The organism is Pedobacter polaris (genome assembly GCF_005116505.1).
Taxonomy (GTDB): Bacteria; Bacteroidota; Bacteroidia; order Sphingobacteriales; family Sphingobacteriaceae; genus Pedobacter; species Pedobacter polaris.
In genome coordinates this window covers 519,041-634,383 of record NZ_SWBR01000001.1, presented here as the reverse complement: position 1 = coordinate 634,383, position 115,343 = coordinate 519,041, and the positions used below count along the sequence as shown (strand labels likewise).

The 115,343-nt window shown below is 34.6% G+C and carries 106 protein-coding genes and 2 tRNA genes (1 of these 108 cut by a window edge); 68 read left to right on the top strand and 40 right to left on the bottom strand.

Features of this window, described 5'->3' with window-relative positions:
• Window positions 1-38 precede the first annotated feature (38 nt).
• On the top strand, window positions 39-767 hold the full coding sequence (rnc, locus tag FA048_RS02835; protein ID WP_136838694.1) for a ribonuclease III: 729 nt from the start codon (window positions 39-41) through the stop codon (window positions 765-767).
• Here the strand turns inward: rnc and FA048_RS02830 are convergent.
• A complete protein-coding gene (locus FA048_RS02830) occupies window positions 764-1,480 on the bottom strand; it encodes a hypothetical protein (protein ID WP_136838693.1) in 717 nt (238 codons plus the stop codon). The genes rnc and FA048_RS02830 overlap by 4 nt on opposite strands.
• A 72-nt stretch (window positions 1,481-1,552) precedes the next feature.
• On the opposite strand from FA048_RS02830, the gene FA048_RS02825 reads away from it, so the two are divergent.
• From FA048_RS02825 to nadD, 4 genes are all read left to right on the top strand, one after another.
• Window positions 1,553-2,290: a lysophospholipid acyltransferase family protein gene (locus FA048_RS02825; protein ID WP_136838692.1), complete on the top strand. Its 738-nt coding sequence runs from the start codon at window positions 1,553-1,555 to the stop codon at window positions 2,288-2,290.
• 166 nt (window positions 2,291-2,456) lie between these two features.
• A complete protein-coding gene (locus FA048_RS02820) occupies window positions 2,457-3,320 on the top strand; it encodes a YicC/YloC family endoribonuclease (protein ID WP_136839395.1) in 864 nt (287 codons plus the stop codon).
• A 70-nt stretch (window positions 3,321-3,390) separates the two neighbouring features.
• The gene (gmk, locus tag FA048_RS02815; protein WP_136838691.1) at window positions 3,391-3,960 is read left to right on the top strand and encodes a guanylate kinase; all 570 of its coding nucleotides are present in this window, start codon (window positions 3,391-3,393) and stop codon (window positions 3,958-3,960) included.
• Window positions 3,961-3,968: 8 nt separating this feature from the next.
• A complete protein-coding gene (nadD, locus tag FA048_RS02810) occupies window positions 3,969-4,541 on the top strand; it encodes a nicotinate (nicotinamide) nucleotide adenylyltransferase (protein ID WP_136838690.1) in 573 nt (190 codons plus the stop codon).
• 99 nt (window positions 4,542-4,640) lie between these two features.
• On the opposite strand, the gene FA048_RS02805 is transcribed toward nadD, so the two are convergent.
• Complete coding sequence (locus tag FA048_RS02805; RefSeq protein WP_136838689.1) at window positions 4,641-5,351, bottom strand: SAM-dependent methyltransferase; 711 nt, start codon at window positions 5,349-5,351, stop codon at window positions 4,641-4,643.
• Between the two features lie 324 nt (window positions 5,352-5,675).
• Here FA048_RS02805 and FA048_RS02800 point away from each other — a divergent pair, with 324 nt between their 5' ends.
• The 3 genes from FA048_RS02800 to FA048_RS02790 all read left to right on the top strand — a co-directional run bounded on the left by FA048_RS02800 (window position 5,676) and on the right by FA048_RS02790 (window position 10,684).
• Window positions 5,676-7,094, top strand: a complete 1,419-nt coding sequence (locus FA048_RS02800) for a DUF6600 domain-containing protein (protein WP_136838688.1) — start codon at window positions 5,676-5,678, stop codon at window positions 7,092-7,094.
• A 510-nt stretch (window positions 7,095-7,604) separates the two neighbouring features.
• Window positions 7,605-9,185: a peptide chain release factor 3 gene (locus tag FA048_RS02795; RefSeq protein WP_136838687.1), complete on the top strand. Its 1,581-nt coding sequence runs from the start codon at window positions 7,605-7,607 to the stop codon at window positions 9,183-9,185.
• Window positions 9,186-9,259: 74 nt separating this feature from the next.
• On the top strand, window positions 9,260-10,684 hold the full coding sequence (locus tag FA048_RS02790) for an RtcB family protein (protein ID WP_136838686.1): 1,425 nt from the start codon (window positions 9,260-9,262) through the stop codon (window positions 10,682-10,684).
• Between the two features lie 105 nt (window positions 10,685-10,789).
• Here FA048_RS02790 and FA048_RS02785 read toward each other — a convergent pair whose 3' ends face one another.
• Together FA048_RS02785 and argH are read right to left on the bottom strand one after the other, a co-directional pair.
• A complete protein-coding gene (locus FA048_RS02785; protein WP_136838685.1) occupies window positions 10,790-12,043 on the bottom strand; it encodes a pyridoxal phosphate-dependent aminotransferase in 1,254 nt (417 codons plus the stop codon).
• A gap of 235 nt (window positions 12,044-12,278) precedes the next feature.
• Window positions 12,279-13,610 carry an argininosuccinate lyase gene (gene argH / locus FA048_RS02780; protein ID WP_136838684.1) on the bottom strand — a complete coding sequence of 444 codons (1,332 nt, stop codon included), beginning with the start codon at window positions 13,608-13,610 and terminating at the stop codon, window positions 12,279-12,281.
• A 145-nt stretch (window positions 13,611-13,755) separates the two neighbouring features.
• Here argH and FA048_RS02775 point away from each other — a divergent pair, with 145 nt between their 5' ends.
• A complete protein-coding gene (locus tag FA048_RS02775; protein ID WP_136838683.1) occupies window positions 13,756-16,617 on the top strand; it encodes an alpha/beta hydrolase family protein in 2,862 nt (953 codons plus the stop codon).
• A gap of 148 nt (window positions 16,618-16,765) precedes the next feature.
• Here the strand turns inward: FA048_RS02775 and FA048_RS02770 are convergent, their stop codons facing one another.
• The 12 genes from FA048_RS02770 to FA048_RS20000 form a co-directional block, all read right to left on the bottom strand.
• Window positions 16,766-17,833: a M20 family metallo-hydrolase gene (locus FA048_RS02770; RefSeq protein ID WP_136838682.1), complete on the bottom strand. Its 1,068-nt coding sequence runs from the start codon at window positions 17,831-17,833 to the stop codon at window positions 16,766-16,768.
• An 88-nt stretch (window positions 17,834-17,921) separates the two neighbouring features.
• A complete protein-coding gene (proC, locus tag FA048_RS02765) occupies window positions 17,922-18,734 on the bottom strand; it encodes a pyrroline-5-carboxylate reductase (RefSeq protein ID WP_136838681.1) in 813 nt (270 codons plus the stop codon).
• Window positions 18,735-19,054: 320 nt separating this feature from the next.
• A complete protein-coding gene (gene argB / locus FA048_RS02760) occupies window positions 19,055-19,843 on the bottom strand; it encodes an acetylglutamate kinase (protein ID WP_136838680.1) in 789 nt (262 codons plus the stop codon).
• Between the two features lie 50 nt (window positions 19,844-19,893).
• The gene (locus tag FA048_RS02755; protein WP_169306801.1) at window positions 19,894-20,187 is read right to left on the bottom strand and encodes a GIY-YIG nuclease family protein; all 294 of its coding nucleotides are present in this window, start codon (window positions 20,185-20,187) and stop codon (window positions 19,894-19,896) included.
• A gap of 55 nt (window positions 20,188-20,242) precedes the next feature.
• Window positions 20,243-21,220 carry a Rossmann-fold NAD(P)-binding domain-containing protein gene (locus FA048_RS02750; RefSeq protein ID WP_136838678.1) on the bottom strand — a complete coding sequence of 326 codons (978 nt, stop codon included), beginning with the start codon at window positions 21,218-21,220 and terminating at the stop codon, window positions 20,243-20,245.
• Between the two features lie 82 nt (window positions 21,221-21,302).
• Window positions 21,303-22,433, bottom strand: a complete 1,131-nt coding sequence (locus FA048_RS02745; RefSeq protein ID WP_136838677.1) for an aspartate aminotransferase family protein — start codon at window positions 22,431-22,433, stop codon at window positions 21,303-21,305.
• Window positions 22,434-22,460: 27 nt separating this feature from the next.
• Window positions 22,461-22,838, bottom strand: coding sequence for a four helix bundle protein (locus FA048_RS02740; protein WP_136838676.1), 378 nt, complete (start codon window positions 22,836-22,838; stop codon window positions 22,461-22,463).
• Between the two features lie 31 nt (window positions 22,839-22,869).
• A complete protein-coding gene (argC, locus tag FA048_RS02735; protein ID WP_136838675.1) occupies window positions 22,870-23,874 on the bottom strand; it encodes an N-acetyl-gamma-glutamyl-phosphate reductase in 1,005 nt (334 codons plus the stop codon).
• Window positions 23,852-24,202, bottom strand: coding sequence for a cupin domain-containing protein (locus tag FA048_RS02730; RefSeq protein WP_136838674.1), 351 nt, complete (start codon window positions 24,200-24,202; stop codon window positions 23,852-23,854). Before FA048_RS02730 ends, argC begins: the two co-directional genes overlap by 23 nt.
• 106 nt (window positions 24,203-24,308) lie before the next feature.
• Window positions 24,309-25,508, bottom strand: coding sequence for an argininosuccinate synthase (locus FA048_RS02725; protein ID WP_136838673.1), 1,200 nt, complete (start codon window positions 25,506-25,508; stop codon window positions 24,309-24,311).
• Window positions 25,509-26,201, bottom strand: coding sequence for a GNAT family N-acetyltransferase (locus tag FA048_RS02720; RefSeq protein WP_136838672.1), 693 nt, complete (start codon window positions 26,199-26,201; stop codon window positions 25,509-25,511).
• A gap of 85 nt (window positions 26,202-26,286) precedes the next feature.
• Window positions 26,287-26,421: a hypothetical protein gene (locus FA048_RS20000; RefSeq protein WP_262709715.1), complete on the bottom strand. Its 135-nt coding sequence runs from the start codon at window positions 26,419-26,421 to the stop codon at window positions 26,287-26,289.
• A gap of 214 nt (window positions 26,422-26,635) precedes the next feature.
• Here FA048_RS20000 and FA048_RS02715 point away from each other — a divergent pair, with 214 nt between their 5' ends.
• The 9 genes from FA048_RS02715 (at window position 26,636) to FA048_RS02675 (ending at window position 37,419) form a co-directional block, all read left to right on the top strand.
• The gene (locus FA048_RS02715) at window positions 26,636-27,349 is read left to right on the top strand and encodes a DUF4397 domain-containing protein (protein WP_136838671.1); all 714 of its coding nucleotides are present in this window, start codon (window positions 26,636-26,638) and stop codon (window positions 27,347-27,349) included.
• 210 nt (window positions 27,350-27,559) lie between these two features.
• On the top strand, window positions 27,560-29,977 hold the full coding sequence (locus FA048_RS02710; protein ID WP_136838670.1) for a TonB-dependent receptor: 2,418 nt from the start codon (window positions 27,560-27,562) through the stop codon (window positions 29,975-29,977).
• A 2-nt stretch (window positions 29,978-29,979) separates the two neighbouring features.
• Window positions 29,980-30,693 carry a DUF4198 domain-containing protein gene (locus FA048_RS02705; RefSeq protein ID WP_169306800.1) on the top strand — a complete coding sequence of 238 codons (714 nt, stop codon included), beginning with the start codon at window positions 29,980-29,982 and terminating at the stop codon, window positions 30,691-30,693.
• A gap of 68 nt (window positions 30,694-30,761) precedes the next feature.
• On the top strand, window positions 30,762-31,934 hold the full coding sequence (locus tag FA048_RS02700; protein WP_225872462.1) for a PepSY-associated TM helix domain-containing protein: 1,173 nt from the start codon (window positions 30,762-30,764) through the stop codon (window positions 31,932-31,934).
• A gap of 2 nt (window positions 31,935-31,936) precedes the next feature.
• A complete protein-coding gene (locus tag FA048_RS02695; RefSeq protein ID WP_136838668.1) occupies window positions 31,937-32,863 on the top strand; it encodes a DUF6607 family protein in 927 nt (308 codons plus the stop codon).
• Window positions 32,864-33,006: 143 nt separating this feature from the next.
• Window positions 33,007-34,152 (top strand): M28 family metallopeptidase, encoded by a 1,146-nt coding sequence (locus FA048_RS02690; protein WP_136838667.1) that lies wholly within the window; start codon window positions 33,007-33,009, stop codon window positions 34,150-34,152.
• A 1-nt stretch (window position 34,153) separates the two neighbouring features.
• Entirely contained in the window at window positions 34,154-34,657 is a 504-nt protein-coding gene (locus FA048_RS02685; protein ID WP_136838666.1) for a 2'-5' RNA ligase family protein, read from the top strand.
• A 91-nt stretch (window positions 34,658-34,748) separates the two neighbouring features.
• Window positions 34,749-35,825 (top strand): NADH:flavin oxidoreductase/NADH oxidase, encoded by a 1,077-nt coding sequence (locus FA048_RS02680; RefSeq protein WP_136838665.1) that lies wholly within the window; start codon window positions 34,749-34,751, stop codon window positions 35,823-35,825.
• Between the two features lie 76 nt (window positions 35,826-35,901).
• The gene (locus FA048_RS02675; protein WP_136838664.1) at window positions 35,902-37,419 is read left to right on the top strand and encodes a DUF4394 domain-containing protein; all 1,518 of its coding nucleotides are present in this window, start codon (window positions 35,902-35,904) and stop codon (window positions 37,417-37,419) included.
• Window positions 37,420-37,515: 96 nt separating this feature from the next.
• Here the strand turns inward: FA048_RS02675 and FA048_RS02670 are convergent, their stop codons facing one another.
• From FA048_RS02670 to FA048_RS02650, 5 genes are all read right to left on the bottom strand, one after another.
• Window positions 37,516-38,502, bottom strand: a complete 987-nt coding sequence (locus FA048_RS02670; RefSeq protein WP_136838663.1) for a pyruvate dehydrogenase complex E1 component subunit beta — start codon at window positions 38,500-38,502, stop codon at window positions 37,516-37,518.
• A gap of 131 nt (window positions 38,503-38,633) precedes the next feature.
• A complete protein-coding gene (locus FA048_RS02665) occupies window positions 38,634-38,993 on the bottom strand; it encodes a bleomycin resistance protein (protein WP_136838662.1) in 360 nt (119 codons plus the stop codon).
• Between the two features lie 46 nt (window positions 38,994-39,039).
• A complete protein-coding gene (locus FA048_RS02660) occupies window positions 39,040-39,609 on the bottom strand; it encodes a GNAT family N-acetyltransferase (RefSeq protein ID WP_136838661.1) in 570 nt (189 codons plus the stop codon).
• Window positions 39,610-39,690: 81 nt separating this feature from the next.
• Entirely contained in the window at window positions 39,691-42,558 is a 2,868-nt protein-coding gene (locus FA048_RS02655; protein WP_225872461.1) for a PD-(D/E)XK nuclease family protein, read from the bottom strand.
• 1 nt (window position 42,559) lies between these two features.
• The gene (locus tag FA048_RS02650; RefSeq protein WP_136838660.1) at window positions 42,560-45,781 is read right to left on the bottom strand and encodes a UvrD-helicase domain-containing protein; all 3,222 of its coding nucleotides are present in this window, start codon (window positions 45,779-45,781) and stop codon (window positions 42,560-42,562) included.
• 133 nt (window positions 45,782-45,914) lie between these two features.
• On the opposite strand from FA048_RS02650, the gene FA048_RS02645 reads away from it, so the two are divergent.
• Window positions 45,915-46,415 carry a thioredoxin family protein gene (locus FA048_RS02645; RefSeq protein ID WP_136838659.1) on the top strand — a complete coding sequence of 167 codons (501 nt, stop codon included), beginning with the start codon at window positions 45,915-45,917 and terminating at the stop codon, window positions 46,413-46,415.
• Window positions 46,416-46,478: 63 nt separating this feature from the next.
• On the opposite strand, the gene FA048_RS02640 is transcribed toward FA048_RS02645, so the two are convergent.
• Window positions 46,479-48,185 carry a glycoside hydrolase family 3 protein gene (locus FA048_RS02640; RefSeq protein WP_136838658.1) on the bottom strand — a complete coding sequence of 569 codons (1,707 nt, stop codon included), beginning with the start codon at window positions 48,183-48,185 and terminating at the stop codon, window positions 46,479-46,481.
• Between the two features lie 316 nt (window positions 48,186-48,501).
• Here FA048_RS02640 and FA048_RS02635 point away from each other — a divergent pair, with 316 nt between their 5' ends.
• The 3 genes from FA048_RS02635 to FA048_RS02625 all read left to right on the top strand — a co-directional run bounded on the left by FA048_RS02635 (window position 48,502) and on the right by FA048_RS02625 (window position 50,595).
• Window positions 48,502-49,122, top strand: a complete 621-nt coding sequence (locus FA048_RS02635) for a porin family protein (RefSeq protein ID WP_136838657.1) — start codon at window positions 48,502-48,504, stop codon at window positions 49,120-49,122.
• 201 nt (window positions 49,123-49,323) lie between these two features.
• Complete coding sequence (locus tag FA048_RS02630; protein ID WP_169306799.1) at window positions 49,324-50,100, top strand: L,D-transpeptidase family protein; 777 nt, start codon at window positions 49,324-49,326, stop codon at window positions 50,098-50,100.
• 135 nt (window positions 50,101-50,235) lie between these two features.
• Window positions 50,236-50,595, top strand: a complete 360-nt coding sequence (locus FA048_RS02625) for a DUF6249 domain-containing protein (protein ID WP_136838655.1) — start codon at window positions 50,236-50,238, stop codon at window positions 50,593-50,595.
• Between the two features lie 93 nt (window positions 50,596-50,688).
• Here the strand turns inward: FA048_RS02625 and FA048_RS02620 are convergent, their stop codons facing one another.
• The 3 genes from FA048_RS02620 to FA048_RS02610 are packed head-to-tail and all read right to left on the bottom strand — an operon-like array spanning window position 50,689 to window position 52,803.
• Window positions 50,689-51,114: a hotdog fold thioesterase gene (locus FA048_RS02620; protein ID WP_136838653.1), complete on the bottom strand. Its 426-nt coding sequence runs from the start codon at window positions 51,112-51,114 to the stop codon at window positions 50,689-50,691.
• Window positions 51,111-51,614 (bottom strand): DinB family protein, encoded by a 504-nt coding sequence (locus FA048_RS02615; RefSeq protein ID WP_136838651.1) that lies wholly within the window; start codon window positions 51,612-51,614, stop codon window positions 51,111-51,113. The genes FA048_RS02620 and FA048_RS02615 overlap by 4 nt, the downstream gene beginning before the upstream one ends.
• Window positions 51,574-52,803 (bottom strand): sensor histidine kinase, encoded by a 1,230-nt coding sequence (locus tag FA048_RS02610; protein ID WP_136838650.1) that lies wholly within the window; start codon window positions 52,801-52,803, stop codon window positions 51,574-51,576. Before FA048_RS02610 ends, FA048_RS02615 begins: the two co-directional genes overlap by 41 nt.
• A 174-nt stretch (window positions 52,804-52,977) precedes the next feature.
• Between FA048_RS02610 and gltX the strand changes: the two genes are divergently transcribed.
• The 8 genes from gltX to FA048_RS02570 all read left to right on the top strand — a co-directional run bounded on the left by gltX (window position 52,978) and on the right by FA048_RS02570 (window position 62,411).
• Window positions 52,978-54,489 (top strand): glutamate--tRNA ligase, encoded by a 1,512-nt coding sequence (gltX, locus tag FA048_RS02605; RefSeq protein WP_136839392.1) that lies wholly within the window; start codon window positions 52,978-52,980, stop codon window positions 54,487-54,489.
• A 50-nt stretch (window positions 54,490-54,539) separates the two neighbouring features.
• Window positions 54,540-55,376, top strand: a complete 837-nt coding sequence (ypfJ, locus tag FA048_RS02600) for a KPN_02809 family neutral zinc metallopeptidase (RefSeq protein ID WP_136838648.1) — start codon at window positions 54,540-54,542, stop codon at window positions 55,374-55,376.
• A 142-nt stretch (window positions 55,377-55,518) separates the two neighbouring features.
• Window positions 55,519-56,640, top strand: a complete 1,122-nt coding sequence (locus tag FA048_RS02595) for an ATP-binding response regulator (RefSeq protein ID WP_136838646.1) — start codon at window positions 55,519-55,521, stop codon at window positions 56,638-56,640.
• A gap of 22 nt (window positions 56,641-56,662) precedes the next feature.
• Window positions 56,663-60,253, top strand: a complete 3,591-nt coding sequence (locus tag FA048_RS02590; protein WP_136838645.1) for a response regulator — start codon at window positions 56,663-56,665, stop codon at window positions 60,251-60,253.
• A 20-nt stretch (window positions 60,254-60,273) separates the two neighbouring features.
• A complete protein-coding gene (locus tag FA048_RS02585; protein ID WP_136838643.1) occupies window positions 60,274-60,648 on the top strand; it encodes a response regulator in 375 nt (124 codons plus the stop codon).
• A complete protein-coding gene (locus tag FA048_RS02580; protein WP_136838641.1) occupies window positions 60,648-61,475 on the top strand; it encodes a CheR family methyltransferase in 828 nt (275 codons plus the stop codon). The genes FA048_RS02585 and FA048_RS02580 overlap by 1 nt, the downstream gene beginning before the upstream one ends.
• Window positions 61,472-62,056, top strand: coding sequence for a chemotaxis protein CheB (locus FA048_RS02575; RefSeq protein WP_136838639.1), 585 nt, complete (start codon window positions 61,472-61,474; stop codon window positions 62,054-62,056). The genes FA048_RS02580 and FA048_RS02575 overlap by 4 nt, the downstream gene beginning before the upstream one ends.
• Complete coding sequence (locus tag FA048_RS02570) at window positions 62,049-62,411, top strand: response regulator (RefSeq protein WP_136838637.1); 363 nt, start codon at window positions 62,049-62,051, stop codon at window positions 62,409-62,411. The genes FA048_RS02575 and FA048_RS02570 overlap by 8 nt, the downstream gene beginning before the upstream one ends.
• Before the next feature lie 41 nt (window positions 62,412-62,452).
• Here the strand turns inward: FA048_RS02570 and FA048_RS02565 are convergent, their stop codons facing one another.
• Window positions 62,453-64,888: an outer membrane beta-barrel protein gene (locus tag FA048_RS02565; RefSeq protein ID WP_136838635.1), complete on the bottom strand. Its 2,436-nt coding sequence runs from the start codon at window positions 64,886-64,888 to the stop codon at window positions 62,453-62,455.
• 253 nt (window positions 64,889-65,141) lie between these two features.
• On the bottom strand, window positions 65,142-66,815 hold the full coding sequence (locus FA048_RS02560; protein ID WP_136838633.1) for a dipeptidyl-peptidase 3 family protein: 1,674 nt from the start codon (window positions 66,813-66,815) through the stop codon (window positions 65,142-65,144).
• A gap of 114 nt (window positions 66,816-66,929) precedes the next feature.
• On the opposite strand from FA048_RS02560, the gene FA048_RS02555 reads away from it, so the two are divergent.
• Entirely contained in the window at window positions 66,930-67,757 is an 828-nt protein-coding gene (locus FA048_RS02555) for an N-acetylmuramoyl-L-alanine amidase (RefSeq protein ID WP_225872460.1), read from the top strand.
• Window positions 67,758-67,866: 109 nt separating this feature from the next.
• Here FA048_RS02555 and FA048_RS02550 read toward each other — a convergent pair whose 3' ends face one another.
• Both FA048_RS02550 and FA048_RS02545 read right to left on the bottom strand, forming a co-directional pair.
• The gene (locus FA048_RS02550) at window positions 67,867-69,525 is read right to left on the bottom strand and encodes a glutamine--tRNA ligase/YqeY domain fusion protein (RefSeq protein WP_136838631.1); all 1,659 of its coding nucleotides are present in this window, start codon (window positions 69,523-69,525) and stop codon (window positions 67,867-67,869) included.
• Window positions 69,526-69,591: 66 nt separating this feature from the next.
• Complete coding sequence (locus FA048_RS02545; protein WP_136838629.1) at window positions 69,592-69,891, bottom strand: hypothetical protein; 300 nt, start codon at window positions 69,889-69,891, stop codon at window positions 69,592-69,594.
• 225 nt (window positions 69,892-70,116) lie between these two features.
• On the opposite strand from FA048_RS02545, the gene FA048_RS02540 reads away from it, so the two are divergent.
• From FA048_RS02540 to FA048_RS02505, 8 genes are all read left to right on the top strand, one after another.
• A complete protein-coding gene (locus tag FA048_RS02540; protein ID WP_136838627.1) occupies window positions 70,117-70,536 on the top strand; it encodes a cobalamin B12-binding domain-containing protein in 420 nt (139 codons plus the stop codon).
• Between the two features lies 1 nt (window position 70,537).
• Window positions 70,538-71,320: an enoyl-CoA hydratase/isomerase family protein gene (locus FA048_RS02535; RefSeq protein ID WP_136838625.1), complete on the top strand. Its 783-nt coding sequence runs from the start codon at window positions 70,538-70,540 to the stop codon at window positions 71,318-71,320.
• A gap of 31 nt (window positions 71,321-71,351) precedes the next feature.
• Window positions 71,352-71,567, top strand: coding sequence for a hypothetical protein (locus tag FA048_RS02530; RefSeq protein WP_136838623.1), 216 nt, complete (start codon window positions 71,352-71,354; stop codon window positions 71,565-71,567).
• A gap of 176 nt (window positions 71,568-71,743) precedes the next feature.
• Window positions 71,744-73,165 (top strand): sigma-54-dependent transcriptional regulator, encoded by a 1,422-nt coding sequence (locus tag FA048_RS02525; protein ID WP_136838621.1) that lies wholly within the window; start codon window positions 71,744-71,746, stop codon window positions 73,163-73,165.
• A gap of 86 nt (window positions 73,166-73,251) precedes the next feature.
• A complete protein-coding gene (locus FA048_RS02520; RefSeq protein WP_136838620.1) occupies window positions 73,252-74,304 on the top strand; it encodes an AI-2E family transporter in 1,053 nt (350 codons plus the stop codon).
• 71 nt (window positions 74,305-74,375) lie between these two features.
• Window positions 74,376-74,642, top strand: a complete 267-nt coding sequence (locus FA048_RS02515; RefSeq protein ID WP_136838618.1) for a YtxH domain-containing protein — start codon at window positions 74,376-74,378, stop codon at window positions 74,640-74,642.
• A gap of 25 nt (window positions 74,643-74,667) precedes the next feature.
• Window positions 74,668-75,051 carry a phage holin family protein gene (locus tag FA048_RS02510; protein WP_136838616.1) on the top strand — a complete coding sequence of 128 codons (384 nt, stop codon included), beginning with the start codon at window positions 74,668-74,670 and terminating at the stop codon, window positions 75,049-75,051.
• On the top strand, window positions 75,035-75,475 hold the full coding sequence (locus tag FA048_RS02505; RefSeq protein ID WP_136838613.1) for a hypothetical protein: 441 nt from the start codon (window positions 75,035-75,037) through the stop codon (window positions 75,473-75,475). The genes FA048_RS02510 and FA048_RS02505 overlap by 17 nt, the downstream gene beginning before the upstream one ends.
• A 145-nt stretch (window positions 75,476-75,620) precedes the next feature.
• Here FA048_RS02505 and aspS read toward each other — a convergent pair whose 3' ends face one another.
• Entirely contained in the window at window positions 75,621-77,366 is a 1,746-nt protein-coding gene (gene aspS, locus FA048_RS02500; RefSeq protein WP_136838611.1) for an aspartate--tRNA ligase, read from the bottom strand.
• A gap of 384 nt (window positions 77,367-77,750) precedes the next feature.
• Between aspS and FA048_RS02495 the strand changes: the two genes are divergently transcribed.
• The 7 genes from FA048_RS02495 to FA048_RS02465 all read left to right on the top strand — a co-directional run bounded on the left by FA048_RS02495 (window position 77,751) and on the right by FA048_RS02465 (window position 84,106).
• Window positions 77,751-78,302 (top strand): RNA polymerase sigma factor, encoded by a 552-nt coding sequence (locus FA048_RS02495; RefSeq protein ID WP_136838609.1) that lies wholly within the window; start codon window positions 77,751-77,753, stop codon window positions 78,300-78,302.
• Window positions 78,299-78,826 carry a hypothetical protein gene (locus tag FA048_RS02490; RefSeq protein WP_136838607.1) on the top strand — a complete coding sequence of 176 codons (528 nt, stop codon included), beginning with the start codon at window positions 78,299-78,301 and terminating at the stop codon, window positions 78,824-78,826. The genes FA048_RS02495 and FA048_RS02490 overlap by 4 nt, the downstream gene beginning before the upstream one ends.
• Window positions 78,823-80,049, top strand: a complete 1,227-nt coding sequence (locus FA048_RS02485; protein WP_225872459.1) for a hypothetical protein — start codon at window positions 78,823-78,825, stop codon at window positions 80,047-80,049. The genes FA048_RS02490 and FA048_RS02485 overlap by 4 nt, the downstream gene beginning before the upstream one ends.
• Before the next feature lie 82 nt (window positions 80,050-80,131).
• Window positions 80,132-80,920: a TerC family protein gene (locus tag FA048_RS02480; RefSeq protein ID WP_136838606.1), complete on the top strand. Its 789-nt coding sequence runs from the start codon at window positions 80,132-80,134 to the stop codon at window positions 80,918-80,920.
• A gap of 133 nt (window positions 80,921-81,053) precedes the next feature.
• Window positions 81,054-82,109, top strand: a complete 1,056-nt coding sequence (locus FA048_RS02475; protein ID WP_136838604.1) for a nucleoid-associated protein — start codon at window positions 81,054-81,056, stop codon at window positions 82,107-82,109.
• 215 nt (window positions 82,110-82,324) lie between these two features.
• A complete protein-coding gene (locus FA048_RS02470) occupies window positions 82,325-83,851 on the top strand; it encodes an MFS transporter (protein ID WP_136838602.1) in 1,527 nt (508 codons plus the stop codon).
• A 3-nt stretch (window positions 83,852-83,854) separates the two neighbouring features.
• Window positions 83,855-84,106, top strand: a complete 252-nt coding sequence (locus FA048_RS02465) for a DUF6814 family protein (protein WP_136838600.1) — start codon at window positions 83,855-83,857, stop codon at window positions 84,104-84,106.
• A 15-nt stretch (window positions 84,107-84,121) separates the two neighbouring features.
• Here the strand turns inward: FA048_RS02465 and FA048_RS02460 are convergent, their stop codons facing one another.
• Window positions 84,122-85,009, bottom strand: a complete 888-nt coding sequence (locus FA048_RS02460; protein WP_136838598.1) for a bestrophin family protein — start codon at window positions 85,007-85,009, stop codon at window positions 84,122-84,124.
• A 24-nt stretch (window positions 85,010-85,033) separates the two neighbouring features.
• Window positions 85,034-86,221 (bottom strand): class I SAM-dependent rRNA methyltransferase, encoded by a 1,188-nt coding sequence (locus tag FA048_RS02455; RefSeq protein WP_136839389.1) that lies wholly within the window; start codon window positions 86,219-86,221, stop codon window positions 85,034-85,036.
• 101 nt (window positions 86,222-86,322) lie between these two features.
• On the opposite strand from FA048_RS02455, the gene FA048_RS02450 reads away from it, so the two are divergent.
• The 5 genes from FA048_RS02450 to FA048_RS02430 all read left to right on the top strand — a co-directional run bounded on the left by FA048_RS02450 (window position 86,323) and on the right by FA048_RS02430 (window position 88,779).
• A complete protein-coding gene (locus FA048_RS02450) occupies window positions 86,323-86,658 on the top strand; it encodes a tRNA-binding protein (RefSeq protein ID WP_136838596.1) in 336 nt (111 codons plus the stop codon).
• On the top strand, window positions 86,659-87,132 hold the full coding sequence (locus FA048_RS02445; RefSeq protein ID WP_136838594.1) for a nucleoside deaminase: 474 nt from the start codon (window positions 86,659-86,661) through the stop codon (window positions 87,130-87,132).
• 82 nt (window positions 87,133-87,214) lie between these two features.
• A complete protein-coding gene (locus FA048_RS02440) occupies window positions 87,215-87,823 on the top strand; it encodes a superoxide dismutase (protein WP_136838592.1) in 609 nt (202 codons plus the stop codon).
• Window positions 87,824-87,957: 134 nt separating this feature from the next.
• Window positions 87,958-88,398 carry a hypothetical protein gene (locus FA048_RS02435; RefSeq protein WP_136838591.1) on the top strand — a complete coding sequence of 147 codons (441 nt, stop codon included), beginning with the start codon at window positions 87,958-87,960 and terminating at the stop codon, window positions 88,396-88,398.
• Window positions 88,399-88,413: 15 nt separating this feature from the next.
• On the top strand, window positions 88,414-88,779 hold the full coding sequence (locus tag FA048_RS02430) for a DUF2784 family protein (protein WP_225872493.1): 366 nt from the start codon (window positions 88,414-88,416) through the stop codon (window positions 88,777-88,779).
• On the opposite strand, the gene FA048_RS02425 is transcribed toward FA048_RS02430, so the two are convergent.
• A complete protein-coding gene (locus FA048_RS02425; protein ID WP_136838587.1) occupies window positions 88,766-89,698 on the bottom strand; it encodes a hydrogen peroxide-inducible genes activator in 933 nt (310 codons plus the stop codon). The genes FA048_RS02430 and FA048_RS02425 overlap by 14 nt on opposite strands.
• A 198-nt stretch (window positions 89,699-89,896) precedes the next feature.
• Here FA048_RS02425 and FA048_RS02420 point away from each other — a divergent pair, with 198 nt between their 5' ends.
• The 6 genes from FA048_RS02420 (at window position 89,897) to FA048_RS02395 (ending at window position 93,566) form a co-directional block, all read left to right on the top strand.
• Entirely contained in the window at window positions 89,897-90,760 is an 864-nt protein-coding gene (locus FA048_RS02420; protein WP_136838585.1) for a hypothetical protein, read from the top strand.
• Between the two features lie 11 nt (window positions 90,761-90,771).
• Window positions 90,772-91,176: a hypothetical protein gene (locus tag FA048_RS02415; protein ID WP_136838583.1), complete on the top strand. Its 405-nt coding sequence runs from the start codon at window positions 90,772-90,774 to the stop codon at window positions 91,174-91,176.
• Between the two features lie 35 nt (window positions 91,177-91,211).
• Window positions 91,212-92,054 carry a hypothetical protein gene (locus FA048_RS02410; RefSeq protein ID WP_136838582.1) on the top strand — a complete coding sequence of 281 codons (843 nt, stop codon included), beginning with the start codon at window positions 91,212-91,214 and terminating at the stop codon, window positions 92,052-92,054.
• 119 nt (window positions 92,055-92,173) lie between these two features.
• Window positions 92,174-92,824, top strand: coding sequence for a tRNA (guanosine(46)-N7)-methyltransferase TrmB (gene trmB / locus FA048_RS02405; RefSeq protein WP_136838580.1), 651 nt, complete (start codon window positions 92,174-92,176; stop codon window positions 92,822-92,824).
• Entirely contained in the window at window positions 92,824-93,150 is a 327-nt protein-coding gene (locus FA048_RS02400) for an MGMT family protein (RefSeq protein ID WP_136838578.1), read from the top strand. Before trmB ends, FA048_RS02400 begins: the two co-directional genes overlap by 1 nt.
• Window positions 93,151-93,215: 65 nt before the next feature.
• Window positions 93,216-93,566 (top strand): carboxymuconolactone decarboxylase family protein, encoded by a 351-nt coding sequence (locus tag FA048_RS02395; protein WP_136838576.1) that lies wholly within the window; start codon window positions 93,216-93,218, stop codon window positions 93,564-93,566.
• A 103-nt stretch (window positions 93,567-93,669) separates the two neighbouring features.
• Here FA048_RS02395 and FA048_RS02390 read toward each other — a convergent pair whose 3' ends face one another.
• Complete coding sequence (locus FA048_RS02390) at window positions 93,670-94,371, bottom strand: hypothetical protein (RefSeq protein ID WP_225872458.1); 702 nt, start codon at window positions 94,369-94,371, stop codon at window positions 93,670-93,672.
• 108 nt (window positions 94,372-94,479) lie between these two features.
• Here FA048_RS02390 and polA point away from each other — a divergent pair, with 108 nt between their 5' ends.
• The 3 genes from polA to FA048_RS02375 all read left to right on the top strand — a co-directional run bounded on the left by polA (window position 94,480) and on the right by FA048_RS02375 (window position 98,637).
• On the top strand, window positions 94,480-97,284 hold the full coding sequence (gene polA / locus FA048_RS02385; protein WP_136838575.1) for a DNA polymerase I: 2,805 nt from the start codon (window positions 94,480-94,482) through the stop codon (window positions 97,282-97,284).
• A gap of 9 nt (window positions 97,285-97,293) precedes the next feature.
• Window positions 97,294-98,160 carry an energy transducer TonB gene (locus tag FA048_RS02380; RefSeq protein ID WP_136838573.1) on the top strand — a complete coding sequence of 289 codons (867 nt, stop codon included), beginning with the start codon at window positions 97,294-97,296 and terminating at the stop codon, window positions 98,158-98,160.
• 72 nt (window positions 98,161-98,232) lie between these two features.
• Window positions 98,233-98,637: a hypothetical protein gene (locus tag FA048_RS02375; protein WP_136838571.1), complete on the top strand. Its 405-nt coding sequence runs from the start codon at window positions 98,233-98,235 to the stop codon at window positions 98,635-98,637.
• A gap of 68 nt (window positions 98,638-98,705) precedes the next feature.
• Here FA048_RS02375 and FA048_RS02370 read toward each other — a convergent pair whose 3' ends face one another.
• Both FA048_RS02370 and FA048_RS02365 read right to left on the bottom strand, forming a co-directional pair.
• Window positions 98,706-99,383 carry a metal-dependent hydrolase gene (locus tag FA048_RS02370; RefSeq protein ID WP_136838569.1) on the bottom strand — a complete coding sequence of 226 codons (678 nt, stop codon included), beginning with the start codon at window positions 99,381-99,383 and terminating at the stop codon, window positions 98,706-98,708.
• A gap of 30 nt (window positions 99,384-99,413) precedes the next feature.
• Window positions 99,414-99,719, bottom strand: a complete 306-nt coding sequence (locus FA048_RS02365) for a YbaB/EbfC family nucleoid-associated protein (RefSeq protein ID WP_136838568.1) — start codon at window positions 99,717-99,719, stop codon at window positions 99,414-99,416.
• A 350-nt stretch (window positions 99,720-100,069) separates the two neighbouring features.
• Between FA048_RS02365 and FA048_RS02360 the strand changes: the two genes are divergently transcribed.
• Window positions 100,070-100,363 (top strand): hypothetical protein, encoded by a 294-nt coding sequence (locus FA048_RS02360; protein ID WP_136838566.1) that lies wholly within the window; start codon window positions 100,070-100,072, stop codon window positions 100,361-100,363.
• Between the two features lie 104 nt (window positions 100,364-100,467).
• On the top strand, window positions 100,468-102,768 hold the full coding sequence (locus tag FA048_RS02355; protein WP_136838564.1) for a Tex family protein: 2,301 nt from the start codon (window positions 100,468-100,470) through the stop codon (window positions 102,766-102,768).
• A gap of 79 nt (window positions 102,769-102,847) precedes the next feature.
• Here the strand turns inward: FA048_RS02355 and FA048_RS02350 are convergent, their stop codons facing one another.
• A complete protein-coding gene (locus tag FA048_RS02350) occupies window positions 102,848-103,321 on the bottom strand; it encodes an Lrp/AsnC ligand binding domain-containing protein (RefSeq protein WP_136838562.1) in 474 nt (157 codons plus the stop codon).
• A gap of 186 nt (window positions 103,322-103,507) precedes the next feature.
• Here FA048_RS02350 and FA048_RS19670 point away from each other — a divergent pair.
• A tRNA-Asp gene (locus FA048_RS19670) sits at window positions 103,508-103,617 on the top strand.
• 71 nt (window positions 103,618-103,688) lie between these two features.
• Window positions 103,689-103,832: transfer RNA gene (locus tag FA048_RS19665), tRNA-Asp, on the top strand.
• Window positions 103,833-104,296: 464 nt separating this feature from the next.
• Here FA048_RS19665 and FA048_RS02345 read toward each other — a convergent pair.
• From FA048_RS02345 to FA048_RS02335, 3 genes are all read right to left on the bottom strand, one after another.
• Complete coding sequence (locus tag FA048_RS02345; RefSeq protein ID WP_136838560.1) at window positions 104,297-105,607, bottom strand: amidohydrolase family protein; 1,311 nt, start codon at window positions 105,605-105,607, stop codon at window positions 104,297-104,299.
• Window positions 105,600-108,635 carry an amidohydrolase family protein gene (locus FA048_RS02340; protein WP_136838558.1) on the bottom strand — a complete coding sequence of 1,012 codons (3,036 nt, stop codon included), beginning with the start codon at window positions 108,633-108,635 and terminating at the stop codon, window positions 105,600-105,602. Before FA048_RS02340 ends, FA048_RS02345 begins: the two co-directional genes overlap by 8 nt.
• 286 nt (window positions 108,636-108,921) lie before the next feature.
• On the bottom strand, window positions 108,922-112,125 hold the full coding sequence (locus tag FA048_RS02335; protein WP_136838557.1) for a TonB-dependent receptor: 3,204 nt from the start codon (window positions 112,123-112,125) through the stop codon (window positions 108,922-108,924).
• A 197-nt stretch (window positions 112,126-112,322) separates the two neighbouring features.
• On the opposite strand from FA048_RS02335, the gene FA048_RS02330 reads away from it, so the two are divergent.
• The 4 genes from FA048_RS02330 to trpC form a co-directional block, all read left to right on the top strand.
• On the top strand, window positions 112,323-112,772 hold the full coding sequence (locus FA048_RS02330) for a cytochrome B (RefSeq protein ID WP_136838555.1): 450 nt from the start codon (window positions 112,323-112,325) through the stop codon (window positions 112,770-112,772).
• 341 nt (window positions 112,773-113,113) lie between these two features.
• Entirely contained in the window at window positions 113,114-114,517 is a 1,404-nt protein-coding gene (locus FA048_RS02325) for an anthranilate synthase component I family protein (RefSeq protein WP_136838553.1), read from the top strand.
• Between the two features lies 1 nt (window position 114,518).
• On the top strand, window positions 114,519-115,091 hold the full coding sequence (locus FA048_RS02320; RefSeq protein WP_136838551.1) for an anthranilate synthase component II: 573 nt from the start codon (window positions 114,519-114,521) through the stop codon (window positions 115,089-115,091).
• 89 nt (window positions 115,092-115,180) lie between these two features.
• On the top strand, window positions 115,181-115,343 hold the 5' end (the start) of the coding sequence (gene trpC / locus FA048_RS02315; protein ID WP_136838549.1) for an indole-3-glycerol phosphate synthase TrpC. Its footprint extends 641 nt past the window's final position; 163 of the gene's 804 nt are visible here — the first part of the coding sequence; it begins with the start codon at window positions 115,181-115,183; the stop codon falls past the right edge of the window.

Sequence of the window (115,343 nt, the reverse complement as noted above, 5' to 3'; positions counted from 1 at the left end):
ATACTTTATTAGTCCTTGTGTTTTTGTAAAAAATTTTAATGCCATTATTCGATTTATATAAGCTTTACTTATCGCCACATAAAGAGTTTGTAAAAAAACTTAAAAACATTCTAGGTTTTATTCCTGGAAATGTTGTGCTATATAGGATGGCTTTTAGACATCGATCTGTTGCTAAAGTTTTAAAAAATGGCAGCAGAAGTAGTAATGAGCGTTTAGAATTTTTAGGTGATGCTATTTTAGGTTCCGTAATAGCCGAATTGCTTTTTAAAAGTTATCCTTATAAAGAGGAAGGCTTTTTAACTGAAATGCGCTCTAAAATAGTAAATAGAGTTAATCTAAATCAACTTGCCCGTAAAATGGGCTTCGATCAATTGATTATTTTCGATCAAAAAACAGTTAACGTACAAACCAAACATCATTCCATGTTAGGCGATGCCTTTGAGGCATTAATCGGGGCTATTTATTTAGACAAAGGCTATAATTTCACCAAAAGCTTCTTACTTAAAAGAATAGTAAAGCCCTATATCGATATCCATACTTTAGAAATGACAGAAACAAATTTCAAAAGTAAATTGATAGAATGGTGCCAACGTCACGGCAAGGATATTTCTTTTGATATGGTAGAAAATGGAGAGGGTGAAAGTGCCAAACTGTTTACTGTCCATGCCATTATAGACAATGAAAATCATGGTATTGGAAGAGATTACAATAAGAAAAATGCAGAGAAATTAGCTGCAGAGAAGGCTTGTGAATCGTTGGCTATTTAATTAGCCTTCTTCAAGGTATCAGTATAATTCTTATAAGAATCTTTAATCCACTTTGTGGCATCATAAACTGTCCAGTTCTTGGCCTTTTCATAATCAGGGCGATAATTGACCATAAAATCTTCCAATTCTTTACCTTCTAGACCAGTATTTTTATTAATTGTAGATTTATTGAATAACTGATCCACTTGGTTGTTTTGTAACTCAGTTACATACATTTTATTAAATCTTCTGGCATTATTTGGCGTGCGACCAAACAACTCATAAATAGCAGTTAATGGAGAGAAGAAATAAGAAAGGACAGGAGGCTTCCCTCCATAAAAAGAACCTTTGTTTTTGAAATCTTGCCTAATAGCATCTAAAGTTTGCTTTTTACTTTGCCCATTAATAACAACTTCATTTAATGTGGTTTCGCTTCTATTTAATTGTAAAATAATATCTTTGGTAGAGGTTAATACAATCATTTTATCATTAAAGCCTCTTTTAGCAACCACAATTGTATCGCCAATAACAGCTCTAATTTGAAATAGACCCATATCATTACTACCTACGCTATAACGATTTCTTAGATTACTAACTTCTGCAAGTGCAATTCTAATTTTAGAGCCGTTTTCAAACACCACCCCATTTAACATAAATTCTTGAGCAAAAATGGTTGCAGAAGAAAAAGTGAATAGAAATAGAGTGCAGAAAAATGCTAAACGAGCTAATCTCATTACAGAGTTAATTTTTTATTTTGTAAACTTAAGGATTGTTTACGGATGAATTAAGTTAAAAAACGTTAATTGATGAGGAAAGTTTTAACGGCATTGTATCTTTTATATGCAGCGTTAATTTTTATAGGGTTAATGTTTGTGGTGTTGCCCTTAGTTTTAATAGCCTCAGCTGTATTTAATATTAATACTGGAAAAAAAATTATTTTATTCTTTCTGCGTTGTTGGGCATGGGGTTTTAGCATCTTGAGCTTTTTTTTGGTAAAAACGGTCAACAAGCATTTAGTTAACAGAAATTTATCACACATATATGTTGGCAATCATGGATCTTATTTAGATGCAATTGCAGTTTGTATCAGTTTACCGCAATACTTTAGCCCCCTAGGAAAGGTTGAGATGACTAAAATTCCAATATTCGGATTGATTTATAAGCGGATTGTGGTTTTGATAGACAGAAGCAGTAAAGAAAGTAGAGAAAAATCAGTTGATACTTTAAAGAGAGATATTGCCAAAGGTGAATCTATTCTTATTTTTCCTGAAGGCACGATGAATAAAACCGAGCTGTTATTGAGTGAGTTTTACGACGGAGCCTTTAGGATAGCCATTGAGACACAAACTACATTAATGCCATTTGTAATGATAAATAATAGAGAATTATTACCTAGAGTAAATCCATTGCATGCCCATCCGGGGACAATTACAACAATATTTATTACACCAGTGGATGTGAAGGGCTTAACGTTAGATGACTTACCTATGCTTAAGCAAAAAGTGTATGCTTTAATGGAAGAAACAATCTTGAGATATGCCTAAAGTATTAGTATTGAAATCTAGAACAACATAATAATAGATTTAATTACAAGCTTAGTGAATTTTCTATTTCACTTTAGCGCTATTATCAATGCCTTTTCCACACCCGATCTCAATACTTTATACCAACTACTAAGTACTTTTTATATCTTTGCACATGATAAAATCAATGACAGGCTTTGGCTTGGCCTCTACAGATCATCAAAACGTTAAGTTTGCAGTAGAGATAAAATCTTTAAACTCTAAATTTTTAGAGTTAAATTTAAAGTTACCTAGAGCATATTCAGATAAAGAACTTTTACTGCGCAATACATGTAGCAAAGAAATAGAACGTGGCAAAGTAAATGTTTCGGTAAATATAGAACGTAGTGATGATAACCAAAAAGGAGCTACAATAAATACAACACTATTAACTCGTTACTATAAGCAATTAGAAGAAATTAATGCTTCGTTGGGTGCTAATTCAGTAAATCTATTGCAAACCGCTTTAAACTTTCCAGAGGTAATTACTTATACCGAAGAAGAGGTAGGTGAGAATGATTGGGAGATCTTACATCAGACATTTTTAACAGCATTAACTAACTTTAATCAATTTAGAGCTGATGAGGGCAATGTTTTAAGGATTGATTTAGAATTACGCATTCAAAATATATTAAACTTTTTTGAAGAGATAGACAAACTAGCTCCATTAAGAGTGCCTCAAGTTAAAGCTAGACTTACTCAATTTTTAGAAGAAACAGTAGGGAAAATTAATGTAGATCAAAATCGTTTAGAACAAGAATTGATCTATTACATTGATAAGTTAGATATTACAGAAGAGAAAACTCGTTTAAGAAGCCACTGCGATTATTTTATGGCAACTTTAAAAAGTAAGGATGCCAATGGTAAAAAACTAGGTTTTATCTCTCAAGAAATTGGAAGAGAAATTAATACAATGGGAGCCAAAGCTAACGACGCACATATACAACAGTTAGTAGTTGGTATGAAAGAAGAATTAGAAAAAATTAAAGAACAACTATTAAACGTATTATAAAGAAGCTTGAAGCTTAAGGACTAAAGCATAAAGCTTTGGACTTTCAGCGCTAAGCTTTATGCTCATAAAAATGAAACAAGGCAAACTCATTATATTTTCTGCACCATCTGGAGCTGGTAAAACAACTATAGTAAGACATTTACTGAAGAAATTTCCACAATTAAGTTTTTCTATATCGGCTACAACAAGAGATTCTCGTGGAACAGAGAAGCATGAAAATGACTATTATTTTATAAGTAAAGAAGATTTTTTGCATAAAGTTGCTCGTCAAGAATTTGTAGAATTTGAAGAGGTTTACAGTGGCACGTTTTATGGTACTTTACGCTCTGAAATACAAAGGATTTGGGATGAAGGTAAACATGTAATTTTTGATATTGATGTTGAAGGAGGTTTACGTTTAAAAAGAAAATATGAAGATGATGCTCTGGCAATTTTTGTGCAGCCACCATCATTAGAGGTTTTAAAAGAACGTTTAACCGGTAGAGGAACTGATAGCCAAGAAAAGTTACAGGAACGCTTTATCAAAGCAGAAAAGGAACTTCTATATGCAGATAAATTTGATATCATCCTAAAAAACTACGATTTAGAAATTGCTTGCAAAGAAGCTGAACAAATTATTGGAGATTTCTTGGCAAAATAAGGTGAATAATGAAAACTGGTCTTTTTTTCGGTTCGTTTAATCCAATTCATATTGGACACTTAATTATTGCCAATTATATGGCAACATTTAGCGGCTTAAAAGAAGTTTGGCTTGTTATATCTCCTCATAATCCATTAAAACAGAAAAATGGCTTAGCCAACGTTTATGATCGTTTAGAAATGGCTAAACTAGCAACTGAAAATGCACCCCAGTTAAAAGTAAGCGATATTGAGTTTAAATTACCTCAACCATCTTATACCATAGATACACTTACCCATTTAAAAGAGAGATATCCAGAAAAAGAATTTGTATTGATAATGGGCGCTGATAATCTGATCTCCTTAAAGAAGTGGAAGAATTACGAGATTTTGCTTAAAGATTATCATATCTATGTCTACCCTCGTCCAGGGGCAAATGTGAGTGAATGGGAAAATCACCCCTCCATTACTTTTACCGATACACCAGAAATGGAAATTTCTTCAACCTTTATCCGCAAAGCAATTAAAGACAAAAAGAATATTCAATTTTTTACACCAGACAGTGTGTTAGAATTTATCGAACAGAAAAATATGTATCGCTAATCTTGGCCCATCAGCTGAAGCCAATGTCAATGAGTTGAATATCTGCTAACCCTAATTAATTCATTGCAATCAGCTTTGGCTAACTGATGAATCAATAGGCTATCCCTTATAAAGCAAAAATACAGTTGGTTTTTTATGTAAATCTATTCTTTCGCTCTTCCAGGCACCAACAGTCATTGTTTTAATGAATTCATCTTCACCATTAATATTACAAGCTACACAAAGTTGTGTACTGCCACCACAGTTTTTCAATACATCTTCAAACAAATGATTGTTTCTAAATGGAGTTTCCATAAATAACTGGGTTTGCTTATTTTTTTCAGAAAGGCTTTCTAATTCTTTTATTCTCTTTGCTCTATCTACCTTATCGATTGGTAAGTAACCATGAAAAGTGAAGCTTTGGCCACTAAGTCCCGATGCCATTAAGCCTTGAATCATAGAATTTGGCCCAACTAAAGGCACAACTTTTATACCGCGTTTGTGCGCTTCGGAAACAATCTCTGCTCCGGGGTCTGCAACACCCGGACAACCAGCTTCGCTCATTAAACCCACATCAATGCCAGACATTAATTGGGTAAAATAAGGGACTAAAGAATTACCACGTTTGTGTTTCCCAAAATCATGAACAAGTAATTCACTTTGAGGTGTTTTTAAGCCAGCCTCTTTTAAAAATTTACGAGCTGTTTTTTCATTTTCAACAATGTAAGTTTTAATCACATTAATGGTGTCTATCAAAAATGGAGTATAAGATTTGTTCTGGGCATTTTCTGCCAATGGAACAGGGATTAAAAACAAGGTACCTCTTTGCATAATTCTTAGTGTTTTACAAAAGTACTGTTTTAAGCCAATATGTTAAGAATTTACTCATTCATAATGGTTCGGTAGAATTGTTCATCTAACAATAATCCTACTGTGTTTTTTAAAATGTAGCAAATTTAGTTCTGCCCGACTTATTTTTTACACAGCTGAGGTGTTGCTTTTATTGTGGTATAATACACTTAAATGTAAAGAAATACGTTAAAATGGAGTATTTAAACAGATTATTAATTTTGGATTAATCCTTTGTTAAAAATGGTGTTCAAATTGATATACACAAAGCGTTAGGTTAATTATAAATTTTAAACACACACAAAAATGAAAAACATGATCAAATTACCAGCAATGCTGGTAGGTCTCATGCTCCTTTTCGCAGGTACCGCACAAACAGCAAAAGCGCAGCAAGAAGACGTATCTCTACAATCGTTTTATGATGAACTTTCTCCTTATGGAACTTGGATTCAAGATCCTCAATATGGGTATGTTTGGCGTCCGGATGTAGACCAAGAAGAATTTAGACCTTATTATACCAATGGTCGTTGGGCAATGACTGAGTATGGAAATACTTGGGTAAGTAACTACGATTGGGGTTGGGCGCCATTTCATTATGGTCGCTGGATCTATAACCGTTATAACAATTGGGTTTGGTTACCAGACACAGTTTGGGGACCGGCTTGGGTAAGTTGGAGAAGTGGTGGTGGACATTACGGTTGGGCTCCATTAGGGCCGAGTATTACTATTGGTATTAACATTGGAAGAGGCGGATATCGCGTGCCAGATATGTGCTGGAATTTTATTCCATACAACAATATTTACTATAACAGTTATCCTCGTTATAACTACGGTAGAAATAGGGTTTATATCCAAAACACAGTAATCATTAACAATACTTACGTTCGTAATAACAGAACTTATTATACTGGCCCAAGAGCTGAGGACGTAAGACGTGCAACAAATCAAAATGTAACTGTTTATAATGTAAATAGAAGTAGCAGACCAGGTGCATCAAGGATAGATAACAATACCGTTAACATCTATAACCCTCGCCCAAGTAGAGGCTCGGTAAATAACAACAATGCTGCGCCTAGAAGTGCCGTGCAAGGAAGTATCAACCGTGGTCCAGTTGCAGGTAGGGATGGTAGTGTATCAGCCAACCGTACGGATAGGGGTAATACCAACGGAAATGTTAATCAAGGAAGTCGCAATGGCTTTGATAACAGAAACAATGGAAACGTAAACCAAGGTGATAGAAATGGCATAGATAGAGGAAGTAATGGAAATGTGTCCACTCGTCCATCAAGAGGTGAAGCTACAGGTGTAGAAAGAGATAACAATAATAGGAGCGCTACACCCAATGCAAATAGAGACGGTGTAAGCCAAAGACCAAGTGTTTTCGACAGGAGGGGTGAAACTAACAATCAGCCTCAAAGAGTAGAAAGAAGTCCAAGCTCAGAATCGCAGCCTCAAAGAGTGGAGCGTAATAGAGAAATGCCTCAACAACAACAAGCACAACCACAACAACGTGTTGAGCGTCAACGTGAGATGCCACAACAGAGAATGGAGCGTCCGCAACCCGTACAACAAGCACCTCAACAGCGAGTTGAAAGGCCACAACCTGTACAACAGGCGCAACCACAACAACAACGTGTAGAACGTTCACAATCAGCTCCACCACAAAGAAGCAGTGGTGGTTCAGAAAGTAGTAGAGGCGGCGGTGGTCGTCCTGGAAGAGGATAAAAATAATTAAGTATGAACAAGAAAGAGCCGGTTTTTTAATCGGCTTTTTTTATTTTCAAAAAATGGTCTTTGCGATCAATGGAACAAAAGTTTTATTTGAAAAGATGCAGTTTCGCTTTTTTGAATGTTCGTCCCGCTATCCGTTTTACTTCGTAGTTAGCCGTAAGAGCTAACATTACTACGTGTTCAATCCTATCGGGTTTAGAGAAATTAGGTCTCTGCAGCTATGTCTATTTTCCTTACACAAGCCTTAGTTAAATAGCCCAGATTGCTGCCAAAAAGATTTAGCGCAAAGCTGGACTGACTTTAATCAATGCCTTTAACCTTGCGCTTCAAAAAATTCCAACGTCTTTATACTTGCTACTAAATACTTTATACTCTTTTAAATATTCTTACCTTTGCACCTGCATGAAACAAAGTACAGCCATATTATTTCCCCTTCGCTTTTTATAAAGCCTTGCTGTATCTGCTATTTAATTAAGTTTCTGCCCACTTTATCAATAAAAATCCATGGTTAATCCTGAAATAGAAAAGAGAAAAACATTTGCAATTATTAGTCACCCCGATGCTGGTAAAACTACATTAACCGAAAAGTTTTTGCTTTTTGGCGGTGCAATTAATACTGCTGGTGCCGTAAAAAGAAATAAAGCTAATCAAAGTAGTACTTCCGATTTTATGGAGATTGAAAAGCAGCGTGGTATATCTGTTGCTACTTCTGTAATGGGTTTTGAATATAACGGTAAACGCATTAATATTTTAGATACACCTGGTCACAAGGATTTTGCTGAAGATACTTACCGTACTTTATCTGCAGTGGATAGTGTTATTTTAGTTGTAGACTGTGTGAAAGGTGTGGAAGAGCAAACTGAAAAATTAATGTCGGTTTGTAGGATGAGAAATACACCGGTAATTATTTTCGTAAACAAAATGGATCGTGAGGGTAAAGATGCCTTCGATTTATTAGATGAAATAGAAAGTAAATTAAACATCAGTTTGTGTCCTTTGAGCTGGCCAATTGGTCAAGGTCATACCTTTAAAGGTGTTTATAGTATTTACAACAAGCACCTTAACTTATTCGAGCCAGATAAAAAGAAAATAAGCACACCTGTTATTGAAGTTAACAGTTTGGATGACGAGAATTTAGCTCAATTTTTACCAGAAAAATCATTAACAAATTTAAAGGAAGAACTAGAATTAGTTGAAGGTGTTTACGGCGCTGTTGACAAGGAAATGTATTTAGAAGGTTTACTAGCCCCTGTATTTTTTGGTAGTGCAATTAACAACTTCGGGATTAAAGAACTATTGGACACATTTGTGAACATTGCCCCAAGTCCGAAAAGTAGGGAAGCTGAAGAACGCGTTGTTTTGGCAACGGAGAAAAATTTTAGTGGATTTGTATTTAAAATCCATGCTAATTTAGATCCTAACCATAGAGATAGAATAGCTTTTTTAAGAATTTGCTCTGGTAAATTTGAGCGTAATAAATTCTTCTATCACACTAGAAATAACAAAAAAATAAAATTCTCCAACCCGATGGATTTTATGGCGAACGAAAAAAGTATTGTAGAAGAAGCTTGGCCTGGAGATGTTGTTGGTTTATACGATAGTGGTACTTTCAAAATCGGTGATACCTTAACTGAAGGTGAGAAATTACAATTTAAAGGCATTCCGAGCTTCTCCCCTGAAATTTTTAAAGAAGTTGAGAATAGAGATCCTTTAAAAACGAAACAACTAGAAAAGGGCTTACAACAATTAACTGAGGAAGGAGTAGCCCAATTGTTTGTGATGCAACCTGGAAATAGAAAAGTAATTGGTGCTGTTGGAGATTTACAGTTTGAAGTAATTGCTTTTAGATTAGAACATGAATACGGGGCAAAAGCACATTTCAGAATGTTAAGCTATACTCGTTCTAACTGGGTAACTTCAAAAGATCCTAAGAAATTAGAGGAGTTTTTAAAACGTAAACAACAACATATTGGTGAGGATAAAGATGGAAACCCAGTTTATTTAGCTGATAATGAGTTTATGATTAACATGACGATGAGAGATTATCCGGATATTGAGTTCCATAAGACTAGTGAATTTAAGTAGCCAAAGGACATATTAGCAAAGTTAATCCTCTATAGTTTTAAAAACCATAGGGGATTTTTTATATTTATTAGTAAATGAAAACAGAAATAACAGGCAAAACCCTTAAAGCATTAGGTTTTGCTGAAGGAAAAATACTGGGCTTGGCTTTAGAAATCTTGAAGAACAATTTTCAAGATATTGAAGCGAATGAAGTACAAAAACTATTAAAGAAAGTAAAGAACTATCCAGAGAATTTTTTGGATGATGAAATATTAAGTGTTCTAGCAACAGCTATTATAGAAGAAGCAAATCCGAGAAGTGATGGCATAATTGAATTAATCGCAAATGCCAAAACTTATACTGTATTTGGTGAAGGTTATATTGAGGATGGTGCTAAAAACCAAATGAACATCGCCATGAAATTGCCGGTTACCGAAGCCGGGGCTTTAATGCCTGACGCCCATCAAGGATATGGTTTGCCTATAGGAGGTGTTTTGGCTACCCGTAATGCAATAATCCCTTATGGTGTTGGTGTTGATATAGGTTGTAGAATGGCGTTGAGTATTTTCGATATTCCTGAGAAATATTACTTCGGTAAAGATGCAATGTACAAACGAGAACTGATAGCACATACCAAATTTGGCGCTGGTCAGAACTATAGTGGAAACGAACGAGCCGACCATGATATTTTAGATAGCGATGATTTCAATGCAACTCCCTTCTTAAAAAATTTACATGGAAAAGCCTGGGCTCAATTAGGCACATCTGGTGGTGGAAATCACTTTGTAGAATGGGGAATTATTGATTTTGCAGAGCGAGATGAGATTTTGAATATTGATAAAGGGCGTTATGTAGCTTTATTAACTCACTCTGGTTCTCGAGGATTTGGAGCAACAGTTGCTGGTCAGTACACCAAAATTGCCAAGGAGATTTGTAAATTACCTAAAGAAGCCATTAACCTAGCTTATTTGGATATGAATTCGGCAGAAGGTCAAGAATATTGGATTGCAATGAATTTGGCTGGAGATTATGCTTCAGCTTGTCATGAGGTTATACATAAAAAATTAACGAAAGCAATTGGTGCTAAAGTTTTAGTGAAGGTAGAAAACCACCATAATTTTGCATGGAAAGAAACTTTAAATGGGGAGGAACTTATCGTTCATAGAAAAGGAGCTACCCCAGCAGGAAAAGGTGTGATGGGAATTATTCCGGGAAGTATGACAGCGCCAGGGTTTTTGGTTAGAGGAAAGGGCGAAACCAGTTCAATTAATTCTGCATCTCACGGAGCAGGGCGATTAATGAGCCGTACAAAAGCCATACAATCCATCACTAAATCTGATATGAAGGCTATTTTGAAAGACCACAATGTAACCTTAATTGGTGCTGGTTTAGATGAAGCGCCAATGGCTTATAAAGACATTAACCAAGTAATGGCAGCACAAACTGAGTTAGTTGATGTAATTGCGAAATTTGAACCAAAAATGGTGAGAATGGCAGATGATGGAAGTAGAGAAGATTAAAAAGTCCGAAAGTCAGAGGTCCGAAGTCAGGGTTGTTAATAAAGGAATCCTCTTCTAACTTGAAGAGGATTCCTTTATTAGTTTTTATCTTGAAAAGACGTTTAACTATTTCAACTTGCTTAACACGGTAGCAATTCTAGGCAACATGTCTTTGATGTCTTGTAAGGAACATCCGCCAATTGAAGCCCTAAACCAAGGCATATTTTCTTCATTACCAAAAGCAGAGAATGGAACAATTGCTGCTTGTGCTTCTTTAATTAGATAGAAATTTACATCTGCACTGTTTTTTAGTAAATCGCCACTTGGAGTAGTTTTACCGATATAATCTATTTTTAAAGTTAGATAAATTGCACCCATAGGGATAACTGCATCAACAGCGAAACCTTCACTTTTTAATTGCTGAAAACCAGTGTATAATTCATCTAAACTTGCTTGAACTTGTGCTTTAAAGCTGCTAAGAAATTCATCAACCAATGTTTTGTTTTTGAAATAATCTGCCACAGCAACTTGCTCTGCTTTAGGTGCCCAAGCACCAATGTGGCCTAACAGTGATTTCATTTTGCCAATCACATTTTCTGGTCCAAAAGCCCAGCCTACTCGAACTCCCGTAGCGGCTAAACATTTAGAAATTCCATCGATATAAATTATATAATCTTTCAATTCTGGACGTAAACTAACTGGATTAACATGTTCTTTATCAAAAGTTAGCAATGAATAAATCTGATCATACATAATGTACAAGGGCTTTTCATCCGCCTTGCGTGATTTATTTTCTTCTATAACGATATCGCAAATTTCTTCCAACTGTTGTTGTGTAAACATGGTGCCTGTTGGATTTAAAGGCGAACATAAAGCTAGTAAAGTCGCTCCTTTTAAATGCGGTTTTAGTTGTGCTGCAGTTGGCATAAAATTATTTTCAACTGTAGTTTCAATCGCAATTCCCTTGGCTGCAGAAAGATGGCAGTAGTGATTATTGTTCCATGATGGTGCCGGATAAATCACAGTATCACCTGGGTCAATCAATGCTAAATAGGTAGCATAAATTAATGGGCGAGAACCACCAGCAATTAAAATTTCATTTAAACCATAGTCTAGCTCATAACGGTCTTTTAAGATTTCAACAACTGTTTCACGTAATGGTAAAATACCATCTGCTGGCGGATAATTAGTATGTCCTTCACGATAGGCTTTTACAATCGCTTCTTCTAACGGTTTTGGTATAGGGAAAATGGATGAGTCAAAATCGCCAATAGTTAGGTTAGCAATTTGCGCACCCTTACGCTTCATGTCATTAACTTCGTTTCCAATTTTAATAATTTCTGAACCGATAAGTGTGTTTGCTAATACTGATACATTCATTTTATGTAGATTTATTTTATTACTATTTTATGATTTACGTTATTGCGAAGTACGGCCTGTCCTGATACTTCGGGAAAACAATTTCCTTGCTGTATTTTTTATCTTTTTGAAATGAAAGTCATTAGCTTTTATCTGCTGCAGTCCTGCTATTCGTTTCTCCGATGAAAAATCGGGATCCACTGCTATCAGGTTTAATTAACTTTTTTCAGTATTTCAAATCCTGTTTTTGCTTCCTTTATTTAACCAGATCAGCTATCGCTTTGTTTACCTTTTCAAACTTAAATTGAGCTAAAACTTCATTCATCATTGTCTCAATTTCTGGATTACATAAGTTGCCAATGCTTCCTTCGTGTGTATGTTTAACAGTTTTGTTTGGTGCAAAAGTTCCATTATCGATGGTTTCGCCAACAATTTTATAGGCTTCTCTAAACGGAGTTCCGCTTAGCGCTAATTCATTTACCACATCAACACTAAATAGGTAATCGTATTTTTTATCATCTAAAATATGGTCTTTAACTGTAATGTTTTGCAACATAAAAGTGCACATTTCCAAACACTCATTTAAAGATGTGATTGCAGGGAAAAGGTTTTCCTTTAGCAATTGTAAATCTCTATGGTAACCTGATGGTAAATTGGTGGTCATCATTGCAATTTCATTTGGCAAAGCCTGAATTTTATTACAACGAGAACGAATTAACTCAAAAACATCTGGATTTTTTTTATGCGGCATGATACTCGAACCAGTTGTTAATTCATCTGGAAAAGTGATAAACCCAAAATTCTGATTGATGAACAAACAAACATCCATCGCCATTTTTGCTAGTGTTGCAGCAACAGAAGACATCGCCTGACCTAAAATTCTTTCTGTTTTGCCTCTACCCATTTGTGCATAAACCACATTGTAATTTAGCTTTTCGAAACCTAACAATTCGGTTGTCATTGTTCTATTTAATGGAAAAGAAGAACCATATCCGGCAGCAGAACCTAAAGGATTTTTGTTGCAAACTTTGTAAGCCGCAAGCATCAATTCCATATCATCTGCCAAACTCTCTGCATAAGCGCCAAACCATAATCCGAAAGAAGATGGCATAGCGATTTGTAAGTGCGTATAACCAGGCAAAAGTTTGTCTTTATGCGTATTGCTCAATAAAATTAATTGGTTAAACAAGGTTGAGGTATTTTCTACCATTTCTTGAATACAAGCCCTGAAATATAATTTCAAATCAACCAAAACTTGGTCGTTACGAGAGCGACCGCTATGGATTTTTTTACCTGCTTCGCCGATGCGCTGTGTTAATAGCCATTCTACTTGTGAGTGTACATCTTCTACGCTATCATCAATGGTAAATTTGCCTTCTTCAATTTCTTTATAAATCACTTTTAAGGCAGTTTGAACTTCGGCCAACTCATAAGCTGTTAGCAAATTAATACTGGCCAACATCTCTACATGAGCCAAAGAACCCAAAACATCAAAAGCTGCCATTTGTAAATCCAATTCTCTGTCTTTACCAACTGTAAATGCTTCGATGCCTTTATTTACTTCAATATTTTTTTGCCAAATCTTCATTGTTATTATTAGGAGCTTAAAAATGCATTGCAAAAGTACGAATAAGTAGCAAGTATTTCGTATCAAGTATCAAGACTGCAAATTTATCTGGCTATGCAATAATTTTATTTTAAAACAGTATTTTAGCATTAACAAACCATTAATTATGAAGAATTTAAAACTTATTCTATTCGTTTTTGCAATATCGCTTGCAACAAATGCATTGGCTCAAGAGCAAGCGGCATTAACTTGGAAAGATGTTTCAAAGTGGAACTATAACAGAGGAAATGCTTTATCGCCAGATGGCCAATGGATGGCTTGGGCAAGCGGACCAACTGAAGGCGACTTAAAAATGACTATTCGAAAAACATTCGATACTTTGAGTTATTCGCATCCAATTGGCGCAACCGCAAACCCTTTACTCTTTTCAAAAGACTCTAGATATGCTGCTTTTAAGGTTTCTGCAAAAGATGCCGAAGTTAAGGCAGCAAAAAAAACAATGAAACCTTTGTACGATAAATTGACTGTAGTTTATTTAGCCGACAATAAACAAACTTCATTTGAAAGGGTAAGAAGTTTTAGTTTTTCGGGTGAAAATTCATCTTGGATTGCCATACAATTTGCGCCATTAGAAACTGCACCTAAAGATAAAGATGCAGCAAAAGGAACTGATGTGCTGTTATATAATTTGGCTACTAAGAAGAGTTTCAACATTGGTAATGTATCAGAATTTGCTTTTAATAAAGCTGGCGACCAGTTAGCTTATACAGTAGATGCAAATGGACAAAATGGGAACGGTGTGTTTTTAAGAGATATGAAAACAGGTTTAACAACTGCGTTGGATAATGACAAAGCCGTTTATAAAAGCGTAAACTGGAATGAGGATGGAAATGCGTTTGCCTTATTGAAATCTAACAAAAACGAAAAATATAAAGAGGATGTTTTTAGTGTAATCGGTATTAACAAAATTAATGGTGATTTAACCAATAAAGTAATTTACAATAGCTTAGACGATGTTACTTTCCCGAAAGGAAAAGGTGTAAATAACAATGCAACGCCATATTGGTCAGATGATCAATCAACTTTGTTTTTCGGTATCAATACTTTAGAAAAAAAGGATGATAAGAAAACGGATAGTGTGTCTAAATCTAAAAAACCAGATGCAAAAGCTGATAGTTTAGCTAAAGTAGTTAAACCTGAACCTAAAAAAGATGATATCGAAAAACCTGATATGATCATTTGGAACTGGCAAGATAAACGCCTCCAATCTGCACAGCAAACCCAAGAAATGAGGGATAAAAGCTTTAGTTATACAAGTTCTTATCGCATAGCAGATAAAAAATTTACCCAGTTAGCAGATAGCAATATGCGTAATGTTGTAGTTGCGCCAAAGCAATTGTATGCAATTGGTTATGATAATTCTAATTATGAATTAGCTGGGAATTTAGATGGACAAAGTTATACTGACATTTATTTAATCGATCTTAAAACGGGTGTTAAAAAACGTTTGTTCGAAAAAATGTATGCCACAAATGGCGGCAGATTATCAATTGCTCCAAATGGTAAAATAGCAAGTTATTATGTGGATGGAGCATTTTATAGCATCAATTTAGAAACAGGTGCAACGGCTAACTTAACAGGGAGCATTAAATCATCCTTCATTAATGAGCTAGACGACCATAATGTTTTAAAACCCTCCACTCAAAATTTAGGTTGGTCTAGCGATTCTAAGTACGCATTAATTATGGACAACTATGATTTATGGAAAATCTCTGCTGATGGTAAAAGTGTAGCTTCACTTTCTGATAACTGGAAAAGCAAAAAAACAGAAGTAGCCGGGAGATACCGTATTTATGAAGATGAAAAAGGAACAGATTTAAGTAAAGACCAGTATTTCGGTGTTTTTAATGTTAAGGATAAAAAGGCAGGTATTGGAATTCTTCCAACAGGAAAAAATAAAATAAATGTTCTGTTTATGGATGACAATGCATACGGAACTTTTATGAAAGCAGAGAAAGGAAAAGTTTTTGCCTACACTAAAAGCAACTTTAAAGAATCTCCTGTCTATTATGCAAGTGCAAGTAGCGATTTAACAGCTCCTAAAAAAGTAAATTCAAATACACCAGACCAAGCCAAATATGCCTGGACAGCTGGCGTTAAATTAATAGATTATGTAAGTACAAATGGTGACAGTTTACAGGCGGCATTATATCTGCCAGCTAATTATGCTCCTGGTAAGGCTTATCCAACCATCACCTATATTTATGAACGTTTAACAGACGGATTGAATAACTATTCGATGCCAAGTTTCCCAGGTGGTGGATTTAACAAAGCAATGTATTTAAGTAATGGTTACGCAGTTTTAGAACCGGATATTAAATACAAATTAAATGACCCAGGTATGTCGGCGGTTGCTTGTGTGGTACCTGCAGTTAAGGCCGCCATTGCAACAGGCATTGTTGATGAAAAAAATGTTGCCATTCACGGTCACTCTTGGGGTGGCTACCAAACATCATTCTTAATTACACAAACCAATATTTTTAAAGCTGCTGCAGCTGGTGCGCCATTGACCAATATGATTAGCATGTATAGCTTAATCTATTGGAATAGCGGTGGTACAAATCAGGCAATTTTTGAAGCTAGTCAAGGTCGTTTAACGCCAGGTTACTGGGATAATTGGGATGCCTTTGCTCGCAACTCTCCAGTTTACCACATTAAAAAAGTACAAACTCCTTTGTTGCTTTTACACAACGATAAAGATGGTGCGGTAGATTTTACGCAAGGAATTGAATACTACAACGGTTTAAGAAGACTGAATAAACCAGTGGTGATGATTACTTATCGTGGAGAAAATCATGGTATTGCTAAATTGCCAAATCGTAAAGATTACGCTGTGCGAATGATGGAATACTTCGATTATATGTTAAAAGGAAAACCAGCACCAGAATGGTGGAGCAAAGGTGTTAACCGTTTAGATATGGAGAAACATTTAGAGACTAGGGCTTTTGATGGAGGAGAAGAAAACTAGATAAAACTATTGTTAGCCGCTGATTTGCAGATTTTGTCATCCTGAGCATAGTCGAAGGAAAATCTACCAATCAGCGGTTTTTTATTTATTCTATTTTGTAATTAGTCAAGATTTGCAATCCGGTCTAAATGAGGCTTTTTTATTTATTCTATTTTCCGTTAATAACTGGCTTCAACATATTTACATAACCTGCTACGCCTTCAGCAACCTCACGAACGTATAAAAACTCATCTGCCATATGCGAGCGGCCAGAGAAACCTGGACCACATTTTACAGATGGGATATCTAATAATGCTTGGTCTGATGTTGTAGGAGAGCCATAAGTTGTTTTACCTAAATTTACACCGGCTAAAACCACAGGATGATTTTTATCAATAGATGATGGTTTTAAGCGAATAGAGCGAGGCGTCACATCACAATCTACATTTGCCCTGATGATTTCCAAAACCTCTTCATTGGTGTAAGAATCTGTTACACGAACATCAACCGTAAAAGTACAATTAGCAGGAACTACGTTATGTTGTGAGCCAGCATTGATAATCGTAACCGTCATTTTTAAAGGGCCGAAAACCTCAGAAACTTTTGGGAACTGGTAATTCCTAAACCACTCAATGTCTTTTAGTGCTTTGTAGATCGCATTTTCTCCTTCTTCTCTAGCCGCGTGACCAGCTTTTCCATGTGAAGTACAATCTAAAACCAGCAAACCACGTTCTGCAATGGCTAAATTCATTTCGGTTGGTTCGCCTACAATTCCGAACTCTAATTCGCCTAAATCTGGGAGAACTAATTCCAATCCGTTGTTACCAGAAATCTCTTCTTCCGCAGTTGCGGCTAAACAAATATTATATTTTAAGCCTTCTTGAGGATAGAAGTACAGAAAAGTTCCAATCAAAGAAACTAAACAACCACCAGCATCATTACTTCCTAAACCAAATAATTTATCTCCTTCAATGGCAGCATCATAAGGATCACGAGTGTAACCAGAATTTGGCTTAACGGTATCATGATGAGAGTTTAAAAGTAATGTTGGTTTTGCAGGATCAAAATGCTGGTTATAAGCCCAAACATTATTCATTTTGCGATAGGTTTTCACCCCACGTTCTTCTAAAAATTGTGCGATTAAATTCGCCGTTCTATCTTCTTCCTTACTAAAAGATTGGATGCGAATTAATTGTCGCAATAAATCCAGACTTTCTTTTTGTATGTTTTCAATCATAGTATTGAGTAATGCGTATTTAGATTAGCTTCTTGAACCTTCCCGCCGCCATCAAGCCTTCTAACTTTTCGCTTTGGTCTTTATTTTTTTAGCTTTCCTTTGTATATAAATTTCCAGCTTTTAAAGCTGAAAGCTTAATGCCTTTAATTAACGATGAACTAAAGCCATTATGCTCCATTTCGTTTAAGCCTGCAATGGTACAGCCTTTGGGCGAAGTTACTTTATCTATTTCTGACTCTGGATGTGTTCCATGTAGTAAAAGTAAATCGGCAGCTCCTTTTGCCGTCTGAACAGCCATTTTCAGCGCTTCATCTGCGTGAAACCCAATCTCTACTCCACCTTGTGATGCTGCCCTAATTGCTCTTAAAAAGAATGCAATACCACAAGCACAAAGTGCAGTTGCCGAGGTCATTAAATCTTCATTGATTTTAACTACAGAACCAACGGTCTCGAACATTTTGGTAACATCAGATAAATTCTCCGCAGAAGCATTATCACTTGCAATACAAGTCATAGATTGACCGATGGCAATAGCTGTGTTTGGCATCGCTCTGATTACTTCTACATCATTGCCTAACTTTTCTTTTACCGCTGCGCAACTTACACCAGAAATCACGGAAATCACCAAGTGTTTAATAGGATTTATAGCTGATGAAATTTCATCTAAAACTAAATTTAATTGCTGCGGCAAAACTGCTAAAATCACAACATCAGCATTTGCTACAGCTGTTTTATTATCATTGCTGATATTAAATCCTGCAACTGCAAAGGGTTTTAGATGGTCTAAACTTCTGCGTGTTAAAGTAATTTGAGCAGCCGATGTGTAGTCAGCCTTCACTAGTCCTTTCGCTAAAGAAATACCGATATTTCCAGAACCTATAATTGCTATTTTTTTTGTCATTTTTAATGATTTCACCGATTAAAGTGATTTCACCGATTAGAGTGACTTCACCGATTTAATATTTATTAGAAAAGTAAGGCTTTTGCCTCTATTAATGTCAGCCCTGCTATTCGCTACAAGTCCCGAAGAAATATCGGGAGCTTTTCGCTACTATCAGGTTTAGCTTGCAAGGGCAGTGGTTAATTTGTCCCTTTTCCTTGCCATCGCAAACTGATTTACCACTAAAGCACAAAGACCACCAGGTAAAATTGTATTTCTTTGCGTACTTTGTGCCTTTGCGGTTTTATTTTAATACACAACGCCAAGTCCCCTTTAGGGGATTAGGGGTTCAGTTTTGTCCCAAAGTTTCCACCTTCCAATTCTACTAGCTCATCAGCTTTGCCAATGTAAACAGCCGCAACTCCTTTGTTAATTGCTTCAAAAGCATTGTGCAATTTAGGTATCATTCCGCCTTGTACAGTACCATCTGCTTTTAAAGCTTCAAATTCACTTGCTTTGATCTCGTGAACAACCGTAGCATCATCATTTACATCTTTCAGCACACCTTTTTTCTCGAAGCAATATACCAATCGTGTTTCATATAATGATGACATTGCAACAGCAACAGCCGAAGCAATCGTATCAGCATTTGTGTTTAACAATTGCATATCTCCATCATGAGTAATGGCACATAAAACTGGTGTTAAACCCGCTTTTAACAAGCTATCCAGCGTAGTTGATGAAATAGAATTTTCATCTAAATCTCCAACAAAGCCATAGTCGATATCTTTTACAGGTCGTTTTTTAGCTTTAATGATATTTCCATCAGCGCCAGTTAAACCAATTGCATTATTACCTTTTGCTTGTAACTGAGCCACCATATTTTTATTAATAAGGCCAGCGTAAACCATTGTTACAATACGTAAAGTCTCAATATCAGTAATCCGTCTTCCATCAACCATTTTGGCTTCAATACCCAAACTTTCTCCAAGTTCGGTCGCAATTTTTCCACCACCATGAATTAAGATTTTATCTCCAGGTAAAGCAGTAAAATCTAATAGAAATTGATGTAAATTCTGAGAATTATCAATTACGTTTCCGCCAATTTTTATAATGGTTAGTTGTTTCATATATGTATCGTCATTGCGAGGCACGAAGCAATCCTAATGCTCAATCTTAGTTAATCTAATGTTTCAAACAAATCTAACCAATTAGGATTTAATGCCTTTATTAGATTTATCTTTTGCTGTCTATTGCCCCCCTTAATTCTTTTTTCTTCATCAATCGCTTCTTCGATATGCAGAAAAAATTCAAAGTATACCAATTTGCAGCATTTATATTTTGAGGTGAAACTTTTAGGATATACACAGTTTTTATGTTCCCAAACACGGTTTCTTAAATCAGAAGTTACCCCTGTATAATAAATGTTATTAAATACATTCGTCATAATATAAACGTATCCACCTCTTTCCATTTTGCTTTTCTACCACTTTAAGATTGCTTCGTGCCTCGCAATGACGAGCTCTTTTTTATAGTTCTTCTAACATCGCTTTTAAAACTGCTTGTGCCGACCAAAGTCTGTTTCCGGCTTCATGGATAACCAATGAATTCGGGCCGTCCAAAATCTCAGAAGACAATTCTAAATCACGACGAACAGGTAAACAATGCATTACCTTAGCATCATTTGTGAATTTCAACTTATCGTTGTTCATCATCCAGCCATCTGGATAAGTTAAAACTTTACCATATTCTTTATAGCTGCTCCAATTCTTCACGTAAATATAATCCGCACCAGTTAAAGCTTCTTCTAAATTATATTCAATTTTAGCTCCCAGCGTAAAATCTTCAGCAAGTTCATATCCTTCTGGTTGCGCAATCGTAAAATCTATCATTCCTTCTGCTTGTGCTTTACACATCCATTCTGCGAATGAATTCGGAACAGCTTGAGGTAATGCTTTTACGTGTGGCGCCCAAGCCAAAACAACTTTAGGTTTATCGTTAGCACCAACTCTTAGTGGGTTCCAAGTTTCGTGAATGGTAATGATATCTGCAAAACTTTGCAATGGGTGGCGAGTTGCACTTTCTAAGCTTACCACAGGAACAGCGCAATATTTCACAAATTTATTGAAGAAGTCTTCGCTGTAATCTTCTTCCCTGTTTTGCAATTTTGGAAAAGAACGCAAACCTAAAATATCACAATATTGACCCATAACAGCAGCAGCTTCACGAATATGCTCAACAGTTGAACCATTCATTACTACACCATCTTGAGTTTCTAATGCCCAGCCTTCTTTATCCAAGTTCATTACCATTACGTTCATTCCCAAATTTAGCGCAGCTTTTTGAGTGCTTAAACGAGTACGCAAACTTGGATTCATAAAAACCAACCCTAATGTTTTGTTTTTACCCAAATCTTGGTGTGCATAAGGATTTGCCTTTAATGCCAGTGCATCCTTTACAAATTGTTTGATGCTCGGAACATCGTGTACGGAAGTGAATAACTTCATATCTGTATATTTTTTATGCTGTCATGCTGAGCTTGTCGAAGCATCTTTTGTTTAGATCCTTCCTTCGCAGGATGACAAATTATTATTTAACTAGTTTGCTGAATGCTGCCAAAAACTCGTCTGCATTCTCCCTTGTAAGATTTAAAGCTGGCAACAAACGAATTACGTTTGGTTTAGCTTCACCAGTAAAAATGAAATGTTTAAACAACAAATCTTTTTTAACGTGAGCTAATTCTTCTGGTAATTCAATGCCAATCATTAAACCACGACCTCTAACTTCTTTTACTTGCTCAAATTTATTCAATTCTTCAATTAAATAGTTGCCTATTTCTTCAGCATTTTTCATCAAGTTATCTTTTTCCATCACTTCTAAAACGGCCAATGCTGCAGCACAAGCCAAGTGATTTCCACCGAAGGTTGTTCCTAATTCTCCGTGCCAAGGTTTAAACTTTGGTGCAATTGAAATTCCTGCTACAGGAAATCCGTTACCCATTCCCTTAGCCATTGTATAAACGTCAGCTTCTACGCCCGCATAATCGTGTGAATAAAATAAGCCTGTTCTGCCATAACCGCACTGAACACTGTCTGCAATATATACTGCATTATATTCATCGCAAAGCGAACGGATTTTTTGCAAGAAACTTTTTGAAGCTTCTTTGATTCCACCAACACCTTGAATACCTTCGATAATTACAGCGCAAATTTCATCGCCCTGTGCTTTAAAAGTTTCCTCTAATGCAATCTCGTTATTATGAGGCAAAAAGATGACATTTTCAGTCTGGTTAACAGGAGCAACAATTTTCGGATTATCTGTAACAGCAACCGCTAAAGAAGTACGTCCGTGAAATGCACCTGAAAAAGCAATAACTTTTTTCTTTCCATTGTAAAACGAAGCCAATTTTAAAGCATTTTCGTTTGCCTCGGCACCAGAATTACACAAGAATAATTGAAAATCTTTTTTGCCAGAAACTTTACCTAATTTTTCTGCCAATTGAACCTGTAAAGGAATTTTAACCGAATTAGAATAAAATCCTACCTTGTTTAATTGGTCGGTTAAGCGAGTTACATAATGTGGGTTTGTATGACCGATAGATATTACAGCATGACCGCCATATAAATCTAAATATTTTTGTTCGTTAGCATCCCAAACATTACTGCCAGATGCCTTTGTAATTTCTATATCGTTAAGTGGGTAAACGTCGAATAATTGCATTGTAATTTAAGTTATAAGTAGTACGTTTTAAGTTATAGGTTTGGGAGCATATTTACTTCTCACTCTTCCAATCAAGCTGATAAGCATTGCCTTAACTTCATTAATACTGTTTGATAAAATTGAAAACTGTTCTTCGGTTAAATAATCTAAATCTTTAGATAAAATCAAGAAATATTCTGCTTCATTAGCTGAACCTAAAGATATATTTAAAAAATTAGCTAAATCTGCTTGGGTATTTTTACCACATCCTTCTGCAATATTAGCTGGTATTGATGAAACAGCACGCCGCAGTTGATTTGTTAAACTATAAATCTCTTCTTTAGGAAAATTGGCACTTACCTTATAAATACTAAGTGTAATTTGGTGCGCTTTCTCCCACACTTTTAACTCTTTGAAATTTTGCATACACTTATTACTTAAAACTTATAACGTACCACTAAAAATAAGCTGCTTTTAACTTCAAGCCAGCTGTTTCTTCCAAGCCAAACATCAAATTCATATTCTGAACCGCTTGTCCGCTTGCGCCTTTTAATAGGTTGTCGATTGCACTGATGATAAATAATTTATTTCCGTGTTTTTCGATATGAACCAATGCCTTATTGGTGTTTACAACCTGTTTTAAATCTATGTTTTTCCGGCTTACGTGTGTAAATGGATGAGTACTATAATAATCTTCGTAAATAGTCTGAGCTTTTTCTAAAGTCAAATCACTTTCTAAATACATTGAAGCTAAAATGCCCCTAGTAAAAGCGCCACGTTGTGGGATGAAATTTAAAGCTTCAGAAATTGATGGCTGAAGCTGTACTAAACTTTCTCCAATTTCATTTAAATGTTGATGTTCAAAAGCTTTGTAAATAGAAAGATTGTTATTTCTCCAGCTAAAATGTGAAGTTGTAGCTAAGCTTTGTCCGGCTCCAGTTGATCCAGTAGTAGCATTGATATGAACTTCGTTTTTAATTAATCCTTTTGCAGCCAGTGGTAATAAGCCTAACTGTATACAAGTTGCAAAACAACCGGGGTTAGCAATGTTTTTTGCGTTTTTTATCGCATCACGATTTAACTCAGGCAAACCGTAAATAAAGTTACGGGTTGCGAGTTGCGAGTTATCGGTAAGTCTAAAATCTTGTGATAAATCGATGATTTTAATATTTTCGTTAATTGGATTTACATCCAAAAATTTCTTTGCATCACCGTGTCCAACGCATAAAAAAAGCACATCAATATCTTGAGGAATATCACTTGTAAATTTTAAATCAGTATCACCAATTAAATCCGTATGTACATCAGAAATTAAATTTCCAGCGTTGCTTGTACTATTTACGAAAGCGATTTCTACGTTAGGGTGGTTAACCAAGATACGTAACATTTCACCGCCGGTATAACCTGCACCACCAATAATTCCTGCTTTTATTTTTTTACTATTCACAATCTGTTCTGTCATTTTGAGTTGATGGATAGGAGAAAAGTATAAATTCTAAATCTTGATTTGTTTCATTCGAGATTTTATGTTTGTCGCCTGCTTTTATTTGCAAACCAGTATTTGCATCGACTAAAACGGTTTCATTTTCTATAAAAAATGTTGCCTGTCCTTTTAAAATGTAGAAAAACTGCTCGGCATAAGTGTGAAAATGCAATTTCTCAGCAGTTTTAGCCGGCATCAATTCTTGCTTAATAGCTGCATCTGCTTTGCTTAAAAAATTCCACCCGTCACAATTATCGCCCCATTTGTAATGGCTTAAACAATTTTCTTTTGAAAGGATTTCTATCATATTTTATCTATTGCCCTTCGGCAAGCTCAGGATGACAACATTAGGAGATTGCTTCGTCGCTCCTCCTCGCAATGACGAAAGGTGGTTGGCTTTCTGCTTTAGTCTTTTAGCTTTCTGTTTCTTCTCCGTTTACTTTATGCCAAATCATTACTTGGTTACCAAAAATTTTAGAGAAACCTTTAACATCTTCTCCGCTCCAAGCATTATTCATTTCGCCATAACTGCCAAATTTATTGCTCATTAAATCATGGTTAGATTCAATTCCGATAATCTGGAAACGATATGGCAATAACTCTACAAATACTTTACCGCTTACAACTTTTTGTGTATCGGCTAAAAAAGCTTCTATATTCCGCATTATTGGGTCGTGAAATTGACCTTCATGTAGCCAGTTTCCGTAAAATGATGACAACTGCTCTTTCCAACTCAATTGCCATTTAGTTAAGGTATGTTTTTCTAAAGTATGGTGGGCCTTAATAATGATAATTGGAGCTGCTGCTTCAAAACCAACACGACCTTTAATCCCTATAATAGTGTCACCTACATGAATATCTCTACCAATACCGAAAGGTTGAGCAATTGCTTGTAATTTTTGGATTGCTACAACTGGATTTAACTTTTCTCCGTCTATACCAACCAATTCTCCTTTTTCAAATGTCAATTCAATTCTTTTAGCTTCGGTTTCTGAAACTTGAGTAGGCCAAGCACTTTCTGGTAAAGTTTCGTTAGAAGTTAAAGTTTCTTTTCCTCCAACAGATGTTCCCCATAAGCCTTTATTAATTGAATATCTTGCTTTTTCTGCACTATACTCAACACCATGTTTGGCTAAATATTCTATTTCCGCTTCGCGGGATAATTTTAAATCTCTAATTGGCGTTATGATTTCTACTTCAGGAATAAGGATGTTGAAAATCATATCGAAACGAACTTGGTCATTACCCGCTCCTGTACTTCCATGAGCAACGTAATCTGCACCAATTTTCTTCACATAATTGGCAATCGCGGTAGCCTGGCTTACACGCTCAGCACTTACTGAAAGAGGGTAAGTTGCATTCTTTAATACATTACCAAATACTAAGTATTTGATGCAACCATCGTAATAACTCTCAGTTTCATCTACTACAGCGTGAGATGCAACCCCTAAAGCATAGGCACGTTTCTCAATTTCTTGCAATTCTTCACCAGAAAAACCACCAGTATTAACAATTACAGAGTGAACCTCTAAACCACGATCTTCAGCTAAGTGAATGCAACAAAATGAGGTATCTAATCCTCCGCTAAACGCTAAAACAACTTTCTTCTTCATTTATTTAAATAATAGAGTAAACAATAGTAAAACTGATTTTAATCCAGATTTTGGTTTAATAACCAATCTCGATTTAATACGCATAAAACGTTCATATAGCCCAGGTTTTTTCTGTAGTTCTTCAGCAAAAATCTTGGCTGCTTCGTGTTTTTTCTCTGCAGGATCATAAAGCATTGCCGTACACATGCAGTTTTTACGATCCTTCATTTTTAAGATTTCGAAATTCACGCAACTTTGACAGCCTTTCCAAAAATCTTCATCTTGTGTTAACTCAGAATAAGTAACGGGCTCATACCCTAAATCAGAGTTGATTTTCATCACGGCTAATCCGGTAGTTAAACCAAATATTTTTGCTTTGGGATATAGTGCTCTAGACAAGTTAAAGATCTCTTGCTTTATAGCATGAGCCAAGCCTCCTTTTCTATATTTTGGGCTAACTATTAAACCAGAGTTCGCTACAAATTGACCGTGGCTCCAGGTTTCAATATAGCAAAAGCCTGCCCAAGAGCCATCTTTATGGAAAGCAATCACAGACTTGCCTTCTTTCATTTTGCTGGCAATATATTCTGGTGAACGTTTAGCAATGCCTGTACCTCTAGCTTTCGCTGATTCAGCCATTTCTGTTACAATCTCTTCTGCAAAAACATAATGTTCAGCGATAGCGACTTGTACTATAAATTCATTAATATTCATTCGTTTCTCTAACGAAAAATTAAGGTATTCTTGTTAATTGGGTTTTTAGAGAGGATCAATTCCTCGTTGGTATTAGTAAGAAGTACTAAATACGTGGCGTATAATTTTGCCGATTGGTGGTGATATAAAATACGGGGTGTAAACGCTCAATAAACAAGCTTTTAGCCGCAATATTCTTTGCTTCTAAAATTGAAAGTTTATGGATAATATTCTTGCTCATTATTTTGTTTGCTAATCCGTATTAAATTAGTTGAGGTGCAAAGGTTTAAATAAAAATTGGCTTGTGCAATAATAATCTGATTTTTTTAAACTTTATTAAACTAATCTGACGTAACTAGGTTCATTTTTTAATAAAAATATCATTTAACAAAGTTTAACACGACTCTATTAAGATAAAAAGCAATATTTGTCTAAATTTAATATATTCTTTGATTATGATAAGATCATTTACTACATCTTTAAAAAGCTTACAAACAAAATTAGGCTTTCTAATATTGGGAATTGGCTTAGTTGTTTTAAGCTCATGTAAAAAGTCAGAAACTGATACAACCCCTTATTCAGCCATCACAGTTATTAATGCTTCCCCAACTGCCGCTACCTATGATGTTTATTTAGGAGATAAAAAATTAAATAGTGCAGCCTTACCACTAGGTGGTTCCGTTGCTTATACTCAACAGGTTGTGGGAACATACGATTTGAAGTTTACAACTGCTGGTAGAGCTGAAAGTTTATTGACTAAGAATGTGAGTCTGGCTCAAAATACTTACCAGTCATTTTATTTGGTTGGAAGACCAGATGCGTTTGAAAGTATTTTTGTAAGTGATGATTTAAGCGCAACCTCAACTACAAATGCATTTGTTAGGTTTATTAATTTATCTCCAGATGCGCCCGCATTATATTTATCAATCACCGGTGGAGCTTCTGTTGCTACCAACCAAACTTACAAGGGTATAAGTGCTTTTGTACCACTTGCAGCTGGCAGCTATTCTTTTGATATTAAAGATAATGTAACCTCTGCTGTAAAAACAACACTTGCAGGCATAAGCCTAGTTGCTAATGGGTACTATACAATTATTGCTAAAGGTTTAATAACTCCAGCTTCTGGAACGGAAGTTCCACTTAGCGGTCAAGTTATAATTACACGATAACAGTTTTTGTAAGATAGACCTTACCGTTCCAAGACTAATGGGCAGCCAAATTATGGTTGCCCATTTTTTTTGAATTATCTGCAATAGAGCGTTATTTAATAGATTTTCAATTAAAAAATATCTTATTTAGAATTATTCAAAATAATTTGGATAATAAAGTTTTGTGTTGTTAATTTGCAGTTCTTTAGAATTAATCCAAATAAGAATAACATGCAGCTACGTTTACAAATCACAACCCTATTATTAATCATCATCAGTTTTTCGGCTCTGGCGCAACAGACTGGAACAATTAAAGGAAAAATTACAACATCAGATGGTCTACCAGCAGTATATGTAAATATCAATCTAAAAGATAAAAATCAAAATACTACTTCCGATGACATGGGAGGGTACACCTTGAATAGAGTAAAACCGGGCACTTATATTTTAAGAGCTAGTGCTATAGGTATCAATGCTCAGGAGAAATCAGTAACTGTAGTGGCTGGTGAAACAGTTAAAGTTGATTTTGTTTTAACAGAGAATAACCAAGCATTACAAGAAGTAACAATTGCAGGTAAAAAGAATAAATATAAAGTTAGTTTGCCTTCAGCATCATTAAGATTAAATGAGCCACTTTTAGAAGCACCTCAAAATATCCAAATTGTAAGCGATCAGGTCATCAAAGACCAACAGATTATTAGTATGAGCGATGGTTTAATTAGAAACGTTAGTGGTGCTGTAAGGTTAGAGCATTGGGGGGATATGTATACCAACATTACCATGCGTGGTTCTCAAATCCAAGCAATGCGTAACGGTTTTAATTTTGTATCATCTTATTGGGGCCCTCTTACAGAAGATATGAGTTTTGTAGACCATATCGAATTTGTTAAAGGTCCAGCAGGTTTTATGTTAGGAAATGGAGATCCTAGTGGAATGTATAATGTGGTTACAAAAAAACCTACTGGGATTAACAGGGGAGAGGTTTCTGTAACAGTTGGGAGTTATGACCTATATAGAACAGCTATAGATTTTGATCATAAACTAACCAATGATGGAAAATTATTATTTAGGTTAAATGCAGCAGCTCAAACCAAAGGTTCATTTAGACCTTATGAAACTAATAATCGTTATACTTTCGCACCGTCATTGAGTTATCAAATTACTAATAGAACTAAACTAACAGCAGAGTATGCATTGCAAAATGCAAAAATGACTGAAGTTGGATCTTACTATATTTTTGCCCCAAATGGTGGATATGCTTCATTACCAAGAGATTTTACGTTAACACAACCAGGTGTTGAGCCAGCGAGAATTAATGATCATAGTGCATTTATAAATTTACAACACAACTTTAGTGATACTTGGAAAGCAACAGCACAAGTTGCCTATTCAAAATACCTACAAACAGGTTCAAGCTCTTGGCCATCATCGGTATTTGCTAACAATACATTAATAAGAAATGTTGGTATTTGGGATGCAGAAAGCAGTCTAAAACTTGCTCAATTCTTTATCAATGGACAAGCTAAAACTGGCGGTATTGTGCACAGAATATTAGCTGGTTTCGATGGTGGCAAGAAAAATTATATGGCTGATTGGGGCCAGTCTCATGATTTGGATTTACCTTCCTCTCCATTCGATTTAAACAATCCTAATTATGGCTTCCCATCTAATGGCTATCCTAATTTTGATCGTGAAACTCCTTTAATGCAAAGAGCAATTGCTGCAGGTGGTTTAATGGGTCAAAAATACTTAAGTGGCTATATCCAAGATGAATTAGGCTTTTTCAACAATAAATTTCGCTTAACATTAGCAGGAAGATATACTTATGTAAGTCAATCTGCATGGGGAGGTGATCCAGATAAAGCGAAAAAATTCACACCACGTATTGGTCTAAGTTATTCAGTTGATAAAAACACAGCTGTTTACGCTGTTTATGATGAAGCATTCACACCTCAAACAGGTTTCTTACGCAGTGGTGAAAAAATTGATCCGATTACAGGTACTAACTATGAAATTGGTGTTAAAAAAGATTGGTTTGATGGCAAATGGAATACAACTTTGGCCGCGTATAGAATTCTTAAGCAAAACGAACTTACCGGAGATCCTTCAAATAAAGCAGGAGAGACTTTCAGTATTGTTGTTGGAGAAAAAAGAGCTCAAGGTATCGAATTTGATTTAAGAGGTGAGATTACTGCTGGCTTAAAATTAATTGCCAACTATGCATATACCGATGGGAAAGTAACAGAAGTTGCTCCTGGAGTTACAAGCATCGTTGTGGGTGAAGTTGTTCCTGGTTTCGCAAAACATACTACCAACGTTTGGTTAACTTATACTTTGCAAGATGGTGCATTAAAGGGAGCTGGTATTTCTGCAGGATTTACACATTTAGCTGGTAGGGCAACGGGAACCTATGATGGCTCTAACGCTAACAAGAATTTACCTAACTATTTCAAATTAGATGGTGGTTTATTTTGGGAAAACAAAGCTTTAAAAGTTACTGCAAATGCATTCAACATTTTAGATAAATACCTATTTGCAGGAGCTTATTATACAAATTATTGGAATGCCCCAACTTATGATCAACCTGCTTACTCATGGCAGGCAGAAGCTCCAAGAAATTATCGTTTAAGCATTGCCTACAAATTTTAATTATGAAAACTAAAATGATCCTACTTGTTGCATTATTTACTGTTAGTATCTCAAGTGCATCGGCTCATGCTTTATGGTTGGAAACTGCTTCTACTGGAGCTAAGGGGCAGGCACAAGAAGTTAAAGCCTTTTTTGGTGAGTACACTACTAGCGATATCAGTGCAACAAAGAAATGGTTTAGTAATCTAAAAGATTTTAATTTGGTGCTAACTGCTCCAGATGGGACTAAAACAACATTAAAAACAACAGCAGATTCGTTGTTTTATAAAGCGAGTTTTACACCTAATCAAGATGGTACTTATTTGCTATCAGTTGTACATGTAGTTAAGGATTTATATCAGAATGCTAAGCTTCAATATTATGCATTTGCGAGTGTAACAATTGGTACTAACAAAAATTTAAACAATGCATTCCCCGCTGAGGCCAGTTTAACTATCAGGCCATCAAAATTGGTTTTGCATACAAATGAATCAGCATCACATCAATTAGTTTTTAATAAAGCTCCATTAGCTAAAGAGAGAATCACCATTATTTCTCCTGATCAGAAAAAATTAGAAGTAGAAACAGATAAAGATGGTCGGTTTAACTTCAATCCTATTCAAAAAGGGGGTTATTTTTTAGAGGCATTTGCCGAAGACAAAACCCCTGGAAAATTTGATGGAAAAAATTATGAAAAGGTTTGGCATGTAGTAACCTATTTCACAGAAATTAAATAAAAAATACAAAATAATGTTTAACCAATTGGCTTTAAAGGTCAATTGGTTAACTCATAAAAAGGCAATTGATGATGGGTTTAAAAAAACCAATACAGAAAAAGACCAACAGGTTTAAATATTGGATAGGAAGATTGCATCTATGGCTTGGATTAATTTCTGGATTATTTGTGTTCTTCTTGGGAATAACAGGTTGTATTTTAGCTTTTGAAAGAGAAATAGAAGATGCTGTACAATCTTATCGTTTTACATCAGAACAAAACAAACCTTTATTACCGCCAACACAACTAAAAGCAATAGCTGATCAGGCATTACCTAATAAGAAAGCACATAGTATAAATTATCAGCCAGGTAGAACAACCCAAGTAGTTTATTACCATGATGCGCCAGCGTACTATTATATTGTTTTTGTAAATCAATATACGGGTAAGGTTTTAAAGGTGAAGAACATGGATGAGGATTTCTTCAGAATTGTAATTATGGGACATTATTATTTATGGTTGCCTCCAGAAATCGGTCAACCGATACTCACTACCGCTACCATGATCTTTGTTTTTTTGTTAATATCCGGACTAATACTGTGGTGGCCTAAAAGTAAAGCAGCAAGAAAACAGCGCTTTAGCGTAAGGCTTAAATCAAAATGGCGTAGACTGAATTATGACTTACATAATGTGCTAGGCTTTTACATGACTTTTATCGTCATATTTATTGCTTTGTCTGGAATGGTAATGGGATTTCAATGGTTCGCAAAATCAGTTTATTGGGTAAGTTCTGGTGGAAAATCAATGAAGGTATTTGAAGAAACATTTTCTGATACTACTTCAACAGCTAAACTTAGTTTAAATGCAGCAGCAGCTGACAAGCTTTGGGCAAAGTTTGTAAAGGAAGATCCAACATTTACTGGTAGTTATGATGTTCACATTCCAGAGAATGAAAAATTAGCTGTAGAAATTGCTAAGAATCCAGATCCAACTACCTACTGGAAAGCAGATTATCGCTATTTTGATCAGCATACTTTAAAAGAAATTGAAGTAAAACACATGTACGGTAAATTTTCAAATGCAAGCATAGCTGATAAAATTTCGCGTATGAATTATGATGTCCATATTGGTTCTATAGCTGGTATACCAGGAAAAATAATGGCGTTTATTGCAAGTTTAATAGCAGCAAGTATGCCAGTAACTGGTATCATAATTTGGTTAGGTAGAAAGAATAAAAAAACAAAATCTCTTAAATCAATATAATCATGAAAAAACTACAATTACTATTTGCTCTAATATTTTCAGTATTGAGCGTTACTGCACAAAATAAATTAGATCAAGATCGCGAAGCGATAAAATCTTTAGCAGGATTTTACAAAGTTACATTCAACTATGCTGAGACCTTCTCGCCAAATGATGATTATAAATTCCATGAAAGACATCGTTCTTCTGCAAAAGAAATTGCAATTATTTTAGAGGAAACCCCAAAGAAAATTGTAATCCAACATTTGTTGGTAATGAGAGGAGATAGCATGATCATTAAACATTGGAGAGAAGACTGGACATACGAAGACACGCAAATTTTAGCTTATGATAAGGAAAATGCTTGGAAAAAAGTTACACTTTCTGCTAATGATGTAAAAGGGAAATGGACACAAAAAGTTTTTCAAGTAGATGATAGTCCACGTTACCAAGCTATTGGAAGTTGGGTACACGTAGATGGAAGACACCAATGGCAAAGCAATACCGACTCCCCATTGCCACGTAGAGAGAGTACTGAGCGTAATGATTACAATGTGTTAAACCGTGGCAATAATCTTTATCTAACAGCTAACGGTTGGATGTTTGAGCAAGACAATAAAAAAATAATTCGTTCTGAAAGTGGAGATAAACTTGTGGCTATGGAAAAGGGCTTAGAAGAATTTATAAAAACAGATCCAAAATCTTTCGGTTACGCCCAAACATGGTGGAAACAACAAGAAGGTTTCTGGAAAGATGCTCGTGCAACTTGGGATGTTGTATTTGCAGAAAACAATTATATTAAATTGAATCTTAAAATTGACAACAAATTATTATACGAACAGTTTTTTGCGTTAGGAGACCAATCAGCTAAAGAAAAATGGTCCTCAGAAAAGAATAAAGAAAACATCAAAAAAGTGATCGATGCTTATTTAGCTAAAAAAGCTAGTTAAGCCATATAAAAAAACATCAGCCGCAGATTCGCAGATTTTTATAAATTAAATCATTGAATCTGCGGCTTTCTTATGCCGTAATTTTAATCAGTAGCAAGCGTTTATTATATTGCTAAAGAAAACCATTTACTTTTCGAGCATTTATGAAAAAAACTTTATTTATATCATTGTTATTTTTAAGTTTTAACAGCTATGCACAAGATTTAAAATATGTCCGCAAAACTTTAAATACCTTAACATCTTCTGAATTTTGGGGGCGAGGATATACTAAAAATGGGATGGAAAAGGCTGCTAACTTCATCCAATCTGAGTTTAAATCCTTTGGGTTGAAGCCCATGGATGGTAAAGATTTTAAACAATCGTTTATATTTTCTGTGAATACTTTTCCGGGTAAAATGGATTTAAGTATAAATGGCAAAAGACTAATTCCGGGTAATGATTTTATTATCCAGCAGGGAAGTATAGGAGTTAAAGCCAATACAAGTTTAGCGGAAAAAGATAGTTTAAATTTTCTTACGGCATCTAGCAAGCTACTCGTAACCCTAACAGATAAACTAACTTGGTCTGTCTCACAAAAAGTAAATGATTACACTCAAATTTTAGTTAATAAATCATCACTTAGTGAAGTGCCAAAAAATATAGAAGTTGATATTAAAAATACTTTTATCCCAGATTTTAGAGCTTCAAATATATGTGGAGTTGTTAAAGGGACTGAAAAACCAGATTCTATAATACTAATCACTGCTCATTATGATCATTTAGGGGGTATGGGTAAGGACACCTTTTTTCCAGGAGCAAATGATAATGGTAGTGGAGTTTCATTTCTATTGAGCTTAGCTAAATATTATGCTAAAAACCCTCAGAAATATACAATTGCTTTTATCTGCTTTGCTGGAGAAGAGGCAGGTATTTTGGGATCCAAATATTTTACAGAGAATCCACTTATCACACTGCAAAAAATTAGGTTTTTAATTAATGTGGATATGGTTGGTACTGGTGAAACAGGGGCAACTGTTGTCAATGCAACTCAATATCCAAAAGAGTTTGCTTTGTTAAATCAGGTCAATGATAATGGAAAATTTTTAGTTAAAATCAATCCTCGTGGTAAAGCGGCAAATAGCGATCATTACTTTTTTACTGAAAAAGGAGTGCCTGCATTTTTCCTATATACACAAGGTGGAATTTCTGCTTATCATGATGTTTTTGATAAAGCAGCAACCTTGCCTTTTACCATGTATGAAAACTTGTTTAAGTTATTTGTTGGGTTTAATAAATATTTGATGAATTAAGATGGAAGAAATTAGAAGGCAACTCACTTTATTTATTGAAAATGAAACTATAGAAAAAGTTAGAGTTAAATTTAATCCAGCCCAACATGCTTTAATTTCTGCCCATGTTACACTATGTAGGGAAGATGAACTAGAAGATTTAGATACGATAATAGCAAATATCAAATCGCTTAAGATTAATAAACCAATTCGTATCATATTTAACGATGTTGAAAGATTTGAAAATGGAAAAGGCGCCTTAATTCCTGCATGTAAAGAAGGCACGCCGTTGGTAAACCATGCGAATGACCACTTTCATAATTTAAGGGATGCCATTCTTATTTCTCCTAGAAAACATCTGCCACATATTACCTTGATGCATCCTAGAAATTCTACTTGTACTGATTCTATTTTTGAAGAAATTAAATCTTTCAAATTGCCAGCAACATTATTCTTTAACAAAATCAGTTTGATAGAACAAAAAAGTGGCGGAAAATGGAAAGTTTTGGATGAATTTTCTCTTTAAGAATAACTCGATGTCATTACATTGTTTGGATATTTAAACGATAGAAACAAATCCATTTCCTTGTTGTTAATTTGCCTAAAATCTTTACACTATGTCATTACTTTTCTCTCCGCTTAAAATCAAAAACATTGAGTTAAAAAATAGAATTGTGGTTTCGCCAATGTGCGAATACTCTGCAACAGATGGTTTTCCAAACAACTGGCACTTGGTCCATTTAGGAAGCCGTGCTGTTGGAGGTGCTGGCTTAATTATAACCGAGGCAACCGCTGTTTCACCAGAAGGAAGAATTTCAATTGCTGATCTTGGTCTTTGGAAAGATGAGCAAATTGAAAAATTTAAAGAGATCGTTGACTTTATTCATCAAAATGATTCGGTAGCGGGAATCCAACTTGCTCATGCAGGACGAAAGGCTAGTTTTGATACCCCATGGGAATCTCCAATACAGTTAGATGAACAAAACGGCGGCTGGGATACAGTTTCTGCAAGTAATGAAATTTTTAATCCAATAGATAAAACACCAATCGCTTTAGATATTGCAGGAATTAAAAAAGTAAAAGAAGATTTTAAATCAGCTACAGTAAGGGCAATGAAAGCAGGGTTTAAGGTAATTGAAATCCATGCAGCACATGGATATTTACTACATCAATTTTTATCGCCAATTAGCAATAAAAGAATAGATAATTATGGTGGAAGCTTTGAAAACAGAATTCGTTTATTAATAGAAACTGTAGAAGCTGTCCAAGAGGTTTGGACTAAAGAAAATCCACTTTTTGTAAGAATTTCGGCGACAGATTGGGCGGATGGGGGTTGGAATGAAGAGGAGTCTGTTCGTTTATCAGCATTATTAAAAGAAAAAGGGGTTGATGTAATAGATACATCTTCTGGTGGTTTAACTTTGGCACAACAAATCCCACTTTCGGCAGGTTATCAGGTTCAATTTGCTGCTGCTATTAAAAAAGAAACTGGCATTATAACCGGTACAGTTGGTCTAATAACGAAAGCACAACAAGCAGAAGAAATTTTGCAAAGAGAAGAGGCTGATTTGATTTTCTTTGCTAGAGAATTATTAAGAGATCCTTATTTCCCATTACATGCTGCAGTTGACTTGGGAGAAGATGTGAAATGGCCATCACAGTATGAAAGAGCTAAACCGAGAAAGCAGTCATAAATTAAATTTAAAGGTTTATCTTGTACTAAACTTTAACGGCTTTTATTTCGTTATTAAGTAGATTTATTAAAATTAAATGTTAAGAATTTTTTCAAAAAGATTACATCTCCAGTTCGCGCTGAAGCTATTATTAGTGGCCTGCATAGTTTCTTCCTGTAAGAAAGGTGATCCAGTTATTACTTTGCCTTTATCTGGCCCCGATCAAGGTTTCTATGCTTTAGCTGATAACAGCTTGCTTAGGTTTAATGCAAATAATATTAAGACCCCAATTTCTAAAGTCACCATTACAGGTTTATCTGCTGTTACAGAAAAATTGTTAAGCATAGATTTTAGACCTGCTACCGGAGAGTTGTATGGAGTAAGCGATGCGAGCAAACTATATATTATCGATGTAATTACAGGTAAAACAAGAACTATTTCAACTACAGCTTTTACGCCATTATTAGCTGGTACAATAGCTAGTTTGGATTTTAACCCAACTGTTGATAGAATTAGAATAGTAACAAATACAGGGCAAAACTTAGTGCTAAACCCCGAAACAGGTGTGGTAACTTCAACAGATACAAATGTAGGCAGTACAGCTATTAATGGTATTGCTTATAGTAACAGTATTGCTGGCGCCACTAGTACAACATTGTATGATATTGATGCTGCGGCAAAAGTATTGTATAAACAAGATCCGCCAAGTAACGGTACTTTAGTTAAAGTTGGTAACTTAGAATTGGATTTAGGAACCAACGTTAGTTTTGACATTTCACCAGATAACAAAAATGCAATTGCTATTGGGAGAAGTTCCACTGGAGCAAATTTATATACTATTAATTTATCTACTGGTTTAACGGAATTGAGAGGAAGATTTCCAGCTGATTTAGCCATCCAAGGAATAGCGATATTATCAAATCCAGTAGCTTATGCGGTAGACAATACAAACACCCTATTAATTTTTAATCCACTTTCTACCGGATCAGCAACCAAAAATATTACAGGTCTACAGAATGGAGAAACTATCTTAGGTTTAGATATGCGTCCTGAGAATGGCCAATTATATGCTTTAGGTAGCACTAACCGTTTGTATACTGTTAACATTGGTACAGGAGCTTTTACAGAAGTGGGTATTTTAACTACAGCTCTTTCTGGAACAAGTTTTGGCTTTGATTTTGACCCAATAGCCGATTTAATTAGAGTAGTTAGCAATACAGGTCAAAACTTAAGAATAAACCCCGCTAATGCCTCTGTAACAGTAGATGTGAATATTACAACGGTTACTGCAGCCTTAAGTGCAGCTGCATACAGCAATAATTTTAAGGGGGCAACCGCAACAAAACTTTTTGTAATAGATCATACCGTTGATAAATTATATACACAAGAACCAAATTCTGGTGTTTTAACTGCTATTGGTGATTTGAAAGTTAGTATCGAAAACACAAATGGTTTCGATATTATTAGCACAACTACAAGTAATACTGCATACGGAATCTTTACAGTTGCTGGAAAAAATGGATTGTATAGAATAGATTTAGGAACAGGATCAGCTTCTGCGCAAGGCGATATTACGAATATAATAACTGCCTTTACTTTAGGCTTAAGGTTTTAAGCACATATCTTTTATAAAAGGATCAATAAAAAATCCCCTAAGTTTTCTTAGGGGATTTATATTTTATTCACTTTGATAAGCTCAGCGTAATATCGATTATTTGTTAACGTACATCACTTCTTTTACAGCTTTAACAACTTTTTCTGCATTTGGTAAGCTAGCAGCAATTAATGTTGGAGCGTATGGAAGTGGAACGTCTGCACAAGTAATACGTAAAATTGGCGCATCTAAATGATCAAATGCATTTTTTTGAACGTTAAAAGTAATTTCTGAAGAAATTGATGCTAGTGGCCAGGCTTCTTCAACAATTACTAAACGATTGGTCTTTTTAACGGAAGTAATGATAGTTGCATAATCAATAGGGCGAACAGTTAATAAGTCGATAACCTCTACATTGATACCCTCTTTAGTTAATTCTTCTACAGCTGGATTTACAACACGAGTTAACATTTTACCGAAAGTAACGATAGTCACATCTGTACCTTCTTTTACTACTTGAGCTTTACCAATTTCTATAGTATACTCTCCTTCAGGAACTTCACCTTTATCACCGTACATTACTTCAGATTCCATGAAGATAACTGGGTCTGGATCATTAATTGATGCCTTTAATAAACCTTTAGCATTATAAGGAGTGGATGGAATAACTACTTTTAAACCTGGGCAATTTGCAAACCAATTCTCGAAATTTTGAGAGTGTTGTGCACCTAATTGACCAGCATTACCTGTTGGGCCACGAAAAACGATGGGCACTGAAAATTGACCACCACTCATTGATAAGATTTTAGCAGCAGCATTAATGATCTGATCAATTGCTACCAATGAGAAGTTAAAAGTCATGAATTCTATAATTGGAATTAAGCCATTCATAGCGGCACCAATACCGATACCTGCAAAGCCTAATTCAGCAATTGGAGTGTCGATAATGCGTTTGTCGCCAAACTCATCTAACATACCCTGACTAACTTTATATGCACCATTGTATTGCGCAACTTCTTCGCCCATTAAAAAAATGTTCTCGTTTTTACGCATTTCTTCGTTTAATGCTTCGCGTAGTGCTTCTCTAAATTGAATCTCTCTCATTTGTTTATTCAAAAATTACCAATCGCAAATATAACTATTGTATCGTAATTTTAAAGTAGTGTTTTGATTACACTTACATAATTATTTTAGCTACCGAATTATGTTCTTTGTTAACCTTAATTGATGCTATTTTATTCCTTATCTATCGAAATACCCTCACCAAAATGGATGATATTGCCGTTATTATCTAGTATAGAAAATTGGCGCATCTCCCATTCCATGTCTTTTATCTTCCCATTGGGATGAATTATGCCCAAAGGTTCATACTCCGCATAGAGCTTGTCTACCTCGGTTACATTCACATAACAGCCTGTGTTTTTGGGGAATTCTGGATTATCGGTTGTCCAGAAATGGATGTTAATCTCATCCCTGCTGAAAATTAAATAGCCAGCCCAATCCGAATGAAAGGTAAAGCCTAATTTTTCGGTGTAAAATTTAACCGTTTCTGCTGTGTTTAGAGAAGCCAATATTGGTGTTGCTGCTTTTAACATTCTTGAGTAATTAGTATAGTATTTAGATTTAAGCTTACTTTCCGTTTTACCTTTTCCATTTTACATTGCTTTCTAATAAGGAGTATATCTCACTATCTAGAAATTTACCCTGAAAATAAAAATCTTCTTTAAAATAGGCTTCTTTTACAAAACCGTGTTTAAGTAAAATTTGTCTAGAGGCGTCATTTTCAGGGTCAATATTTGCTTGAATTGAGTGTAAATTCATTTCCGCAAATCCAAAATCAATAGTTTTATTTAAAGCCTCAGAAATTATTCCTTTTCTCCAATAATTTGGATGAAGCATATAACCTATTTCAGCCCTATAATTTACCAAATTTGTTCGCCAATAACCTATAGAGCCAATCATTTGACTTGGGTTTTGTTTTAATGCAATTACCCATGCTAAATGTTGCCCTTGGTTACAGCCATCATTGAAGTTTGAAATGAAATTTTCTATTTCAGCAACCGTTTTTTGCCTTTCCCTGTGTATAAACCTCATTACATCTTCATTGTTCCGCAATGCGAATAAGGCTTCAGCATCTTCATTTGTATGAGAACGAAGAATTAATCTTTCGGTTTCCAGTATTGGGAAAGAAGAGAAGTTTAATTGAAGCATTTTTAAATATAAGCTGAAAGCAGAAAGAATAAAGAGAAAAACTTATTTTTTGCTTTCAGCTTTTCACTATGGTCTTTCTGCTTATTTCCCAAACAAAGTTTTATAAATAGAGTACTTATAATTATCAGGAATAGCACTTGCCGTAAAATATGGGGCTTCGAATAGTTCTGTCAATTTTTTTCTAAGTTCTGCTAAAAATTCTGGTTTAATTTCTTCGAGAAAATCTCCAGACAAATTTTGTCGACCTGTTTTAAACCAAATCCCATCTTGGCTCATTGTTTTAACGATATACAAATTAGGCTCTACACAAGTTTTGCCCGAAAATTGTTCATAAGCATAAGTGTAAAGCAACGTTTGTATTAGTGCCTTGTTGATATTTTTTCCATCTGAGTTAAAGAGCTCAGGAATATCTTTAAAAGTCAGCTTATCACTACCAGTCTTGTAATCGATAATTTTAGTTATCCCATCTTTCACGTCAACCCTATCTATATAGCCAAATATTTTTACACTTGCCTCTTGGCCGTTAAGTGGAAAAGTAATTTCAGCTTCTACTTTTTGTTCTAAGCTTACGATATTAAAAGGTGTTTGTTTGGTATCCTGGTCTAAAATAATTGTTACGTAAGCATCAACAATAGCTAAAATAACCTTTTGCATGCCTTTATATTCAATTACCTTATCAGGATGGTTGAACATTACTGCGTTAAATGCCTTTTGAATAAGCCCAGGAATTAGCTTTTTGCGTTCGTTAATTCGTTCTGCTGTGATTTCACCATTTTTTAGATCTTGATAAAAGTATTCCATCACCTTGTGTAAAATGGATCCAATTTCATTGGCCTCTACAACAGCACTTACTTCTTTTGGCTCTTTAATTCCTGAAATATAATTGAAGAAAAAATCTATTGGATTAGAAATATATTGCGTTATAGCAGATGGGGATAAGATTTTAGTTTTATTGAGATATTTTTGCAGTGTCTCTTGAATAAATTTATTGCCAGTTTTCTCTATTTTAACTTCTTTAAATGGTTCTGTCTGTATATTTAAATTGAGTTCATGATATTTAAAGTCAAATCCACTTTCAAACTCTAGTTGTTTTAAAATTCTACTGGCTTCACCAGATGTTGATTCGTCTGTTAAGCTATTATAGACAAAATTGATATTGTTAGATCTCTGTAATAGACGATAGACCATGTAAGATGAAATTGCATCTAAATTTTCTAAAACAGGCAAACCATAAACCCTTCTAATGCTATCTGGAATAAAGCTGTTTCCAATAGATGACTTTGGAATAATACCTTCATTAAACCCTAAAATTATAACCTTATCAAAGTTCAAATTTCTAGTCTCCAATAACCCCATTACTTGAATACCTGATAACGGATCTCCAGCTAAAGGAACAGCAATTGCCTGCAATGATTTTTGAACCAAATAAATGATAAAGGGTATTTCTTCATTATCAATATGTTTACCAAAAGTGTCATGTAACCTATTAAGCTCTTGGATGCTTTTTACAAACAATTCTGCATCTATTTTTTTTAGCGTTTTAGCATTTGAAAGTCTAGTTAATACATAATCTAAAACTCCTATTAAAAAAGGTACTACATTTTCTGGCCTTTCTATTTTTTTATAGAAAACTTCAAATAGCCCACTTTGCCTTAACAATCGTTGATGGTCAATTTCTACTACATTTTCATTCAGCAAAGCAGTTTGGATTTTATCACGCATTCTTTGACTTAAACCCGATAATGGATGTGTGATAAAAGCCTCTACATTTTTATAAGAAACTCTACTGCTTTGTAAAATCTCTAATTGACTAGTTAGCCATAAATCTGCCAAGCCAAATATGCTTGAAGTAGCCAATGCAAAACCCATGGTTACATTCAAATCAATATTATGCCCATTATTTGTAGTAGGGATGGTTTGTAAAGTAGGAATGAGAAGACTTTCATCAGCTAAAACAACGACTGTAGAACCAATTTCCGCTGAGTTTTCATAATCATCAGCTAAGATAGTATTAAGGATTTTTGCCTGAGCTGATTGACCTTGAACTTTAAAAACATTAACCGAGTGGTTTTCTGTTTTTATCAGACTTGGCTGGTTCTCAAATATATTTTTTAAACCTAATTGATTAATGTTCTTTCTTAAAAACAAGCCTGCCTCTTGTAAAGGATCATTCAGGTAATATTCATCTACATCGAAATAAAATAACGCTTTTTCGGCTTGTTGTAATTGCGTAAATATTTTTGCTTCAGCATTGCTTAATGCATTAAAGCCCACAAAAACAATTTTACCTTTTTCGAAACCTTTTAAGAACTCTTGTTGGTTAATATCTTCTTTTGCTAAAAGGCGGTAAGCATAACCATTAGTGATATAATCTTGTGCCTTTAATGTTTCATGAAGCTTGTGATAAAGCTTAGGCATTCTACGCCACATCTTTATAAATAACTCTTGCTGTTTTTTATGTTTTCCTTCAGAATAAGATGTCCAGAATTGAGCTAGAAATTCATATTGCTCAGGACTTAAATAATCGAAATCTTTATTGATAATCGAAATATCTTCCAAGTCTCGATAAAGTTTTTCTGCATCAACCAAATCGCTATCTATTTGGTTAAAATCACTGAGAATAATCTTTGCTAAAGGAAAAAATTTGTGACTAGAAATAGTTTCCAATTTTTCTTCTACTAAGAGTTGATTATAGATCTGATGCAATGTGAAGAATTGCATGTAAAAATCAGCGATTTTATAATTAGTTGCAGCTGCAAAAAACTCTTGGATGGTAAAAAAAGATGGACTAAAAAACGGTTTTTGAATGATATCTGCTAAATGTTTTTGCAAATAGGCAGATGGTCTTTTATTATTAAAAATGATGGCACAATTTTGCAAATCCGAACCAAACCTCGCCATCAAATCTTCAGCAACTTCTTGTAAAAATGGGTTCATTCTCATTTCCATATTAAACCAATTTTAACTTTCCACTAACCGCATAAAACAAATAAGTTTTCACATTGTCATAACCCATAGCCAACAATAGATTTTTATAATTATCAATCTGCTCAATGTGTTTATCGCTTTCTTCCAATGTGAATTTATAGTCTAAAATAATTACTTCATCCTTGGTAATTAAAACCCTATCTGGCCGGTGTAGTTTACCCTTAGCATCGATAATGTTTTTCTCTGTGATGCTTTCTGTTGCCTTACTTAAAATGGCTTTCAAATCGGTATTATTTAAAACTTCCAGCACTGCTGATTTTAAATCAGATTGCTCTTCATCTTGCACAATTCCTTGCAAAACCAACCCAGTAATATAATCCCCAACTTCTTTTTCTGTACTGGCATTTGCCAAAATATCGTGCAACAAAGAACCTTTTCTACCAGATTTTTCTATGTTCACTAAATGCTTTAAATGTTTTTCCTCAGATGGAACATATAATTCAGATAATCTTGTTGTAGTTGGGTAAGTAGTTAAACTGATGAAATTAGATTCCTCAACCTTGTTTTCTACCTTAACATAATCTTCTATCGCATATAAGTTACTTTCATTAAACTGAGAATCAAAAGTGAGGTTAATCACATCACCCATGGTAGAAAGTTTGGGGTCTTTTTTAGCCATTGTGGCTATGTATAAATAATCTTTCGACCTTGTGGTAGCAACATAAAGCATATTCAAAGCATCCATATTATTGTACAGCAACTCTTCATAATATGCCTTTGAAATAGATGAATTTGATAAGTCTTCGGTGTATTTTAAAGGAATGCCACGCAACTCTTTGTAAACCGTATCTTCTGATGAAACCCAAAATGTGGAATTCGCTTTCCCTTTAATTTCCCAATTACAAAATGGCACAAAAACAGCTCTAAATGCTAAGCCCTTAGATTTATGAATAGTAATAATTTGTATCGCATCAACTCCTTCTGGTGATGGCAAGGATTTTTTAACGCCATCTTCATCCCACCAGGTTAAAAAGGCAATAATTCCTTTTTCTCCAATCCTGCTGGCGTTAGCTGTTAAATCTCTAAATGCCAATAAATATGGAAGATGTTCGTTTAAATTTTTTAGGCCATAACTTTCAATTAAAATCTCTACCAATTCTGGTAAAGGCAATTGTAACCAGCTTTGCCAATTGTCGCATAAAGTGGCTGGAAGAACATTAAACAAACTACTTAACGAAACTCCATTTAAATTTAAATAATGGTTTGCATTTGGCTCTTTTCCTTGCAATGAAAGATACAGCGCAATACAATTTGCTTTATACAATGCAGTCTGGGCATCAATACCAATCAACACTTTTAAAGTATTAATGATTAACTGTATCGCCGAATTATTAGAAATCAATAAAGCATCTCCAGATAAGACAGGTAAATTCTGCTCCATTAATTGTTGAACAGTTAATAGCGCTTCGCTATTAGAACGAACTAAAATAGCGATGTCTTTTAGCGCATAATTCTGTTCATTTTTTAAATAGTTGATTTCGTTGATCACATCGTCTAAAGCAAGATCTCTAAAAACAGTTTCTGTAAATCTGGCTTCGTTCGGCGCATCGTCTTTGCCGAATTTTTTAATTTTTATCGTTCCACCTTTTAAAGTATTTGATGCAAAATTTTGAGTTGATGCGCCATAGATATCTGTAATAATTTGCTGATAATTTTGAGCTTGCCACCAGGTTGATATACTTTCTGGCTTACCTAATATATTTTCATTTAGTTCATTTTGTAAAGTCAATGGAATAGAACGATACAGGAAGTTATTGAACGTTATAATATTTTCCGCACTGCGGTAATTTTCTGCTAAGCTTTCTTCTAAAACATTTTCGGCTCCAACATCAATTTTGGCATGTTTATGTAAGATATTCCAATCTCCATTTCGCCAACGATAAATAGATTGTTTGGTATCACCAACAATTAAATGGTCAATTACATCTGGATTAGGTGTGGCAATGGCATTGGTTAAGAGCGATTTGAAACTTCCCCATTGACTAGTTGATGTGTCTTGAAATTCATCGAATAAAAAGTTACGATACCTGTTGCCAACTTTCTCCCAAATAAATGAAGGATTATCTCCGGCATCTTCTGTAATTCCAGAAATTAGTTTTTGTGCATCGCTGATTAATAAATTATCGTTTTCTGCTCGATATTGTTTTAACAGCACAGCAATTTCCTGCATCAACCTTAAATAATAAAGGTTTTTATTGAAAGCTATGGCTAAACTGTAATTTGGTAAATGTGCTGAATAATGTACTTTTATCTTTTGTAGAATCGGATTAATTGTGTCATAAACTTCCGGCAGACTTACATTTTTTTGGAACCATTCTTCAGGTTCATCAATATATTTAAACAGTGTTTCGAGATGAGAAAAATCGCCTCTGGCAACTAAGATTATTTTCTTTAATCCGTTTCTAGATTTTCCTTTTAGGTCATCTGTTTCAACACCCAAAACATCCATTGCTTCATTGGCTTCGGTAGCTAGGGCAATAATCTCTTCTTCAAAATTTTTAATTTCAGCTTTAGTAACACTGATATATTTTTTAAATAATTCATCTATGTTATCTAAGCCTAATTCTTCAACCGCTGTTTCGAAAATTTGGAAGCGTTCTGAGAAGATTTCACCAATTAAGTTATATAATTCTATTTTGTAATTCCAGCTTTTATTGTCGCCAATGCGTTCAATGGCTAAATCTATAATCCACTGCAAAAGTTGCTTATTATGATCTAAAGCTTCATCTAATTTGTTCACCAAATCATCTTTCACTTTATCATAATTCATCTCTAAATTATAATCGGCATTTAAGCCTAACTCGAAAGCAAAACCACGAATTACCTTTTGCACAAAACCATCAATGGTACTTACTGAAAATCTACTATAGTCATGTAAGATTTTACGATAGATTTTTTCTGCTTTTTGCTTTAAACTTTCTGCGTTCAGCTCAGGATGAGCGATAAGAACCAACTTTCTGTAATCTTCGATCTTCCTGGCGGGATCTCCTTTTGCCAAACCAACCAAAACCTCTAAAATTCGAGATTTCATTTCTTCTGTAGCCTTATTGGTAAATGTTACCGCTAATATTTCACGGTATTTATTTTCGCCACTAAAGAGTAGGGTAAGGTAATGCGCTGTTAAACTGAACGTTTTACCAGAACCTGCAGAGGCTTGAAGAATTTTGAGTGGTTTGTTGGCCATATATAAATCTTAACCCAAAGTACAATAAATCGGCTGAGTTAGAAAGGGTAGTTTTTCAACAATAGATTTACACTACTAAACAGTAGACTTTAATTTTATAATTAATTTTGCTACATAATTTATAACTTTAAATATGAAACGATTAATCCCTATAATTTTCACTTTATTTATTGCTAGTGTGAGTTTTGCGCAAACCACAACAAAACCCGCTGTAACTATTTATAATCCAAAAGCAAATGCACAAGCAGATATTGATGTAGCTGTTGCAAAAGCCAAGGCAGCAAATAAGCACGTTTTTATTCAAGTAGGAGGCAATTGGTGCATTTGGTGTATCCGTTTTCACGACTTAGTGAATGCTACCCCAGCACTAAAAGAGCTTTTGGATAAAAACTACGAAACTGTTTTGTTAAATTGGAGTCCAGAAAATAAAAATGAAGCCGTTCTTAAAAAATTAAATTACCCAGGCCGTTTTGGTTTTCCTGTATTTTTAATTCTAGATGGTGATGGCAAATTAATACATACTCAAAACTCAGCATACTTAGAAGAAGGAAGCGGACACAGTGTGAAAAAAATTACAGAGTTCTTGAAGAATTGGAACTACGCAGCGTTACTGCCTGAGAATAATAAGTATTAGAATTTATAATTCCAAACGAAAGAAGGATCTCAATAGAGATCCTTCTTTCGTTTGGATGAAGAGTTACAATCCGTCACCAGATTTAAAAAATCCATTTGCAGTTACAGGTAGTTTACCTGTGGGTATCAATTGATTTTTAAAAACAGATGCTGCGGCTTTTTGCATATAATCTTCTTTCTGATAAGCAACTAATAAAGCTTTAGCGTTTTCTAATCCTGGTAAACCGGCTAAATTATACGGATTAGCAAATAAAGCAAAAACGGCATCTTTCTTAGCCATATCACTAATTAACATTTTCACATCTGCACCCAATGGAATGTTATTGCCAGGGCGTAAACGGCTATCTACAATTGCAATAATTACTTGGTCTTCAGGTTTAATCTCTGCTAAAACCTTTGCAATTGCATTGGCATTAGCTGTTTTATCTAAACTAAAGTAAACTGAGTTTTTGTAAACCATAGCTAACTCTTTTTGAAAAGTGGTAACATCTGGAGTGCCTAAGTTTATAATTACAGTTCTTTTATTTGGGTCTAGTGTTTTAATATATTCTCTACCTTTTAACAGAGTCATACTCGCATCTGCAAGCTGTTGTAGTAGCACCAAACTTTCTGGCCTGTTAACTTCTGCAACCACATTGTCTTCTTTAATAGTTTGTTTTACATTTAAGCCAGCCCAATATTTAGCAGTTAAAATTTTCTTTACACTTTCATCAATTCTTTCCATAGTTAAGCGTTCATCTCTTATGGCTTGGCGAACCATTTTTACAGCTCTTTTACTATCTTCAGAAAGTTCTAAAATATCGTTTCCGGCAATTATCCCCATTACATCAGCTTCTCCATCTTTAAAAAACTTCACTACACCTTTCATACCCATTGCATCAGAAATAACAATTCCTTTAAAGCCTAATTGTTCTTTCAAAATACCAGTAACAATTGGTTTAGATAAAGTAGATGGCATATTTGGTGTTGCATCTAAAGCAGGAATATTCATATGTGCAATCATTACTCCAGCCGCACCCTGTTTAATCAATTCTTTAAACGGATACATTTCTAAACTATCTAATCTTTCTTTTGTAAATTTTAGTTGTGGCAAATCATAATGAGAATCTACGTCAGTATCTCCATGCCCAGGAAAGTGTTTTATACTTACTAGTAATCCACCATCTTGCATTCCTTTTAAGTAAGCTGCGCCTTTATCTGCTACATTATATTTGTTCTCACCAAATGAGCGATAATTAATTACGGGATTTTTTGCATTATTATTTACATCCACATCTGGTGCTAAGTTCATGTGCATACCAATACGTTTAAAGTCTTTTGCCACTTCTAAACCCATTTTGTAAATCAGTTCTTTATTTTGAATTGCACCTAGAGACATTTGGTAGGGATAAGAAATAGTACTGTCTAAGCGCATACCTAAACCCCATTCGCCATCACTGGCAATTAACAAAGGAACTCTTGCTAATTTTTGATATTCATTAGTTAATGCAGCTTGCCTACCTGGCCCTCCTTGAAAGAAAACTAAACCACCAATTTTTTCTTTTTTGATTACTTTTCCTACAGAATCCATATAGGCCTTACTAAAGTTAGTATGCGCTCTTACAAAGAACATCTGAGCAATTTTTTGTCTTTTATTAAGCTTATTAAAAACAGAATCAACCCATTTTGGCTCTTGTTTTAATAAATCTATATAAGATGTTTGTTGTGCTTTAGATGCGGTAGCCAAAAAGCAAATGAATATACTTAAACTATAAAAGAGTTGTTTTTTCATGAATTATTTTTTTACTAGATATTTAAAACGGTGAATTTAGGTAAAAGTTTAGATTTACAATTCAACATAAAACCTTGCTGTTTAATTAACCGTTTTAAACGTCCCTAAACCATTATTGTATTAAATTTGATACACTTTGAGGGTATTTATTCATTTGGTTTTTTATAAAAAAATAAATGTGCAATTATTATTAAATCATTAGTTATCAATAGTTAGAGCTAATATTTGATATAGGAATAGCACAATTATAAATTTATTTGGCACATTTATTCCTTAAGGGTAATTAAAATCAATATTGTTTAATAAAAAAATTAACATGAAAAAAATAATTATCCTAGCAATTGGCCTGTTCATTACGGGAGTTGCCAACGCTCAAAGTACAGATAAAGCCATTAGACTTGGTGCAAAAGCAGGTCTTAACTACTCTAACATTATCAAAGATGATGGTAATAACAATTTCGAAACCGATTATTTAGTTGGTTACCATGCTGGTTTAACATTAGACATTAAATTATTGCCAAATTTAGCCTTTACTCCAGAGCTTTTATACTCAACAAAAGGTTATAAATTAACTTCAACTTTTGGCGAGTTTACACAAAGAACTCATTTTATTGATGTGCCAATTTTAGCTAGTATTAAATTAGCCGAAGGATTTAATGTTGTAGCTGGTCCACAGGTATCATTCTTGTTATCTACAAATAATAAATTTGAAAATGGTTTTGGTACTGCTCAACAAACAATTGTTGAAGACGAATCTGATCGTTTTAAAAAGAGTTTAGTTGGTGGTGTAATTGGTTTCAGATATGATATCAATAGCCAAGTAGGCATCAACGGTCGTTATGCATTAGACTTTCAAAAAAATAACGAAAATGGTTCTAATACAACACCAGAATTTAAAAATCAAGTATTTCAACTTGGTTTAGGAATCAAATTCTAAATTGATATTGGGCAATAGCTCAAGTTAATAAGGGAGACCGTCTTTGCAAAAAGATGGTCTTTTTTGTTTTTAATAAATAACTGTTAAAATTTTGAAATCTTATTCTATAACTGTATATTTAGTTATAGAATTTTGAGTATGAAATATTTTGCGCTATTTTTTTTATTTGGTTCTGTTATAGCTTATTGCGTATGGAAGCAAATGGAACCTATTGAAAAGGTCAAATCAAAAATTCTTTTACAAAATGCTAAAGAAGATCCTGGCATAAAATGGCATGATTCGCTATACAAACATCTTCCAAAAGGTATAGATACCAGTATTGTAGTAAATGACAGTAAAGAAAATCCCTTCAAATTTGCTCAATATGTTAAACTAGTTTTTAATCACAAAGCCATAATTTTTAGAGATAAAAAAGTTTGGAGATTACATCGTTTAACAGAAGATTCACAAGATTCCTTGCAAAAGGATGATTACGCAGTAGCAAGTAGAGAAAGATGGGATGCATGGCGATATCCTGATACAATTACCAGCTGGAAGGTTAAACTAGAGGATATTGCAAATACACTTGCTCAAGCAGACCACATCTTAGTATTAAAGGCGAAACATAAAATGATTATCACTCGTAAAGGAAAGGTGGTGAAAACCTTTAATATCGACATGGGTTTTAATCCTATAGGTAACAAGGTAAAAGAAGGAGACGGAAAAACACCTGAGGGAATTTACAATGTGGATCATAAATATATCCGGAGAGATAAGTTTTATAAGAGTTTCCTGATTTCATACCCAGATGCCAATGATAAATCAATTGCCAAACAGCGAGGTGTAAAAGCTGGTTATGGTGTTTCTATTCATGGTACAACACCTGCTAAAGTTAATGCTAAAGATTGGACTGCAGGTTGCATCGCCTTGCAAAATAAAGACATTGATACTTTGTTTAAATATATTGCTTCAGGAACTGTTATCGAGATTAGGAAATAGATGTTTGGCAGATCTTTAGTTTAATTCTTATTTTTTTTCGTTTAGGGTGTAACCTAATTTTTTTTGCTGTTGTCATAGTATTCAGAACATCGGTTCTACAACGAAAGAAATATTTAACAATTAAAAAATAAAATCATGGAAGGAATATTAGTACCAATCACATTTTTCATCTGTACGTTCGCAATGGTGTTCGGTATCAGATATTTATCAAACAAAGAGAAAATGGCAATGATAGAACGTGGAATAGATCCAGGCGTTCACAAAGCAACGCCTAAACCTTTTTTAAGCCTAAAGTTTGGCTTGTTGCTAGTAGGTTTGGGTATAGGATTATTAGTAGCGCTATTTACAGTAAGAGGAGTATTCGGGTCAGAAATGACAGATATGGAAGAAGGCCAATCAGTTGCAATTTATTTTGGTTGCCTAGGTATCTTCGGAGGATTAGGTTTAATCGCATCTTATGCAATTGAGAAAAAGTGGTTAGATAAGCAAGCTTAGTCCGAAAGCTAGTAAAGTCCGAAAGTCCAAAAGTGGGTAACTTTTGGACTTTTTGATTCCAACCCTCAGACTTTCCGACTAAACTTTCGGACCTTATAAAGGTTTCGGTAAAATAGCCACTGTTAATCGGCTCACACAGTTCATTTTTCCTTTATCGTTATACATCTTAATCTCCCAAATTTGGGTTTTTCCGCCAATGTGTAAAGGTTTGCAAATTCCTTTTACTAAGCCAGAACTTACCGGCCTAATGTGATTTGCATTTACTTCTAAGCCAACAGCAATATATTTAGCCGGATCAATACACATATACGATGCAATGCTACCTAAGGTTTCTGCTAGGACTACAGATGCACCGCCATGTAAAATTCCTGCTGGTTGGTGTGTACGTTCATCAACTGGCATCGTTGCGCAAATGTAATCTTCACCAATTTCGGTAAATTCAATACCCAATAATGCGCCAATATGGTTTTTAGGTCTATCATTTAATAATGCTGGTGTAAAATCTTTAAACCAAATCATAAATAGCGTTCTTTAATCACATTAGTGTGATGAATAATATGCCCAGCAAGAACATAAACCAAGGCTTTTACAGAAATTAGATTTCCATTTGCATTACCACTTCTAGCTAATTCTTCATCATTTAAAGATTTTATTAAAAACATATTTGCTTTTCTCAACTGGGCAAACTCTTCTGATAGACTAAATAAACTTCGGGCCTTAAAATTTGCATTTGCAACATATTCATCTTCTTCAAAACCTGGTATTTGACCCTTTTCATTTCTTGCAAAACAAGTTAACCTAAAAGCCATAATGCGCTCAGTATCTATAATATGGCCAACAAGCTCTTTAATAGTCCACTTACCCGGGGCATAAGCATAATCACCTTTTTCTATTAGGTTATTAATGAAATTAGAAAAGTCAGAAATTTGCTTTTCTAAAATTTCAATTACATCTCCTTCAACAAGGCTAATGTATCTCTCATACCACTCTGGGTACTCCTGTGTTTGAGGTTGGTTCATAAGTTATACTGCTTTTTAATATAATTCTAAATGTTGTACCTTTTCCTAATTCAGATTCCTTCACAAAAATTTGTCCGCTATGGTAATTTTCTACCATCCTTTTGGTTAAAGACAAGCCTAAACCCCAACCACGTTTACGGGTAGTATAACCTGGTTGAAAAACGGTATCGAATTTGGAACGTGGAATACCCTTTCCGGTATCACTTACGTCAATAAATACTTCTTCCTTAGCTAAATTTTCTACAATGTTTACACTAATCGTTCCTTCATTTTCTATAGCGTTGGCTGCATTTTTTAATAAATTTTCAATTACCCAATCAAATAATGGAATACTTAACATTGCTCTTACTTGGTTATCGCCAGTAATTACAAAGTTGATCTTGTCTGAAGTACGGATTTTAAAATAAGCAATAAAGTTTTTAACTACTAAATAAACTACATGATCTTCAAGTATTGGCTTGGAGCCAATTTTAGAAAACCGGTCTGTAATAATCTCTAATCGATGGATGTCGTTTTGCATTTCTGCTATCAAGGGATCATCTTCTGCATCGAATTTAGATTTCATCAGTTCAACCCATGCCATTAATGAAGAAATAGGCGTGCCAAGTTGATGTGCGGTTTCTTTAGCCATCCCAACCCAAACTTGATCTTGTTCTGCTCTACGGGCAGAGCTAAATGCCACGTAAGCAGCTAAAATAAATAGGCCGATCACACCCAATTGTATGTAAGGGAAAAACCTCAATTGTGTTAAAATAAAAGAATCCTTATAATAAGCAACCAATGGTTGATCTTCACTTCCTGCCATTTTTGCTGCAGGATGTTGTTTTTTCATTTTAGCGAGTTGCCTAACAAAATATAAGGAATCGTAAGTTTTAGAATTATCGCTAGAATATAGCGTTTTTGTAGAATCCAATCCAATCCAAGTGTAAATACTACCATCGGGGTTAGTAAGAATCACATCCATTTTGTTGTTTTCTTTAATGGTGTCAAAAACGTCCGTTAGTTGCTCGTTTTCATACATTTTCATTTGTTGCTCTAAAACTTTTATAAAGAGATGAAATTGGGCGGCTTCTTCACGTTCCATCTTTTTCACAAAGAAATCAGAATAAAAGACAGATGCTGTACCAATTACGATAGCAAATACAAGTAAAAAAACTTTCCAGCGGCGCTTCTTTTGATATGGGTTCATAACAGATGAAGGCAAATTACAAAATAGCAATCAAAAATATACCAACAGAAAACGTAAACGAGGTAAAACCATCATTATTTTTTCAAAAACAACTATAAAAAGGGTAAAATCATAGTAGCTCATCACAATTAAAAAACAGATAATTTAGAGATGAAAATATATCTTTGCGATGTAATGGAAAAGAAAATTAGAGTAAGATTTGCGCCAAGCCCAACTGGAGGCTTACACTTAGGAGGTGTTCGTACCGCTTTGTTCAATTATTTATTTGCTAAAAAACATAATGGTACATTTATTTTGCGGGTAGAGGATACAGACCAAACTCGCTTTGTAGAAGGTGCAGAACAATATATTGTAGATTGTTTAAATTGGTGTGGTATTTTGCCAGATGAAAGCCCACAAACACCAGGTGCTTTTGGTCCATACCGCCAAAGTGAACGTAAATCAACTTACAAGCAATATGCTGAGCAGTTAATTGCTGATGGATATGCCTATTATGCATTTGATACTCCAGAGGATTTGAATGCGAAAAGAATAATCTTTCCTAACTTTTTATACGGACAAAAAAGTAGAATGGAAATGCGTAATTCATTAACCTTAACACAAAGCGAGGTTGATGATCTACTTGCTCAAAATACACCGTATGTTGTTAGAATTAAAATGCCAGAAAACGAGCACGTTTCTTTTGTAGATACAATTAGAGGTTTAGTAAGTTTTGATACAAACTTGGTTGATGATAAAGTTTTACTTAAGGCAGATGGTATGCCAACTTACCATTTAGCTGTTGTTGCAGATGACAAAGCAATGGAAATTAGTCATATTTTTAGAGGAGAAGAGTGGTTGCCATCTGCCCCGATTCATATTTTATTATGGAAATATTTAGGATGGGAAGATTCGATGCCACAATGGGCACATTTACCTCTAATTCTAAAACCAGATGGTAACGGAAAATTAAGTAAACGAGATGGAGATCGTTTGGGTTTCCCGGTATATGCAATGAACTGGACAGATCCAAAGTCAGGAGATATTACTCAAGGATTTAAAGAATTAGGCTTCCTTCCAGAGGCATTCGTAAATCTTTTGGCAATGTTAGGCTGGAATGATGGTACTGAAAAAGAAATATTCACTTTAGCAGAGCTGATAGAATCATTTTCAATTGAACGAATTAGCAAAGCGGGTGCTAAGTTCGATTTTGAGAAAGCTAAATGGTATAACCACGAATGGATTAAACAATCTTCAGCTCATAGTTTGCAATTTGCAGTTCGCAATTTGCTTGCTGAACAAAACATTGAGGTTAAAAGTGAAGATTTTTTACTTAAAGTGATTGATATGGTTAAAGATCGCTGTAATCTATTAGGTGATTTTGTTGCTCAAAGTACATATTTTTTTGTTACACCAAATGCATATGATGAGGCTGCGGTAAAACCAAAATGGAGTCCTGAAAAAGCAACGTTCTTTCAAGAATTTAGTCAGAATTTTAAAACTGATTCTACTGCTTTACAATTAGAAGAAGATTTTAAAGCATTAGCAGATGTAAAAGGATTTAAACCAGGTGAATTAATGTTACCTTTTAGAATTATGTTAGTTGGCGGCAAATTTGGGCCAGGAGTTTTTGATATTGCTTTATTGTTAGGTAAAGAAGAAATTCAAAATAGAATAGAGAAAGCAATAGCGATATTTAATACTTAAACAATTTGGTATTAAAATTGTCTATTGTTTAAAAAATTAATCTCAAAATTATGCAGTGGTTCGGTAGAGGAAGTGAAAATGTAGACGATAGACGAGGAATGAAAGGTGGCGGTGTTGCAGTAGGTGGCGGCGTTGGAGTAATTATCGTTATTATTGGTTTATTATTTGGTAAAGATTTAACCGGACTGGTTGGTCAATTACCACAAGGAACTCAAACAGAGGGAAAAAAAGGTGTTCCTACTGATGCAAATGGTAAGTGGATTGCCGGGATTTTAGAATCTACAGACTCTGTTTGGGTTGCTCAATTTAATGAAATGGGCATAAACTACGAGCGGCCAACATTAGTTCTTTTTGATGATGCCGTACAATCTGCCTGTGGTAATGCAAGTTCTGCAGTTGGCCCTTTTTACTGTCCTGGCGATAATCAAGTTTATATAGACTTATCATTTTATGATGAATTAAAAAACCGCTTCGGCGCTACCGGAGATTTTGCACAAGCCTATGTAATTGCACACGAAGTTGGACACCATGTTCAAAATTTACTGGGCGTTTCGGCAAAAATGCAAGAAGCTCGTGGTAGTTTAAGTGAAGTAGAATACAATAAACTTTCTGTTAAACTAGAGTTGCAAGCAGATTTTTATGCAGGCTTGTGGGCACATCATGCGCAAAATTTAAAAGACTTTAGATTAGATGCTGGTGATATAGACGAGGCCTTAAATGCTGCAAATGCCATTGGAGATGATAAACTGCAGAAACAGGGTCAGGGAGAAGTAGTTCCTGATGCATTTACTCATGGTACATCTGCCCAAAGAATGCATTGGTTTAAAAAAGGGTTTGATACAGGCGAAATTAAACAAGGGGATACTTTTAATACTTCGAGCTTTTAAAAAGCTCATTTTCATAAATTTTACGCAATATTTGATTTATTTTAAAACAATTCTGTGGAATAATTGTTGTCAAATCTTATAGCAATTTTAAAGTTTAAAATTAGCTTAGCCAAACAAACAACAATTGTAACTATTTTTGTGAATGATCCTTATTGTAGATGATACGCCAGAAAACCTAATTTCGTTAAAAAAGGTTCTCGAAAAATATGATTTTGAAGTAGATACAGCGTCGTCTGGAGAAGAAGCACTAAAAAAAGTTTTAAAGAACTCTTATGTTTTAATTATCCTCGATGTACAAATGCCTGGCATGGATGGCTTTGAGGTTGCTGAGGCAATTTCTGGTTATAGCAAGGCAAAAGAGACTGCAATCATATTCTTATCTGCAGCCAATACCGAATTTAAATTTATTGCAAAAGGATATTCTTCAGGGGGTTTAGATTATATTACTAAACCAGTTGACATGAATATTTTGCTGCTAAAAGTGCAAACGTTCTATCGCATTTATGAGCAAAGTAGAAAGCTCAATGAAATGCAAAAAACTTTACTCGAAGAAATAGAATTTCGTAAAGAAGCAGAACGGAAAAAAGATGAATTTATCAGCATTGCTAGCCATGAATTAAAAACACCTTTAACTAGTGTAAAAGGCTACGTTCAGTTATTAGAAAGAAGTATTAATAAAGGCGATACAGACACTATTAGAAAGCATTTAGGTAAGGCACAGGTTCAATTGGAAAAATTGAATAGCCTAATTGCTGATTTGCTAGACATCTCTAAAATAGAAAGTGGAAAGCTAAAATTTAATAAACAAGATTTTTCTCTAGATCAATTATTGGATAACGTAATTGAGGTTATGCACCAATCTAACCCCGAATTTAAGATAAATAAAAAGGGTTATGCCAAGTGCGATATTTATGGTGATGAGATGCGCATAGAACAGGTTATAATAAATTTTTTAACCAACGCCATGAAGTATTCTCCAGGCACTGATGAAATTAATTTAACTGTTAATGTGAAAGATAATGAGCTGTATCTAGCTGTTAAAGATTCTGGAATTGGCATGTCTCCAGAACAACAAAAAAACGTTTTTGAGAAATTTTACCGTGTTGAAGAAACTTCTCAGCGGTTTCAGGGCCTAGGAATAGGTCTTTACATCGCATCAGAAATTATTAAAAGACATGGCGGGCAAATAGGTGTAAATAGCAGTTATGGAGAAGGCTCTGAGTTTTATTTTATAATGCCTACTAATTTAAGTACAGAGGTTTAATGATTTTAAAATTAATATATTAATGAAGTTATCGCTAAAAAGTAACCTACGCCTTGGACTTGGTTTATCATTGGTTATTCTAATCTTGAGTTCGCTCGCCTCATACGTAAGCATTAGAAATTTAATAAAAAGCTCTGATTTAGTAGAACATAGTAATACCATAATCAATGGATTAGATAATACAATTTCTACATTAAAAGATGCCGAAACAGGACAAAGAGGATATTTATTAACCGGGAATAAAGTTTTTTTAGAGCCATATATTGGTGCACAAGAAAAGGTTAGTGTTCTTTATAATATGTTAAAGGATAATACTATTGATAATGCGTACCAACAGAGAAAACTTGATGAGCTAAAAAACATACTCGATTTAAGATTAAATATCATTGAAAAAACCATCAATATAAAAAGTAACGGCGGTACAGTTCCGGTGCTAAGCTTATTGGAGGGAAAATCTTATATGGATAATGTAAGGCAGATCATTAAGGATATGCAATCTGAAGAAAAAAGATTATTAGCCATTCGCACCAGCGAGTTAAATAATTTCTCAGGTTACACACCTATGTTAATTATTTTAGCTGCCGTTTTATCATTTCTAATTACAATCTTCTTTTATAGAAAAGTATCGTCAGATTACAATGAAAGAGTAAAGCTTCAAGAAAAACTACAGCTAATCAATGAAGAAACCGCAAATAGAATTCAAGTAATACAAGGTATTGCCCGCGAAATCTCTAGCGGCAACTATAGAATTAGGTTAGATGATGTAGCTAAAGATGGTTTAGGAAATTTAGCTGGTTCTTTAAACGCAATGGCCGAATCACTTGAGTATTCTTTTGGATTATTAGAAGATAAGGAATGGTTGCAAAGTGGTATTGCCAAGCTCAATGACCAGATGGTAGGTGAGAAAGATATTAAAACATTGGCAAATGATATGCTTATTCATATTGTAGAACATACAAAAAGTCATGTTGCGGCATTGTATATCTTGGGGGAAGATAAGAACCTTTATTTAACAGGTAGTTATGCTTTAACGGCAAATGAGAAAAACCATAAAATTTCAAATGGAGAGGGATTAATTGGGCAATGTTTGCAATCAAATAAATTGATGCTGTTAGATCAAATCGACGGAGAAATAACAATTAGCTACGCAACAGGACAAACAAAACCTAAAAATGTAGTCGCATTTCCATTACACAGAGATGGAATTATGGTTGGTGTAATAGAACTGGCTTCTTTAAATGCTTACACACCAAGAAAATTAGATTTCTTAAATAACATTTCTGGTAATATTGGTCTGGCTATCCATGCTTCACAAAACCGTAAAAAAATACAAGAATTTTTAGAAGAGACGCAAGCCCAAGCAGAAGAGCTACAGGCACAGCACTCAGAACTTGAGGCGCTTAATGCAGAATTAGAAGCGCAAACCCAAAAAATACAGGCTTCTGAAGAAGAACTTCGAGTGCAGCAAGAAGAACTGTTACAAAGCAACCAAGAATTAGAAGAAAGAACGAGTTTACTTGAAGAGAAGAACCAATTAATTCAAGAACGTAATATCGATATTCAACAAAAAGCAGAGCAATTAGAACAAAGTACCAAATACAAATCTGAGTTTTTGGCAAACATGTCTCATGAATTAAGAACTCCTTTAAATTCAATTTTATTGCTGTCTAGATTAATGGCAGATAATGAAGAATTAGATGCAGAGTATACAGAATATGCTTCTGTAATTCAAAGTTCTGGACAGGGCTTATTAAGTCTAATAGATGAAATTTTGGATCTTTCTAAAATCGAAGCTGGCAAAATGGATTTGGAAATTCATAATGTTACCGTTGATGAGGTGCTAACAGACATGCAATCTTTATTTAATCCGATAGCAAAAGATAAGCAATTGGAAATGGAAGTTTTGGTTGATGAGGATCTTCCCACTATGATCAGTACAGATAAAATGAGGTTAGAGCAAATCTTGAAAAACCTTTTATCTAATGCTTTTAAATTTACAACTGAAGGAAAAGTGAGTTTAGTCCTCAGTTCAAACAAAAAAAATAAGACCATTACGTTTAATGTTAAAGATACTGGAATTGGTATTGCCAAATCTAAATTGAATATGGTTTTTGAAGCCTTTCAACAAGCCGATGGCTCTACTAGACGTAAGTTTGGGGGTACGGGCCTGGGCTTATCGATTAGTAGGGAGCTAGCTAGGTTATTAGGTGGAGACATTGAACTAAAAAGTCAAGAAAATGTTGGTAGTGAATTTATTTTAACTATTCCACTAAACTTTGCAGACAAAGAGTCGTTTTTGGAAGAACAACAGATTAAGAAACAAACCGAAGAAAATCATCCTTACGAAGAATTTATACCAACATACGTAGAGCGATACACTGTAGATCGTATTCCGGGAGAGGTTGAAGATGATAGGGCCAGTATAACTGAAAACGACAAGGTAATCTTGATTATTGAAGATGATACGGCATTCGCAAAAATGTTATTAGATTTTACGCGTAAAAGAAATTACAAAGGCTTAGTTGCTGTGCGTGGAGATGTTGGAATAGAAATGGCCAATCAATATAATCCAATAGCTATTTTATTAGATATTCAGCTACCTGTTAAAGATGGGTGGCAAGTAATGGAAGAGTTGAAAAATAATGCAGCAACTCGTCCTATTCCAGTTCACATCATGTCATCGCTTTCGGTAAAACGAGAAAGTTTATTAAAAGGAGCTGTAGATTTTATTGATAAGCCAGTGGCTTTAGAGCACATGAAACAAATTTTCGAAAAGCTTGAGGATGCATTAAGTAGATCGCCAAAAAAAGTGCTAATAGTTGAAGAAAATGAGCAACATGCTAAAGCATTAAGTTACTTTTTGGCGAGCGCTAACATTCAAACATTAGTAGTAAGCAATGTAAGTGAAAGTATTGAAGCATTAAATAAAAAAGAGGTTGATTGCGTAATTTTAGACATGGGTGTTCCTGATAAAAACGCTTATGAAACTTTAGAAACAATTAAGAAAAACGACGGATTAGAAAACTTACCAATCATTATTTTCACCGGTAAAAGCTTGTCCAAGGGAGAAGAAAGCCGCATTAAGCAGTATGCAGATTCTATAGTTTTAAAAACGGCGCATTCTTATCAACGTATTTTAGATGAAGCTGGTTTGTTTTTACACCTTGTTGAAGAAAAGGATAAGTCAGAAAAAGTAGCAGTTAGAAATAACTTAGGTGGACTAAATGATGTTTTAAAAGACAAGGTTGTAATTATTGCAGATGATGATGTAAGAAATATTTTTTCACTTACAAAAGCTTTAGAGCAGCACCAAATGAAGGTTTTAGCTGCGGTAGACGGTAAGGATGCCTTGAAAGTTTTAGCAGAAAACCCAAAGGTAGATGTAGTATTAATGGATATGATGATGCCAGAATTAGATGGTTACGAGGCTACAAAAGAGATTAGGAAAATACCAGCCTATAAACAATTGCCAATTTTAGCTGTTACAGCAAAAGCAATGATGGGTGATAGAGAAAAATGTATAGCAGCCGGGGCTTCAGACTACATTTCAAAACCTGTGGATGTGGATCAGTTGGTTTCTTTGTTAAGGGTTTGGTTGTATGATAAAGTTTAAAATAATTGTTTTAAAAACTTATGGAAGTTAAGGCAAAGAAAATATTAATAATAGATGACGATAGTAGGAATATATTTGCATTAACAGCAGTTTTAAAAGCTAAAAAATATACCTGTTTGTCAGCAAATAGCGCTCAGCAAGGCTTTGATATCATAGCAAATGACCAAGAAATTGGTGTGGTGCTAATGGATATGATGATGCCTGACATGGATGGATATCAAGCAATGAATAAAATGCAGAATCATCCAGAAATGAAGGCAATTCCAGTAATTGCAGTTACTGCCCAAGCAATGGTAGGCGACAAAGAGCGTTGCCTAAATGCTGGAGCTGCAGGTTATATTTCAAAACCAGTAAATGTAGATGATCTAGTTTATCAATTAAATCATTATATCTAGTGTCAAATCTAACTGCTATAAGTGATGAACAAGTTGAAATCTTGATTGGTGATGTTTTAGAACAATACGGTTATGACTTTACCGGATACTCAAGAGCATCTTTAAAAAGACGTTTGCTCAGGCTTTATGGCTTAGACAGACAAGTTAGTTTTGCTGAATTTAGGTATAAAATTGGAAATGATATTACTTATTTTAAACGATTTGTTGAACAAATTACAGTTAATGTTACAGAAATGTTTCGCGATCCAAACTTCTATAAAACATTAAGAAGTAAGGTGTTGCCAAATTTAGGAACTTACCCATTTATAAGAATTTGGTTGGCAGGTTGCTCAACAGGAGAAGAAGCTTATTCAATGGCCATAGTTCTTAAAGAATTAGGGTTATTACACAAGGCATTAATTTATGCAACAGATATTAACCCAACTGTATTAGAAAAAGCAGCTCAAGGCATGTTTCCCCTCAGTCAAATGAAGCAATATTCAGAAAATTACATTGCATCTGGTGGAACAAATGAATTTTCATCTTATTACAGCGCTAATTATTCTTTGGCAAAGTTTGACGATGAATTAAAAGAAAAGATGATATTTTCTACACATAATTTAGTTTCAGACCATTCATTTAATGAATTTCAACTCATATTATGCCGTAACGTTTTAATTTATTTTGATAGAGACTTGCAATTTAAAGTGCTCCAATTATTTGACAATAGCTTAGATAATTTAGGATATTTGGCATTGGGGACAAAGGAAACAACTGACTTTTCTCCAATAAGCAAACGTTACAAAAGATTAGAAACTGAGAAGATTTGGAGGAAGATTAGCGAATGAAAGATTGCGAAGCATTGGTAATTGGAGGCTCGGCTGGGAGTTTGGATGTACTTTTGAAAGTATTTCCAGCTATCAACTTAAATATAACTTTTCCTATTATTATTGTCGTGCATCGTAAACAAGGAACAGACTCTTTATTGTCTGATCTTTTATCAACTAAAACTAGTCTAACGGTAAAGGAAGTTGAAGAAAAAGAAGCAATATTGGCGGGCACAATATATATTGTACCAGCAGATTATCATTTATTAATAGAAAAAGACTTAACTTTCTCATTAGATTACTCAGAAAAGGTAAATTATTCAAGGCCGTCAATCGATGTTACTTTTCAATCGGCGGCAGAAGTTTATGAAGATAAATTAGTTTGTTTATTACTCTCTGGTTCTAATTCAGATGGTGTAAATGGATTAATTACAGTAAAAAATTATGGCGGAGAAACGGTAGTACAAGATCCAATTTCTGCTCAGATTGATTACATGCCGGCTCAAGCAATATTAAGAGCCAAAATAGATAGGGTTTTGGCAATTGGAGAGATGGCAAATTATATAAATACAATAGGAAAAAGGCCCAAAGACAATGAATAAAAAGGTATTTATTTTTGATGATAATACAGATATTTTAGAATTATGTACATTAATTCTAGAAGACGCAGGTTATGAAATTAAAACTTCTGCAACCTCAAATGAAATTGTAGATCAAGTTTCTGCTTATATGCCAGATTTGATATTTATGGACAATTGGTTGCCAGATGTTGGGGGTATTGAAGCTACACAAGAGTTAAAAAAACATCCTGATTTAAAACATATTCCAGTAATTTATTTTTCAGCTAATAATGATGTAAAAGCATTGGCTGAAAAAGCCGGTGCTGATAGTTATTTACCGAAACCTTTTGACATACATGCTTTAGAAGATGTGGTGAATGCTTACATCGGAAAATAATTTAATCCTGCTGGTGAATATTCCAACAGGATTAAATATAATTAGTTTTTCATTCTTCCTTGCTCACTTTCTGTTCCTGTAGAACGACGACGAGCAGGTTTAATTTCATTTTTTCCGAAGCGATAAGTGAAACTTATTCTCCCAACTTGAGTTTCATTTTTCTGGTATAAATCATATTTTAATCCTGGATAAGCACTTTCTATATTGCTATCATTGGTGTTGAATACATCTGATAAAGCTAATTTTAAACTTGCTTTTTTGTTTAGCAATGATTTGCTAATGCCCATATCAATGAAGTGTCTTGATCCAATTTTTAATGTCCCATATTCTAATGGAGATTCGTAGTTTCCACTCAACTCTGCCGTTAACCCATCCATAATTACAAAGCTTTGTTGACTTTTAAACTGGAATGATGTTCTACCTGTTTTTAAGGCCTGTCCTGCTAAATTTGGAGACTCAAAACTCAAATGAAATACATTTAAATTATTGTTCATATCCCACCATTTAGCAATTTTGGTAGGAACGTTCAAATTTGCACTATAGCTTACATTTTTTGCAAGATTGGCGTTAGTTTGATATAGTGCCTTTTGTGCCGGATCAGGTAATAGAACATCTGTAATTGCATCATTTGTTCTGCTATAATTTATAGATAGATTATATTTCTGTAACAAAGTGTAAGTAACCTCAAAACTATTAGTGTACTGTGGGTTTAAGAAAGGATTACCTTTACTATAGGTGTACTGATCTAAGTAATACACAAATGGGTTTAGGGCATCATAACTTGGCCTATCAATTCTACGGCTGTAAGAAAAGCCAACTTGATTGTTTTTTGATAAAGTTTGTTGTATAAAGAACGTTGGGAAAAAGTCCCAATAACTTCTTTCAACAACGTTATTGCTTGTTATTAAATTGCCTTTAGAGTTTGTCTGTTCAACTCTTAGACCAAATTGTAAGCTAGTGTTTTTAAATTGTTTATTAATGTTTGTATAAGCTGCATTTACGTTTTCATCATAAACAAATTGATTACTTCTTCTTACATCATTTTGCCAAACATTAGCTTTAAATTCTTCAGCTCTTAAATCATTATCAGTTTTTACCCAACTACTTTTCAAGCCTGCTTCTAATTTTATACTTTTGCTTAACGAAACATTGTAATCAACCTTAAATGCTTTGATGTCAATTTTAGAAGGTGTTGCGTTTCTAATAAACTCTACTGGACGAATTAAATTTCCATTTGCATATAAATATCGGTTCTCATAATCTGCCCCGTCATTTCCTTTATAGTTTGAGTAATCTAAATCTACCGATAACTCTGAACCAGCAGTATCTAAAATAGTTTTATAGTTAAAATTATAGGCCATATTATCATATTTATTGGTTTGATAACTATTAGCCAAAACTAGTGAGTCTACTTGAGTAAAATTTGGACCAATTTTGGTATTGTTTATTGTGTTTTCGTGGCCATTATTAGAATAACCATTAATCAATAATCCTACTGTGTTTTTCTTATCAATAAAGAAATCTACCCCAACCTTATAATTATTGTTCTTCATTTTACGATACATATCACCAGTTTGCGTAAAGTAGGTATCTTGTGTTCCATTAGCAATACGATTAATGCCTATATAATTATCCCTGCCATTTTGGCCATAATTATAGTTTCCAAAAATGTTTACTTTGTTTGTTCTGTGGTTGAGGTTGAGCCCTGCATTACCTCTAAAATTTTTGCCATATCCAGCAGTAGCATTGATACTTCCATTTGTACCTCCATTTTTATTCTTTTTTGTTTTAATATTTATAATACCTGAATTGCCCGAGGCAGGGTATTTAGATGATGGGTTGGTAATTAATTCGATTGTCTCTAATTGTGAGCTTTGCATGTTTCTTAATAAATTGGCAACATCAGCATTACTCATGTAGGTTTGTTTCCCATCAATCATAATCATTACACCTTGCTTCCCTTGCATAGAAATATTGTCGTTTTGGTCTACAGTAACGCCCGGTGCTTTCTGTAGCACTTCTAATGCCGATGAACCAATTGCAATACTGCTGTTTTCAACATTCATTACCATTTTATCTGTTTTTCGCTCAATTAATGGTTTGGTAGCATTAATGCTCACTGTATTTAAAGTCTTTCCTTCAGATTTGAGACGAATTTCTCCTAATGCTAAAGTCAAATTATTTTCTGCTAAAGTGAAGGCTTTGCCTTTGTAAATGCCATAACCCATCATATTTGCCTTAACATAATAGTTCCCGGTATTGATATTTATAAATTCAAATTTCCCGTCTGGAGCAGTTAAAGCAGTTTTAACTAATGATGAATCTGAGGCTTTGAAAAGACCAACAGTAACGTAGTCGATGGGTTTGCTTTGATCATCTAGAATGATACCACTGATAGTTCCCTGCTTAGCTTTTTCAGCAGCTATCGAGATATTTCCGATTAGTAACGTAAGTATTAAAATGTAAATAGTTTTCATATTGTTAGTTTATTGGTTTAAAAATTAAAGCATAAAAATTCCATCACGTTTTTCACGCGAATTTTTTCACAGCAATAAATTTTATTTAGTTTTTAAAGACCGGAAGTCTTTTCATTTAGTTTGTATCTTATAGACGATAAGACGATAGAAAAGGTTACAGAGAAAATGCAATTTTTAAATATTTAACAATTTTTAGGAATAAAAAAGCCCGTATAAATCAATTATACAGGCTTTTATCTAATTTTAATTTTTTCTATTTCATTCCCAAAACATCAACCCCTTGTTCAAAAACGATATCAACTGGAATACCTTTTTTACTTAATCGATCTAAGTCTCCCTGCAATTCTGCCCCAATAATTCCTTTTGATTTTTGAGCATTTTCTACAGCTAATTTATTGCCATTTCCTTGAAGGGTAATGATCAAATTACCTAAACCATTCATTGCAGTTGCAAATTTTTCAAAGTTTACCTTATAAGTCCCACCCGCTGTACGCTCAAAAGCACCTTGTTCTTTAAAATAATTAAAACATTGCATGTTGGCTTTTCCATGGGCACTTGAAGCACCAAAGCGTACAGAACGTAACAAGCCAGCCATAAAAGTTGTATAGTATTCTTTGATGTCCCCGGTTAGTTCTCCTTTTTTAAGTAGTCCAGTAACCATGTATAATCCCAATATATCTGCTTTGCCTTCTTCTAGCCAAGAGTACTGTTCTTGTAAAGCAGAGCGAACCGTACCTTTTCCTGTAATTGTATTTTTAATTCCTAATCCGTGAGCAACTTCATGAAACATTACATTAGCAAAAAAGGCATCGAATTTAATGTACTGTTGTTGGTCTTTATCAATTAATTCTTTGGCTATAGGGACTAAAATCTTATCAAATTTCGCCTGCATTGCATTTTTTAATTGCGAACGACGAGTCCCTTTTTTCTGTTGAATCTCTTCGTCATTTGGCAGGTTTACGGCAATAGTTTTAGAACCTGCATTGCAATCTCCAGCATAATAAACAACATCGTATGCATTCAACTCAGAATCTGTACCAGGCACTTCCTTCTTGTATTTAGGGTCAACAGGAAGCCCCTTTTGCAGCTCTGGTAACATCGAAACATACTTGGCTAATCGCTTACTCCATACTTTATCTTTAACCAAAACATAAGCTTCGAAAGCCGCACGAGCGTTAAATAATTTGTCTTCATAATTTTCAATAGGACCAATAATAATATCTAACCCATTGTTTTTCATGTCTAACCAAGCATAATCACTAGCTTTATAATTATCTGTAACCAAAGCATCTGCCCTTAAATTTAGATATTTCTTAAAACCAGGGTCATCTGTTAATAAAGCAGCTTGTTTTAATAAACTACTTGCCCTTTGTAATTCTGTAGCATAAATTACATGGTAAGGAACAGAAATTAACTTGTCTTTTTCAGTTCTAATTACAGAATATAAACCAAGTTTATCTTTAACATCAGATTTTTCTAATTTTTCCTTTGTCATCCCTGCAGGATAAAATGTACCTGTCTCGGTTTTGGGGCCAATACCATTTACAAAAGGTTTGTCTCCATTTAACCTATCCCAAGGGCCATAATTAATCCATATAAATTGTTTTGTTTTTTCGTCCTTGAGTGTGTTTAGTAAACTATCACGTTGTGGATAAGCTTGTTTCCAAAACAATTCATCCATAATCTTTGCGGCTTCAATTAACAAAGGCAATACTTTGCGTTCACTAACCGTTAATGCATTTAAATTGGTAGTGAGCTTTACTTTTTCATAAATAGTTAAGCGTTTATCTACATATTCTTGTAAGCTATCTGTTGCTTTCGTTTCACTTTTGCTTTCAGCTTTTTTTTCAGCATTGTTACATGCAAATAGACATGCTGCAATAGAGAATTTTAGTAATAATAGACTTGTTTTGTTAAATTTCTTCATTAGGTTACGAAATTGTTATTTCAAATAATTACAATGCACTAAATTAGCAAAAAATATAAGCAAGCGTAATTTTAAATATATTCGCTTCTTCGTTACTAACATTAATATTTAAAAGTGAAAAAATCAATCCTAAAAAATTCTTTATTTGTAGTTTGTGGAATATTGCTAAGTAATTGTAGTACTAATAAGTATGCAGCTACAGATAAGATTTATAAAAATATGGCCAAGGATTTTTCTGAAGTCATTCGCGCAACTCCACCCCAAGGACAGACTATAGATTCACTTAACAACGAGCAATATTTTGTTGGGACAGTAAATATGGGGATCCGAAAACCAAATTTTGTACTTATTCATCATACAGCGCAAGATTCTTTAGCACAAACCATAAAAACATTTACTATAGCAAGAACAGGGGTAAGTTCTCATTATGTAGTTAGTAGAGATGGAAAAGTAGTGCAAATGGTAAATGATTATTTAAGGGCACAACATGCCGGTGCAGGTAAGTGGGGCAATGAATCGGACATGAATTCTGCTTCTATTGGTATTGAGATGGACAATAATGGTACAACCGATAAATGGACAGATGCGCAAATTAATAGCCTTTGTGCTTTGTTAGCTACTTTAAAAAAGAAATATAATATTCCAACAGCTAATTTTATAGGTCATTCAGATTATGCTCCAGGAAGGAAGAACGACCCTAAAAATTTCCCTTGGAAAACCTTAGCCAAAAAAGGATTTGGTTTATGGTATGATGATATTTTACAAATGCCGCCAGCAGATTTTGATACTACTGCAGCCTTAAGAATAATTGGTTATAACGTTAAGAATTTACCTTACGCAATTGAGGCTTTTAAAATTCACTTTGTGCAAACTGATATTACAAAAACTTTAACTGAGCCAGATAAATTGATTTTATATAATTTGTATAAAAAATACATGTAGAAGCTCAGAAAACACTTATAACAAAAGCCTCAAATTTTAGAGATCCTTAGCTACGCTTGGGATGACAAACTAAAAATTTGAGGCTTTTAAAGCTTTAGTCTTTTACCTTTCAGCTTACCTTAGGCTTCCAAGCTTCTTTTAAAGAAACTGTTCTGTTAAAAATAATGTTTCCAGGCTTAGAATCTTTATCCACACTGAAATAACCTTTACGAATAAACTGGTAACCAATGCCTTGCTCTGCATTTGCTAAATAAGGCTCAATGTAAACTTGTTTAATAACTTCCATACTATTTGGATTCAGGTATTCTTTAAAGTCACCCTCTTCGCTATCTGGAGATTCTACCGTAAACAAACGATCATACAAACGAACTTCTGCTGTTTGTGCATGCTGTGCACTAACCCAGTGAATAGTTCCTTTTACATTTATACCGCTTGTATCTTCACCACTTTTTGATTCTGGGATGTAAGTACAATAAACTTCAGTTACATTTCCATTTTCATCCTTTTTATAATCATTACACTGAACAATATAAGCATGTTTTAATCTTACCGTTGCCCCAGGAGCAAGCCTGAACCATTTTTTTGCTGGTTCTTCCATAAAATCTTCACGCTCAATCCAAAGTTCATTGCTAAATGGAATTTCACGATTACCCCCTTTATCCTCTGCTTCTGGATTATTCTCGCCGATTAAAATTTCTTCTCCTTGTATGTAGTTGGTGATTATCAATTTAATTGGATCAAGAACGGCCATTACACGAGTTGCCCTTTTATTCAGATCTTCTCTTATGCAGAACTCTAATAAGCCCAATTCAATTAAGTTCTCTCTTTTTGCAATGCCGATACGTTCGCAGAACTCTTTAATACTTTCTGGTGTATAACCTCTTCTGCGCAAACCACTAATGGTTGGCATGCGAGGATCATCCCATCCACTTACTAAATTATCATTTACCAATTGCATCAACTTACGTTTACTCATTACTGTGTAAGTAAGGTTTAAGCGTGCAAATTCGTATTGTTTTGAAGGAAAAATACCTAGTTTCTCAATAAACCAATCATACAATTCGCGATGGGAAACATATTCTAATGTACAAATAGAATGTGTGATGTTTTCAATACTATCACTTTGTCCATGTGCAAAATCATACATTGGATAAATACACCAAGCATTGCCGGTACGGTGGTGGTGTGCATGTTTAATACGATACACAATTGGATCACGCATTAACATATTAGAACTTGCTAAATCAATTTTTGCACGTAAAGTACAAACACCATCAGCAAATTCTCCATTTTTCATACTTGCAAACAAAGCCAAGTTTTCGGCGATGCTTCGATCTCTATAAGCACTTGGTTTTCCCGGCTCTGTTGGCGTGCCTTTCTGTGCTGCAATTTCTTCAGCTGTGCTATGGTCTACATAAGCCAAGCCATCTTCAATCAACTTCACAGCAAAAGCGTGCAACTGATCAAAATAATCAGAGGCATATAATTCATTTTTCCATTCGAAACCCAACCAGTGAATGTCTTCTTGTTGACTGTTTACATATTCAGTTTTCTCAGTTACCGGATTGGTATCATCGAAACGTAAGTTTGTATAACCGCCATATTTTTGAGTTAAACCAAAATTAAGGCAAATGGCTTTTGCATGTCCAATATGTAAGTATCCATTCGGCTCAGGTGGGAAACGTGTAACCAAGGTTTTCGTCTTTCCACTACTTAAATCATTCTCTATTAGCTCTTCAATAAAGTTTAATGATTTTTCTTCACTCATATTAATTGTAGATTTTGAGCCTCAAAGTTAATAAATTAACCCGAGGTTTTGGTCTATATGCATAGGTTATTGAGGTGTTTTGTTCTCTTTTAGGTATTTTGAAATAGCAGCATGATAAGCTGTCCTGTCTTTGGGTATCGTTTTAATAAAAGCCAATTTTTTCTCTGGGTCTGATAGAATGCTTTTTGCGTATGCTTGTGCGGCCTTGAACTGTAGCTGATTTTCCTTTTGCTTTTCGGTCTTAACCACATTAGACATGTCTGGATACTTGCTAATGACCGTCTTATTACCATAATTTTTAAAAATGATATTACCTACTTTACCACTTAAAGTTTCGGTAATGATGTTGTCTTTTGAGATTGCCATTGGTTTTGCTTTGTATAAAGATAGTTAAAGATTAGTGTTAATTCAACTATCCTTCGTTCATCTTACGTTCATCCTTCGTCTATCTTTCGTTTTAATAGGCCTAATGCTGGCCTTATAGTGGCCCTGTATAAGTATCAGTATTGAAGTTTACTTTGGCATTTGACTAGGTTTCATTGATAAATCGGTAATTTAAATTACATTTATACCCTACTTTAGTATCAAAATATGAACAAAACATTGGGCAGACCCATTCGGGTTTTAGTGGCAAAAGTGGGTTTAGATGGGCATGATCGTGGGGCAAAAGTAATTGCAACCTCATTGCGTGATGCAGGTATGGAGGTAATTTATACGGGTTTACGCCAAACTCCAGAAATGGTGGTAAATACAGCCCTACAAGAAGACGTTGATGCAATTGGTGTATCTATTCTTTCGGGTGCACACATGACGGTTTTTCCAAAAATTATTGCCATCATGAAAGAAAAACAATTAACGGATGTTTTATTAACAGGTGGTGGAATTATTCCAGATGCCGATATCAAGAAACTTCAAGAAATTGGTGTGGGTGGATTGTTTCCGCCAGGAACACCTATGGCAAGTATTGTAACATATATTACAAATTGGGTTACTGAAAATAGAAATTTTTAAAATGAAGTATCAACAAATCTTATCAGAAGTAAGGGAGAATATTCTTTACATTACGATCAATAGAGCAGAAAAACTCAATGCACTAAATAGAGAAGTATTAACAGAATTAGCAGATGCAATTTCTTTCGCAATAAAAAGTGCTGATGTAAGAGGTGTTTTAATTACAGGCGCAGGTGAAAAAGCTTTTGTAGCAGGTGCCGATATATCAGAATTTCAAAATTATACTTTAGCTGAGGGAAAAGAATTAGCAAAATCTGGACATGCTAATGTTTTTAATGCAATTGAAAATTGCCCAAAGCCAGTTGTAGCTGCTATTAATGGTTTTGCACTGGGAGGTGGATTAGAATTAGCAATGGCCTGTCATATTCGCATTGCTAGTGAAAACGCAAAGTTAGGCTTACCCGAAGTAAGTTTGGGCCTAATACCTGGCTACGGTGGTACACAGCGCTTGGCACAGCTTGTTGGTAAAGGTAGAGCAATAGAAATGATTGCAACTGCAGATATGATTACAGCAGAAAATGCCGCCAAAATAGGTTTGGTGAATGAAGTCGTTCCGCTAACGGAATTGATTAGCAAAGCTGAAGAAATATTAAATAAGATAAAATCTAGAGCACCTTTAGCAATTGCAAGTGCAATTAAGGCTGTTAATTCATCTTTAAGAAAAGACGTAAATGGTTTCGATGTAGAAATTGAAGAATTTGGTAATTGTTTCCAAACGGAAGATTTTAAAGAAGGGGTTGCTGCATTTTTAGAAAAGAGAAAAGCAGTTTTTAAAGGCAAGTAAAATAAATAGCTCTGGTTTAAACTCGTTGGTATTGATTGTCAACGAGTTTTGTTTTTATACGTGTTGTTGGGCTGGGCTCACTATTGCTAAAACCTATGCTGTAACAGGCTTCTCTGGTACAACACCAACTTATGGTTTTGTTTCTAGCGCTCACTTAACTTGTGCACCAAGTATTGGAGCACGTTTTGGTGGTTTTGATATTGGTGTAAGATATGAAGGTTTAAATAGCATTGGATTTATGGGTTAAGGATAGGTTACGATTTTTAACCTAAAAGAAATTAATTTAATTTAAGTGCTAAGTGAATTTAGCGCTTTTTTTATTTGCCAAAAAAAGCATAAAAAAGAACAAATAAAGTGTGGAAAATATTTCCCAAAATAAATATTTCTTTATATTTAAACATTATTTGATGTGGAAATACCTTTATGAAAAAAATTTTAATAGTAGATGATGAGATTAATATAGGCTTATTGTTGTCAAAGTTTTTGACTAAAAATTCTTTTAGTGTGGAAACAACCACAAACGGAAATTCTGCAATGGATTACCTCTCTAAGCAAGATTTTGACTTGGTATTATGTGATTATCGGTTAGAAGATACGGATGGTAAGGAAATGCTGATTAAAATTAAAGAAAGCTACCCACAAACAGGCGTTATCATTATTACAGGTTATTCTGATATTAAGTTAGCAGTTGAACTTATCAAATTAGGAGCTTATGATTATATCACAAAGCCACTTTATCCTGATGAAATATTAAATACAATTAATAAAGCAATTGAGATGCAAATTGCTTTAAGATCTACTATTTTAGAAAATGAACTGAAAAGTAAAAAAGACAAATCAAACAAGCAGGTACAGCTAGAAACTGGAGAGTTTGTTGTTGGACAAAGTGCTGCATCAAAAGATTTAATGAAACAGATTATGTTGGTTGCACCAACTACTTATAGTGTGATTCTAACTGGAGAAAGTGGAACAGGAAAAGAATCGGTAGCTAAAACTATACATTTAAACAGCCCAAGAAAAGATAAGCCATTTGTGGCTATGGATTGCGGTTCATTAACAAAGGAGTTAGCAGGGAGCGAATTTTTTGGTCATGAAAAAGGCTCTTTTACTGGAGCATTATATACCAAAATTGGTCACTTTGAAATGGCTAATGGAGGTACGTTATTCCTAGATGAGGTTGGTAACCTATCGTATGAAATTCAGGCTGCCTTATTAAGAACTGTGCAGGAAAGAAAAATTAAGCGAATTGGAAGTACTAAAGAAATAGATTTAGATGTCCGCATTATAGTGGCAACTAATGAAAATTTAGCAGATTCCATTCAGAAAGGAAGATTTAGAGAAGATTTGTATCATAGATTTAATGAGTTTTCTATTCATTTACCACCTATAAGCAAAAGAGGCAGAGATATTATGGTTTTTGCGGATACTTTTTTGAGTGTAGCAAATGAAGAGTTAAATAGAAATATTCAGGGGTTTTCTGAAGAAGTTGAAGAATGTTTCTTAACCTATAATTGGCCTGGAAACGTAAGGGAATTAAAAAATGTAGTTAGAAGAGCAACACTTTTAACCGAATCTGAAGAAATTCAGCTGAAAGCCTTGCCACTAGAAATATCTACTTATGCAAAAGCTACTGCAATAGAAAATGCAGTTGAAAACTCAATTGTACGTTCAGCTGCTTCAAACAAGCCGAGAGATTTAAAAAATGCAGCACTTGAGGCAGAATATGATGCCATTTTAAATGTGCTAAGAGAAGTAAATTTTAATAAAACGAAAGCCGCTAAAATTTTAAATATAGATCGCAAAACGCTTTATAATAAAATGAAAGCCATCGATTTGGATAATTAAAACCAAAGAAAAATTTGAATAAAACAAAAGCTTCTTAAAACATTTTAGAGGCTTTTGTTATTTATAGAATATATCTAAAGCTCTATATGTCTATTTTTACTTATAAACAGCGCAACAATATCAACCTTGTTATTATCATAGCTTTGGGTTGTTTAATTGCATATTCCTTAATGGGAATATTTGGCTCTTTGTTAAGTACCTTAGTTTTATATACCATTCTTAGACCTGGCTATATTTATTTAACAGAGGTTAAAAATTGGAATCGTAGACTCACAGCAATTCTGTTACTGCTCATATCCATTATCGTAATCATACTTCCATTTTATGCATTAAGTAGTATGGTAATTGAAAAAATTACAGAACTTAAAAACGATCAGATTTATTTTAAAAATATTTTATACAAACTACAACATCTATTGCCTGTTGGAGGAAATGCCCAAAAAATTATAGAGGATGGATTGAAAAATGCAGGAACATGGGCAACAAGTCTTTTTCCATCGCTAATATCAGGTGTTTTTAATATTGTATTAGGCTTATTATTGATGTACTTTTTGCTTTACTTTATGTTGGTAGAACGGGAAACTTTTGAAAATGCTTTAGTTAAGTATGCTCCTTTTAGAGAGCAAAATGCGCACCGTTTTGCAGAAGAAATGCGAAACACTACTTATGCAAATGTGGTTGGACAAGGGTTTATTGCACTAGTACAGGGTTCTTTGTTAAGTTTAGCTTTTTATGTTTTAGGCTATAAAGATCCGCTATTTTGGGGGGTAGTAACATCATTTATTTCACTTGTGCCACTTTTGGGCCCGCCCGTTGTATTTGTGCCTGCAGCTTTATTACAATTCGCAGAAGGAAATAATTTTGCTGCTTGGGCAATGTTAATATTCGGATTTGTAGTCATTATCAATATAGATAATGTGTTAAGATTTATGATTGCCAAAAAAGTTGGAAATATACATCCTATAATAACTGTAATTGGCGTAGTTATTGGTATACCTTTATTTGGTATATTAGGGCTGGTATTTGGTCCGCTATTGTTATCTTATTTTTTCTTACTCATTAAAATTTACGAAACAAGTTCGATGGCAACAGAAAGATTAGAAAGAATTAAAACAATTCAAGAACATGAAGAGTTATAATTTAACGATAGCATAATATCGGCCTTGCTATATTTGAAATAACAATTGTTAAACATTAAAAATTAAGTATCATGAATGATAATTCAAAAGTATTAGTAGCATTATTAGCTGGTTTGGCTGCTGGAGCAGCATTAGGTTTATTATTTGCGCCAGAAAAGGGAACTGAAACGAGAGATAAGCTAGGACAATCTTTAAAGGATTTCGGAGATTCGATTAAAGACAGAGCTGCAGATGAAATTAACAATTTAACTAGCTTAAAAGATAAAGTTGTAGACTCTATCAAAAGTAAATTACGCGATGCAGAAGATGAGTATTCTTCTGAAGTAGAAAACGTTTAAGCTATTTAATCAATCTTAACAGATAATGGAAGAAAAGAAAGAAAAAGATCTTGAAGATATTTTTTTAGACGCCAAGGAATACATAGATACTCGGATTGAATATACCAAGCTATCTGCTGTAGAAAAAGGGTCTAAGATTTTTGCTGATTTAATAACAAGTGGTGCAGTAATTATTTCCTTTATATTGGCATTTTTATTTGCCTCATTTACGTTAGCGCTTTATCTTTCTGACGTGTTAGGTAGTTATGCAAGAGGTTTTGGCTGTGTAGCTGGCATCTATCTATTATTATCTATTATTGTTTATTTAACAAAGGATAAATACATTGAAAGAGTTTTGGTGAATTTATTTATTAGAAAATACTTTGATAAGGTAGCCGATAAAGACGACGACGATGAAGAAAAATTATAATAGTATCAGAACTTTAGACGATTTACACGGTGAAGTATATCGCTTAAAAGCTGATTACAAGCACCGTGGTGTTATGCTGAAAGAGGATTCTAAAGCATATATTAGTCAATTTTCTATTGGAAATTTGATTAAGAAATATGCAACACCAAGCAGTTTTTTAAAGTTTGATGAAAAGACAAACGTTAGCAGCAAAATAATGTCTATCGCATTGCCTCTGTTATTAAACAGTACTATTTTTAAAGGGTCTGGTGTAATTACAAAAGCTTTAGGCGCTTTGGTTTCTGGTAAAGTAGGAAAGTCTTTAGACGCTGAAAATTTATCAGGCATGTTTAACATGGTTAAATCTCTTTTTACTAAAAAAGATAAAAAGAAAGATGTAGGGTTTGTTGATTACGGCATCCCGCCAGATAGTGAGACATATTAGTTATTGGTTTATTAGTTCAGTTGTTCATTAGTAGTAGCGAACAAATAAATCTTAATAAAAAACAAAAAGGTCTTGGCAATTTGCCAAGACCTTTTCTTTTATACTTTTAAGCCCAATGACACTAGTGAACCATTGAGCTATTGAACTATAAGTCCGTCTTAATCTTCAATTCTTTCAGCTGTTTCTCATCAATAGTACTAGGGCTATCAATCATCACGTCTCTACCTGAGTTATTTTTAGGGAATGCGATCACATCTCTAATTGAATCTAAACCAGCAAAAATAGAACACAATCTATCAAATCCGAATGCGATACCGCCATGTGGAGGTGCGCCAAATTCAAACGCATCCATTAAGAAACCAAATTGTTTTTGAGCTTCTTCTGTGCTAAATCCTAAGTGTTTAAACATTAATGCTTGCAAAGTTCTATCATGAATACGAATAGAACCACCACCAATTTCGGTTCCGTTAACAACCATATCATAAGCGTTAGCGCGTACGTTTTTAGGGTCGGTATCTAACATCGCAATATCTTCTGGTTTTGGTGATGTAAATGGATGGTGCATGGCGTGGTAACGTTCTGTTTCTTCATCCCATTCTAGCAATGGAAAATCTAAAACCCAAAGTGCTGAGAATTTATCTTTATCACGTAAACCTAAACGAGAACCCATTTCTAAACGAAGTTCGCTTAATTGTTTACGTACTTTATCAGTTCCACCAGCCATTACTAAAACTAAATCTCCTGGTTCAGTTTGGCAAGCTGCCGACCATCTTGCTAATTCTTCTTCATTGTAAAACTTGTCTACAGATGATTTTAAAGAACCATCTTCATTATGGCGAAGGTAAATTAAACCTGTTGCACCAATTTGTGGACGTTTAATAAAGTCTGTTAATTCATCTAATTGTTTACGTGTATAATGTGCACAACCTTTAGCATTAATAGCAATTACCAATTCTGCATTGTCAAAAACAGGGAAATCCTTTCCTTTAACAATATCATTCATTTCGATAAATTTCATATCAAAACGAGTATCTGGTTTATCTGAGCCATAAAATTTCATCGCATCTGCATATTGCATACGAGGCACTTCGGGTAAATCGTAATTACGAACTTCTTTAAATAAAGTACGAATTAAACCTTCGAAAGTGTTTAAGATGTCTTCTTGCTCAATGAAAGACATTTCACAATCAATCTGGGTAAATTCAGGTTGTCTATCAGCACGTAAATCTTCATCTCTAAAACATTTTACAATCTGAAAATAACGATCAAAACCAGAAACCATTAACAACTGTTTAAATGTTTGTGGAGATTGTGGTAAGGCATAAAATTCGCCACCATTCATACGGCTTGGAACCACAAAATCTCTTGCACCTTCTGGTGTAGATTTAATTAAAACAGGAGTTTCTACTTCGATAAAATCTAAAGCATCTAGATAACGACGAACAGATTGCGCCATTCTATGACGTAAAATCATATTATTTCTAATCGGATTACGACGCAAATCTAGGTAACGATATTTCATACGTAAATCATCACCACCATCTGTTTTATCTTCTATTAAAAATGGAGGTAATTTTGCTGCATTTAGAATTTCTAAAGCAGTTACTTTAATTTCAATTTCGCCTGTTGGGATTTCTAAGTTTTTATTTGAACGTTCTACAACAGCTCCGGTTACTTTAATAACAAATTCGCGACCAAGGCTACGTGCGCCGGCGCATAAATCTGCATTATCATTCATGTTAAAAACCAATTGGGTAATACCGTAACGGTCGCGGATATCTATAAAAGTCATCCCGCCTAAATCTCTAGAATTCTGCATCCAACCGCAGAGTGTTACATTTTCGCCTAAATTTTGCAGTGTTAAAGCTCCGCAAGTAGTTGTTCTTAACATTTTTAAATTAAATTTTGAGCCGCAAAAATACCGATTTTGTTTTAATAAGTATATAGTAGTTAGTATTAAGTATAAAGACAGGAATTTGAATCTTATTCTTTGCTCCTTGTTCTTTTTTCATTTGAGCACAAACCTTGTTCTCTAAACCCGATGGCACGAAAAGCCCCGGTTTTCTCGGGCTTGTAGGAACAGCGGGACTAACATTAAAAATCGCTTCGGCCCTGCTTTACCCCTAAATCCCTTAAAGGAGACTTGAATTTGGCATTTAGATTAACCGATTAGATTGGAAGTCTCCTTTAAGGGATTTAGGGGTTATAAACTTTTTTTCTACCTTGATGCAACGTTTTAAAATTTACAATGTCTTTTAATCAGAACGCTTAGAATTTGGAAACTGCATACATAGATAAACACGTAGAGCTAGTAAACGAATGCCGAAATGGCAATCGCAAAGCACAATTTGAGTTATACAAATTGTATGCTAATGCTATGTATAATGTAGCGTTGCGTATTGTTAATGACGATGCTGAAGCGGAAGATGTTTTGCAGGAAGCTTTTTTAGATGCTTTTAATCGCATAGCTGATTTTAGACAGGAAACCACCTTTGGATTGTGGTTAAAACAAATTGTAATTAATAGGAGTATTAATTATTTAAGGAAAAGAAAACTAGAATTAGTGAGCTTAGATGAAGTAGAAGTAGCAGATGAACCTGCAACTGATTACGAAGAAACTACTTTAAAAGTAGAAGCCATAAAAGTAGCAATGAATGAGTTGCCAGATGGTTACCGAGTGGTTTTAACACTTTACTTATTTGAAGGTTATGACCATGAAGAGATAGCACATATATTAAAAATAACAGAAAATACATCACGTTCGCAATATATGCGAGCAAAAAGAAAGTTGAATAGTTTATTAGAAATGAAAGGAGTAGCAAGATGAGCAATAAATTAGAGGGGTTTGTAAAAGACAACAAGAAGGAGTTTGAAGTAAAAGGTCCATCAGATCAATTGTGGGCAAAAATTGAAGCAGAACTAGATAAAAAACAACAGCCAAAAAAGTCAATTAAGCTTTACCAGTGGATGAGCATTGCGGCAATGTTGGTAATTAGCTTAGGGGTATACTTTACCTACAATTATAAACAGGCAAACAACATTGATGTTGCCGACATCAACCCAGAATTTGGACAAAAAGAGGTAAGATTTGTAAGCCAAATTGAAGAGAAGAAAGACAGCTTGGCATTCTATGCCTCAGCAAACCCAGATTTATACAAAAGGTTTACCGAAGATTTAAAAAATCTAGATTCAGAATATGATAGATTAAAAGCTCAATTACCAGAGAGTCCAAATCAATTATCTGTAGTAAAAGCGATGGTAAAAAATCGCGAAATGCAATTGCAAATTTTAAAACAGCAATTGATGATTATAAACCAAGTCAATCAATATAAAAAGGAGAGTTCAGTATGAAAAGTTTAATTTTAAGTGTGTCGAGTGTGCTGTTGCTCGCCATGCAAGTCAATGCACAACAACAGCCAAGTGTTACGGTTAATGTAAACCCTAAAACTTCTTCAACCGTTACATCATCCTATTCTTATACAGTAAATGATGTTAAAAATAGTGTGAATGTGAGGTACAATGACAACGCAAACAGTCAAGATGTACAAGATGACACACCAATGAAGACTAAGTCTTTTACGAAAGCATTTAGTATAGATAAGAGCGACAAAATTAATTTATCAAACCAGTTTGGTTCTATTACCATTAAAACTTGGGACAAAAATGAAATTAAAGTAGATGCAGATATTAAAGCCTATGCAAAAACTGAAGATGAGGCTCAAAAGTTATTAGATGATGTTTCTATAAATGCAACTAAAAGCGGAGATTTAGTTAGCTATAAAACAGAAATGGGTGAGCGAAATGGGAATTGGGGCAGTAGCATGAAAAATGGAAAAACCATTTGGCGTAGAGAAGTAAAAGTTCATTATACGGTTTACATGCCAGCAGGTAATTCGTTAACTGCATCTCAGCAATATGGAAATATCCTAATTGGAGATTTTTCTGGGCCAACATCAATAAAAGTTCAATATGGTAATTTCACAGCAGGAGAATTAAATAATGTAAATAATTATGTAAATGTTCAATATGGAGCTGCTAATATAAAAGAAGCCAATACACTTAAAGTAAAACACCAATATGGCTCTGGGGTAACTATTGGCACCGTGGGCACTTTAGATATCGACGTGCAATATGCAGCGGTTAATGTAACTACTATTAAAGGTAGCGCAGTAGTAAAACATCAATATGGCCGTGGCATTACTATTGGCTCTGTAGGAAATCTATCTGCAAATGCTCAGTATTCAACAGTAAAAGTTGGCACATTGAGAGGTAACCTAACTAGCAAACAGCAATACGGCAAATTAATTGTAGATGAAGTTGAAGGAAGTAAGAACATAGAGGTGGATGCACAATATACAGATGTTGATTTAGGTTTAGGAGGGTATAATGGCGATCTTGATGTAGAGACAAGCTATGGTAATTTCAAATACGGATCTAATGTAAGTGTGAAACGAGAAGGTGGTGATGATGAACGTAGATATAGCCAGAATAAAAAATATACTGGACAAGTAGGTAAGGGCGGAACGGCGAGAATCAGTGTTAACACACAATATGGATCAGTTACTTTTAAGTAAAATAAAACCAAACAAATAATAGCTAAGCCTGTTGATGTAAAATCAATGGGCTTTTTTTATATTCGCCCTATAAAATTTAACTATGGATTTTTTAGCCACACCAGAAGCCTGGATTTCTCTTTTAACCTTAACAGTTTTAGAAATTGTTTTAGGAATAGACAATATTGTCTTTATTTCAATTCTATCTGGTAAATTACCAGAAAATCAGCAGAAAAAAGCCCGTCAATTGGGTTTAGCATTAGCAATGATTACGCGTGTTTTGCTATTATTATCATTAAGTTGGGTAATGGGTCTTACTGCTCCTTTATTTAATATGGGAGATTGGATTGGGATAACAAGTCCAGAATGGTTAGACAAATTGGCAATCTCAGGGAGAGATTTAATCTTGTTGATAGGTGGTTTGTTTTTAATTTACAAAAGTACCCACGAAATACACAATAAGTTAGAAGGGGATGAAGAATCTGGAGGTAAGGCTAAAGTACATTCTTTTAGCGGAACAATTGTACAGATTTTAATTTTAGATATCGTATTCTCGTTAGATTCTGTAATTACTGCCGTAGGTATGGCAGATCATATCGAAATTATGATAGCAGCGGTAGTTATTGCTGTTATAGTAATGATGTTTTCTGCAAGTGCAATCAGCAGTTTTGTAAACAAACACCCAACAGTAAAAATGTTGGCGCTATCTTTCTTGTTGTTAATTGGGGTTTCTTTACTGGCCGAAGGGTTTGATCAGCATATACCTAAAGGTTACATCTATTTTGCAATGGCTTTTTCTGTATTGGTAGAAATGCTTAATTTAAAAATGAAAAAGAATAGTAAAAAGCCAGTATCGTTAAGAAACACACCACATGAAGAAGAAGTAAAATAAATTTATTTGAAAAACATACAAGAAGGGCTATCAGAAACGATAGCCCTTCTTTCGTTTAGTTCGCTTTGCTGCGAGTCTACTTTTTTATCCCGATTCAATAAAATCTTCGTTTCTTTGCCGATCAGATTTTAATATGATTACTTTTTCTCAAGCAACACTAGCAGAACTTTCCATACATAGAATTGGAAATAAACTTCAAGATGAATTTTATGTGCTTTCAGACCAATCTATGCATTTGGAAGATGAAATGTTAAAGCAACTGTTGCTGCAATATTTTTTATCGCCCTATGAAAAAGTAAATGAGATTTATCGTTTCATGCACCCTAATAACGATCTCAATTTAAATGAGGTTTATCATTTTGCAGCAGATATTTTTGCTGATGGGGCGGTTTTTCATGATAATAGCAAGAAGCTGGCAACCTATCTATTCGAAATCTCAAATCATCCAAAAATTAAATCTGGAGAACTGTATGTTGCTTACTTTGAGAATGTTCAAATTGAGGGCGATTTACATGATGCGATAGGTATTTTTAAATCAGAGACGAAAGAAAGTTATTTAACAGTTTATCCAGAGCAAGGCGGATTTGGGTTAAAATATGAGCAAGAAGCCATCAATATCAACAAGCTAGATAAAGGCTGTCTCATCTTTAACACTGAAAAGGAAGAAGGGTACAAAGTAGCAGTGATAGATCAAACCAATCGCAGTACCGAAGCAGTATATTGGAAAGATGAGTTTTTAAAACTTAAAATTAGAAATGATAATTACAATCAAACACAAAATGTTTTAGGTGTTTACAAAAGCTTCGTTACCGAAAAATTGGATGATGATTTTGAAATTTCTAGAACTGATAAAATTGATTTGTTAAATAAATCGATGAAATATTTCAAGGAAAAGGAAACCTTTGATATGGATGAGTTTGCAAATGAAGTAATCGCCAACAAAGAGGGAATAGAGTCGTTTAAAAGCTATAAGAAAAACTACGAAGAAGAGTTTGATAGTCCGATAGCAGATAATTTTGATATTTCTGATGCTGCGGTTAAAAAGCAGGCTAAAACTTATAAGAGTATCCTAAAGCTTGATAAGAACTTCCATATTTATATTCATGGAAATAAAGAACTCATTGAGAAAGGCTTTGATGACGATCGTTCAATGAATTTTTACAAAGTTTATTTTAGAGACGAACAATAAAACTCCCAACGGGACTACATATTCAAGCTTAATCATTGTCAAGGTAGAATTAAACTCACCTAAAAATAAATATTGAAGAATTAAGGCTTGTATTTCTTAATTCCTTAATGTTTAAGCGCTTTATTTGAAATTATAAACGTCAATTTAACGGTATTGTTAACGGCTTTTTAATGATGGAGTTGTATTTTAATTTTTAAACCATTAGTTTTAGAATTATGAACGAACCAAATAAACAAAATAGTATTTTTAAAGTAATCGGTGCATCTTCTCTCGGGACGCTGATTGAATGGTATGATTTTTATATTTTTGGCAGTTTAGCCACTATTATTGGTGCAAAGCTTTTTCCTGCCGATGCAGGTGCTTCGGCATTAATTAATACTTTGGCAATTTTTGCAGCGGGCTTTATTGTTCGCCCATTTGGAGCATTGGTTTTTGGTAGGTTGGGAGATCTAATAGGTAGAAAATACACTTTCTTGTTAACATTGGTGTTAATGGGAGGTTCTACATTTTTAATTGGCCTTATCCCCTCATATGAAACCATCGGTTATGCCGCACCAATACTCGTTTTAATATTACGTTTGGTACAGGGTTTAGCTTTGGGTGGCGAATATGGTGGTGCTGCAACTTATGTAGCAGAGCATGCACCAAAAGGCAAAAGAGGTTTTTTTACCAGCTGGATTCAAACTACAGCAACATTAGGTTTGTTCCTTTCTTTGGGGATAATTGTTCTTTCTAAAAACATTATTGGAGCAGAGGCATTTGCAGATTGGGGTTGGAGAATTCCTTTCTTGCTTTCTATTTTATTAGTGGGTGTTTCTATTTACATCCGTTTAAAGATGCATGAATCACCAATGTTTACTAAGCTAAAAACAGAAGGCAATATTTCTAAAAATCCTTTAAAAGAAAGCTTTAATAACAAAGGCAATTTTAAAATGGTATTGTTAGCCTTATTTGGTGCAACAATGGGGCAAGGTGTAATTTGGTACACTGGTCAGTTTTATGCCCAATCGTTTATAGAAAACACCTGTAAAATAGATTTTAATGATTCTCGATATATCTTACTCTGGGGCATTGCGTTTGCTACTCCATTTTTTGTGGTGTTTGGTTCATGGAGTGATAAGGTTGGGCGAAAGTGGATTATGTTAATAGGAATGCTTTTGGGCATTATTTTCTATAGGCCTATTTATCAATTGTTTTTAGATAAGAGTGATGTAACCACTTGGAATACATCTGCAATATTAAAAGAAAATGCGCCAATTGTAACAAGGCATGCATTGCATTCAGAAGGGGATAGTATAATTACTTCAAGTTCAAGAGTTAATCTCATAAACGGGGCATCATTTAATGTAGTTTCAATTGATACAGTTTACGCAGATGCAAACAAAATGATTGGGCATGCACAAGTAGTTAAGGACAAAGTATTGCCAACCTCTACCTTTTGGCTATTCGTGGGTTTAGTATTCTTTCAAATCTTATTAGTTACTATGGTTTATGGTCCAATCGCGGCTTTCTTGGTAGAACTTTTCCCTACCAAAATTAGATATACGTCTATGTCACTTCCATACCATGTGGGTAATGGTGTGTTTGGTGGTTTAGTTCCTTTTGTTGCAACACTGATTGCCAGTTTTGCGGGCTCAACACCGCTTTCCGGTTTATGGTATCCTATTGGGATTGCAGCATTAAGTTTCATTATTGGCGCTGTATATTTATCAAATAAAAAAGACGAAAACGTTAACGACTAGCATATGAAATCGATCAAAAAAATATTAGGGTTAGTATGGATTATTCTTGGTCCTGCAGCGATGGCTTTTATGGCTTGGCAAGCTTGGGATAAAATAGGGCAAGCAGAGCCTGGTATTGCGCAAACAAATACTGCTTTGCAATGGGGAATTATCTTGTTGATTTTTATTCCGATAGCAATTGGTTTGGTGATTTTTGGAAAATATGCCTGGGCAGGAGAATATGAAAAACTGCCTGAAAGCTCTGAGGAAATTTAAGATTTAAAGACGAGTTTATAAAATATACTCATCATTTATTGGTCTAACTGGTTCAGGAATATCTTCTTCATTAAGCATTTGTAATAGATTAATCTCTATGGTTCTGGCAATATTGTTCAGGGGCAATCCGCTAGCATTAATGTTGAATGGATTAACCAAACGCATTCCATTAATCTGAGTAGATACAAACACAAAACCGATTAACCAACCCATAAAAATGCTCCAGTAACCCATATCTTGACTAATAACCAATGTAAAAGTTACTACAAATAACCAAATGAAAACTTTAGTTAGGTAACTATATGTGGTTGGAAATATGGTGTTTTTAATTCGTTCGCAACCGCCCATGCTATCAGTTAATTTCACCAACATTTCGTTGATTTCCATAAACTTAAATCCATCAATTTTATTCTCTTTGTATAGCTTTTGCAATTCCATTGCCTGAATGTTTAAAATAGCATTATGCTTATTGCTGTGTTTTCCTACTTCTAGCTTATCGAATTCAGTTAAGTATTTGGTGTAAATTTCATCTACTGTATTGCGGAGGTTAGCTTTTAAAGCATAAATAAAAGAAATATGCCTGCAGACCATTCTTTTAGCAGTTTCTTCATCCTCAACAAAGTTGATTAAATTTCTAGCTAAACTCCTTGAATCATTAACTATTGCTCCCCAAATTTTTCGAGCTTCCCACCATCTATCATAAGCTTGGTTATTATTAAAACCTATAAAGAATGCTATCGCAGTACCAAGTACTGTTGGAATTATTGTGGAAATTTGAAAATGATACGAAATTAAATACTCCCTAACAAAATAAGCTGCTGTACATGAAATGATCATGATCACATCCACTTTCCAGGTATCTAATAGTACCCTACTTAATTTAATATTTTGAGCTATGAGCATCGTTTATTAATATAATTTGGTTATTTATAATACCCTAACAAGTAAGCCCTTCAAATATTCTCCCTCTGGGAAAGATAAACGAACTGGATGATCTTCTGGTTGAGAGAACTGCCTGATCACCTGAACTTCTTTTCCTGCATCTAATGCAGCCCAAGCAATTATTTGTTTAAAGGTTTCAATGTCAACCGCACCAGAGCAGGAAAATGTAGCTAATAAGCCGCCACTTTCTAACAGCAATAGACCTAAACGGTTTAAATCTTTGTATGCACGAGCTGCTCTATCTAAAGCCGAGCGAGATGGCGCATACTTTGGCGGATCCAAAACAACGATGTCAAATTTTTTGCCTTCCTCTTTAAATATCCTTAGCTGTTTATTTACATCAGATTGAATTGCAGTATGATTTTTGGAATCGAATTTATTGAGTTCAATATTTTGTTTTAAGGTCTCGATCGCCAATGCCGAACTATCAACACTTGTTACTGTTGTGGCTCCGTTCTTGAAAGCATTTAGACTAAACCCGCCACTGTAACTAAAGCAGTCTAACACGCTTTTTCCATCAGCATACGCTGCTAAAAGTTTACGGTTATCACGCTGGTCGCAATAAAATCCAGATTTTTGGCCCTCTGCTATATTGATATGATAAGTGATGTCATTTTCTCTTACTTCAATAAACGCTGCTGGTGCTTCTCCCCAAAGTAAACCATTTTCGGCAGTAATGCCTTCGTGGGTACGGGCTGTTGCATCACTACGATCGAAAATCCCTTTAGGCTGTAAGGCTTTAACCAAAATATCAATAATGATTGTTTTTGCTTTTTCAATTCCAGTACTTAAGATTTGAATGGATAGAAAATCATCATATTTATCTACAATTAGTCCCGGTAAAAAATCGGCTTCACTAAAAATTAATCGACAGGTATTTGTGTATTTACTTTTTAAAAGATGTGCTCTTGATTGGATTGCATTATTGATTTTTTGCTCATACCAAGCCTCATCAATAACATAATCTTCATTCCATTCTAATAAACGAACAGCAACACGAGACTGATCGTTGAAGTAACCATAAGCTAAAAAATCGTTGTTCGCACTGTGAACCCTAACTACATCTCCATTTTCAGGAGCTCCTTTAATTTTATCTAGTGCGCCAGAAAATACCCAAGGATGACGTTGTAAAACCGCTTTCTCTTTTCCTTTTTTTAACTTGATCTCTACCATGTTGCAAAGGTAATAAAAAGTAAGGCTGATGGCTGTAAGGTGGTCTGCATTTAATCTCAAATCTCCTATAGCAATACTCAATACTTTTGTATTTTTACAAAATGCAAGAAATTACTTGGAACGATTTTGAAAAAGTTGAACTTAGAATAGGAACAATACTCGAGGTTTTTGAATTTCCTGAAGCACGTAAACCTGCTTACAAAGTAAGTGTAGATTTTGGAGAATTAGGGGTTAAAATGAGTAGTGCACAAATCACTAAACACTATACAAAAGAAGAATTAGTAGGCAAACAAATTGTTGGTGTAATTAATTTTCCAAAAAAGCAGATCGGAAAATTTATGAGCGAATTTTTAGTTACAGGTTTTGCAGATGAAAATGGTGATATTGTATTAACATCGGTAGACAAGAAAGTGCCAAATGGTAGTAAATTAATTTAAATGAGCTTTTACAATTTCGAAGCAGATCAAAACAAAACACAGGAGGATGAACACTTTATGCGCCTTGCTTTAAATGAAGCAAAAAAAGCGTATGATGCTCAAGAAATTCCGATTGGTGCTATCATAGTTGCACAAGGTAAAATTATTGGGCGTGGTTATAATTTAACCGAACAGTTAAATGATGTAACTGCGCATGCAGAAATGCAAGCTTTTACTGCTGCTGCGCAAACACTTGGTGGAAAATATTTAAAAGATTGCACATTATATGTTACCATAGAGCCATGTGTGATGTGCGCAGGGGCTAGTTATTGGACACAAATTAGTAGAATTGTTTTTGGTGCTAACGAAGATAAGCGTGGGTTTACAAGGATAAATCAAAACCTTTTACACCCCAAAACGTTATTAAAAGGTGGAGTTTTGAGCGCAGAATGTGGGGCTTTAATGACTGCATTTTTTCAAAATAAACGTAAATAAACTTGACAAAGAATTGAATAAAACTTAATGTTTCTCTGTTATATTTGTACATTAACATTATAAAAAACTTAAATATATAATTATGGCTTTTGAATTACCTGCGTTAGCATACGCAACAGACGCATTAGAACCGAATATTGATAAATTAACCATGGAAATTCATCATGGTAAACACCACCAAGCTTATGTAACTAATTTAAATAAAGCTTTAGAAGGCAAGCCAGAAGCGAATTCAAGCATTGAAGAAATCGTAAAAAATATCTCAAAATATCCAGCTGCAGTTCGTAATAATGGTGGTGGTCATTTTAATCACTCATTATTCTGGACAGTTCTTGGGCCTAATAAAGGTGGTGAGCCAACAGGCGATTTAGCGAAAGCAATAAACGAAGCTTTTGGATCTTTTGCTGAATTTAAGACTAAAATTCAAGATGCTGGCGCAACTAGATTTGGTTCTGGATGGGCTTGGCTTTCTGTAGGTGCTGATAAAAAATTAGTTGTTTCTTCTACTCCAAACCAAGATAATCCTTTAATGGATATCGCTGAAGTAAAAGGCACACCAATTTTCGGTATCGATGTATGGGAGCATGCTTACTATTTAAAATATCAAAATAAACGCCCAGATTATTTAGCTGCAATTTGGAATGTTGTAAACTGGGATGCAGTAGCAGAACGTTACAAAAAAGCATTGTAAATATAATATAGATATTTGGTAAGGCTTGTAGATGTAAAATTTACAAGCCTTATTTTTTGATTATAATTTTATAAATTTGATGACTAACCATCTAAACTGAATTACAATTGATGGTAGACTTAAATAAGAGACTGATGAAAAAATTGATTTTAGTTCTAGTATTGGTGATGGGTGTGTTTTTTTCAGGTAATGCTCAAAAAGTACCTACTTCAGAAGAAATTGCAAAAAAGAATATCGAAGAAATGGATAAGCGCTTAAAGCTAACCCCAACTCAAAGAAGTGTGATTTATAATTATGCTTTCGATATGGCTAAAGAGCAGCTGTTACTCTATAAAAAGCAAGTAGCAGGTACTGCGAAGGAAGAAGATGAAACTAGAATTTACAGGCTACAAAATGAGATGAATAAAAACATCAAACTTGTTTTAAAGCCAGATCAGATAGATGAATTCAATAAACTTAACGAAGAACGTTTAAGTGGCATTGATCCTGGTAAGAAAAAGAAAAAGAAGAAAAAAGGGGAAGAAGAAGAAAAGGTGGTCGGTATTGAAGGATTAAAGAGCACTGGAAATAATTAAATAGTGATGAGTTTGATGGTATTAGATATTCTGCTTACCATTTTACACCTAATCATTATTGGTTTTAATCTTTTTGGTTGGTTATTTAAGGCGACTAAAAAACTCCATTTTTGGTTTGCTATGGTTACACTTGGATGTTGGACCATTTTAGGAGTTTGGTTTGGTTTTGGTTATTGCCCAATTACAGACTGGCAATGGAATATTAAAACACAGCTAGGCGAACAAAATTTACCTGGTTCTTTTATTAAATATTTTGCTGATAAACTCACTGGATCAAATATCAATGCGGATTTAATTGATGTATTAACATTAATATTCTTTTTGGTTGCAATCGCCTGCTCTATTAAGGTTAATTTCTTTAATAAAATTAAATCCCTATAACATCTTTCTTTTTTCGTTGCTTCATTGCTTTAGGTATTACAGCTAAAATTTCTTCACGCAAAGCATTTAGCATCCTTTTTTTAATGAAATTTTTATGCGTAACTAAGCTAATTTCCCTAACAGGTTCTGGTGATTTAAAGTAACGGACTTTGTTGAGCTGTTTTACACTTAATTCTGCTAATGCTAACTCTGGCAATAATGTTGCTCCATTATTTACATCAACCATTCTTATTAAGGTCTCTACACTGCCAGTATTATAGGTTAAAGACTGTAAACGATTGTTCTTGGTAGAACGACAGATGTTCAATACCTGCGATCTCATACAGTGACCTTCGTTTAAGAGCCAAATGTTCTCGTCTTCTAGATCGTCGGCATCTATTGCTTTCTTTTTAAAAAGCTTGCTGTTTTTACTGATATAGCTTACAAAATTTTCATAATATAAAGGCATTTCACTTATATTCTGGTCAACTAACGGGGTCGCTAAAATACCGCAATCTATTACGCCTGTTTTTAAATGATGTATAATGTCTTCTGTAGTGTATTCCCAAATTAATAATTTCAGATCGGGATATTTTTCTAACATAGATGAAATCACCTGTGGTAATAAGTAGGGCGCAATTGTGGGGATAATGCCAATTTTCAACTCTCCAAGTACATCTTGTTGTTGGCTGCTGATAATTTCTTTTATTTTTTTATTCTCTTGTAGCACAATGCGGGCCTGAGCAATAATTTGAGCGCCAATTTCTGTAGGAATAATAGGTTGTTTACTCCTATCGAAGATTTTAACATTTAAAAATTCTTCTAGTTTTTGTACCTGCATGCTTAAAGTAGGTTGCGTTACAAAGCATTTATCTGCAGCACTTACAAAGCTACGGTAGGTGTCTACGGCTACAATATATTCAAGCTGAACTAAGGTCATATAGCTATAATTTATAATTATTTGTAAATATATTGATTTTGACAATAGGATGCTCTAGTTTTATTAACCTTATTTTGATGTGTTGATGGGGTTCTGGCTATTTTATTAATCTTGCCGTTAGTAATTAATAATTAATGTTTTATCTTTGAAAAATATTTAATTTATTAAATAATAACTACCTTCATTCAAAGTTGACTAATGAAAACGCTCAAAATCTTTATAAGTACTTTAGCAGCCATGCTATTCTTTACAAGTTTTTTATTTGCACAGAACGTCTTTGAAAGTGGGCTAAGGCTAAAACTTGACTCTTTACGAAGAGAGAAAGAGGTAGGTTTTTTTGGCAATGGAATTTTACTGCCAAATGGCTCAGTTCAAAGTGTAATGACTCCTTCTGGTTGGGGTGGTGGTAATACTACTTACTTGTATGTTGTAGTTGGAGGTATTTATCCTGCTGAATATGCAACCCCCAAAAAGGCAGATTTGATTACGGCTGCAGGTTTAAGCTTTGGTGATCCAAAAAAATACGTGAATACTTCTTTAAGTGTAAATGTTGGACGCGTATCTGAATTACAAGATCTTTCAGCAAATATTATACTCAGTAAGCAAATATTTAAAGCAAGCAGTATCTCTGTAGGAGGAATTCAACTATTTGCAAGTTCATCTATTTCTGATGCTCCAGATGCTACTTTTTATGTTGCATTTAGTCATTCGGTGCAAACTGTTTCCTCTAAATCAACGGGACGTTCTGCTTTAGGCTATACTATTGGCGTAGGTAATGGCCGTTTTTTGTATAAAAGTCCAAAAGACATTGCATCTGGTAAAGGAAAATATGGAACAGGGGTTTTTGCGAATGTATCTTATGAATTATTTAAAAATATGAATATAAATGCAGAGTGGTCTGGCTTAAACTTAGGTTTTTCTAGTGGGTTAAGACCATTCAGTAAATCGCCTCTAACACTTGGGTACGGAGTTTATAATTTAACAAGAAATTCTGGAGACCGAGTTTCTTTTATCGGTACTCTGGCCTATCCTTTTATTCTAGATAAGAAAGTAAATTATTAAATAACAAAACGATGAAAAAGTTAATATTAGTTTTTTTGACAATTTTCTCTTTAATGGGAATTAAAGTAATGGCCCAGAATGGTACAGGAAGTAATTCAGATTTCAAGGTGCCAGTACCTGTAATTACTCCTCAAATTACACCTACAACCACTATTACCACAGTAACCGTTCCGGCTCCACCACCAATTCCTGGGATACCTGTTCAAACTGCGGCAACTTTTGCAACAACAACTACAACAAATGTTGCACCAGCTATACCGCCAACACCTGCAACCCCAGCGCCACCAGCTGCTGGTACAACGGCTGCACCTCAAACAGTTACTACTTCAGTAACCTTACCTGCATTAACAGTATTGCCCCCAATTCCAGCTATACCTCCTAGTCCTAGTTTGAGATTAGCAATAGGCAGAAATTAATTTATTATCTGGCGCAATTTATAACGCAAACACCAATGAGTAATAAGACGAAATATATAGTACGTGGGGGCTTATGGGTATGGCTTTTTTTAATGGCTATTTCTTTGCAGGCACAAGAGGGTCATAGGGCTTTTCAGTTTAAGCAAGGTGAAGAATACCAAACAGAAATGTTGACTAATTCAAGCGCAGTGCTTAAAAGAGGAAATCAATTACTTAATATTAACTCTGTTACTACCGCTACAAAAACATATAAAGTTACTTCAACTAATGATAAAGAGTATTCTTTTAATGTAGAAATTAAAAAGATGGATCTAGTTTTGGATGCGCTTGGTCAGAAGTTGATATATAATTCTGAAACTGGTTTCGATTCTACATCTACCATTTTAAAAGCATTGAATTTTATGATTAAAAAGCCAATTAATTTAGTCATTAATAAGTATGGAATTATACAATCTTCAACAGATTACAAAGCAGAACTAGCAACAGATACCTTAGTATCATTTGCTGGATTACAACCTGAAGTTTTCGAAAAACAAACTTTATTTAGCATGTTAGCGGATATAACTTATGATAAATCACTCATAAAGGGATTTTCATGGGCCGATTCTGTAGTAATTGATAAACAGAAATTGAAAACTAATTTTACAATTGAAGAGATAACCGAAAATAATACCATTGTTAAATTTACCAATTCAATTGTTGGCAAATTGATTAGTAGTAATACCAATGGCACATATGTAATTGACAATAAGACAGGCTTAATTACAGAAAAATTGCTCTATAGTATCTCGGTTGGGTATCAAATTTCAGCTGGAAATACAGTTTATGCCGTATCTAGATCAACTAGTGTAACTGAACGAACAAAAAAAATCAAGTGATGATGCAAGAATTCTTCCTGTTCTAATCTCTATTTGCAATTTGTATACATCAATCATTATTTGTGCTTTTAAGCCACAAGTGCCCAATTTATTTTATTTTTGCACCTTAATATTTAAAAGTGGGTAAAGATAAATTAAGAAAGTTTGCTGAAATAGACACTTTTCCAAATGTGTATCAGCTACACTTGGGTAAGGTAATGAAAGGAAAATGGGCAGCAGCACATTTCAAAAATGATAATCCTGTTGTATTAGAATTAGCTTGTGGCAAAGGAGAGTATGCGGTTAATTTAGCAAAGCTATTTCCAGAAAAAAACTTTATTGGCATAGATTTAAAAGGCAATAGAATTTGGCGTGGCGCCAGAACAGGGGTTGATGAAGGTATACACAATCTTGCTTTTTTGCGGATTCAAATTGAGGATATTCTAGAATATTTTGAACCTGGAGAAATTGATGAAATCTGGATTACCTTCGCAGATCCTCAGCCACAAGAAAGTAGAGAAAAGAAAAGATTAACTTTTCCAGGTTTTTTAGCTAAGTATAAAATATTGCTAAAAGCTGGCGGAAAAGTAAATCTGAAAACCGACAACGATGGTTTGTATAATTATACTTGTGAAAAGGTAGAAGAGTTACAATTAATTACCCACAAAAAAACGGCTCATTTATATCAATCTGAATTTGCAGATGAAGTTTTATCAATTAAAACACATTACGAGAGAATATATTTAAAGCACGATAAAAACATCAATTATATTCAATTTTCATTTAGCTAATGAAAGATTCATTTTACGATCAAGTATTTGAAATTGCTCGACTGGTTCCAAAAGGAAGGGTGACTTCTTATGGTGCAATTGCAAAAGCTTTAGGTGCTGGTGGTTCTGCCCGTATGGTTGGTTATGCAATGAGTAATGCGGGTATTGCTCATCCAAAAGTTCCTGCACACAGAGTGGTTAATAGTAGCGGCTTATTAACAGGTAAGTTTCATTTTTCACCTCCAGAATTAATGCAGCAGCTTTTAGAGCAAGAAGGTATAGTTGTAGAAAACGATAAAATAAAGAATTTCAAAACAGTTTTCTGGAATCCGTTGGAGGAGCTTTAAAGCCGAAATTCCGCTGATTAGAAGGCTAATTGTAATTCGTAAATCTAAAATTGTAAATTAAAATTATGGGAAAACTTATAGAAGAATTTAATGACTATCGTACAAAAATGAACGGTAGGATAATGGAGACAGCGAACACAAACATCAAAAGGTTTTTTGCACTTGATACAACTACTTATGCAGATGGTGCATTAAATGTAAAAACTAAAGAGATGCTAGGTTTGGTAGCATCTATGGTTTTGCGTTGTGATGATTGCATCAAATATCATCTTGAAAAATGCCATGATGAAGGTGTTAACAATGCAGAAATAAATGAAGTATTTATGATTGCCAATTTAGTTGGCGGATCCATTGTTATTCCGCATTACAGAAGAGCAGTTGAGTTTTGGGATGAGTTAGGTAGTTGTAAGTCTTAAGCCAAAAGTATTGAGTCTTTAGGGATAACCCTATATGTTAGTTTATGGGTAAATTCAGAGAACTTAATACGCCCTGTACTCAAGACTGATGACTCAGGCTTAATTACTTCTTTCCAGAAGAATTATAGGCTTTTACATAAGCCGCTAAATTTTTTGCATCAAAACTTTCAGTGGCTTTAATGCTTTCTGCCAAATCCTCATCGTTGGTTAGCTTTTGAAGTAATATTGCCCTTATATCTGAAACCTTTGCACCATTTAACCTTACTTCTTGAATGGGACCTGTTCCTGGTCTTTCAATAAAATAACTAATTTTCCCTGGAGTAGAAACTGCTTCTTCTCTTCTTCTGCCACCGCCAAGTCCAATTGAAACCCCACCTCCTAAGCCACCGCCAAAACCCCCTGTTCCCATTCCAATTCCTACAGATGGCCTAACTTTTACCCTAGGCTGCGGAGCTTGTTCGATTATGCCTTTATCTCCATAAGAATACAAGTTTACAATACCTGTTTCTATTACTTTAAAGAATCTAAACTCCATTTTCTTTTTTACTACAATTGGCTTACTTGCGTAGGTTTCGCCATTCCATACAAAAGATTGGATGTCTTTTGCTTGATATTCCTTTATTCCTTGTTCCTCATCCATTATGGCTACAGAACTAAAATTAGTGCCTTTAATTAAACCTCTTACAAAGTTTCCTTCGCTAATTAAAATTGCATCTTGTGCAAAAAGCTTAGCTGTAAAAAGAATAAAGAACAAGAAGATGTTAAATGCTTTCATTACTACAAATAACGTAAATTTTCTGGTCATGTTGCCTATAATATACTAATAATAACGAAGATAGGTTTTAAAGATAGGAGAAAAATAAATAGAAATACCATTATCAAATTTGTTGGCTATTCTTAACTTTACAATATCATGGATAATAAAAAACTTTTCCTTTTAGATGGGATGGCGTTAATTTATAGAGCGCATTTTGCATTGAGTAAAAACCCTCGTTTTACCTCCACAGGTGTAAATACTTCAGCTGTAATGGGTTTCGCTAACACATTGATGGAAGTATTAAAAAAGGAAAAACCTAGCCATATTGCTGTGGTTTTTGATACCGAAGCACCCACAGAAAGACATACAGATTTCGAAGCCTACAAAGCGCACCGTGAGGCAATGCCCGAAGATTTATCTAAAGCTTTACCCTATGTTTTTAAATTGATAGAAGGTTTTAACATCCCGGTAATTACAGTAGATGGCTTTGAAGCGGATGACATTATCGGAACAATGGCTAAGGAAGCAGAAAGAAAAGGTTTCCAAGTTTTCTGCATGACACCAGATAAAGATTTTGCCCAGCTAGTATCTGAAAATATTTTTATTTACAAACCTGCTCGTATGGGTAATGAAATGGAGATTTTAGGTGTAAAAGAAGTTTTAGCTAAATGGGAGATTGAAAATGTATTACAGGTTATAGATATTTTAGGCCTATGGGGCGATGCGGTAGACAATATTCCAGGTATACCGGGTATTGGAGAAAAAACGGCAAAACTCTTAATTAAACAATATGGCAGCATGGAAAATATCATAGCCAATAGCCATGAACTAAAAGGAAAACAAAGAGAAAACGTAGAAAATTTTGCACAACAAGGATTGGTGTCTAAAAAACTGGCAACTATTATATTAAATGTACCAGTTGAATTTGATGAGACAAAATTAATTTTAGAAGAACCTAGTAGAGAATTGCTAGAACCTTTATTTGCAGAATTAGAATTTAGAACCATTGGGAAAAGGGTTTTTGGAGAAGAATTTAGTGTGAATGATGCAAAAAGCTCAACTCAGCAAGATCTTTTTGGAAACAATGTTGTAGTAAAACGGAAAGATTTCTCAGAACAACCTTCACTTTTCGATACCCCAATTGATGCAAAGAATATTAGCAATACTCCGCACGAATACTTTTTAATTGATACACTAGAAAAAAGAAAAGAACTGATTGATTTGCTTTTGCAGCAACCTAGTGTTTCTTTTGATACTGAAACAACTGGAACAGATGCTAACTTAGCCGATTTGGTAGGATTATCTTTCTCTATTAAAGTTGGCGAGGGATATTATATTCCACTTCCAGAAAATAGAACAATAGCTCAAGGCATTGTAGATGAATTTAGAGTTGTTTTAGAAAATGATAAAATCGATAAAATAGGACAAAATATTAAGTACGATATGTTGGTGCTTAAATGGTATGATGTACAGGTTAAAGGAAAGTTATTCGATACGATGCTGGCTCATTATTTAATAGATCCAGATACCCGTCATAACATGGACGTATTGTCTGAAAATTATTTGGGCTATACACCTATTTCCATTACTACTTTAATTGGTGCAAAAGGAAAAGGTCAGGGTACAATGAGAGATGTACCCGTAGAAAACGTGGTAGATTATGCCGCAGAAGATGCAGATGTTACTTTGCAATTGGCCAATGTTTTCGAGCCAATGCTAAAAGAAAGAAATGCTACTAAATTGGCAGAGGAAATTGAAAATCCTTTGATTTACGTTTTAGCTGATATTGAAAAAGAAGGTGTTAAGATCGATATTGAAACGTTAAATGCGTACTCAATAGAATTGCAAGTAGAAATTACCAAAGCCGAACAAAGTGTTTATGAAAAAGCAGGGTTAAAGTTTAATCTAGCATCACCAAAACAATTGGGTGAGGTATTGTTTGACCATTTAAAACTAGACCCTAAAGCTAAAAAGACAAAAACTGGGCAGTATCAAACGGGAGAAGATGTACTAACTTTATTAGCTCATAAAAGCGATATTGTAAAAGATATTTTAGATTTCCGCCAATTGCAAAAATTAAAATCAACCTATGTTGATGCTTTGCCGCTACTAGTAAACCCTAAAACAGGTAGGGTACATACTAGTTTTAATCAGGCAGTTGCCGCAACGGGTAGATTAAGCTCTAATAATCCCAACTTGCAAAACATTCCAATTCGTACAGAAAGAGGAAGAGAAGTAAGAAAGGCCTTTATTGCTAGAGATGAAGACCATGTGTTGTTATCTGCGGATTATTCTCAAATAGAACTTCGCATTATTGCAGAAATTAGTAAGGAAGAAAACATGTTAGATGCTTTTAACAAAGGCATCGACATTCATACGGCAACTGCAGCAAAAGTATATGGAATTGCAATTGAAGAGGTGGATTCTACTCAGCGTAGAAACGCTAAAGCAGTAAATTTCGGAATTATTTATGGCCAATCTGCATTTGGTTTATCTCAAAACTTAAATATTCCTCGAAAAGAAGCGGCAGAAATTATCGAACAATATTTTACTCAATATCCAGGGATTAAAAGATACATGAGCGATACTATGAATTTTGCCCGTGAAAATGGTTTTGTAGAAACGATTATGGGAAGAAGAAGATATTTAAGAGATATCAATTCAGCTAATCAAACCGTTAGAGGGTATGCAGAACGAAATGCAATTAATGCCCCAATACAAGGCTCTGCAGCAGATTTAATTAAAATAGCCATGATCAACATCCATAAGGACATGAAAGATCAAAATCTGGGCTCTAAAATGACCATGCAGGTGCATGATGAGTTGGTGTTTGATGTGTTAAAAACGGAGGTTGAACAAATGAAAACCATTATAACCCATAGAATGAAAACAGCTATTCAAACAGAAGTGCCAATTGAAATTGAAATTGGAGAAGGGGTTAATTGGTTGGCAGCACATTAATACAATCGTATGAAAAAGTTTATATTGTTATTATTGATTCTTCAATCTGCTTATGTTTTTGCACAGCAAGATACAACCTTAATCTATTCAAATCCTGGTTATAATAAAGACCCACTGCGTTCTAGGTTAAAACAAAAAATCGAAGAAAAAGAAGGTTTATGGGTTATTACATTATACGATAGAAAAGATGTTTTAATTGAAAAAATCAGCTTTGAAGATAAGAAGTTAGAGATTAGAAAGGGTGCTTATGCTTTTTATGAAAATGGCAATATAAAAGAAGAAGGGCACTATAATAGAGGTTACAAATCAGGAGAGTGGAATTATTATTACCCAAATAAACAACTGTATGAAAAGGTTAATTATTTATGGGGAAAGTTAAACAGCGATTATAAATCTTATTGGGATGATGGTAATTTAAAAAAGGAAGGCACCTATAACCAAGGAAAAAAAACAGGCAATTGGAAAATGTTCTATAGAGATAAAAAACCTGCTCTTACTGAGGAATATGATGAAAATGGAAAGCTTATAGATGGTGTATATTTTGATGAGCAAGGTAAAAGTGTAAATAACTTATATGTAATACAGCCCCCAAGTTACCCAGGTGGGATGAAAGCTTTTTATCAATTTCTAGCAAAGGAAATTCGGTATCCAGTTAATGCACAAAAAAATTCGGTACAGGGCACAGTTAGGTTATCTTTTGTTGTTACAAAAACTGGGAAAATACAAGATATAAGTGTAATTGAAAGTCCGGATAATGATTTAAGCAGAGAAGCTGTTAGGGTTTTACAATATAGTTCAAACTGGTTGCCGGCAAAAGAATTGGGAGAACCAGTGAATATGAAATATACGGTGCCAGTAAGATTTGCATTGAAATAGATAATTTATTAACTTCATTTAATCTTCATATCGAAGAAATAATTTTACATCTATAAAGAAAAACAAAAAACCATGAAAAAATTAGTAAGTCTAATCGCCATTGCTGTATTAGGAATGAGCAGCACTTTCGCTCAAACAGCAGCTCCACAAAAATCGGTAACTGTAAAAGTAACACCACCACCATCAGTTAAAAAAGTAGAAACCAAAGTTGCTACTGTAAAGGCTACAGCCCCAGTTGCAGTTAAGAAAACTGAAACTAAAGTAGCTGTTGTAAAAACAACTGCTCCTGTAGCACTGAAGAAAGAAACTAAAAAGGTAGTAACAGTAGCTACACCAACGAAAAAAGATGGTACTGCTGATATGCGTTATAAAGTAAACAAAGAAGCTAAAATTGTAGTAGCTGGACCTAAAAAAAAAGACGGCACTGCAGATATGCGTTACAAAGCAAATAAAGCTGCACCAACAAAGAAAAACTAAGTCATAACTAGTTTAGTTAAATTAAGTTTAAAGTAAAAATCCCTCTCGAGCAATTGAGAGGGATTTTTTTATAAGTCCATTGTTTCTCCAATAGCTGGTAAAAACAAGGTTTTTTGAGCTCTCTTAAAACTTTCTACAGCTACATGTTCATCTATTTCTATCACTGGAAATGTATTGTAATGAACGCCTATAATTTTATCGCAATTGATATATTTTGCTGCAATTACTGCATCATCTACATCCATTGTGTAATTCCCTCCTATAGGTAAAATGGCATAATCTAATTTATAAAGCTCTGGCAATAACTTCATTTCAACAGTTAAGCCTGTATCCCCCGCAAAATAAATTTGTTTTCCATCTAGTTCCAATACAAATCCAGCAGGATTTCCACCATAACTCCCATCGGGTAAACCGGCAGAATGTGTAGCCCAAACCATACGCACCACTCCAAAATCAAACGTATGTTTCCCAAAATTCATTGGATGTACATTCTCAATCCCTTGTTTCATTACCCAACCGATAATTTCGGGTATGGCAATCACAGTAGCATTTGTTTGTTTAGCCAAAGCAATTAAGTCTCCAACATGATCGCCGTGTGCATGGCTTACCAAAATGTAATCGGCTTCAATTTTAGTGGTATCAATAGCCGCAGCCAAAGGATTTTGAGAAATGAAAGGATCGAATAGAAATTTTTTATCCTCAGTTTCTAACAAGAAGCAAGATTGACCGTAGTAGGTATATTTCATAAGAGTATAAAGTATTTAGACAGAACTAATTTAACCACCGAACATGCCGCCTAGGCCGCCAAGCATATTTTTTGTAGCCGCTTGCATTTCTACAGCACTAACTTCGTCTGCTTGTGCTAAAGCCTTATTTACGGCTGTTAATAGCAACTCTTCTAATTCTTCTCTATCTGCACCAGCAAAAAAATCTTCCTTAATTTCTACTGCGGTAATTGCCTTATTCGCAGTAGCGGTTACTTTAATTGCCCCGCCTTCTACTTCCCCAAATACAGAAACTGTATCTAATCGTTTTTTAATTTCTTCTGCCTGTTGTTGGGCAGCCATTAATTTATCGAACATGATTTTTTAGTTTTTATAATAAGTCGAAATTAATAGAAAATGTTTTAAAAAGGGTGATTTAAGGCAAAGTAATTTTCAGAAACTACTTAATAAATATGTCAGTCTGAGCTTGTCGAAGACTATGGTTTAAATCCTTCGACAAGTTCAGGATGACAACAGATTATAATTTTTGAGAAGAGATTTAAGAAAGCAAAACTAGTATTCTATCGGTCTGGGTAGTCCTGCTTTTTACTTCAAGTCTTCGCTACGCTGTGGGCTTTCCGTTTCAATCGGGTTTAGAGAACCAAGACTTTAACAACTATTAAAATATCAGTTTTAATAATTAATTTCAATCATCATATATGACAAAAATGGATAAAAGAATAATCGGTGTTTGGAAAAGTGATTTAGTGGATGAGCCTACTAGAATTAATATAGGGAATGTTTTGATGGAATTTACAGAGGGTGGAAAGCTTATCTATAAGATATTTGAGAATGAGAATGTGCAAATTATAAATATGGTATATCAGTTAATTGATGATGTTATATTTTCAGATCAACCCTCAAATCCTCAGGTACAGAAGACTAAATATAAATTTAAAGGTGATAATATATTATTATTAGAGTTTGATGGAGAAATAACAGTATTTAAACGAAAAGTATAGGATTTATCTATTTTAACTATGTTTCTATGTGGTTAAATTTAATCTATGAAATCATTTTAATCTGTGTAATCATCTCCCTAAATTAGCCCCCTCTAAAACTAAATATGAATATACATTTTCAAAGCATAGCAAGCACATTAAATATTTCAATTAAACAAGTTAGTGCAACACTATCTTTATTAGATGAAGGTGCGACAGTTCCATTCATTTCCCGTTACCGTAAAGAAGTAACTGGTAGTTTAGATGAAGTACAAGTTGCGGCCATAAGAGATTTAGCACAACAACTACGTGAGCTAGACAAACGCCGTGAAGCGATTTTAAAATCACTTACAGAGCTTGAAAAATTAACACCAGCTTTAGAAAAGCAGATAAATGAAGCCAAAACTATAACCGCTTTAGAAGATATTTATTTACCCTATAAACCTAAACGTAAAACTAGGGCTTCGGTAGCCAAAGAAAAAGGATTAGAGCCTTTGGCATTGCGTATTTTATCTCAAAGTAGAATTGACCCAGCGCAAGAAGCGGCAGCTTATATCAACGATAAGAAAGGAGTAGCCAACCAAGAAGAAGCATTAGCTGGCGCAAGAGATATCATTGCTGAAATGGTTAGTGAAAATGCAGAAGCCAGAACTAAAATGCGGAATCATTTTATACAAAAAGCAACCTACAAAACGGTTTTAGTAAAAGGAAAAGAAGAAGTAGGTATTAAATATAAAGATTACTTTGAGTGGGAAGAAAGCGCTAAATCTGCACCTTCTCATCGTGTTTTGGCAATGTTAAGGGGCGAGCAAGAAGGGTTTCTGAAATTAAATGTCCTTCCAACAGATGAGCCAGCCATAGAATTATTAGAGAATCAATTTATAACTGGAAGAAATGCAGCTGCAGATCAAGTTCAATTGGCATTAACTGATGGTTATAAAAGATTGCTTCGTCCTGCGATGGAAACAGAATTGAGAGCTACAATTAAGCAAAAGGCCGACGAAGAAGCAATCAAGGTTTTTGCAGAAAATGCCCGTCAATTGTTACTAGCTGCTCCAATGGGGCAAAAAAATGTATTGGCAATTGATCCAGGCTTTAGAACAGGTTGTAAAGTGGTATGCTTAGATAAACAAGGACAGTTATTGGTTAACACCACTATCTATCCCCACACTGGGCAAGGAAATTTGAAAGACGCGGCTTGGCAGTTAACTCAGCTTTGTGAAAAACACGAAGTAGAAGCCATCGCTATTGGCAACGGAACAGCAGGTAGAGAAACAGAAACTTTTGTTCGTGGATTGAAAATTCCTGATGTTGTAGTTGTGATGGTAAACGAAAGTGGCGCATCAATATATTCAGCATCACCATTGGCTAGAGAAGAATTCCCAACCCAAGATATTACAGTTCGTGGTGCTGTTTCAATTGGTCGCAGGTTAATGGATCCATTAGCAGAATTGGTTAAAATTGATCCAAAATCTATTGGTGTTGGTCAATATCAGCATGATGTTGATCAAAATAAGTTGCAAAAAAGTTTAGATGATACGGTAATGAGCTGTGTAAATGCAGTTGGGGTTGAATTAAATACAGCATCTAAACAAGTGTTAGCCTATGTTTCTGGTTTAGGTGATACGCTAGCGCAAAACATTGTAAATTATCGCAATACAAATGGTGCTTTTAAAAATAGAGAGAGTTTAAAGAAGGTTCCTCGCTTAGGCGATAAAGCTTTTGAGCAAGCTGCGGGATTTTTACGCATTCGCGATGCTAAACAAGTATTAGATAGTAGTGGGGTGCATCCAGAGCGTTATGATTTGGTTAATCAGATGGCAAAGGATTTAGGTTGTACAGTTGATGACCTAATTAAAGATATTAACCTGCAAAAACAAATCAATTTACAAAGATATGTAAGCACTGCTGTAGGATTGCCAACCTTAACAGATATTGTAAAAGAATTGGCTAAACCAGGTCGAGATCCTCGTGAGCAATTTGAAGCTTTCAGTTTTGCTGATGGTGTAAATTCAATAGAAGATTTAAAAAGTGGAATGAAGTTATCGGGTATCGTAACCAACATTACCAATTTTGGTGCTTTTGTAGATATCGGTGTTCATCAAGATGGTTTAGTGCATACCAGTCAGTTGGCTAATCGTTTTGTGGCAAACCCGAATGATGTGGTTAAAGTAAGTCAAGTTGTTGAAGTTACCGTGGTTGATATTGATATAGCTAGAAAGAGGATTTCGTTGTCAATGAAGACTGAAGAAAGCCCAAAACCTAAAGCTGAAAGACCAAAGCAATACGAGCAGAAAGATAATGGAGTAAAGAATAAGGAACAAGGAGCAAAGAATTTTGTTTCAAAACCTCAGCAGCAGCCTAAAAAGGAAGCTGATGGCGATTTGCAAGAGAAATTAGCAAAATTGAAGGGGCTGTTTAAATAGGAGTAAGGATAAAAGAGCAAGGAGAAATGATTAAACTTGTGATTGAATACCTAGTCTTTGCTCTTTTATCCTTGTTCTTTTATAACTCTATCTGTCTCTTAATACTTTCTTCCAAAGAAATTAATGTTTCGGTACGTTGTATTCCTTTTACAGCTTGTATTTCTTCATTTAGTACATGTCGCAAGTGATTCGTATCTCTACAGGTAATTTTGGCAAACATACTGTAAGATCCAGTGGTATAGTGCAATTCTACAACCTCTTTAATATTGCTAAGCTGTTCAACCGCATCTTTGTACTGAGATCCTTTTTCTAGGTATATTCCTAAAAAGGCAGTAATGTCGAACCCGGCTTTTTTTGGATCGATGATTAAATGAGAGCCCCTAATTATACCCATATCTGCTAGTTTTTTCATCCTAACGTGTACTGTTCCACCAGAAATAATCAGTTCTTTAGCAATTTCTGTATATGGTTTAGTAGCATCTTGCATCAACTGTGTTAAAATCTGAATATCGAGGTTATCAATTTCTAAATTTTGAGTTTCTTTTTTAAGCATATATTTTGAAATTATTAATGATTATCAAATTTAATTACAATTTTCGTAAAAATAAAATAAAATGATTAAAATATTTGCAACATATTTGATAATTGTCTTATGTTTGTATCAAGCAATTCGGTTAGCAGTTGCCGGTTAGCAGTTCACAACTGCCAATTGAAACTTGCAAACTGATAACTTATACTCTGTAGGGTGGTGAAATTGGCAGACACACCTCCTTGTCTCGGTGGTAGAGAAGATGGGAAATCCGGTAACGGTACAACCACTCTATGAAGGTTCGACTCCTTCCCCTACAGCAACTCAATTAGCAGTTAACGGTTAGCAGTTCACAACTGCCAATTGAAACTGTAAACTGAGAACTAAAGAATGTTGGGTGGTGAAATTGGCAGACACACCTCCTTGTCTCGGTGGTGGGGATCATGGGACAAACGCAATTTATGGGTTGACCACAAATTAATTTTGAATTGCAGCTAACTACCCCTTGAAGGTTCGACTCCTTCCCCAACAGCCAGTTTTATAAATAATAATAAGTTAGTTAAGGAGAGTGACTTGGGATCGAGTTACTCTTTTTTTTGTTCACTGATTTCACAGATTGAAAAGATTTCAGAGATTTTTATAGCTTTTTGAAAAGCAATTGAAGCATCTTATAGCTCAGGTTCGGTCCCGCTTTTCGTTTCAATGTTTTGTCCTTCGACAGGCTCAGGATGACAAAAGGATTTTCACTTTTATCGGGTCTATTTTACGCAGGTTTTTGCTACTATGAACGGTTTACCTGCACAGTCTTATGTTCAATAGCCACGGTTGTAGCGGCATATCCCGATTCTTCATCGGGAATACAGCGGAAAACGGGACTGCCTTTAATTGTTATATTGTCACTGCGCTCTTTATTGAAAAGGCTAATGTATAAAAAAGCCGCTGATTCGCTGATTTAGTTTATAATCTACGAATCAGCGGCTTATATTATCAACTGAACGGTTATTTTATTCTGTATTTATCGCTAAACTTTTTATCTAATTGTTTGTGAAGGTTATCTAAATTAATAGATCGACCTTGAATAAACGCTTGTTCAACTTTATTTGTTTTCATGTCTAAAGCATCACCGGCAGATATAAATAAAGTAGCGTCTTTTCCAATTTCAATACTACCTGCAGTTTTATCAATGCCTAATACTTTTGCTGTATTTAGTGTAATTGTTTGTAATGCCTTTTCTTTACCTAAGCCCCAAGTTGCTACGGTACCTGCCATAAATGGTAGGTTTCTTTGTTGCCAATAGCCATCAATACTTACCACAACAGTAATACCTGCATTTGCCAAAGCAGCAGCATTTTTATATGGCATATTTACGTCATCATCAACATTGTTTGGTAAAGCATGTGGCTGTTTTACTACAACAGAGATATTATTCTCCTTTAAAAAATCAATAATTAAATAAGCTTCATCACCACCAACAATAACAGGAGTGATGCCATATTTTTTTGCAAAATTAACAGCGGCTACAATATCCTTTTGCGAATCTGCAGTAATGAACAACTTCTCTTTGCCATTAAATAAATTTTCCATGGCTGCTAAACGTGCATTGCTTGTAGTAGGTTTTTCTCCTTCTGCATAGGCTTTTGCCTGAGCAAAAATTTCATCTAAATCTGAAACAGCTTTTTGTGTTCTTTCCGCTAAAGCATCAGCAGAGAAACCTGGTCTAGCACCACCAAAACCACCTCTAAAACGTGGTGTTACTGGCCAATTTACATGTTGAGCATCATCAATTTTGAGTGCGGCATCTTCCCAATTCCAAGCATCTAATTGAACTACAGAAGAGCTTCCGGCAATTGTTCCACCTTGTGGTGTAATTTGAGCCATTAAAATGCCATTACTACGCAAAGTGGGTGGCACTTTCGAATCTGTATTGTAAGCAACAATAGACCTAATATGAGGGTTCATGTTTCCAATCTCCTGAAAATCGAGCGTAGCTTTTACAGACTCGAATTCAGCTAAACCTAAATTGGTAATAGGAGAGATAAAGCCTGGATAAACATGTTTTCCATTCGCAGTGATCATTTCAGCATCGGTCATATTTAGCTTTACAACTGTAGCATCGCCAACACCTGTAATTTTACCTTTTTCAAATATGATATAGCCATTATCTATAACCTGTCCATTACCAACATGCACGGTTGCACCAAAAATTACAATCTTTTTTGTCTGTGCTTTAGCAGGAGAAATGTTTGCCTGAGCAAAACTAGCCACTGTTGTTGCTAAAACAAAAAACAGCGTTAAAATATATTTATTCATGAGAATGTGCTCCTTCCATTGCTTCGTTTAAATCTGCTGAGTAATCACTTAAAGTTTCGCAGTTGTATAAAGTTTGGGGAATGCCCGTAGGACGTTGTGTTCTTCCACCTTTATTTTTACTGTCTAGCATTTTTTGGATCAATCGTGCACGTTCTACTTGCTGTGCTTTTTGAACCTGTGCATCCTTTTCCAAGTCCCAATAGGCAATACCATCAACAAAAGTTTTTTCTGCTTTTGCGTAGATAGATAATGGGTTATCAGACCAAACCACAACATCTGCATCTTTACCAACCTTAATACTGCCCACCTTATTATCAATGTGGAGCATTTTAGCTGGATTAAGCGTTACAAATTTCAAGGCATCTTCTTCAGGTACACCACCATACAAAACAGATTTACCAGCTTCTTGATTTAAGCGGCGAGCCATTTCAGCATCATCAGAGTTAAATGCAGTAGTAATGCCTACGTTGTGCATAATTTTCCCATTATAAGGGATAGCTTCCTGAACCTCCATTTTATAAGCCCACCAATCTGAGAAAGTTGAGGCTGCGATGCCATGCGCTTTCATTTTGTCAGCTACTTTATAACCTTCTAAAATATGTGTAAATGTGTTAATTTTAAAGCCTAAACTATCTGCCACGTGAATTAGCATATTTATTTCAGACTGAACATAAGAGTGACAAGTGATAAAGCGTTTGTTATTTAAAATCTCAACAATTGCATCTAGCTCTAGATCTCTACGCACATTATTGCCTTTTACTGCTAGTGCTTTTTGGTATTCTTTTGCACGTGTAAAATCATCAACAAATGTTTGTTCAACACCCATACGTGTAACTGGGAAACGGGCGCCAGTACCAAAATTGCTTTGTTTTACATTTTCGCCTAGGGCGAATTTGATAAAGCCATCTGCACCAGCAAATTTTAATTCTTCTGGCAATTTACCCCATCGTAACTTTATAAGCTGAGACTGGCCTCCGATTGGGTTGGCAGACCCATGTAAAATATGAGAAGTAGTAACACCACCTGCCAACTGGCGATAAATGTTTACATCTTCAGAATTGATAATATCTGCAATGCGAACCTCTGCTGATGAAGATTGTGCACCTTCATTGATCCCGCCGCTACCAGCAATATGTGAGTGCTCATCTATTAAACCAGCCGTTATGTGCTTGCCAGTTGCATCAATAACTTTTGCAGTACCAGCTGATAAACCCTTACCCACGGCCTTAATTTTGCCGTTTTCTAAAAGCACATCTGTGTTTTGCAAAATGCCTTCTTTCTCATTAGTCCAAACAGTAGCATTTTTTAAAAGTACAGTTTCTGCAGTAGGCTGTAGTGTATTACCAAATGCTACAAACGGATAAATTAATGGGCCATTTGCGGCAATAACAGGTTTAGGTTCTTCACGTTTAGGTGTTTCTTTGTTTGCTTCTTTAAATGTAGCGGTCCATTTACCAATTGTACCTTCCGAAAGTGCAAACTCACCTTTAAAAGCAATTGGACTTACTGAAGTTAAATAACCACTTAAACGAATATCACCTTTAGGATTTTTCTTTAAGTTGAAATTGATGCTAACCCAATCTCCACTACGCACAAAAGTTGCAGTAGTTTTAACGCTATCTACACCAGTTCTCTCAATTGCAGCAACTGTGCCACCACCCGTACCAGTAATCTTTAAGGTTAATGCACCAATTCCATCAGCATTTAAATTGTAAACACCACGAAGATCTGTTACATCCATTTTGCTCACTACAAAACGTTTGCCTTGTACCCAGTTTTCGTAAATGATATTTCCAGTTTTAAAAAGATTATCTGAAGTAATTAAGAAGTTAGCCAACTTACCTTTTTCAATAGAGCCAACTTTATCACTAATGCCTAACATTTTAGCAGGTACTTCTGTAACAGAAAGTAATGCTTGTTTTTCTGTTAATCCATTATCCAGCGCAGTGCGGATGTTTGTCCAAAAATCTCTAGGATTGTCTAAACTAAAAGTAGTTAAGGCAAAATTTATTCCAGCTTTTTCTAATACCGATGGATTGGTTGGAGCCAATTCCCAAGCTTTCATTTGCCCTAAACTAACATTTCTAGCTTCTGCTGGATCTTCTACATCAAATGCTTTTGCAAAATTAATAGGGATAATTAAACTTGCACCAGTGGCTTTTACTGCATCAATACGTTGATATTCATCGCCAGTAGATTTAACAATGTAATCTTTGCCAAATTCTTTACCAATTTTAACTGCACGAAGAATGTTTGCCCATCCATCAGCTTCAAAAAGTTGTGGTAAAGTTTGTTGCTTGTTAAATTCTTCTAATGAGATGTTATATTCTTCTTTTTGGTTTTTGTACCAAGTTGCATCCAAATAGGTTTGGCGTAAAAGCGCAATTGAACCCATTAATGATGATGGATAATCATTAGCGGAAGTACCTTTATTAAATGAATAGTTTGCTGCAGTTTGATCTTTAATGATAACCAAATTCTCACTTGCATCATTTAAGGTTACTGCTGCAGAGGTACCACGAGCTATACCATCGCGGTTAATTACATTCACACTGCCAAAACCTGCTTTGCGCATGTCATCAGCTTTTTTAGTATCAATAGCGAAAACACTTCTCACTTCAGTTTCTGGTCTAATTGCTTCGTTCCAATTATAAGCACCTTTTTTGGTAGAGGTGAAAATAGATTGACGGGTACCACCAAAGCCTCCAGCAGCTGTACGCTGTGCTTCAGGAATCCCGTAAGCTGTAAAAGCATCAATTAGAGAAGGATAAATGTATTTTCCTTTTAAATCAACCACTACATAACCCTTTGGTATTGCAGTTCCTGTTCCTACAGATTGGATGATTTTGTCTTTAATTAGTAACACGCCGTTACTAATGGTTTGATTAGCGTTAACTACAATGTTTGCATTGGTAAAAGCATACAATCCAGGTCTAATGTCATAAGAACCATTGATGGGATAAGTTTGCTGAGCAAACAAAAATGCAGTAGAAAACACCAACGCTAGCGCTAGTAAAATTTTCTTCATAATGTTAAGTTTGTTAAGTCCTTAAATCTATTGATAAATAAAGATTTAAATAAATTCTATCCTATATTTTACAGTAAAATTTAACTTAAGTGAGTTTTTTCTAAATGAATACGCAGGTTTTGGTGTGCTTTTTAAGAAAAATATTGGGTTTTGTGTATGTTTTACTACTAATAATCGCTTTAAAAAGAAAAACCATATAAGTAATAAGAAACATATAAGTTTGACCCTTATATTATCTTCTATTACTTATATGGTTAACTAGATTAAAATCTAGCTTTAGTTATCCTTAAAATCCGTAACGTAATCCAAGCTGAATTTGCCATGGATTTCCTGATGGATTTACAACACCAGCGTTATTTACACGGTAGTTAAATTGCTTATTAGTTGTATCGTAGTTCGGTAATGCCAACGCAGGATTTGTATTTGGAACACCCAAACCATAAAGTGCTTGTGTGCCTAAAGTTTCTGTTACACCCCATTTTTTGCTTAGCAAGTTTGCAAAGTTGAAAACATCAGCAGAAATTTCAATGTTTTGTCTTTTTGTTAAATTGATTTTTTTGCTAATTCTTAAATCTACTTGGCCAAAGAATTTGTTGATACCACCATTACGTTCTGCAAAAGTTCCTTCGTATTTTAAGATATAATCTTTAACGCTTTGGCTAACGTTAGGATTGTCTAACAAAGTTTGTAAACCTGTGCGTACACGCTCTGGTACATTTGTATTGTTTCTGTCGAATACGTAAGCTAAATCGTTGGTGGTTACAAAGTCACCATTGTTATTTGCTCCAGACAGTAAACTATATCTTGTGCCGCCTATTCCAGAATATTTAAAGCCAACTTTTACGCCATAAAATGTTGGTAAAGTTCCGTAAATAACCACTTTATGACGGAATTGACCATTAGAATAACTGATGTTGCTTAAGTCACGAGGATCATCCACCACTGGTAAAGAAAGTGTAGCAGAGTTAGCAACATTACCATTAAATGAAGTATTGTCTTTAGAATCATTCCAAGTATAACTTGCCGAAATTTCGCCATCTTTAAAGTATTGCCAAGTTCCATCAATAACTACTGCAAATTGGTTTACTTTACCTTCACTATTTAATTCTAAAACACGACCGAATGCATTTGTTAATCGACCTGTTTTCCAATCTGCAGTTCCATTAGAACCAATAGATGGTACATATACACCTCTATCTCCTTCATTAGTTAGTCTAAAGAACGGTTCATCACCGGTAACCATATTTCTATCAACATACATGTAGTTGTTGCGGGCTAAAGTTGCATAACCAGTAATGCCTACACGTAATTTCTCATTAATTAACTTGCTGTAAGATAAATTGGCTTTATAAACTACTGGGATTTTAGCATCCTTTGCATAAGTATTGATAGTTGGGATTTGGAAAGCAGTTAAATTAGGAGTGCCAACACTTCCATCTCTATAACCTTTGAAATCTGGAGTTGGTACGTTTGTGCCAGTTACATCAACTGTTGCAAAATGTTTACCATCAAAAGTTAAGTTGTTGATGGTAACATAATTATTTACATCAGATCCAAAAATACCAGCTCCAAAACGTAAATAATCAGTATTTTTCTCGTTGATGTTCCAATCAAATTGAATACGAGGTTGCAATACCAATTGTTTTAACTCATGATCTGTTCTCACGTCAATGGCATTAAACAAATCTTGATTAAGAGGAGATGTTGGATAGCTGCTGTAATCTAAACGTAAACCTCCAGTAAAATCTAAACCTTTAGCTAACTTGGTTTGCATTTGACCATAAATAGCTGTATTCCAAATATTAGCTTCTACACTTGGGTCTGTCACCAATGGAACTTCTCTGTAATATAAATTAGGAATTAAATTATTAAAGTTTTGCAAAGAAGTTTGGGCTGTTGCACCAGTTCCACTATTTGTAAATTCAAATCTTCCATTTACTTCGCTCCCATATAATGATGAAGCGTTGGTATACATGGCATCAAAACCAAAAGTATATTTGATTTTATCTGTATTGTAGTAAAAGTTATTTACCAATTGCAATACATTGTTGGTAAAGGTTTCTTGTCCGAAACGGTGTCCTCCAATTTGCATCGCAGTACTACCTGTACCACCATTTGTAAAGTTCGATATTACGTTGCGTACAACAGCTCTAGGTAAAGCTGCAGGTAGTTCGCTGTTTTGCGTACTCGCTTGGTAAGTATATAAATGTTGTAATTTTAATTCGTTGGTAACTTTACTGCTAATAGTAGATCTTAAGGTTGCCAGCAAACTGTTATCTACGTTTTTATCGTTACCATAACTCTCGAAAAAATTAATTGACGTGTTATCTGCTAAACCAAGCGGGTTTCTATCGTTAGTATAGTTATTACGAACGGTTAATAAGTTTTTGTCATTAATTTGCCAATCTAACCGAGCAAATGCTGCATCAGAACCTCTCTTTTTTTCAAATGAGCCATACTGTTTTGTATCTGCTACCCCATATTTTGTGCGAGCATAGCCCAAAAATTCTGCTAATGTGGCGTTTGTAGTATTAAATCTTACTTCGTCTTCTGGCGACTGGATATCTGCAATAATTAAAGGACGAGCATCTCTTTGGTGATCCCAACCTACAAAATAGTGAAGTTTGTCTTTAATGATCGGACCGCCTAATGTAAACCCATATTGGCTGGTAGAGAAATCGTTTTGGCGTTTATTTCCTCTAATATCATTAGGACTAGCCAACCAATCTGCACGAGTGTAACCAAAAGCACTACCTGTAATTTGATTTGTACCAGCTTTAGTTACAGCACTAATTGTACCACCACCTGCACGACCTAAAGTTACATCATATTGGTTGGTAACAACTTTAAATTCACGAACTGTTTCAATAGAAATTGAATAAGGTGCACCGCTTCTGCTGGTAGTTGAACCTGCTGAAGTTGGGTTTTTAGCTGTCATACCATCAATAGTAAAGTTGGTTGATGACCCTAACTGGCCAGAAATTCCTCCGCCATTGCTTAGTGGTGATAAATCTGTTAAGCTAGAGAAGTTACGACCGTTAATTGGTAATTGATTCATCGTTTTTGATGAAACCTCTGTAGAAGCACCAAACTGTTGCGATTTATTTTTTAATCCATTGCCATTAATTTCAACAGCTAATAAAGTTTGCGAGCCTTCAGTCATCTTGATATTAACTTTGGCCACATCACCCAAGTTAAGGTTATAACCAGAACGAGTTTGCTCACCAAAACCAATAAAGGCCGCCTTAATGGTGTAAGGGCCACCAAGAGGAAGTTCTTTAAAAGTAAATGCACCTTGCGTATTTGTGCCGGTTTTTGTTGTAAAACCTGTAGATTCGTTTCTTACGGTAATAGCCACACCAGGTATTGGCTTGTTTTGTTCATCGGTTACAACACCCGAAATAGATGCTTGGGTTGTTTGGGCAAACAATTCTGCATTGCCAGCACACAACAAAATGAAAAAGGAGAAATAGAGTAATCGTTTAATCATGATATGGATATTTGTTTGCCGCAAAAGTCCTTTTTGAAAATTAATTAGGCCATTACTTATGGTTATCAAATTGTAAAGCAGAACGAGCTTTTTAATCTTAAGATGAATTTGATGTTAAGAAAGAATATAAATTATGTTAGGTGTTGGAGATATGGTTGTTTAATTCAATTATTTATTATTTTTGAATAAAAAAAGACATGAATTTTTATCAAATTTTAAAAAGTGCACACTCTGGTTGGAGGTATATTGTTTTTGTGTTATTAGTTATAGCTGTAATACAAGCATTGGCTGGATGGTTTGGAAAAAATCCTTATACAGAGGGTAATAGAAAGCTAAATGTGTTTACTCTAGTAAGTGCACATATACAATTGGTATTCGGATTAATCTTATATTTTTTAAGCCCTTTAACCAAAATGGCATCATCAGAAGCAGTTGGCCGTTATTGGAAAATGGAACACATTAGTATGATGATCCTAGCAATTATCTTGATCACTGTTGGTAATGCAAAATCTAAAAAAGTAACTGATGCGATTACTAAGCATAAAATGATTGCTATCTTTTTCGGAATTGCTTTAATAATTGTTGTTGCAGCCATTTTTATGATGACAAGAGCCGATGCATCTAGAACATTCTTTGGGGTATCTTAATTGAGTTATGAATAGTGAAATAGCAGTTAGCATTTCATTGCATTCACTTACTCTTTGAAACTTTGGCAGCCCCAATAAACATTTAAGAAATTAATAAAAAATTCAAAATATTTTGATTTCTTAACTTTTTGTATATTTTTGCTGCTCAATGATTAACAATAACATACATACTTGGCAATGGCGTAGTAATTCTGAAAAGAGTTTCGTCGTAGCTTTGTGCACCTTATAGTTTATCAACCTAAACCTAAACCTAAACCACATTTCAAAACCCGACGTAACCACACGCCGGGTTTTTTGTTATAATAAATTCGTCATTGCAAGCACGATAAATAGAAGAGAAAATGAAAACATACGATATACAATCACACGCTAAAAAGCGACTAGCAGATACCACAACACCAGTAAGTATTTATCTGCGCTTACGCGATGTATTTCCAAACACCATTTTACTGGAAAGTTCTGATTACCATAGTCGTGAAAATGCAACCAGTTATGTTTGTGCAGAGCCTGTTGCTGGTATAATTTTGCAAGATGGTGTTTTGAGTACTTATTTTCCAGATGGTACTAAAGCAAATCAAACAGATTTTGTGTTAACAGAAGAAATAACTGCTTTTAAAAACCGATTTAATCCGGTTAACCAAACTAAAGAGAAACATATTTCTACGGGCTTATTTGGCTATTTTACTTGGAATGCTGTTCAACATTTTGAAGACATTAAATTTACTTCTGTTACACCAAATGATGAGCAAATTCCAACTATGCAATATCATGTGTATAGATATATCATTGCAATAGACCATTTTAAAAATGAAGTTACCTTAGTTAAAAACTCATTTAATGAAGATGAGAATGAGGATTTAGCGAAAATCGAATACATTATTCAAAACAAAAATTTTCCAGAATATAGCTTTAAAACTAATGGAGAAGAACAATCTAATTTAACCAATGAAGGTTTTATGGATATGGTTGAGCAAATGAAAAAGCATATTTATCGTGGAGATGTTTTCCAAATTGTTCCATCAAGAGCATTTAATCAAGCCTTTTTAGGGGATGAATTTAATGTTTACCGTTGTTTACGCTCTATTAACCCATCTCCATATCTATTCTATTTCGACTATGGCAATTTCAAACTGTTTGGTTCATCGCCAGAAGCACAAATTACCATCAATAATAATGTAGCTAATATCTTTCCAATAGCAGGAACATTTAAACGTACCGGAAATGATGAAGAAGATGTGGCTTTGGCCAAAAAACTGGAAGAAGATCCAAAAGAAAGTGCTGAGCATGTGATGTTGGTAGATTTAGCTAGAAATGATTTGAGTAGACATTGCAGCGGCGTAGAGGTAAAATCATTTAAAGAAGTTCAATACTATTCGCATTTAATTCACTTGGTTTCTAAGGTGAGTGGAAATTTACAGGCTGATGTAAGTTCTTTTAAAGTGGTTGCTGATACTTATCCGGCTGGAACATTAAGTGGTGCACCGAAATACAAGGCGATGCAACTGATAGACCAATATGAAAAACTTGGACGTAATTTTTATGCAGGTGCTATTGGTTACATGGGTTTCAATGATGATTTTAATCACGCAATAATGATTAGAACTTTCATGAGCAAAAATAACCATTTGCATTATAGAGCAGGGGCCGGGATTGTTGCCGATTCTATAGCAGAAAATGAATTAAACGAAGTGAATAACAAGATAGCGGCATTGCGTAAAGCAATTGCAATGGCTGAAGAAATATAAAATGAAAAAATCAATTTTAGTAATCGATAACTACGATAGCTTTACCTACAACTTAGTGCATTTAATTAATGAATTAGGTTATGAAGCTGTGGTTTGGAGAAATGATAAATTTGCATTGGAAGATGTAGCTGCATATGATAAAATTTTGCTTTCACCTGGGCCAGGAATACCAGAAGAAGCAGGTTTGTTGTTAGAAGTAATCAAAACTTATGCACCAACTAAAAGCATAATGGGTGTTTGTTTAGGACAGCAGGCAATTGCTGAAGTTTTTGGTGGAAGTTTATTAAACTTAGGCAGACCAATGCACGGCATTGCCACTCCAATAACAATTTTAGATAAAAATGATTTAACTTTTAAAGGGTGTGTAGAACCAATTGAAGTTGGCCGTTACCATTCATGGGTAGTGAATCCAGCAGATTTACCGGCAAGTTTAATGGTAACAGCAATTGATAATGATGGACAAATTATGGCATTAAGGCATAAGGAATTTGATGTTTGTGGCGTTCAATTTCATCCAGAAAGTGTGCTTACACCAGAAGGTAAACAAATGATGAAAAATTGGGTAGAAAACTAGTAATTTGTCATTCTGAGGTACGAGGAATCTATTAGTTCAGATTCTTCGCTTCGCTCTGAATGACAAAAATATTTTAAAATATTTATAGAATGAATTCGACATCACCAGATGGGTCAATCCTAGATAAAATTGTTACTCGTAAATTAGAAGAAGTTGCTGAGTCCAAACAAAAAGTTTCAGTTGCTGACTTAGAAGCGAATCCGAATTTTAATAGAAAACCATTGATTTTTAAGAATTTTTTATTGGATGAAA

What these genes read in the sequence shown, in the direction of transcription:
- FA048_RS02595 (WP_136838646.1), top strand. Translation starts at nt 55,519, where the DNA reads ATGATCCTTATTGTAGATGATACGCCAGAAAACCTAATTTCGTTAAAA.
- FA048_RS02740 (WP_136838676.1), bottom strand. Translation starts at nt 22,838, where the DNA reads ATGCAAAATTTCAAAGAGTTAAAAGTGTGGGAGAAAGCGCACCAAATT.
- FA048_RS02690 (WP_136838667.1), top strand. Translation starts at nt 33,007, where the DNA reads ATGAAAAAAACTTTATTTATATCATTGTTATTTTTAAGTTTTAACAGC.
- FA048_RS02460 (WP_136838598.1), bottom strand. Translation starts at nt 85,009, where the DNA reads ATGCTCATAGCTCAAAATATTAAATTAAGTAGGGTACTATTAGATACC.
- gmk (WP_136838691.1), top strand. Translation starts at nt 3,391, where the DNA reads ATGAAACAAGGCAAACTCATTATATTTTCTGCACCATCTGGAGCTGGT.
- FA048_RS02320 (WP_136838551.1), top strand. Translation starts at nt 114,519, where the DNA reads ATGAAAAAATCAATTTTAGTAATCGATAACTACGATAGCTTTACCTAC.
- FA048_RS02635 (WP_136838657.1), top strand. Translation starts at nt 48,502, where the DNA reads ATGAAAAAAATAATTATCCTAGCAATTGGCCTGTTCATTACGGGAGTT.
- FA048_RS02660 (WP_136838661.1), bottom strand. Translation starts at nt 39,609, where the DNA reads ATGCTTCAATTAAACTTCTCTTCTTTCCCAATACTGGAAACCGAAAGA.
- FA048_RS02450 (WP_136838596.1), top strand. Translation starts at nt 86,323, where the DNA reads ATGCAAGAAATTACTTGGAACGATTTTGAAAAAGTTGAACTTAGAATA.
- FA048_RS02485 (WP_225872459.1), top strand. Translation starts at nt 78,823, where the DNA reads ATGAAAAGTTTAATTTTAAGTGTGTCGAGTGTGCTGTTGCTCGCCATG.
- aspS (WP_136838611.1), bottom strand. Translation starts at nt 77,366, where the DNA reads ATGTTAAGAACAACTACTTGCGGAGCTTTAACACTGCAAAATTTAGGC.
- polA (WP_136838575.1), top strand. Translation starts at nt 94,480, where the DNA reads ATGGATAATAAAAAACTTTTCCTTTTAGATGGGATGGCGTTAATTTAT.
- FA048_RS02675 (WP_136838664.1), top strand. Translation starts at nt 35,902, where the DNA reads ATGTTAAGAATTTTTTCAAAAAGATTACATCTCCAGTTCGCGCTGAAG.
- FA048_RS02720 (WP_136838672.1), bottom strand. Translation starts at nt 26,201, where the DNA reads ATGAATATTAATGAATTTATAGTACAAGTCGCTATCGCTGAACATTAT.
- FA048_RS02540 (WP_136838627.1), top strand. Translation starts at nt 70,117, where the DNA reads ATGAACAAAACATTGGGCAGACCCATTCGGGTTTTAGTGGCAAAAGTG.
- FA048_RS02570 (WP_136838637.1), top strand. Translation starts at nt 62,049, where the DNA reads ATGAATAAAAAGGTATTTATTTTTGATGATAATACAGATATTTTAGAA.
- FA048_RS02375 (WP_136838571.1), top strand. Translation starts at nt 98,233, where the DNA reads ATGAAAAAATTAGTAAGTCTAATCGCCATTGCTGTATTAGGAATGAGC.
- FA048_RS02400 (WP_136838578.1), top strand. Translation starts at nt 92,824, where the DNA reads ATGAAAGATTCATTTTACGATCAAGTATTTGAAATTGCTCGACTGGTT.
- FA048_RS02535 (WP_136838625.1), top strand. Translation starts at nt 70,538, where the DNA reads ATGAAGTATCAACAAATCTTATCAGAAGTAAGGGAGAATATTCTTTAC.
- FA048_RS02350 (WP_136838562.1), bottom strand. Translation starts at nt 103,321, where the DNA reads ATGCTTAAAAAAGAAACTCAAAATTTAGAAATTGATAACCTCGATATT.
- FA048_RS02715 (WP_136838671.1), top strand. Translation starts at nt 26,636, where the DNA reads ATGATAAGATCATTTACTACATCTTTAAAAAGCTTACAAACAAAATTA.
- FA048_RS02710 (WP_136838670.1), top strand. Translation starts at nt 27,560, where the DNA reads ATGCAGCTACGTTTACAAATCACAACCCTATTATTAATCATCATCAGT.
- argC (WP_136838675.1), bottom strand. Translation starts at nt 23,874, where the DNA reads ATGACAGAACAGATTGTGAATAGTAAAAAAATAAAAGCAGGAATTATT.
- FA048_RS02365 (WP_136838568.1), bottom strand. Translation starts at nt 99,719, where the DNA reads ATGTTCGATAAATTAATGGCTGCCCAACAACAGGCAGAAGAAATTAAA.
- FA048_RS02785 (WP_136838685.1), bottom strand. Translation starts at nt 12,043, where the DNA reads ATGAATGTATCAGTATTAGCAAACACACTTATCGGTTCAGAAATTATT.
- FA048_RS02800 (WP_136838688.1), top strand. Translation starts at nt 5,676, where the DNA reads ATGAAAAACATGATCAAATTACCAGCAATGCTGGTAGGTCTCATGCTC.
- FA048_RS02420 (WP_136838585.1), top strand. Translation starts at nt 89,897, where the DNA reads ATGAAAACGCTCAAAATCTTTATAAGTACTTTAGCAGCCATGCTATTC.
- FA048_RS02355 (WP_136838564.1), top strand. Translation starts at nt 100,468, where the DNA reads ATGAATATACATTTTCAAAGCATAGCAAGCACATTAAATATTTCAATT.
- FA048_RS02480 (WP_136838606.1), top strand. Translation starts at nt 80,132, where the DNA reads ATGGATTTTTTAGCCACACCAGAAGCCTGGATTTCTCTTTTAACCTTA.
- FA048_RS02650 (WP_136838660.1), bottom strand. Translation starts at nt 45,781, where the DNA reads ATGGCCAACAAACCACTCAAAATTCTTCAAGCCTCTGCAGGTTCTGGT.
- FA048_RS02425 (WP_136838587.1), bottom strand. Translation starts at nt 89,698, where the DNA reads ATGACCTTAGTTCAGCTTGAATATATTGTAGCCGTAGACACCTACCGT.
- gltX (WP_136839392.1), top strand. Translation starts at nt 52,978, where the DNA reads ATGGAAAAGAAAATTAGAGTAAGATTTGCGCCAAGCCCAACTGGAGGC.
- FA048_RS02725 (WP_136838673.1), bottom strand. Translation starts at nt 25,508, where the DNA reads ATGAAGAAGAAAGTTGTTTTAGCGTTTAGCGGAGGATTAGATACCTCA.
- FA048_RS02340 (WP_136838558.1), bottom strand. Translation starts at nt 108,635, where the DNA reads ATGAAGAAAATTTTACTAGCGCTAGCGTTGGTGTTTTCTACTGCATTT.
- FA048_RS02700 (WP_225872462.1), top strand. Translation starts at nt 30,762, where the DNA reads ATGATGGGTTTAAAAAAACCAATACAGAAAAAGACCAACAGGTTTAAA.
- FA048_RS02645 (WP_136838659.1), top strand. Translation starts at nt 45,915, where the DNA reads ATGAAACGATTAATCCCTATAATTTTCACTTTATTTATTGCTAGTGTG.
- FA048_RS02575 (WP_136838639.1), top strand. Translation starts at nt 61,472, where the DNA reads ATGAAAGATTGCGAAGCATTGGTAATTGGAGGCTCGGCTGGGAGTTTG.
- FA048_RS02430 (WP_225872493.1), top strand. Translation starts at nt 88,414, where the DNA reads ATGGTATTAGATATTCTGCTTACCATTTTACACCTAATCATTATTGGT.
- FA048_RS02820 (WP_136839395.1), top strand. Translation starts at nt 2,457, where the DNA reads ATGACAGGCTTTGGCTTGGCCTCTACAGATCATCAAAACGTTAAGTTT.
- FA048_RS02520 (WP_136838620.1), top strand. Translation starts at nt 73,252, where the DNA reads ATGTCTATTTTTACTTATAAACAGCGCAACAATATCAACCTTGTTATT.
- FA048_RS02435 (WP_136838591.1), top strand. Translation starts at nt 87,958, where the DNA reads ATGAAAAAATTGATTTTAGTTCTAGTATTGGTGATGGGTGTGTTTTTT.
- FA048_RS02750 (WP_136838678.1), bottom strand. Translation starts at nt 21,220, where the DNA reads ATGAAGTTATTCACTTCCGTACACGATGTTCCGAGCATCAAACAATTT.
- FA048_RS02825 (WP_136838692.1), top strand. Translation starts at nt 1,553, where the DNA reads ATGAGGAAAGTTTTAACGGCATTGTATCTTTTATATGCAGCGTTAATT.
- FA048_RS02395 (WP_136838576.1), top strand. Translation starts at nt 93,216, where the DNA reads ATGGGAAAACTTATAGAAGAATTTAATGACTATCGTACAAAAATGAAC.
- FA048_RS02370 (WP_136838569.1), bottom strand. Translation starts at nt 99,383, where the DNA reads ATGAAATATACCTACTACGGTCAATCTTGCTTCTTGTTAGAAACTGAG.
- FA048_RS02510 (WP_136838616.1), top strand. Translation starts at nt 74,668, where the DNA reads ATGGAAGAAAAGAAAGAAAAAGATCTTGAAGATATTTTTTTAGACGCC.
- FA048_RS02345 (WP_136838560.1), bottom strand. Translation starts at nt 105,607, where the DNA reads ATGAATAAATATATTTTAACGCTGTTTTTTGTTTTAGCAACAACAGTG.
- FA048_RS02445 (WP_136838594.1), top strand. Translation starts at nt 86,659, where the DNA reads ATGAGCTTTTACAATTTCGAAGCAGATCAAAACAAAACACAGGAGGAT.
- FA048_RS02755 (WP_169306801.1), bottom strand. Translation starts at nt 20,187, where the DNA reads ATGGAAAGAGGTGGATACGTTTATATTATGACGAATGTATTTAATAAC.
- FA048_RS02585 (WP_136838643.1), top strand. Translation starts at nt 60,274, where the DNA reads ATGGAAGTTAAGGCAAAGAAAATATTAATAATAGATGACGATAGTAGG.
- argH (WP_136838684.1), bottom strand. Translation starts at nt 13,610, where the DNA reads ATGAAGATTTGGCAAAAAAATATTGAAGTAAATAAAGGCATCGAAGCA.
- FA048_RS02590 (WP_136838645.1), top strand. Translation starts at nt 56,663, where the DNA reads ATGAAGTTATCGCTAAAAAGTAACCTACGCCTTGGACTTGGTTTATCA.
- FA048_RS02440 (WP_136838592.1), top strand. Translation starts at nt 87,215, where the DNA reads ATGGCTTTTGAATTACCTGCGTTAGCATACGCAACAGACGCATTAGAA.
- FA048_RS02625 (WP_136838655.1), top strand. Translation starts at nt 50,236, where the DNA reads ATGGAAGGAATATTAGTACCAATCACATTTTTCATCTGTACGTTCGCA.
- FA048_RS02805 (WP_136838689.1), bottom strand. Translation starts at nt 5,351, where the DNA reads ATGCAAAGAGGTACCTTGTTTTTAATCCCTGTTCCATTGGCAGAAAAT.
- FA048_RS02525 (WP_136838621.1), top strand. Translation starts at nt 71,744, where the DNA reads ATGAAAAAAATTTTAATAGTAGATGATGAGATTAATATAGGCTTATTG.
- FA048_RS02470 (WP_136838602.1), top strand. Translation starts at nt 82,325, where the DNA reads ATGAACGAACCAAATAAACAAAATAGTATTTTTAAAGTAATCGGTGCA.
- FA048_RS02565 (WP_136838635.1), bottom strand. Translation starts at nt 64,888, where the DNA reads ATGAAAACTATTTACATTTTAATACTTACGTTACTAATCGGAAATATC.
- FA048_RS02695 (WP_136838668.1), top strand. Translation starts at nt 31,937, where the DNA reads ATGAAAAAACTACAATTACTATTTGCTCTAATATTTTCAGTATTGAGC.
- FA048_RS20000 (WP_262709715.1), bottom strand. Translation starts at nt 26,421, where the DNA reads ATGAGCAAGAATATTATCCATAAACTTTCAATTTTAGAAGCAAAGAAT.
- FA048_RS02560 (WP_136838633.1), bottom strand. Translation starts at nt 66,815, where the DNA reads ATGAAGAAATTTAACAAAACAAGTCTATTATTACTAAAATTCTCTATT.
- FA048_RS02610 (WP_136838650.1), bottom strand. Translation starts at nt 52,803, where the DNA reads ATGAACCCATATCAAAAGAAGCGCCGCTGGAAAGTTTTTTTACTTGTA.
- FA048_RS02655 (WP_225872461.1), bottom strand. Translation starts at nt 42,558, where the DNA reads ATGGAAATGAGAATGAACCCATTTTTACAAGAAGTTGCTGAAGATTTG.
- FA048_RS02325 (WP_136838553.1), top strand. Translation starts at nt 113,114, where the DNA reads ATGAAAACATACGATATACAATCACACGCTAAAAAGCGACTAGCAGAT.
- rnc (WP_136838694.1), top strand. Translation starts at nt 39, where the DNA reads ATGCCATTATTCGATTTATATAAGCTTTACTTATCGCCACATAAAGAG.
- FA048_RS02670 (WP_136838663.1), bottom strand. Translation starts at nt 38,502, where the DNA reads ATGAGAGAGATTCAATTTAGAGAAGCACTACGCGAAGCATTAAACGAA.
- FA048_RS02795 (WP_136838687.1), top strand. Translation starts at nt 7,605, where the DNA reads ATGGTTAATCCTGAAATAGAAAAGAGAAAAACATTTGCAATTATTAGT.
- FA048_RS02630 (WP_169306799.1), top strand. Translation starts at nt 49,324, where the DNA reads ATGGAACCTATTGAAAAGGTCAAATCAAAAATTCTTTTACAAAATGCT.
- FA048_RS02830 (WP_136838693.1), bottom strand. Translation starts at nt 1,480, where the DNA reads ATGAGATTAGCTCGTTTAGCATTTTTCTGCACTCTATTTCTATTCACT.
- FA048_RS02770 (WP_136838682.1), bottom strand. Translation starts at nt 17,833, where the DNA reads ATGATTGAAAACATACAAAAAGAAAGTCTGGATTTATTGCGACAATTA.
- nadD (WP_136838690.1), top strand. Translation starts at nt 3,969, where the DNA reads ATGAAAACTGGTCTTTTTTTCGGTTCGTTTAATCCAATTCATATTGGA.
- FA048_RS02665 (WP_136838662.1), bottom strand. Translation starts at nt 38,993, where the DNA reads ATGTTAAAAGCAGCAACACCAATATTGGCTTCTCTAAACACAGCAGAA.
- FA048_RS02330 (WP_136838555.1), top strand. Translation starts at nt 112,323, where the DNA reads ATGAATTTTTATCAAATTTTAAAAAGTGCACACTCTGGTTGGAGGTAT.
- ypfJ (WP_136838648.1), top strand. Translation starts at nt 54,540, where the DNA reads ATGCAGTGGTTCGGTAGAGGAAGTGAAAATGTAGACGATAGACGAGGA.
- FA048_RS02410 (WP_136838582.1), top strand. Translation starts at nt 91,212, where the DNA reads ATGAGTAATAAGACGAAATATATAGTACGTGGGGGCTTATGGGTATGG.
- FA048_RS02475 (WP_136838604.1), top strand. Translation starts at nt 81,054, where the DNA reads ATGATTACTTTTTCTCAAGCAACACTAGCAGAACTTTCCATACATAGA.
- FA048_RS02640 (WP_136838658.1), bottom strand. Translation starts at nt 48,185, where the DNA reads ATGAAAAAACAACTCTTTTATAGTTTAAGTATATTCATTTGCTTTTTG.
- FA048_RS02455 (WP_136839389.1), bottom strand. Translation starts at nt 86,221, where the DNA reads ATGGTAGAGATCAAGTTAAAAAAAGGAAAAGAGAAAGCGGTTTTACAA.
- FA048_RS02615 (WP_136838651.1), bottom strand. Translation starts at nt 51,614, where the DNA reads ATGAACCAACCTCAAACACAGGAGTACCCAGAGTGGTATGAGAGATAC.
- FA048_RS02465 (WP_136838600.1), top strand. Translation starts at nt 83,855, where the DNA reads ATGAAATCGATCAAAAAAATATTAGGGTTAGTATGGATTATTCTTGGT.
- FA048_RS02680 (WP_136838665.1), top strand. Translation starts at nt 34,749, where the DNA reads ATGTCATTACTTTTCTCTCCGCTTAAAATCAAAAACATTGAGTTAAAA.
- FA048_RS02550 (WP_136838631.1), bottom strand. Translation starts at nt 69,525, where the DNA reads ATGAGTGAAGAAAAATCATTAAACTTTATTGAAGAGCTAATAGAGAAT.
- FA048_RS02545 (WP_136838629.1), bottom strand. Translation starts at nt 69,891, where the DNA reads ATGGCAATCTCAAAAGACAACATCATTACCGAAACTTTAAGTGGTAAA.
- FA048_RS02490 (WP_136838607.1), top strand. Translation starts at nt 78,299, where the DNA reads ATGAGCAATAAATTAGAGGGGTTTGTAAAAGACAACAAGAAGGAGTTT.
- FA048_RS02685 (WP_136838666.1), top strand. Translation starts at nt 34,154, where the DNA reads ATGGAAGAAATTAGAAGGCAACTCACTTTATTTATTGAAAATGAAACT.
- argB (WP_136838680.1), bottom strand. Translation starts at nt 19,843, where the DNA reads ATGAAACAACTAACCATTATAAAAATTGGCGGAAACGTAATTGATAAT.
- FA048_RS02360 (WP_136838566.1), top strand. Translation starts at nt 100,070, where the DNA reads ATGGATAAAAGAATAATCGGTGTTTGGAAAAGTGATTTAGTGGATGAG.
- FA048_RS02335 (WP_136838557.1), bottom strand. Translation starts at nt 112,125, where the DNA reads ATGATTAAACGATTACTCTATTTCTCCTTTTTCATTTTGTTGTGTGCT.
- FA048_RS02390 (WP_225872458.1), bottom strand. Translation starts at nt 94,371, where the DNA reads ATGACCAGAAAATTTACGTTATTTGTAGTAATGAAAGCATTTAACATC.
- FA048_RS02775 (WP_136838683.1), top strand. Translation starts at nt 13,756, where the DNA reads ATGAAGAATTTAAAACTTATTCTATTCGTTTTTGCAATATCGCTTGCA.
- FA048_RS02745 (WP_136838677.1), bottom strand. Translation starts at nt 22,433, where the DNA reads ATGCAATTATTCGACGTTTACCCACTTAACGATATAGAAATTACAAAG.
- FA048_RS02415 (WP_136838583.1), top strand. Translation starts at nt 90,772, where the DNA reads ATGAAAAAGTTAATATTAGTTTTTTTGACAATTTTCTCTTTAATGGGA.
- FA048_RS02515 (WP_136838618.1), top strand. Translation starts at nt 74,376, where the DNA reads ATGAATGATAATTCAAAAGTATTAGTAGCATTATTAGCTGGTTTGGCT.
- FA048_RS02705 (WP_169306800.1), top strand. Translation starts at nt 29,980, where the DNA reads ATGAAAACTAAAATGATCCTACTTGTTGCATTATTTACTGTTAGTATC.
- FA048_RS02620 (WP_136838653.1), bottom strand. Translation starts at nt 51,114, where the DNA reads ATGATTTGGTTTAAAGATTTTACACCAGCATTATTAAATGATAGACCT.
- proC (WP_136838681.1), bottom strand. Translation starts at nt 18,734, where the DNA reads ATGACAAAAAAAATAGCAATTATAGGTTCTGGAAATATCGGTATTTCT.
- FA048_RS02730 (WP_136838674.1), bottom strand. Translation starts at nt 24,202, where the DNA reads ATGATAGAAATCCTTTCAAAAGAAAATTGTTTAAGCCATTACAAATGG.
- FA048_RS02380 (WP_136838573.1), top strand. Translation starts at nt 97,294, where the DNA reads ATGAAAAAGTTTATATTGTTATTATTGATTCTTCAATCTGCTTATGTT.
- FA048_RS02790 (WP_136838686.1), top strand. Translation starts at nt 9,260, where the DNA reads ATGAAAACAGAAATAACAGGCAAAACCCTTAAAGCATTAGGTTTTGCT.
- FA048_RS02505 (WP_136838613.1), top strand. Translation starts at nt 75,035, where the DNA reads ATGAAGAAAAATTATAATAGTATCAGAACTTTAGACGATTTACACGGT.